Raw genomic sequence first — 115,343 nt, 5'->3', positions numbered from 1 at the left:
ATCCTTGAGACTGATGCCATAGAATTCCTGGGCTTGTTTAATCGCTTTTTTGGTGTCATCAGCCATCACACCATTCAACTTGCCTTTATAAAAACCCCGCTCCCGTAGTCGGGTTTGAATTTCTAAGGTATTAAATTCGCTTTTGCTAGTAGTATTAACTGAGCTATATAACTTAGCTCGTGTAGTTGGGCCAGCAACACCACTTGCTGTTAAGAAATTAGCTGACTGAAATCTCTTGACAGCATCAGCAGTATAGGGTCCATAGTAGCCATTTGGCTCTCCCTCTAAATATCCTGCCTGGATCAATTGTTCTTGAACAACTCTAACTGGCTCACCGCGATCGCCTACACGAAGTTTGTCTCGATTGACTACCTTTTTGGGAGCCTCTTCTCCATCACCGATGCCAACTCCTGGCAATTTACTGAATGTTGCTGGGCCTGCAATTCCATCAACGCTTAATTTGTAAGAATCTTGGAACCGTTTGACAGATTCTTCAGTAATCGGGCCAAATATGCCTGTGGCGTTTCCGTAATAAAAGCCTGCGATTCTTAACCGTTCTTGCAAAGCTCTGACATCTTCACCTTCATCTCCCTTTGCAAGATAGTTGGGATTTGATCGCTTGCTAGTGGCTAAATTAGTGGTGCTAGGCTTTTTAGCTTGTGCGCTTACAGCAGTAGTTTTTTTAGCTTGTGTAGCGACAGTTGTGGGCTTTTTCGCTTGCCAATTTTCTAATTTTTGCAGAGTATTTCCTCCAACAATGCCGTCCACTGGTAAACCAGCGGCCTTTTGGAAGCGCCGCACAGCTTCTTGTGTAGATGCGTCATATACTTGGGTAACAGAAGCTTGGTAAAAACCTGCTGTTTTCAAGTTTTGTTGTAGATTTCTCACAGAAGGGCCTTGATCGCCTTTTTCTAGTGCCATGACGCTGCTGACAGCGCCAAGAATAGATAAAGACAGAGCAAGGGGCAACATATACTTCCAAGCTCTACCTGAAAGCCTTTTCCAGTCTGGTGCAGCTGCGTCCTTAAACAAAGAACTAAGGGAGACCAATTCACTGGGTGTACTGTCTTCGTAGGCGAAAGCTAGGTGCAAATACGCAAGATTCTCCATATTTTTTTCCTACACCATTGATTTTTCTTCGATAACTGCTTCAGCTTGATGTACCAAGTTTCTCAAAGCTTCTAATGTTCCTATATTTACATCCTCCCATAAATTGCGCTTGTGTGCTTCTAATAATTTTTCAGCAATATCACGCAGTGCGTAAGGGTTCTTTTGCTGAATAAATTCTACAACAACTGGATCGAGTAAATAAGCTTCCACTATGCCTTGATACATGTAATCTTCGACACATTTAGCTGTTGCATCGTAGGCGAATAGATAATCTACCGTCGCCGCCATTTCAAAAGCTCCTTTGTAACCGTGGCGCATAACTCCTGCAATCCACTTGGGATTAACTACGCGAGAACGATAGACTCGTGCAATTTCTGCTTTCAGTTGACGAATGCGTGGTTGGGCGGGTGTAGAATTATCACCAAAATAAGTTTGGGGATTTTTTCCCTGTAGAGAACGCACCGCCACTGTTAAACCACCCTGAAATTGGTAATAATCATCAGAATCGAGTAGGTCGTGTTCGCGGTTATCTTGATTGTGCAGGACAATTTGCATTTGCGCCAAGCGTTGCTCGAAGGCTTCGGGATTAAGGACTGGGGAAGGTGGGGCCCCCTCTGGGGATAAGGGGTAATGGGGACTGGGGACTGAGGATTGGGGACTGGGGACTGGAAATTGGGGGGAAATTTTATCCTCCCTTGCTCCCCCTGCTCCCCCTGCCTCCCCTGCTCCTCTGCTCCCCTGCTCCCCTGCCCCCGCTCCCGAAGAATAGGCGTAAGAACTCCAGTTAATGTAGGCGCGGGCTAAATCTTGGTCGTCTGTCCAGTTTTGCGATTCGATTAAACCTTGGAGTCCTGCGCCGTAAGCACCTGGACGAGAACCAAAGATGCGATAGCGCGATCGCACCACGGCTGCTTCTAAAGTTAATCCTTGGCTTGTCCACAAATCAGTTTCTTGGCGAACTGCATCTGCTAGGGGATTTTGTTCTGGCGGTTCATCCAAGTCTGCCACTGCTGATACTGCTTGATCGAATAAGTCAATTAAGTTGGGAAAAGCATCACGGAAGAATCCCGAAATTCTCAAGGTGACATCTACACGGGGACGCCCTAAAATCGCTAGGGGCAAAATTTCAAAATCCACTACTCGCCGTGCTGCACCATCCCATACAGGTTGAACTCCAAGTAAAGCCAAGGCTTCAGCTATATCATCACCGCCAGTTCTCATGGTAGCTGTGCCCCACATTGATAAGCCTAGTGTTTTGGGATATTCACCATGCTCTTGAGTGTAATATTCCACGAGGGTTTCAGCAGCTTTTCTGCCGATATCCCAAGCTGTCTCTGTGGGAATGGCGCGAATATCGACAGAATAAAAGTTTTTCCCTGTTGGGAGAACTTCGGGGCGGCCGCGGGTGGGTGCACCAGATGGAGCGCTGGGGACATACCCACCATCGAGTCCGTGTAGTAAATGGGTGATTTCTTCGGGGGTTTTTTGTAAAGCTGGAAGTAGGCGATCGCGTATCCAGGTAGATACGCGATTCATCGCGTCTGTACAAGATTCCTGATTTCTAAATTCTGAATTCTGAATTCTGAATTCTGAGTCCTGATTTATTAGTTTTTCTACTAGGAGGGCGGCGTGTTCTTCTAGGACTTCGACGATATCGCCGAAGGTGCGGCATTCTGTGCCATTGACTATTGAGTATTCACCGCTAGGCATTGACAAATCGGCTGTGAGGGGATCGAAGTCTAAACCCCAATCTTGAGCTATGGCGCGGGTAATACCTGAAGAATGGCGATTGGGTATGCGAGCGATCGCTACTATTAAATCCCTTAGTTGCCGTCCTTGGGGACATTGCCCAAAAATGTGCAAGCCATCGCGGATTTGGGCTTCTTTTAATTCACAAAGATAGCCACCGATGGAATTCAAAATTAAAGATTCAGAATTAAAAATTTCTGTTTCATTTGCGATTCCTAAATCTAGATGGAGATTTTCTTTGATTATCAGTTCGTGGATGCGATCGCGAATCACTGGCAAACGCGAAGGATCTAAACTATCTGCTTCGTAATATTCATCAATCAAATTTTCTAACTGTTGCAAAGAACCGTAGAGTTCCGCACGAGTCATCGGCGGCGTGAGGTGATCTATAATCACCGCTTGAGCGCGACGTTTGGCTTGGGAACCTTCACCAGGATCATTGACAATAAATGGGTAGAGATGGGGAAGTGCGCCAAAAGCCACTTCTGGATAACAATTGCTCGATAAAGCCACACTTTTACCCGGTAGCCATTCTAGATTTCCGTGTTTTCCTACATGAACTACAGCATCAGCACCAAAAGTTTCTCTGACCCAATAATAGAAAGCTAAATAAGCATGAGTTGGTTCTAAATCCGGTGCATGATAATTCAAACTGGGGTCATTATCATAACCCCTTGCTGGCTGAATTCCCACGAAAATGTTGCCGAGTTGAATTCCGGGAACGGGAATTGGGGATTGGGGATTGGGAATTGGGGATTGGGGATTAGGTATTGAGTATTTGGTATTACTTTCGTCTCCCCTGTTTTCTTTTTCCCCAGTCCCCAGTCCCCAGTCCCCAGTCCCTATTCCCCAGTCCCTATTCCCCAGTCCCCAACGTTCACTAATACCTTGTTGCACTGCTGGCGGTAATGAAGCGAAATATTCTTGATATTCTTCCCAAGAAACACTTTGGTGTACCGGAAGCCATTCTCTACCTTCCGGATCGTTAGTTACACCATCTGTCAGCCGTTGAATCAACTCGTCTCCTTGAGCAGGTGGATTTTCTACTTCATACCCAGCTTGATGTAAAGCTTGCAGGATTTCTACACAACTAGCTGGGGTGTCCAGTCCCACACCATTGGCGAGGCGGCCATTGCGGTTGGGGTAGTTTGCCAAAATTAGGGCAATTCGCCGTTCCTGGGGTGGTTTGGAACGTAAACGCGCCCAATTTGCTGCTAGTTTAGCAACGAACTCGATGCGATCGCTCACTGGTTCATAAATTACCACATCTGTCTCTAAATGGGGATTACGAGTTTGTAATGCTTTAAAAGACACAGCACGAGTAATAATCCGCCCATCTACTTCTGGTAGCGCCACATTCATCCCAATATCGCGGGGAGAAAGCCCTTGAAATTGTGACTCCCACTGCTCAATTGAGCCGCCACTGAGGATCACCTGCAATACAGGCACATCTAATTTTTGCCACAGGTCGGTTTGGGGTGTTTCGCTTTCCAAGCGTGCTAGAGAAAAACTGGTGGTATTTAGCAGCACGGCTATTGATTCAGCTTCTTTGGGTTGGAAAAATTCACTCAACTCAACTTGTACATCTGGTTCGCGCAATGAGGAAACAAACACTGGCACTGGTTGTAAATTTTTCTGTACCAAAGCTTCGCATAAAGCATCAATTACTTTAGTGTTTCCCGCTAAATAATGAGCGCGGTAGAAAAGGATGCCAATTTTGGGGATTGGGGATTGGGAGATTTGAGGTTCTGAGGTGGATGAACAAAGTTCCGAGGTGGATTCATCCAGTTCAAAGGTGGATGAACAGAGTTCCGAGGTGGATGAACGAGTATCTGAGGTGGATGAACGGAGTTCTTCTACCCGTCTGCTCCCCTGCTCCTTCACTCCCCACTCATATAATCCCACACGCCCAATTGGCCTCGGTGGCGGGGGATTATACGCAGTTAATAAGCAACTATCGGAGATAAATTGCAGAGCATTAACGAAATTTTCTACGCCACCTTCGCTAAAATACTGCCATACCTGGTTAACAACACCCAAGGGCACGGTAGACTGGGAAATTAAATCGGGATCAAAAGCGTCATCCCCTGGCATTACAATAAGGGTTCTACCATTACGTTGCACAATTTCTTGCACTACTTCTAAGCCATAACCCCAATAAGAGCGTCCTCCTAGTAGGCGCAAAATAATTACTTGGGCAAGTTCTAAAACTTGCTCTCCATAAGTATCTATACTTAATTGTTGCTGTAACTGCAACAGGTTGGCAACTCTTAATGCCGGAAAGCTTGGAGGTAATTTTGCCACCGCAGCCGCCAAGGTTTGAATATCTGTATCAGCAGCCGTAATCAACACGAAAGGCGCTGGAGTTTGTTCTAGAAAAATTAAACCCTCTGACTGATTCCATCCACCCGATGTGCTACTTGTACGATGCATAATCCTGTCTTACCGTTTTAAAATTGTTGGTTAGTAGATAATCAAAACAAACTTTTTTTCCCTGGATTCAGCCCCTTTTTACCAAAATAACTGAAAATGCTTAGTTCTCCTGGTTTGAGCTTTTCTCGAACCTTGCCTATTGTTGTATTTAATCAGCTTGGGGAGTTGTTAGAACAGATGGCTCAAACGGTGGAAAGTGCGGCTATAGTACTGACTGAAGCTGTGCTAGTGCGGAATTTTACACCTGTAGAGTGGCAAAGGCAAAGTTTTACGCTAGTAGTTTTTGAGCAGCTTAGTGCGCTCTTGGTAGGAAACTTTGAGGAGGAGGGGAGGAGGGGAGCAAGGGAACAGAGGAGCAAGAAATTTACTCAGCACTCAATGCTCAGTTAACGTTTAATTTGGAGGCGATCGCTTCTTTTATCTACCAATTGAGAGACTTGTTTGAGTGCGATTCTTATACTTACCAAAATCTCCAAGGCTATCGGCAAATTATTAGACCGAATGATGCTACGCTCCAAAGTCAATTCTCGCTATTGTTATTAGAATATCTCCTAACTCAGCCAAACCAAGAAATAATAGCAGATCCAAGCCCAATTGGGCCGGCAGCTTATATCTGTCAACCAGTGGAAGATGCTTTAAAAAAACAGATTTCCCAAGAGCGGCTATTAAATCAGGTAACAACGCAGATCCGCAAAAGCCTAGATTTACCCGTGATTATGGCAACGGCAATTACACAGGTACGTGAGTTTCTAGAATTAGACAGATTAGTAATCTATAAATTTGCAGGTTCCCAAGTTAAGGCTCAACAAGATGATTCTGAGACTATTCCCCTGAATGAAACAGCACTACCAACAGATATGGAACTATCAGTTAGGGAATCTGTTGAAATAAATTTTTCTATACACGAAAACAACGGTAAACACTCGCCTTTTACATCAGTCAATAATCAACCTCTACTAAGAGACTACCAAAAGTATGGAGGTTATATTGTCCATGAAGCCCGTGCTACAGATGCTATTACATCGGTATTGAATTACACGGAAAAAAATTGCTTTATCCGCACCTCTCAGTGTTGGGAGAAGTATCGCCAAGGCTTTACTTTAGCTGTGGATGATGTCGAAAAAACTTATGCTTTGGAAGAGTGTTTGTTGAATTTTTTAAGGGAATGCCAAGTTAGGGCTAAGTTGGCTGCACCGATTATGTTTGAGGACAAACTGTGGGGATTGCTGATTGCTCATCAGTGCGATCGCCCATATCAGTGGAATGATAGCGAAAAAAATTTGCTGGTTGCGATCGCAGAACAATTAGCGATCGCTATTCACCAAGCTGAGTTAATGCAAACGCTCACCCAAGAAAAACAAAATCTCGAACAACGAGTTATTGAGCGCACAATGGCTCTGCGTGATGCTCTTTTAGCCGCCGAAGCTGCTTATCTGTTTCTTTAATTTGAGGCTAGGCTAATTAGCATTTTTTCAAATATTTTCAACACAGACTCTTCTCCATTGTCTCTAATAAAAAGGCTAAAATTTGGATGAGAGTTGATTTCAATTAACCAATATTGATTATCTCGATCTAACACGATATCAAAACCACCATAATCAAGGTCTAACTCTTGGAAAACTGGTTGAGCAAAATTAGCAATATCTGATAGTATTTGTGGATCGTTGATATATTTGGCTTTCGCACCATCCCAGTGTAAAGGACTGAGATTACCGACAAACTTGGCATCAGTTATATCTTTTTCATAAAGCAAAACTAACTCTTTATTTAAGAAAACCGCTCTATATTCAGATTTGATGTGAATAAATTCTTGAGCAAGAGCGACGTAATCATACTTTTGATTAATATTAAAAATTTCTGTTAAAGCGGTTTCAATTTCATCTATATTTTCACATAAAAAGACATTATGCCCACCCGCGCCAGAATTCCTTTTAATAATCACTGGTATTTCAAAATTTTCTTTAATTTCTAATACGATATCTTGAATAGTTGGAAATTTTAAGTAAATCTTATATCGAGTATCACAAAAAGGGGAAATAAAACCTACTGTCCGAGGAAGTTTAATTTTTTTATTTAAAACCTGATAAGTGTATTCTTTGTCTTTGACAAGGTGTGCTACTGCTTGATTAAGTAACGGAGTACTATAGTTACAAAAATAATGCTGTTTACTATTCAATTTTATTTTGATTAAGTTTTCAGATGGATGAAGAATTTCATAGCTGATATTTAAGTTTTCACAAGCTTTGAGCAATAGGGAAACGTTGTCTAACATAAATACTTAAAGTTAAACGTCTAAATTAAAAATTACGAATTATTTTAACTTGTTGTTTGGCGTTTAAAAATTACTATCTCAGTCCCAACAACCGGATTACGAGCTATCAGACTATTTTGAGAATCGATAACTTCTAAATGAGTAAAATCAAGTTCTTGAGAGCGTTGTAATATCTTTGCAGCTAGTTCGTCTTGCTGAGATTCATTGAGAGTGTACCAATCATCACTAATTTTGACAGTCAAATTACTTGTACGGAAGTTGGCTTGAATTGACTTTATCAGACCAGAGGCAATGCGATCGCTAATTTCGACTACCTGATTTTCAATAGCCGCAATCAAAGCTTGTTCGGGTGTCAATTCTATGATTGGTGTCAGCGTTGGTGTTGGGATTGGTGTTGGCGTAGGAATTGGTTCTAGTTCTGGCGTTGGTGGGGTAGTTTGTACTTCTGGCGGCGGTGTAATTTCCTTTAGTGGCTGTGGTTCTGGTGCGACTGACTCCGGTGGAGTAGTTACCGTTGGTGTTTGTATCGGAACCTCTTCAACTGGGGGAACAGTTGCTACTTCCGTAGGTTTACCAGTAAAGATAGTTGTAGTTGTCCAAACAAGAATTACAGCAATTCCAGTTACAATTCCCGTCAAAGCTGTATCTGATAACTTTGTTGACAAATTTGATGGTAAAAATAAGCGGATTGTCCTTAACAATCCACCCCACCACAACTGAAGCTGCTGAAAAAAACCAGGTTTTTCCTCAGTACCAGGTGGGGGTACTGTCTCTAGTTTTTCCACCGTTACTTCTAAAACCCCAATCGTCCCTTGGAGAAGTTGGATAATTTGAGCCTTCCAAAATGGCTGAACTCTCTGGTAAGGTTTTTGGGGAGGTTGAGTTATCTGCTCATCCGTCGGTTTTGACTGATTGTCTTGTGACATGGAACTTTCACCAAAAGCAGCGAATCAAAGACAAACAACGTACATTATTACTGTTGCTGCCTTCTTTTGCCTTAATGTATCATTTCATTGCCATTGTTTCCGCTATGACTATTTATTAAATTTGGTGACTTATGAAACTCAAACGCCGTCAATTTGTATTTTTAAGTAGCATCAGCGCCATCAGTACAGGATTTTTAAGCTGGATGTTTGCTCATCAAAATCATCAAAGTGCTGATATTAGTGATTCAACAACAGCTATAGCCGCCAACCCAGCCAAAAAAGACTTGTTATTACGTTTTGTGTCCGTAGCAGATACGGGAACTGGGGCTAAAGGACAGTATGCTGTGGCTAGAGCAATGAATGCATATCATCAGAAAAATTTTTATGATTTAGTCGTTTTAGCTGGAGACAACATTTACAATAACGGCGAAATTGAGAAAATTAATGCAGTTTTTGAGCGTCCCTATCAAGGTTTACTCAAGCAAGGCGTGAAATTTCAGGCTTGTTTAGGTAATCACGATATTCGTACTGCCAATGGCGATCCACAAGTCAAGTATGCTGGCTTTAATATGAAGGGACGTTACTATACATTTCGCCGTGGAACTGTACAATTTTTTGCTTTAGATACTAACAGTAATGCTGATTGGAAAAACCAGCTACCTTGGTTAGAAAAAGAATTAAGTCTAAGTAATGCTCCTTGGAAAGTAGTGTTTGGTCATCATCCGATTTATTCATCGGGTCAGTATGGGAGTAATCCAGATTTTATTGAAACTTTTACTCCTCTATTTAAAAAATACGGCGTTCAACTTTACATCAATGGTCACGAACATAGTTATGAACGTACTCGTGCTATTGATGGGACAACTTACTTAATTTGTGGTGCAGGTGCAGGTAATCGTCCTGTAGGGCGTTCTGAGTGGACAGGATATTCGACGAGTGATTTAAGTTTTGCCTCTTATGAAGTGTATAAAGATAGAATAGAAATAAGTGCGATCGCTACTGATAATCGCCTTTTTGATAAAGGCATTATTCAGTTGAAATCAACATAATTATTATGAAATTCAAGTGCTTGAAAATGTAATCTTTCCGTGGAATCGGTAATTTGACGCTGGAGTTCAATGATTTGATAAAAGTTAACAGATTAAATGTCATTCTGTATGTAAAATATAGATATATGTTTCAATTAAATAGTTAAAGCAGATATACTCATTCGGCGGAAGGAAATTCTCAACCGATGAAGCACATTAAAAAGAGTCAAAAGCTAGAAAAACCTGTAGTACATGATGCTTCATATTAAACCTAGTCTAGAACCAGATTTTGAAGCTGCTTTCAAAAAAGCTCTAATCTGTCGAATGATAGATTAGTAAGTTTTTAACAAGTCATACAATTTTTAATTGTAGCGATCGCTCCTTAATTAATAGAGATTAGTAAACAAAATCACTTTGGATTAAAATTATTTCAATTAAATTGCAATACATGGATTAATATTATGCATAAAGTTTCCCAGAAGACTATACAAGCAGCACAAAAACATGCTCAGGAATTACTTGAGCAAGGCAAAGGAGTAAAAGAGTTGGGTGAAAGTTTACAAACAGATGACCAAACTAGTTCCCAACAAGGTAAATGCATTGAAGATTGCGGAGAAAGTATCCAGAAGCAAGCGCAGAAAGCCAAAGATTTGACGAAAAAATTAGCAGAAGATGGCTCAACAGAAGTGTTTATAGAGGCAGTACAGCAGCATATAAATATAAATCAAGCTTATATTGAGGCAACTAAGGAATTTCAAAAGACATTGCCCCTTCCTGTTAGAAATCGCTCCTCTAAGGAATGCGAATGAAAGTGATGGCTTTTTTACAGGTATTGTTTTGAATCCTGTCAAAAGCTGAATTCTAAGAGGATATCTGAAAAGTTTTTTGTATACACTGAACGCTTAGAGATCCCCTAAATCCTCATTAAAAAGGGGGATTTTAAGGCTCTTATTCTTCCTTTTTTAAGGGGATGAGGGGGGATAAACCAATATTTGATACTTCTCAGACATCCTTTAACTACTAACCGCAAACAAAGCATCTTCAATTCTGCTCCTAAATTATTTGTTGTTAATGGCTAGCAACATCATTTTTTACCAAAACTGCTAAACAGCAACAACTAGCAGCTAACTTGATTGGACTTAAAGCTTCACTTTTTAATACAATAAAAGCGCCTAATCCGATAAGAACAAAAGGTACAAGATTACTAACATAGCGAGTTAATACATCAGCTATGACTCTGTTATTAGTTAATTTGGATGCAGCGTAGCACCAAACTCCTAACAATAGGAAAAATAATCCAACAATTACTAAAAAAGTCTCTAAGTTGCTACTAGCAAATAAAGGCACGTAGACACTAATATTATCGCTACCATTGGCAATTGTAACGGCTGCCACACTATAAGCTTGGGGAGAAAAAAAACTAATAATTGTTGATGCTTCAGTTTCTTCTGTTTCAGCTACAACTTCTTTTGATGAATCTTCTTCCCAATTCACTAAGCTACTGATACCTATAGACAATGGTAGTAGCCCAAGTAATCCAATCCAGTTTTTTGATAAAACTAACCCACCAAATAAACCAGGAAGACTAAGAATTAACAAAACCGTAAAACCTAGAAACTGACCAGTAACTATATGTCGGGGGCGAAAGTTAGCATTTATTTGAGAAAAAAACAATAATAGAATGACAATATCATCAATGTTAGTGGCAATGAACGCAATTGACCCTGTAGTAATTGCAGTAACTAACTCGTTCATATTTTAAGAGAAACATAGACATGCTTTTACGTATTGGGGAGCATCTTACCCTGCGGTCAGCTATTTTAACTAATTATTGAGCAAGGCATCAAAAGCAGAAACTACATAACTTTACTCACAATTAAATTGTATACACTCTGTATACAATTTAATTGTGGTAAATCACGTTTTAAGTCAAACTGCTGTAGGAGAAAGAGCCATCTGCAAAGATAAAATTCTCGAAGCCAGTCGTCGAAAGAGTAATCAGGTTTGCATTATTGTTGAAGGTAATGTTGGCAGGGTTTAGACTATTGTCAGAAATAATACCAGATACACTAACTTCAGAACGCTTGAAAGCGCTCACATCAAGGGTGTCAAAACCATTCCCTCCATCAACAATTGCAGACCCGAAGCCTTTGAAGTAGTCATTTCCAGTCCCTAGTTCAAAGCGGATACCGCCACCGATAGTAACTTTTTGTTGAACTTTATCGATATTACTGGTAGCGGTAACTTTGTCATTCCCATCGCCAGTTCTGATGATTCCTTGTCCATAAATCCCATAGGCAATACCACCAATTGTGGTTGTTGCTTGTCCAGTGAGGATGTCATTGTCATTACCAGTATCAATGATGCCGTCATTGAAAATGCCATAGGCTAGAATGTTTGCTTCTAAGCTGGTTGCAGAACCTTTAATCGTATCCTTGTTTTCACCAGTTGTGATAATAGCTTTTTTAATGTTCTGGATGCCGATGGTAGTAATGCCGATGCTGCTTTTGCTCGGTTGTGTGATGATGGCGTCTTCGATGTTCTTGTTCTGGCTGTCAACGCTAATAGGGTAAATTATATATTTGCCTTTGCTGCCAGAATTACCAGTGCCAACGAGCGTATCTTCTCCTTTGCCAGTATTTAGTTTATCACTGTTACTAATGCCGATTCCAGCGCCGCCGTCGCCGCTTTCGTCTGTGATGCTGTAATTACTAGTAGTGCCCTCGGCAAGACCTTGGTTATCAGCAATACCACCAGTACCACCAGTACCAGTACCAGTGATAGTGTCATTTCCGTCCCCGATATCAAAACTGCCACTGTTGCTGATGCCGATTCCAGTACCGCCGTCGCCGCTTTCGCCTGTGAATGTACCGGAGTCGGAGGAAGTACCGTCACTATAGCTAGAGGCAAAAGTGACAGTACTTTGGCTACCATTACCACCAGTACCAATGCCTGTGATAGTGTCATTTCCGTTCCCTGCATTAAAACTGCCACTGTTGCTGATGCCGGTTCCACTACCGCCGTCGCCACGTTTAAAATTATCGCCTCCCTGCAAGCCGCCAGTGCTACCATTACCACCAGTACCAATGCCAGTGATAGTGTCATTTACGTTCCCTGCATCAAAACTACCACTGTTGCTGATGCCGGTTCCAGTATCGCCTTTACGGTCTTTAAGAGCATCGCGTCTACCAAAAAAATTGACAATGGCAGCAATGCCAGTACCAGTGATAGTGTCATTTCCGTTCCCTGCATCAAAACTACCACTGTTGCTGATGCCGATTGGAGTAACGCGAGTACTAGTGCCAGTGATAGTGTCATTTCCGTTTCCAGCATAAAAACTACCACTGTTGCTAATGCCAATTCCATTCCCTGTATTGAGACTACTACTGTTGTTGATGTCAGTGGGTTAAATTTCAAACCAGTACCGATGCCAGTAATAATGTCACTTCCATCCCCCGCATTGAGAGTGCCACTGTTATTAATGCCGATGCCAGTAACAGGTTTCTTAGGCTTACCAGTGCTAGGCTTACCAGTACCAGTAATAGTGTCATTTCCTGAAAACGTATTAATCACACCTCCATTTAAAATATCAATACCAATTGCCACAGATGCATTTGACTCTTCTGCGGCTAAAGTATCGATACCGGAAGTACCGATGAAATTAGGTGGAATCGTAAGTCTAGGCATTGACAAAATCTTCTTTATGAGAATAATTACTTTGTCATTTTAAAGCTTAGTTGTGCCAGAAGGTTAAAATAATTCGTAATTTATAATTCGTAATTCGTAATTGAATTAGTTGTTAATTTAGACCCTAAATTTCTTCTATACCACCAACAAATATAATTTGGTGGAGGACTTAAACTAAATAATTACGAATTAGTGAATTTGGTATGGTGATAAATTGTAGGTTCTAAAAATCCAGCATGAGTCAGCTAGGGACAGCCTTCAGTGAAGGAATAATTGCCTTCATCGCCACTAACATAGATGACATCATTATCTTGTTAATATTTTTCTCACAGGTAGATGTTAACTTTCGACGACGGCATATTTTTCTCGGTCAATATCTGGGTTTCACAGCCATTATCATTGCTAGCTTACCAGGATTTTTTGGGGGATTGGTTGTACAGCGAGAATGGATAGGATTGCTAGGATTGTTACCAATAGCTATTGGTATTCAACAATTAGTATCTAGAAAAGAAGAAACTAGAACAGTTCATACAGTCAGTAGTGATTTTAGAGAGTCTACAGCTATTAACCCAGTATTGTCTTTTATTTTGAGTATTTTGCAACCCCAAACCTATAAAGTTGCAGCAGTAACGATTGCTAATGGCGGTGACAATATTAGTATATATATTCCCTTATTCGCTGGTCATGACCTTGCCAGCTTAGGAGTAATTCTAAGTATATTTTTTGTCATGGTAGGAGTTTGGTGTGCGATCGCTTATTTTTTAAGCCGTCAACCTACTATTGCTGATATTTTAAGTCGCTACGGTAACGCTATTGTACCTTTTGTATTAATTGGCTTGGGTCTGTTCATTATGTATGAACGAGGTACATTCACTTTACTACCTTGGGTAAGAAGTTAATCAATATTCAGTAATTACTACAAAACGGGTTGAAGAGGCTGCCAATGGTAGTCTCTTCAACTATTGGAATGATTATCATTATTTATCATGGCATAATTTATTTTTTGGAAGTTCCCAAAAGGCGATGGCGCAGCGACTCTACATGAGTATTGCCAATTCGCCAGTGCTAAAGTTCTGGGTGTGGAGTTGCAAAACTATAAAGACCGTTAAGCGTTGGTTCGTGATGGTAGACCCATCCCACAAACTCAGGAGTATGACGACCAAAAATGTAAATTCCGTCTTTTTCTCTACCTAAGTCAACCCAAGCAGCAGTCATCCATTGTCGATACCCAGACTCTGCAAAGCGATCGCATTTTTCTAGAGGTAGAAAGCACTTCAAACGAGTATCAAGGGCGTGGCAGACATAGTTTTTGACAGCAAATATTGATAATCCCTCAGCACGTCTTTCAACAGCTAACTTGATGCGATGATGATACCACATCATATCTTTATATAGATCCTGAAAATCGCAGACTTGTAAACCATATTGTGTCACGTAAGTTTTGACATTGGGTTGGAATAGTTTCCCCCAAGCCTCAAAGCTCATACCCCATGCCGGGTCTTCTTGTTTACGTCGTTTGGCTTCGCCCATAAATGTGGCTCCAAGTGAGAGCATTGTCACGATACAGTGTTAATTGCCATTACATTAGACCTCTTGCAAAAGCTACTTTTGCAAGAGGTGGGAAAAGGGGAAAGGTTAAAGGGGAAAGGTTTTTTATTCCTTTTCCCTTTCCCCCTTACCCTTTTCCCTAATTCTGCAAGAAGTCTATTACCTACCATACACAAATTATCTAAATATTTGTGCTACTTATTTGCTTGATAACAAATGTACCGTTTTTTGTCAAAGTGAATCGGGAAGGCTTGAAGAGGAGGGGCATTTTCTCTTTATGCGTCTTCTTGGTCATACGTAGGTAAATTCTGACATCATCAAACAATCAGAAGAGATATGAAATTAACTTCTCAATAAACTTGAGAATAAACTTAATTAAATAAAATGACAGAAGCTTATATAGCAAGCGAATTAAAGGTTAGGACATCTTAAAAGCCTGGATGTTAGGAACAGTAATGTTTTACCTCCTGCCTCCTGCCTTCTGCCTCCTGCCTCCTGCCTCCTGCTATACCAGTGCCCATTGGGATGAAATTGGGAAGAAGCAATCCAAAGAGAAAGTGAGAGAAAAAATATTCCAGCTTGCAGAGAACGCGATCGGAGTAACTTACCACAGATTTTTCAAGCTGGTGGGAACCCTGCATAACCCTGACAGTTTTAGAAAAGGGCAATTTCCGTTACAGACGAAATTTGCTGTCGCAGATTTTTGAGTAAATCTAGAGTTTTTTTGTAAGCAACTTTTTTTCCTTGGTTTTCAAAGTACTCAGATGCTTTTTGTAAATCAGATATAGCTCCTAAATGATATCCTAAACGATACTGAGCTACTCCCCGATTAACGTAAGCCTGAGCATTACTTGGGTTCAGTCTAATAACTTCAGAAAAATCACGCACTGCACTAAAATCATCTCCATTTTGTCCGCAAGCACAACCTCGGTTAAAGTACGCTCTATAATCGTTAACATTGAGACGAATTGCTAAATTAAAATCGAGCATCGCAGCTTGGATATCTTGCAAGACAAAATGCGCTAAACCTCGGTCATTATAAATATCTGCAAGCAGTAAGCTGCTGATTCGGGGAATTTGAGTTAAGGCTAAATTAAAGTCAAGAATCGCTTCTGAATCTTTCCCATCCTTAGCACGGGCTAGCCCTCGGTTGTAGTAAGCTCGAAAATCGTAGGGTTTAAGTGCAACAGCTTGATTATGATCGACAATGGCAGCTGAATAATCCCCTTGTCTATAGTGTGCTACTCCTCGATTCAGATAAGCTTCAAAGTTATTAGGTGCAAAATTTATGGCTTGAGTACAATCTGTAACAGCTTGATGGTAATCTTGTAATTGCAGATAAGCCAAACAGCGATCGCTATAAGCCACAGCAAAATCTTTCTCAAGTGCGATTACCTGGTTGAAATTCTTTATTGCTTCCTGATAATCACCGCGCTGCATCTTATCTACACCCAACTCTAAGAAATCAATCGCTGTAATTTGGGTAATGAAAATGGGTGAAGAATGTGCAGGTAAAGTCAAAAAATTCAGGGGTAAAGCAATAATTATACTGAAAATTAATTGCCAGAAATCAGTCATAATACAAAATTAGGATAGATAGTATTGTTTGATATTTTTGGAGCAATCTTTTTGTAAAGACTCTTAATCCAAAATCCCAAATTGGTATATGTATCCTGTTTTATAATTGCGGCGACTCTAAAATTAGCGGGACAAAAAGCCCCGCTAATTGTTAATTTTTTAAGTCAGATTTTGGTTTACTTCCATTCCTTATCTGCTTGTGAAAGCACATAAGCCGCTACATTTTCAATTTGTTCAGGCTTCAAACGTTTGCCGAAGGCAGGCATGGCATTTTTACCATTTGTAACCTGCGCAATAATTGCCTCTGCTGAATACAAACCGTACTTTTCTAAAGCGTCCTTTTTCAGGCTTTTATCAGCTTTAACCAGATTTTTTCCTCCCGCATGACAAGAGGCACAATTAGCACTAAATACTTTAACTCCACTAGCAGCATCTGCCGCCAAAGCTGGATGACTGAAGGCAAAGATGAAGATTGCTATGCCTAACAGCATGACTGTAATCATTTTTTTCATTTCGTGTTCTCTCTGCAATAACGGCTTATTCGGTGCAATGTCCTCCATAATTGTGAGTTGAGCCGCTGCCATAGTCAAAAGACAAGCTGTCAAACTTTGCTTGATTAAATAAATTTTTTTGATTTTGAATTTGAACGATTTTAGATATAAATTTATTAGCACAAAATGAGATGTAATAAGAATGTGCTACTCTTCAAAATTCCATTGCTTGCTTAATTGCAAAAATGTACATTCATACTGACGATAAAAATTCAAATATATCTTATTTTAAATATGCAATCAATAAAATCATTAAAATTTAAGGATGAAATATTAAAGATGAAAATTGTCCTCATTCATCTTTTATAATTCATCCTTTGTTTTTTATTTGACAGAACTTAATTGAGTAAGCATATCTTCTGTGACGCGACAAATTCGCCAATCATCTAATATAGATGCTCCCATCCTACGGTAGAATGCTTGGGCTGACTCGTTCCAATCTAAAACACTCCACTCTAATCGTCCACAATCACGTTCTACAGCTATCTGAGCTACTTTAGTCAGAAGAGCCTTACCAATACCTTGCCTGCGATATTCTGGTAAAACAAATAAATCTTCCAGATAAATTCCTGGTTTAGTCAGAAATGTTGAATAATTATGAAAAAATAGCGCAAAACCAACAGCTTGACTCGCAGATTCTGCTAATATTGCTTCTACATACCTCCGCGAACCAAACAAATGCTCTTGAAGTGCTAGAGCATTACCAGCGATCGCGTGAGATAATTTTTCATATTCTGCAAGTCCCTCAATTAATTTAAACAGTACGCTGCAATCGGCTGGTTCAGCAAAACGCACAATCAAATCGCTACCCGAAGTCATTAGTCTATAGTCCATAGTTTATAGTCCATAGTCTATAGGTAACTGGGCAATTTATTTTAAGTATTGACTAAATCAAGAGCTGAAAAAAACTACAAAACGCCTGATTTTTGCGAATTGCAAAGCTAATTAAGTTAGGAATTGCATCTCTATCTTGAGCAATGTAGTTAAATTAACCAACCTTTTAAGCGTTTTGCTATATGAGGACGGCGCAATTTCCGCATGGCTTTGCTTTGAATTTGACGCACTCGCTCACGAGAAAGATTGAACATATTGCCAACTTCTTCTAAGGTACATGGTTCGCTGGTTGTCAAACCATAACGCAGAGAAATCACATCTTTCTCTCGTGGAGTTAACACGTCTCCTAAGACTTCCCAAATCTCTTGACGCATCATGTTTTCATTCATTTTTGCTTCAGGAGACAAGTTATCTTCATCTTCTAACAAATCCATCAATTCCGTGTCTTCTTCTTTACCAACACGGTGGTTGAGAGAAAGTGCTTGTCGCCGTAGCTGTTGTAGCTGGCGTAGTTGTTGCACGCTAATCTCCAAATATTCTGCCATTTCACCTTCGGTAGGATTACGACAGAGTTTTTGTTTGAGTTCTCGTTGAGCTTTTTTTAGCTTGTTAAGCTTTTCAACAATATGAATCGGTAGCCGAATTGTCCGCGCATCATTAGCTATAGCTCTGGTAATTGCTTGTCTAATCCACCAATAAGCGTAAGTAGAAAACTTATATCCTTTATCGGGATCAAATTTTTCTGTAGCGCGATTTAAACCCATAGCTCCTTCTTGGATTAAATCCAAAAAAGGCACTCCCCGATTTAAATATCGTTTAGCAATAGACACTACCAATCTCAAGTTCGAGCGAATCATTTTGCGTTTCGCGACTCTCCCTTGATACAAGCGATTTTCTAGTTGCTTTTCCGTCAATTCTAGCTCGGAAGCTACTTCTAGTTTGCTGGGTTCATGTTCGAGTTTTAACTCTAAAGCCGCTTGTATTTCTCTGACTTCCTCTAAGAACCTGACTCGCCGCGCTAACTCTACTTCTTCATCAGCTTTTAAGAGCGGATAACGCGCCATTTCCTTAAAAAATGCGCCGACAGCATCATCATGTTCGGTTTTGTTGTATCCCGAAGGACGAGCCGCCGCCATATCATCTCCATCGCGTTCGTCTGATTCCAGATTTTCTACTACAATTGGAGATTCTTCTACCACTGCATTTAAACTATCGAGTGATGGTTCTTCGATATCAGCAGCATTCTCCAGTATTTCCATTTTTCCCAATTCAACAATATTCATATTTTCCTTTAGGGATTGTTGCTTTGTTTGGTACATAATTTATTTACACCTACTCGTTTGAGGCTTGGTAGTCTTCCCTAATGGACGATGCACCCGTAAAAAATAGCGAAATATAGGCTGATGCTAATTTGTCTACAGAAATAAAAATCGGCATCTACCTACTACCTATAGGTTACAGTTATATACAACTATAACGAAACTGACCTTAGCACCCAATAAAGCTTTTTTCTTAGATTCCCAACAGATATATTCTTCATTTTTTTCTAAATTATCAAATATGTCAAACCCCCCTCAAACTTTCTCAACCTTAACAAATATAAAAATTCCAGTTCCTCATCCAAATCTTTTAAACTTTCATATATCTTTCTAAATATTTAGAATGTCTTAAACGCTGGAGTTCAGTGTATAAAAGGAAAACTTACTAATGGATTTACGCATTCCTGATTTGATTTAAAGTTACCTACATGATCCAAATCATAAGAGAGGCAGCTTAATTTTGGGATAATCTTACTTTGTATAAAAGCATCTCATATACAGAAATAGTTTAATATCTACCGCTAGGTGGAAAAAGGCTACTCCATATTTAGTAGATAGAGCAACTGTTGCAGCAATAGCCGACATGCTTTTATTTGTATAGTGGACACCAAATATTTATTGCATATATAGTTGATACGAATTTGTCTAGTAGATTACATAAGAGGAAAATTATCAAGTATTATGAAGAATAACAGTATTGATAAATACCATTTAAATTTAAGAAAGCGAAAAACTAAAGTTTAGTTAGCTAGGTTGATTTTGACCAGCTATGTTGTGAGGAAAAGATTTAATTATCAAGTCAGCAAATATGTATATTAATGACATAAAATTATCTCCTTTAGTGGTGGCACAAGCGAGTGAATCATACCAGTTAAGTGCAACGTTGAATCGGTGGGTTGAAGTATTGGTAGACTGTCCAGGAAGTACAGGACTATTTACTTATCGATTGCCAGCCCAGTTAGAAATCAAACCAGGGGATATTTTGAGCGTGCCATTTGGGGCGCAACAATTGGGAGCGATCGCGATTCGATTACTGGCACAACCAAATATCGATTTACCACCAGAAAAAATTCGGGAAGTAGAAGATATAGTCAGTGTTGGATTTTTCCCAAGTGCTTATTGGGAATTACTCAACCGAGTTGCTGCATATTACTATACGCCCCTAATTCAAGTAATCCGGGTTGCTCTGCCACCAGGGTTACTGGGGCGATCGCAGCGTCGTATCCGTCTGGTTGGAGGCAGGGGAACAGGGGGGAGTAATTATTTACTGGCATCTGCCGATCCTTTAGCTTTTTTGACTCCGACTGCACGCCAAGTTTGGGAACTTTTGCAAGGACAGCCAGCCGGAGATTATAGTTTTGTTTACCTTCAACAAAAAGTCAAATCTGCTTATCGGGGAATTCGGGAGTTATTGCGATTTGGTTTAGTAGAAAGCTACTTAGAACCGCCGCGACTAACTCGACCAAAGTTGCAAAAAGCAGTTACGCTTACAGGTACAATTGACGATGACTTAACTACTCGCCAACGAGAGATTTTAGAAGTGCTACGGCGGCGTGGTGGAGAGTTGTGGCAAAATGAATTACTGCAAATTTGCAACGCTAGTTCTTCTATTATCAAGACGTTGGCACAAAAGGGTTACATCGTTGTTGAAGAACGGGAAGTATTGCGAACTGAAAAAGGCCCAACTTTACTAGGTGATGGCGCTAAATCTTTAACCGTTGCTCAAGCTAGCGCTTTAGAAACAATCCAGACATTAGATACATTTGCTGAAGTATTGTTGCATGGGGTGACAGGTTCAGGAAAAACCGAAGTATATTTGCAAGCGATCGCACCTCTCTTCAATCAAGGTAAATCCGCCCTTGTCTTAGTCCCAGAAATTGGACTTACACCCCAGCTAACCGATCGTTTTCGCGCCCGTTTTGGTAATAAAGTCAGCGTTTATCACAGCGCCCTCTCAGACGGTGAACGTTACGATACTTGGCGACAAATGCTTACGGGAGAACCCCAAGTTGTTATTGGTACTCGTAGCGCCGTTTTTGCCCCTTTGCCCAACTTGGGTTTAATTATTTTAGATGAAGAACACGATAGCAGCTTTAAACAAGATTCTCCTATACCCACCTACCACGCCCGCACCGTTGCCCAATGGCGAGCCGAATTAGAAAATTGCCCCTTGGTGTTGGGTTCAGCTACGCCTTCGTTGGAAACTTGGGTAAGCGTGGGGAGGCAGGGAGCAGGGGGCAGGAGTTGTTATTTAAGTTTGCCTGAACGCATTAATTCCCGCCCTTTACCGCCGGTGGAAATTGTCGATATGCGGCAAGAGTTGCAGCAGGGAAATCGTTCTATATTTAGTAGATCGCTGCAAACAGCTTTGCAAGAGTTGCAAGAAAGAAAACAACAGGGAATTTTATTTATCCATCGCCGGGGACACAGTACTTTTGTCTCTTGTCGCAGTTGTGGATATGTATTGGAATGTCCGCACTGTGATGTGTCGCTGGCATATCACCATACCGAAGAAAAAGCGCCGGAATTATTGCGGTGTCATTACTGTAACTATGCGCGATCGCACCCCAAATTTTGTCCTGATTGTAGTTCTCCTTACTTGAAATTTTTCGGTAGCGGTACTCAACGGGTTACGCAAGAACTAGCGCGACAGTTTCCACAGTTGCGCTTGATTCGTTTTGATAGCGATACCACCCGTAACAAAGGTTCACATCGTACCCTACTTACGCAGTTTGCCAACGGCGAAGCAGATTTATTAGTCGGTACGCAAATGCTTACCAAAGGTTTGGATTTACCACAGGTGACACTTGTGGGGGTTGTCGCCGCCGATGGATTGCTAAATTTATCAGATTATCGCGCCAGCGAACGAGCATTTCAAACCTTGACGCAAGTAGCTGGACGTGCCGGTAGAGGTGAAGATCCGGGTAGAGTGATTGTGCAGACTTATACTACAGAGCATCAGGTAATTGCAGCAGTGCGATCGCACGATTACCATTCATTCTCTCAAGCGGAATTAGAACAACGCCAAGCACTCAATTATCCTCCTTATGGGCGGTTAATTTTGTTGCGCTTAAGTAGTCTTGACCCCATTCAAGTCCAAAATACGGCGCAAGTTATTGCTACAGCCTTGAGTACAGAAGAAGAATTTGAGATATTAGGCCCAGCACCAGCGAGTATTTTACGAGTAGCTAATCGTTATCGCTGGCAGATATTAATCAAATTTGCCCCCGATGCCTTACCACAATTACCAGATTGGGAAGAAGTGCGATCGCTTTGTCCTTCGTCTGTAAGTTTAACTATTGATGTAGACCCGATTAATATTATGTAATCCTAAACTAATAATCTACCCAGTAGCGTACTCATAAATAAACCTGATTTATTTGGTGATTGAGTTAACATATACATAATCCGCCCTCAGATAGATGAGTAAATCAAAATATCATCTTATTACTAAAGTTAATGCATACATATTGAAAAACTTTTTCATGATTTTGCTGTTAAAGTTACATCATGTTAGGGTAATTACTTATTAATAAAATCTATCAATGTAAGTTGGGTTTAACAACAGCGAAACCTAACATAAATAAGGATAAAATATTGGGTTTTGTTCTTCAAAATCTACCCGCTTAGTTGTGGGAAAATCCCACACGCTCTATCACCAAGCGAGAAGACTGCGCCGGCTGTCCAACACAGTGACTACCCAAAGTACAGATATTATAAATACAGTGTTTTGCAATTACATGAAATACACCCCTCGCCAACCCTCCCTGATGCTTTGGGGAAGGTGCGCAATAACGCGGGTGAGGTATTATTTGTAACTCACGCTGCGGGTGACGCTCCTGCGTCGCTAACGCTGCGCTAACAGCAGTCGCTCATGGGGAGCCACTGCGTTGCGGGGGTTCCCCCCGTTGAAGCAAGTGGCATGGAAACCGCCTTGGCGCTAGCCTCTCCCTTTGGGAGAAGACCGCGCTGCTTCACAAAGTTAAAATCTGCTGTATTTAATTAAACCTGATATTAGTTGCATATTAACAGCATAAATAAAATGAACTCTGCCAGCAGCAATTAAAAATTTCCGGTAATAATTTTGAATATTTATTACTTTTTAAGTAATCATACTGTGCCAAGTTGAGGAATTAGAAAGTTCCCTGATAATTCTCTTAAAAAAGTTCAGTATTGATGTAATTTCAAGTATTTAATAAATACTTTTTATACAGTTTTGAAAAATGTGTTCCCAAAGACTTGCGGTCATTAGGTTCGTTTATAGCTAGTGAAAAATCGCCAGGAATAATCATTGCAGATACTTGGCCAATGTTAATGGACTACTCACGTATCAATTACGAACACAAGGGCAACGCATACTATGATTTACAATATCAAACCCAAAATACTGGTATTAGCAATTGTTCAAGGAATTGCTTTTCAACCAAATAACGCTCCTGCACCATCTGGGTATATTAAAGATATCGGTCAAGCCTACAATGATACTAGAGGCTTTGGTTGGGTGCGTGAAGATAGCTTAGGCAATACTACACCCACTCCCCTTGATATCGAACTCAATACACGCGATCGCCACCAAAGTGGCATCGATCAACGACTAAATAGACTGATTCATCTGCAATATCCTCTTGACAATGCGGGAACAGCAGTCAAGATACCTGCTGCTTGGGAATACGCTCTATCTAAAGGTTCCTACAATGTGACTGTTAGCGTCGGTGATGCTAGTAATACTGTTGGTAGTAAGCACCAGATTAATATAGAAGGAAGGGCTGCTATTTCTGGCTTTGTACCAACAGCAACCCAAAAATTTGCCGCAATTACCCGGATTGTTAATGTTACCGATGGTAAGCTCACAATTGATGCTAAAGGTGGTAAAAATACCAAGCTCAACTATATTGCGATCGCACCAGGTAATCGTCCCTCGATCAGAACGACTAATCCCACTGATGCTCAGACAAATGTATCGCCAGATATCTCGATTACAGCAGACCTAAATCTCCCTAACAGTGGGATTGCAGCTAATACTATTTCCGCCTCAACCATCAAACTGATCGATAGCAGTACTAATACACAAGTCAATACCAGTTACAACACTTCCGGTGGCGGAGATGTGATTGTAGTGTCTCCGATAAATCGTCTCAAGAACAATACCAAATATTTGTTACAAATCACCGACGAAGTTAAAGATAGCAATGGTGTTGCATTCTTACCCTATAGCATCAGTTTCACAACAGGCACTTTTGTAAAACCAGTAAGCAATATTAGTTTTGAGCAAGTCTTACTAGCGAATGTACCTGTCAAACCTTACACCACAGTAGTGATTGGGCCTGACAATAAACTCTATGCTGCCACCTTACTAGGTGAGATTTTGCGTTTTCCAATCAATGCTGATGGCACTCTCGGTAAGCCACAAACGATTACTTCATTGCAGACTGCAAATGGTGGTAATCGAACGATCATTGGTATGCACTTCGATCCCTCATCAACAAATGCTAACAACCTGATTCTCTGGGTAACAAATAACTACTACTGGAATGCAACCGTTGATGCACCGGAGTGGAGTGGTAAAATTACTCGTTTAAGCGGTACCAATCTAGAGACTGTAAAAGACTATGTGGTTGATTTACCACGGTCTAGTCGGGATCATCTAACCAATAGCATTGAGTTTAAGACCAACGAGCCAAATGTGCTGTATGTGTTGCAGGGTAGTAATAGTAGTACAGGTGCACCAAACACTGTCTGGAGTAATCGTTCTGAGCAGTTGTTAACTGCTGCTGTATTACGAGTTGATCTGTCCAAAATCACCTCACCTCCTTTAAGCGTTAAAACGGAGGATGGAGGTACTTATAACCCCTTTAATCGGGAAGCACCTGTAACTATCTTTGCTAGCGGTATACGTAATGGCTACGATCTGGTTTGGCATAGCAATGGTCAGTTGTATGTACCAACAAATGGTTCGGCGGCTGGTGGCAATACGCCAAATACACCTATCCCCTTACCTCTTGCCTGTCAAAACCGTATTGATCAAGCTACTAATGGGGCATATACTAGTCCATCTGTGCCTGCTCTTAGCAGTCTAGGCGCACAGCTAGATTTTCTGTTTCGCGTTGTTAAAAATGGTTATTACGGTCATCCCAATCCGAAGCGTTGTGAGTGGGTGTTGAGTGGAGGAAATCCTACAGCTGGTAAAGATCCAGTTCAGATAAAGGAATATCCCATTGGTACTCTACCTGACCGGAATTGGAAGGGTATTGCTTTCGATTTCGGAGAGCATATTTCACCTAATGGCATCATTGAATATCGTAGTCATGTTTTAGGCGGTCAGCTCCAAGGCAAACTACTGGTGACACGCTTCAGTTCAGGGAAAGACATCATTGTACTAACACCAGGTGGCGCAAACTTAGATATCATAAATTCCCAAACGGGTATTACTGGCTTCACTGGTTTTGATCCAAGTCCATTGGATTTGATTGAGAATCCCACGAATGGAAATCTCTACGTGGCACAACTTAGTCAAGAGACGGGCATGGGCAAAATTACACTTCTGCGTCCACTAAAATAATATCAGTATCGAGCGATCGCTCAATCTAATACCAATTTAAAAAATGTTTATGACAGATAACCCCACCTACGCTGACACACACCCTCCCCAATGCTTTGGGCAGGGTTGGAAAGGGGTATTATCTATGTGTTGCATTCTTTTTTTAATTGGTATTACTTCATCGGTAAGGTGAGGGTGAACGCTGTTTGACCAGAAGGTGTTAAATCAAGAGTAAGGTCGCCACGATGTGCCCTGGCAATTTCCCGTGCTAGGCTCAGTCCTAGTCCGATTCCTTCTACCTTGCGGTTACGTGAGGGATCGCCGCGATAAAATCGGTCAAAAATATGATCGCGTTCGCCCAGTGGAATATCTTTTGATGCATTGACAATGGTGACATGGAAATTTGTGGGAGTTTGATGAGTGCGAATTTGTATCCAGCCGTTGGCGAGATTGTATTTGATTGCATTACTGAATAGGTTTTGCAAAACTTGAATTAAAAGATCGCGATCGCCTTTTACCCGCAATCCATCAATAAAGTCAGTTTGCATTGTCAAATGGGGAGCTAGCATTTCCACATCTTCTAGCATCTCCATCAGCAACTCAGACATATCCACTTCAACCAAATACAAGCTCATTTTTCCGGCATCTGCTAGAGATAGTAACAACAGTTTCCGCATAATTCCACTTAGGCGACGCACCTCATCTAACAAGTTGCTTAAGCGCTGCTGTACTTCACTACCGGGATCGACCTGTTGTAGTGTTCGTTCTAGTTCGCCTTGTAAAATAGTTAGTGGGGTTTTCAGTTCATGGGCTGCGTCACCACTAAAGCGGGAAGCTTGGGTAAAACTACGTTCCAAGCGTGACAGCATTAGGTTAAACACCTGAATCAGTTCGACAAATTCAACATCAGTTGTCCCAATGGGAATTCGCTGGTCTAGCCCTTTGACAGTTACCTGTTGAATTACGCCCGTTAATTGCCGGATGGGACGCAAAGCACCACCAGAAACCAACCATGCCCCCACCGCGACCAGTAGCAGCGCTCCCGGAATTGAAACCAGGAAGATATTGCGAATAATAGCCATTTCTTGATCTACGGCTTGCAAGCTAACGGCAATGGCAATCTGAGCATTGGGAAATTTAGCTGTCCCAATCCGCCATACTGCTGTTGCTGTCTGCTCTGTAACAAATTTAGGCGGACGTGGACGAATTAGCGGTGGGCGCTGGTTCGATGGATTTGTATTAGAGGGTAAAGGTGGTGGTTCTCTCTTCAGGGGCGGTGGTAGAGGTGTCAACTCAAGACGCTTAAGCAACAGACGATTCACCTCAAGGTCGGCAGGTAAGGAGTTTGATTTATAAAGGATGTTGTTGTTTGTATCCAACACCACCAGGGCAACAGGGGTTTTTGTATTGGTTCCGAAAGCATAAGATAAGGAATCTTCGTAAAACTGCCATCGCGAGCGATCGCCTAAAGTTTCTCTTTTGGGAGATTCCTCTGGTGGAGGGAAGTTCGGAGTTGCCCGCATCAAGTGATTTAATAGTTCTGCATCCAGGCGGCTAATCTTAGCGTTGTAAATCTGAAACCAGGAAACCGCGCCAAATCCGACTAATGTACTGCCAGCTAGAGCCGCAGACAATAGAGCAATGCGGAGTCGAAAGGAAGGGAGTTTCATAATCAAGAATCTGGTTTGCGAAATCGATATCCAACCCCTCGAATGCTTTCAATCCAGACTGCTTCATCAAGAGGGTCAAGCTTTTTACGAATTCGCTGGATACAAACATCCACAACGTTAGTATTAGGGTTAAAGTCATAGCCCCAAACGTGTTCCAAAATTTGGGTACGAGTGAAAACCCGTCCGGGAGAACGCATGAGATATTCCAGAAGATTAAACTCGCGGCTGGTGAGTTCTATCGCTTGGCGATTGCAAGTGACTTCCCTGGTAATGCGATCGAGTTTGATCGGCCCAACGCAAAGTAGATTTTGGCGATCGCTCACACTCCGGCGCACAACCGCATGAATTCTAGCCGCTAACTCTTCTACAAAAAACGGTTTTGCGATATAGTCATCCGCTCCCAAATTTAGCCCTTGCAAGCGATCGTCTAGTTCATTTCGAGCCGTCAACAAAATCACCGGAGCATTTCGACCTTGCCGCCGTAGTAGTTTTAGAATCGATAGTCCATCTTTTCCCGGCATCATAATGTCGAGTATAATCGCATCATATTCGTTGTCTAATGCCCGCAGATATCCGTCATCACCGTTATCGCAGTAGTCTACAACAAATCCCTGCTCCTTGAGTCCAGCCCGGACAAAGTTAGCAATTTTCGCTTCATCTTCAATAAACAGAACGTTCACAAGTTTTTACTAATTTATATATTCTTCTATTCTAAATTCATTATTTTTTGTTCAAATTACAAAACTGTAATTTAGAAAATAAGCAAGCTGTAATTTTGAGGTGGCTCAATTAGAAATATGAACACCTTAGCTTTTGAAAGTTGATTTTTATGAATATTCGTCGAGTCTTAGCCGTAGTAGCGATTCCTTTTTTGATTGGTACATTTGGTTTTGTTGCACCCAATCAGGCAAATGCCGCTAATCCATCTCATCGGAACCCCGAAATTTCACAACAGCCCAACAAACGGCAATCTGATAAGAAACCACAAATTAGACATTCTAAACCCCGTCCACATCATAAAAAGCGTTCTCCCCAACGTCCCCAACCTCATAATCAGGAAGCAGTTCAAAACCGTGTAGAACGCAACAACCGTTAATTAATCCACCCTTGGATTTCGCCTCGCCCTCAGCAGCGATATCGTCAGAGTATTGTTGTTTCTAAATTACAAAACTGTAATTTAGAAACAGGGCAAACTGTTATTTTGAGAAGACTTAATTAGAAATATAAACCTTTGGAGATTTAATGATGAATATTCGTCGAGTACTAGTAGCAACAGCAATTCCTGTTCTGGTTGGCACATTTGGTTTTCTTTCACTCAATCAAGCAAATGCCGCTAATCAATTCGCTCGAATTGCACAAGCGCCACAACCGCCCAACCAACCATCAAACGAACAGCCGCGTCCACCTCGACCTGATTTGAAAGGCACAGCAGAAAAGTTAGGAGTTACAGAAGCCCAGTTAAAGGCGGCATTGGGAGTTCCTGCCAATCCGCCAAATCCAGGCGATCGCAATCAGCGCCCACCCAGACCTGATTTGAAAGGCGCAGCAGCAAAGTTAGGAGTTACAGAAGCCCAGTTAAAGGCGGCATTGGGAGTTCCAGCCAATCCGCCAAATCCAGGCGATCGCAATCAGCGCCCACCTCGACCTGATTTGAAAGGCGCAGCAGCAAAGTTAGGAGTTACAGAAGCCCAGTTAAAGGCGGCATTGGGGGTTCCAGCCAATCCTCCAAATCCAGGCGATCGCACTCAGCGCCCACCCAGACCTGATTTCAAAACCGCAGCAGCAAAGCTAGGTGTCACTGAACAACAGTTGATCGACGCATTAGGTGTTCCACCTCATCCTCCTGGCGATGGCGGAGCCTCTCCCCAAGAAAACCGTCCTAATCAACCACCAAAATAGCTGAATATTATCTAGGACTTACGCATTAACAAAATTTAATCCTGTAGTATACACAGCCTTTCTTTAATTCGTAGCGAATTAAAGAAAGGCAATACCTTGCAATGCCAATGCATCCCAATACAATGTTAATGCGTCCCTCTGCAATGCCATTGCATCCCGATACAACGTTAATGCGTGTCCCCACAATGCCATTGCATCCCGATACAACGTTAATGCGTGCCCCTGCAATGCCATTGCATCCCGATACAACGTTAATGCGTCAGCCGCATTATTAATGTATCGGGATGCATTAAAAACGTTACGCTTTTACGCAAAATTGTACTAAGTCTTTACTTTTTATTAAGAGGCTGTAGTACATTTTTCTAACTGAGGGTTTCAGTTTCATCAACGACAAATAGTCTACCTGCCTGACGAATAGCTTCAGGTTTGCGAATTTGCAGAAACCTTAACACTGCAATGCCCAGGAATATCCAAATCAAGACGACAACTGGCGCTAAGTGAAGCGGTGCTGGTGGAGGGGGATAAAGAGTGCCAACTATAACACCACTAATCACGATTATCGAGAGCCAAGGTAGCAGAACATAACGCAACCAACCAAAGCGAATCGTAGAGTTTTGCTCCAACTGAGCGCGGCGTTTTCTCGAGAAATATCGAAAACACGCCAAACTAGTCAATCCATAAATCGCTAGAGCAGCGAGTGTTAAAACTGTACCCAGAAAGGCAAACGCCTGAATCGGTGTCCACAGCATTCCCAACCCCAGCCCCACCGCAGAACTGCCACACAACGCGAGAATGGCATTTGTCGGTGTGTGATAGGTAGGATGAATGTGCATCAACCAACGGGGAAATAGTTCTTCTCGACTTATGGCATAGACAATCCGAGCCGCAGCGTTGAGAAAGGCTACGGCACAGGCATATCCAGCCATAATTCCGGCAAAATCAATCAATAAGGCAAACCCATTCCCCCAAACATGACGCGCGATCGTATCGAAGGGGGCAGCATCTTGGGTAAAGGCTGCCATGTTATGAATGCCATATCCCACCGTTGCCACATACGACATCAGTATATAGAACACGCCGACTAAGACTAGGGTGATCGTCGTCGCTTTTGGAATTGACTGGCGAGGGTTTTGAATTTCTTCACCCAACGTGGTTGCGGATTCAAACCCGACGAAACTGAGGATGGACAAAATGACACCGGCAAGCAGGTTGCTCTGCTGTGGTAATCCTGTCAATGTGAAGGGTACGAGCGTCAGTTGTCCGGTTTTACCAGCTTGGATGAACACGATGAGCGCGAGCAACAGACAAACGCCGAGTTCAAACATTAATAGTGTCAGATCCAATTGCAGCGAGAAGCGAATGCCGCGATAACACACTGCCCCGACGATCAAAGCGAACAAGCAATACCATAATGTCCAGTTTAGGTGTACGCCAAACCAGTGCAGCAACAAATCTTGAAAATTTGCACTCATTACTAGAAAGACAAAGGCAATAGCTACACCAAAGGAAATTAAACTCAACCAGCCAGCGAGAAAGCCCCAGCGCACTCCTAATCCTTGAGTCACAAAGGTATACAATGAGCCACTTGTGGGGAACTCGGCTGCAAGTATGCTGATTTGATGGGCAACCAGCAGAGCCACCCCAAAACCAATGATATAGCACAACGGCATTGCTGCACCGACGAGTCCCGCTTGGGGAATGGTATTAAAAAAGATGGCACCCACCGGAGACATCGCAGCAACTGCCATGACGATCGCATGGCGCAATTGCAGCGTATTGCGTTGCAGCTTTGGGGATTCGTTTGAAGAATTTGTCGCAGGTGTCATATCCCAGAGTGGTTTATTTACTGATACTGCTTATCATCCATGAATGGAAAAATGAGCGCAACTTATTGTCCGAACCCTGTAAGTAGACGACACCAATTTCAAATACGCATTATTTTACCACCTGTCAATACGTAAGTCCTAATATAGTGTGAGATTATTTGATTTTTTCTTTCACCAGAACTACTACAATTACTATTGATGCTAGATAATGGGAAGGCTTTGACATTTTCTTGCCAATCTAGCCCGGAAACAATAACTAAGACTTATGCGAACTCACTATTGCGGCGAACTCCGAAAAGAACATATTGGAGAAACTGTTACCTTTTACGGATGGGTAGACCGTCGCCGCGATCATGGTGGTGTGATATTTTTAGATTTACGCGATCGCTCTGGAACTGTCCAAATCGTCAGCGATCCGCAACGCACCCCAGATTCTTACGAATATGCAAATGCCCTGCGAAATGAATATGTTGTCAAAATCACTGGTAGAGTAACACAACGTCCTGAAGAATCGTTGAATACCCGCATCCCCACAGGCGAGGTAGAAATTTACGCCGATAAAATTGAACTACTCAATGCTGTTCGCAAACAGTTACCTTTCCAAGTTTCTGTAGCTGACACCGAAACAGTACGGGAAGACTTACGGCTAAAATATCGTTATTTGGATTTGCGACGCGAACGCATGGCGCAAAATTTGCAATTGCGTCATCAAATTGTCAAAGCCATGCGTCGTTATTTAGAAGATTTGGAAGGTTTTATAGAAGTCGAAACCCCAATTCTTACCCGTTCTACCCCAGAAGGAGCGCGGGATTACGTTCTACCCAGTCGTGTCAATCCTGGTGAATGGTATGCTTTGCCACAATCACCCCAACTATTTAAACAATTGCTGATGGTATCTGGTTTAGATAGATATTATCAGATTGCCCGTTGCTTTCGTGATGAAGATTTACGCGCGGACAGACAACCAGAATTCACGCAATTGGACATGGAAATGAGCTTCATGTCCCAAGAAGAAATTATCGAACTAAACGAGAATTTAGTTTGCCATATCTACAAAACAGTTAAAGGTATTGAGTTACAGCGCCCTTTCCCCCGTCTCAATTATGCTGAGGGGATGGAACGTTACGGTAGTGATAAACCAGATACACGCTATGGTTTGGAATTAGTTGATGTCTCAAATATCGTCAAAGACTCTAGTTTCAAAGTCTTTCGGGATACTGTTACCAATGGTGGTATCGTCAAAATCCTCCCCATTCCCAACGGGAACGATGTAATTTCTAATGTCCGTATTAAACCAGGTGGCGACTTATTTAAAGAAGCCAGCGAAGCCGGTGCTAAAGGTTTAGCTTTTATCCGTGTCAGGGATGATGGCGAAATTGATACTATTGGGGCGATAAAAGACAACTTAAGCGAAGAACAAAAACAAGAAATTTTGCGCCGTACAGGTGCAAAAGCTGGACATTTGCTATTGTTTGGGGCTGGTGATGCTGCTACAGTTAATAAAACTTTAGATAGATTACGACAAGCGATCGCGAGAGAATTTGGCTTAATCGATTCAGAAAAAATCAACTTGCTGTGGATTACAGATTTCCCGATGTTTGAGTGGAATGCTGACGAAAAACGCTTAGAAGCACTACACCACCCGTTTACAGCACCACATCCTGATGATTTGAGCGACTTGAAAACTGCACGCGCCCAAGCTTACGACTTAGTACTCAACGGCGTAGAAATTGGCGGCGGAAGTCTGCGGATTTATCAGCGAGAAATTCAACAGCAAGTGTTTGAAGCGATTGGTTTATCTCCTGAAGAAGCACAAAATAAATTTGGCTTTCTTTTAGAAGCATTTGAATATGGTACACCGCCGCATGGTGGCATTGCTTACGGTTTAGATCGTTTGGTAATGTTGCTAGCTAAAGAAGAATCCATTCGGGATGTCATTGCTTTTCCAAAGACACAACAAGCACGTTGTTTGTTAACAGATGCGCCTTCGAGTGTAGATACTAAACAGTTGAAAGAATTACACGTTGCTTCGACTTATAAACCAAAGTCTTAACTTGACTTTATCCAATTAGGCGGCATAAACAGCAATATCGTTTGTTTCGTTGCCGATACCAAACAAGCCAACCCAAGGTGCGCTCTATCACCCGTTATTTTGGAAACAAAACAAACCCTTTGCGCTCTTTGGGTTGGAGTTATATAGCAAGAAGCAGAAGGCAGGAGGCAGGAGGTAGAACTATTACTATTCCTATCATTGACGCTTGTCATTATGTCCTAACCTATGTGACTACGGCTATACTTGTAGAAATCCAACGGCAATACAGAGAAGTTTGATTATTTTAATATTCAAAACTCAGTGACAATGTTAACAATTTTATCTTCGGTGTCGTATCCAAAGTAGGTTCGGTAACAACCATCTCCATACCTTGATGAAAAGGTAATTATATTTAATTGAGTAGATTTATCTATACAAATATTTGCCCACTTCCATGTAAGTCTGTAATTTTTCCTTAATTCATCTTGAATCAAGTCTATCAAGCATTCTTCTTGGGATTAGCAATGTATGCATAGTGTATTGATCAGTTAGCGATCGCAGAAACGACAGATATGACAGATAGGAAACTGGGTATTGCATCAATATAGATAGTTAAGCAGAATTCACAGTAAATACCCTTGCGCACTACGATAGCTTTTATACAAAATTACGATGTGTCTTAACACTAGCAGGTTTAGAGGATGTTTGAAAAGTCACGATTGATGTATCAAGTATTTTTTACCCCTCCCTAACCCTCCCCTTATAAAGGGGAGGGAACCGGATTTTTCTTGTTTCCCCCCTTTATAAGGGGGGACTAAGGGGGGTAACTATGCAATTAAAATCACAGCCAATCACTTTTCAAACAACCTCTTAACATAAAGACCATTAATCTGCTTGTCAATCATGTTTTTGAAAGGTTAAATAGAAGGGCACATCACTATCTTGCGCTTTGTAATTTTGCCGTTTGCTGTTGCTGAAAAACCAACATTAATTTTGTGTGCAAGACTATTTTTTCTAGTTCTGCAATCAAACTTTGTCTCAAGCTGAATGCGGCAGGGCTTGGCATATCTGACAGCCTAACCATCGGCTTTTTCTTGATGTGTGACAGTTGAGGGTGCAGAATGTGGGTTACATCTTCTTTCAGTACGTCCAGAAGTTTCTCTCCCAATTGTTTGATCCAATAAATAATAGTAGTATGATGCACTCCTTTAACTCGTTCAATCCCTTATAAAAATTTTCATACAGGACTTACGCACAGGTCACGCAAAATCAAACCATAGAGAAGCCAGTGCGCCCTTGCGGTTCCCCGACCTGTTCGCTTTTAGCGTTCCGGCTTTCTCAGCAACTGGCGCAACGCAGAGAACACAGAGGAATAAGAGTTAGAGAGGTTTTTTGCGTAAGTCCTATCATATTTCGGTTTTTACCAAACCACAGCAAGTCTATCGATTTAATGTACTAACTTAGTATAGTTGACGCGATCGCAAAAACTTTAAACTTTAAGTTCATATCCTAAAATTGCCTTATTCTTTACACTGTTAGGATATTAATCAGTGTGGGATATTAGCTTAATTTTTGATTATAAAATTTGATGATTAATATTAGTAAATTAAATAAAATTGACTTTCTGGTTTTGATTGCAATTGTGATTATTGGTCTTATACATTTGCCTTTTCCATTTGACGGAGATCAAGCATTTTTTAGGCTAGGTGCTTTGGAGATGCAACAAGGAAAGGTACTCTATCGTGATTTTTGGGATGTGAAGCAACCGGGAATTTTTTGCTTTTACTTTTTAGCGGGAACTTTCTTTGGTTTTAATGAGATTGGTATCCATCTCTTTGAACTTATTTACATGGTGTTTCTGTCTATAGTATTGTTATTGAGTCTTAAAAGCTATTTTCGGCATCCAATAATTGCAAGTCTAGTACCTTTGTTAACGGTTGGCGTTTACTATACTGTTTCACAGCCTTGGCATCTTACTCAAGTAGAAGCACTGGTTAGTTTTCCTTTATTCATTTGTCTTTGGCTGACTTATCAATCTTTCAAATATGAAGGAAAGCAAAGATTCTTTCTACTTTTACTATCAGGTTTTATTGGTGGAATTGTCCTGATTTTTAAATTAATACTTTTGCTAATATTAATTTCATTTTGGTTAACTATTTTCATATATTATGTGCTAATCAAACAAGAGCAAATTCAAAAAGTTTTTATAGAAATATTCACTCCAATTTTTATAGGGATTATATTTCCTATTTTATTTATTGTTAGCTATTTTGCCTGGTTTAATAGTTTACCAATTTTGTATCAAACATTCTTTTTATATCCACCTCGAATTGTTGCTAATTCCCAATTTGAGCCAAGTGGGTTTTTTGCAGGAATAAAATGGTTTTTAAATCGTTTTTACCCTTTACTTTTAGCCGCTACTATTGCAGTAGATGTATCATTGCGTAAGTCTAAGAATATATTCACTTTGCTACTTGTAATTTGGTGTATTTTTGCTTGGGGTGTAATTTTTTTACAACGAGGGGCATTTTGGGAATACCATTATTTACTATTGTTTGTACCTTTAGGTATTTTAGCAACTAAAGGATTAGATATTTTATGGGAGTCTTTAAAAAAATTGAGTTCCCCATTTACTACAATCCTGCTAATATTTTTATTTTTCTTGCCTTTATCGAACACTCTTCTAAAAAAGAGTGTTGTTCTGGTTAATAATAACTTTGCCTTAGCAGAAGATACACGATTTAAATATCAGACTGTTTTTAGAGAAAAATATCCATCTTTTCGTTCAGAGGCTGAACTTATCTCCCAACCAGGAAATCTTCCTGGTAAAATTTATGTAGCTGGCGATCCATCTATTTACTACTTCTCCAATCGGACTCAGGCAACATCAATGCGTGGTTGGTCACTTGAATATTTTCTACCTGAGCAATGGACAAAACTTCTACAAGAGTTAGATTCATCTAAGCCTCCTTATATTTTTATTGATTATATTCAGCAGCCTACTATCAACAAAAATTTTCCCAGAATGCTAGAGTTTATTGAGGAAAGATACCGTATTTTACATCAAAATGATAATGGGATTTGGTATATTATTTTGTAGACAAACCACTATAGTAATCCCAAATCATTATTGATGAGAAACAAGATCCACGACATTTACGAAGTCGGGGATTTGTGGGTTTAGAGGCAGGAGGCAGGAGGCAGGATAGCTCAGTGGTAGCAAGCCACGTACTCTTACAGAGAAGTAAGCTACGCGCAGCGTCTTGTAGAAAGCGTCGCCAGGAGGCAGAGGTAGAAACTGTTTATATTTGATTTGGAGTTCTACATTTTATACTTTATTTGCTTGCAAACTGCTGCAAGTAAAGTGTTTGTGTTGCTATAACCCTTACCAATCATTTGTTTTAGTATCATCCCAGACTTCCAATTTCAAATCGCAAAGATAAGTTAATCCGCTTTGAATTTGCGCATCTGTTCCTTGTAGTTCAAGGTCAAACCAACCATCTCCAACAGCATTGGCTCCCAAAATCGCTGCTGTGATATTCACAATCAGTCCATAGTCAGACACCAGGCGAGAAATAACAGGTTCCTGATGATAATCTTTAGGAATTCTAAGTCGAATCCGTTTTTTGGTAAGTGTATTGTCAGTAGTCATATCTGAATGATTTCAATTCCTAATCGGGATTAGTACAGAACTACTCTTAACCCTAACGGTAATTTCCTGATAGGTACTAAGTAGATCGTAGCATATCCCATGATTTGCTTGTATTCTATTGAACTGCATCTTTGCCAATGCCTACAGACCAAGCAGCAAATTCCATGAGAACAGGTTAATAAAGGATAAAATTAGGATTAAAATTCTCAAATTATTAGTAACTGCTTCTAAAAAAAAGTAACATATTATAGGAAAATGATGATTTTTCTTAACTTTTAAGAGGTATCATCTATACCGTAGATGAAATTAAAAAACTTGTATAAGCCGAATCAATTTAGTGAACTATCCCAAAGTTTACACTTCGGAGCAAGCCTGTCCCATTAATTTAGTTGGCGAAACAGGACAAGCGGTTCAAATTTCAATTCATGCTCCCAGTCAATATATCTGTGCCAATTGCGAACGGATATTACCAGATTGGAAACGGCAGCCATTTTTACGAGTAGTGATTGTATTACAGCAATCGCGTTATCAGTTAGTCGAAAAGACGGCAGAAGTAGAGTTAGAGAAAGAACGCTTACGAGAAAAGTTTATGAGATTTGGCTGTGATTTAGCATTTAATCTGCGCGATCGCGGCTATTTAACTGACTTAATTGACCCTCGTACAGGTTATCCTTTACTGTCCCATCCCGGAGTAATTCCTCACGATGACACAGCAGTTGTCAAAGCTTTGCTCAACTATCCAGTGATTAAAAATCAATGCCGTGTGTTAATTCATCCCGATTGGGGTGCAGCAGTTTATCCTGGGATTTTGATATCAGAAGCTCCCCCAATTGTCATCGAATGGGTTACTAAAGGTATAGCATCCATGCATAGGTGGAAAGAAATTAATTATTAGTTATTAGTCATTGGTCATTGGGCATTGTAAAGACGCATATCAGCACTTGTATCTCCAAATAAATAGCTAGGACAGTCGAAGCCTCTGATAGTGTGGCTTGTTACTTCCTCTCATGAGTAGACGCTACAAAGTCAAGCCGGGAATGATCGCTTTTGGTTTTTATTTGGGTGAAACTTAGGTTTATCGGTAGGTATTTCAAATTGATGATAATTTTACTTACTACCGTTAGGCTAAACTTTTAGTCCCTGGAGAACAGTTGAGCAAGTACTACCAAACCTACAATTATTTTTAAGATATGTATGATATGTATCTAATTCATTAGCACTTCCTTATGGCCCAGAAAACACAGCTTGTTCGACATCATCGCGACTAAGAGAATACTTGAATGAGCGTTGAATATCTTGTCCACTTTCCCCAGATTGGACATATCGTACTACAATTTGTTCAACATCGAGCCATAATTCAGCTTGCCAATTAGGTCGTTGCACACGCCAGCAATGCCTCTGTGTTTCGTCTTGTTGACAGCCTTGGTCTTTTAGCCACTGCTCAATTTGTGGCAGGGGATGATTATATAGGGGAGTATCAGAGGGAAGAAGAGGCATAGGAGTTTTAGATTTTGGATTAGAGAATTGTTTAATTTTTAATTATCAGATAGGTAATGAGTTGCGAGATATAGGTAATCTGCTGTTGTACAGATGCAGCTGATTGCAGCTTATCGGTTTGGAAAGCAGCCTCGCCACGAGTTAAGCCAATGGCAATTGCTAATAATAGACAACCTACAAATGTTAACACCAGCATAAATAAAGCAAAGATTTCGCCAGATGATAAGGGGCGATCGCTTGCATCAAGGTAAGCTGATTTTGACCAGTTATACGAATGCGAGACGGGATGATTTAAATCAGAGGGTGGTTGAATCACTCCAAAGCGGGAATAGCCAATTTTTAAATCGTAGCTTAACCGCCGTTCTGGATGGCTAAGGGTGGCGTAAGCTTCGTTGATTTGCTGAAATTTGGGAGTGGCGATCGCAGTCGGCAAGTCTGTAGTATCAGGATGATAGAGTTTGCTCAGTTGCCGATAAGCGCGACGAATGTCAATTACCGATGCCCAGGGATGCAGTCCTAGCAGGGAGTAATAAGTTGGTTCGGTGCTTTGTGGCATTGCCCCGTTTTGATTCACATCTGTTTGAGTCACCTTGCAATCAAGTTTTTTCTAGTATTGTTAACCTCTGCCCATTCCACAGAGGAAAAAATGGCTGATGAGATTCTGGCATCATGCCCAAGCCTTTTATAGGTGAGGACTTGAATGGTTGTATTTATATACTGTACAATAGTATTTAGAGGGGCGAACGTCGGCTTCATGCCGTGTGTCCGAGTAGTAATTCTACTTAGACCTAGCCCCTTTTAGATTTTCAAGAGTTAATGGATTGCGATCGCCATACCACTCTCCATAAGGTTTGTTGCGATTATCGTTCAAGTCCATAATCAGTCTATATTTCTTAGCAAGGGGCACAAAAAACTGGTCATCGTCGCGTTCATAGCATCGCTGTATAGACCACAGGTAATAGTCGATGACTTGTAAACCAGCAACCTTAGATGGATAAGTAGGCTCAATGATAATCGAACTATTTGAGCTAATTTTCCATTCAGACTCAAAGTTTTTCTGAGCTTGGTTAATGGCTTGTTATAGTGCTTCTTCGCGTACTGCCTTACCGCGTCTAGCAATAGCAATATCGCTTGATCTCTTAACTCAAACTCAGGTTAAGTACTCAATTACTAATGTGAGTCATGGATTAATACACTACTTCATGCCTAACGTATTAAATCAGCACGGGGTTTAAAGGTTTCAATTTGCCGTAACTTTTCGTAAAGCTCCCGTTCTTCTTCACTAATATTTTTTGGTGTAACTATTTGAATTTCTACTAGTTGATCGCCACGTTTCCCGGCATCATTAGGATAACCTTTATTGCCTAGTCGAAATTTTTGACCAGACCTAACTCCAGGAGGGGTGGTCATTTTCACTGGCCCATCAAGAGTAGGTGCTTCTATTTGTCCTCCTAAAACTGCTTCGCTAGGAGTAACAGGTACTTGGCAGACGATATTTAAACCTTCTAGCTTAAATAATCGATGAGGTTCAACGGTAATTTTTAAATATAGATCGCCACCACCAACACCTTGGTTCCGCAAACGGATGGTTTGACCTGTTACCATGCCTGGAGGCATATTAACTTCTAGCGATCGCCCATCTTCCAAACGAATGCGTTCATTACCACCTTGATAAGCTTTTTCTAGTGGAAGCGTTAATCTGGCTTCTATATCTCGCCGGGTTGTCCGAGGTGGAGTGTTAACGGTGTAGGCAACTTTTGTTCTGGGGGTACGATACGGATCGCTAGTATTGCCATTATTAGAATTACTTGCCGCACTTTTATTTTTGACACCGATAACTTGATTAATAAAGCTTTCAAAATCAGAGAATTGGCTGGGATCTATGTCTTGATTGCCATTGCGATCGCTAGCGCTACTCTGCCAAGTTTTAGCCTTTGGTGTCTTCGGGTTACCCGCAAAGTCTTTTTGCTTCCAGTAGCGGCTAAACTGGTCGTACTGCGATCGCTTGGCTGGATCGGAAAGAACTTCATAAGCCTCGCCGATATCCTTAAATTTTTCCTCAGATTCTTTGTTACCCGGATTCAAATCGGGGTGATATTGCCTTGCTAGCCGCCGATAAACCTTTTTAATTTCCTCAGCAGAGACATCTTTAGATACTCCTAAAATCTCGTAGTAATCGCGAAAGTTCGGCAAATTTTGCATAGTTCAGTTATTTAAATTTTAGATTCTAGATTAATTGAAGAGTTAAGAGTTGAAAGATTTAATTTTTAACTTCTACTCTTAACTCTTATCAGAAGTATTAATCAGGTAGACATAAATTAAACATAAAATGCCAACCAGTGAAATTATCTTTTTGAGCAGCTTAACTTTTACCTCCTGCCTCCTGCCTCCTGCCTCCTGCCTTCTACTTACGACCAATCATTGTCTTCTTCATCATCCCAGTTATCTTGGTAGCTAGGGCGGGATTTGCGTGGAGGACGGTTTTCATAAGAGGAAGAACGATTATCGCGGTTATAATCTCTGCCATAGTCTCTACCGTAATCTTTGCCATAATCTTTACTGTATGAATCGCGTTCTCGATATGTATCTCTGGGAGATTCGCGTTCTCGTTCTTTATCACCGCCAGTAAAGATGTCACGGATAGTACCAAGCAAGTCATCGTCTTCATCTTCAGCATAAGTCTGGCGGACTTCCCGATTTAGCTCATAGAGAGCATCTTGCAAGTCGGCGTAGGCTTGATCGATACCGCGATCGCTATTTTCCTGAAGACTTTCCTTTAGTTGTCGGCAAATATTATCAATTCTTTGGCGACGGCTGCGGGCAAACTGCATACCAAATTCCAGCGCGACTTCCCTTAGTTGTCGTTCTGCTTGGAAAATCAACGCCTCAGAACGAGTCCGCTTTTCTATCCTCTCTTTACGTTCGCGATCAACATCAGCATATTTTTGAGCGTCTTGAATCATTCGATTCACTTCCGACTCGTTCAAGGTGGAAGCGCCTTGAATGGTGATACTTTGCTCTCGCCCAGTGGTTCTATCTAAGGCTGTTACCTGTAAAATACCATTGGCATCAATATCAAATGATACCTGTACCTGGGGAATTCCTCGTGGTGCTGGTGGGATACCATACAGCTTGAACCGTCCTAAAGACTTGTTGTTTGCTGCCATTTCCCGTTCGCCCTGAACTACGTGAATTTCCACAGTATTTTGGTTATTTTCAGACGTGGAAAAAATGTCAGAACGGCGTACTGGGATGGTAGTATTGCGGGGAATAAGTTTTTTCATCACGCCGCCGATGGTTTCCAATCCCATAGAAAGGGGGGTGACATCCAAAAGCAGCACGTCTTTGAGTTCGCCTGCGAGAATGCCTGCTTGAATTGCTGCACCTACTCCCACGACTTCATCGGGGTTGACATTTTCGTTCGGTTCTATGCCAATCAAGTCGCGTACTAGCTGCTTCACTATTGGCATTCGTGTAGAACCGCCAACTAACACAACTTCTTCAATGTCTCTAGATGAAAGTCCGGCATCTTTGAGCGCTCGTTTCACTGGTGTCCGCAATCTTCCCACCAAATCACCACACAAGCCTTCAAACTGGGAACGAGTTAAACGAGTTTCGAGATGTTTGGGGCCATCTTCGGTGGCGGTGATGAAGGGTAAGTTAATATCGGTGACGCTGACAGCAGAAAGCTCAATTTTGGCTTTTTCTGCCGCTTCCATCAGACGTTGCAAAGCTTGGCGATCGCGTCTTAAGTCTACCTCTTCTGTTTCCAAAAATTGCTCTGCTAACCAATCTACTATTATTTTGTCAAAGTCGTTCCCACCAAGTTGCGTATCGCCACTGGTAGCCTTGACTTCAAATATCCCATCGCCTACTTCTAAAATCGACACGTCAAAAGTGCCACCACCTAAATCAAATACTAAAATAGTTTCCGTGTCACCCCGATCTAATCCATAAGCCAAAGATGCCGCAGTCGGTTCATTCAGAATTCGTAGCACCTCTAAGCCAGCAATTCTACCAGCATCACGGGTTGCCTGCCGCTGAGAATCGTTAAAATAAGCTGGTACTGTAATCACTGCCCCTGTGACTGGTTCACCCAAATAGCGGCTAGCATCGTCTGCCAATTTTTTCAGTACCATTGCCGAAATTTCTTCTGGGGCGAAATCTTTATTAAGACGGGGACAAGCAATTTTAATATTACCTACTTCGTCTTTGCGGATGGTGTAGGGTACACGCTTGGAATCTGCATTAAGTTCGCCATACTTCCGCCCAATGAAGCGTTTAACTGCAAAAAAGGTATTTTGGGGATTGAGGACGGTTTGTCGCCGTGCCATTTGCCCAACCACCCTTTCACCTTCTTTGCTGAAGCCAACTACGGAGGGGGTTGTTCGCATTCCTTCTGCATTGGCAATCACCACCGGCTTGCCACCCTCCATAACGGCGACTACTGAGTTGGTTGTACCCAAGTCGATGCCGACTACCTTGCCCATGCGTTACTCTTCTCCTAAAGTGTCTTATATATTTATTATGATTGGGCGGAACTACCTCTAGCTTTGTGCTACAAGATAAAAACACCTCAATGTATAATACTCAAATACTCGTCATTAAGGCAGCAAGCTAAGAAGTGCAGCTAGGGGAGATAGTTGCAAGACTAGGATAGCATTGAGATGGTTGGCGTGCCCAAGCAGCCTCAATTCTTGATATCCGCCTACTTTTGTTTACGGTATCTGCAAAAAATTGCTAAATTCACCTTAGTAATGTTTGCTCTGCTTTTTTGAGTGCCTAAAAATTCTCATATTATTGCTACTACTTTAAAGATTTGAATTTAACAGAGCGATTACAGACTTCCCTAAGTCAGATAGCGCGAGAACGCGATCCTTACATGGCAACAGCTGGACATTTTTTTGTCCAAGAATACATCCGCCAGGAATTTTCCCAATGGGGGAGTGTGGAAATCCACACCTTTGAAGTCAGAGGCAAAGTTTGTAATAACCTGATATTAAATTTACCCTCCCAAGCAAGAGGGCAAAAAAAGGATTTACTACCAATTTTAATTGGCGCTCATTATGATGGCGTTCCAGGAACAGCTGCGGCTGATGATAATGCTACAGGTGTGGCGGTGTTACTGGAATTGGCGAGAAAGTTTGCTGCCAAGCCTATCAGATATCCCTTAAGACTGGTTGCTTTCGACATGGAAGAATACGGCTTATTGGGTAGTACTGATTATGCAGCTCTGTTGCATCAACAAAAGCAACAGCTACGCTTAATGATTTCCTTAGAAATGCTGGGCTATAAGGATTCCACACCTGGTTCTCAAAGTTACCCTTCTCCTCTGGAACGCTTCTACCCAGATACAGGTGATTTTATTGCTTTAATTGGTAATTTGCGGACATTACCTGACTTAATTGGGATGAGCCGTAATATTCGCAAAGCTGGCGTATCTAGTCAATGGCTACCCGTGCCGAATCGAGGTTTAATAGTTCCCCAAACCAGACTTAGCGATCATGCACCTTTCTGGGATTTGGGTTATCCAGCAATGATGGTGACAGATACGGCATTCTTGCGAAATCCCCATTATCACAAAGCTAGTGATGCGATCGCTACTTTGGATTTAGATTTTCTTACTAATGTATGTGAAGGTTTAGAGATGGCGATTCGGCGGTTGTGAGGTACAGATACAGGATGTTTGCAGAATATATATACTATGCACAAACCGAGTAGATCGCCACTGGGATTTATTTTGATGATTCTCAGCTTTTTTCAATTGCTTATACTATCTTGCTGATGCGATCGCGCATTGGGAGTCAAAGTTATTAAATCGTCAATATTACGCTTCATTGTTTCGCAAATTGCATCTAATGGTAAATCGTTAGCGTCATAACCAAAGGGATTTTCTATCTCTAAGCCAATGGCTTCGATGCCAAATACAGTGAACCCAACCAAAGCAGAAATTAAGCCTGTCCACCAACCGAGATTCGCTACTATTTGAAATGGTAGCAGAATACAATATAATATTAGTAATTGCTTCAAATGAATAGCATAAGCAAGTGGCATAGGCGTTTTTAAAATCCGTTCGCAAGCACCTAAATTATCCACAAGATTATTTAATAATTCTTGCATAGATGTTAGTTGGTAGCTATTAAGGCAATTACGATTATACTGTTCCTGTAAATAATCTCCTATCCAAAAGGCAACCTCTATGGGGGGATTATTCATAATCTTCAGTTTTATATACTTAGTAGATGGCATTAAATCTTCTAACTCACTGTTGACAGCCTCTCCTCGCAAATGTAATTTAGTTGTTACAGCAAAAGCTGCCAATAAATTTAATGCTGTAATTTTCTTGTTTTTATCTTCTGGTGAAATTTCATCAACTGATACCCAAATTTGCCGCGCTAGATTTCGGACGTTATTTACTATAGATCCCCAGCATTTTCTCCCTTCCCAAAATCGCTCATAAGCAGTATTTGTCCGAAAGACAAGTAACAAACCTAAAACAATACTAGGAATAACACTTCCTAAAATAGGTTGGGATACAGGTTTCTCAAAATGGTGAAGCAAAGAAATTAAAAATCCGAAAGCTCCACACCATAAAATATGTTTGAAAATTGCTTTCGTCACTGAACCTTTAGGTTGTAATGCTGTACGTAAAAATTTGATTCTTTCGGCTATCATGTAGTCACCCTAATAAAATATTTATTGAATTGATATGTCAGAACTTTTTAGCTTAAAAATAATCATTATAAAAGTAACATAATTAGTAAATATAGGAATCATATTTGATTTTTGAAAAAAACTCAGTACACCTTTATTCCTTCTTAAGAGTCCCCAGTCCCCAGTCCCCAGTCCCTTACCTCTACTAGTGATTCTCCAAATCAAATCGGATTGCTATAGATACTTCAGAAATATTTTTGCCAAGAACATAATAGACTGGCAACAATGTATTCTAGCTTTTATGATAGAATATTAATTCTGATTAAAATTGGGACTGACACAGAGAGTTTTTTGAACGTCAATTAGATGAACATTATATAAAAGTCAAAAGAGATACATCAGCAGTAATTGTAAAAAAATGTAAAGTTTTTTCGGTGGTTGCATAAACTCCACATTATATCCCGATAAATTTATGAAAGAAAAGGTATATTCCTATTGATAATGTTCATACAGCATTAGTCAGTATCATGTACCTTAGTAAATCAAAAAGTCCTAACCTGTAAAAATCCTGCCCTGTACATTAAACATTTAGACATAACTTATTAGGTTATGTCTTTTTTGTTGTCGCTAGTCTCGAAACGTTGAATTTCAATCAAATAACCATCAGGGTCACGGAAAAAGCAATGGTAAATGTTATATTTTTCATTTAATGTAGGTGGCTTTTCAAATTCAACGCCACGTTTTTTGAGATATTCAAACCATTCATCCACCTGCTGTGTTACTAGGGTAAAAATAACACTTGATTGCTTATCGGTTGGAGGAGCCAATTTTTCGCTTGCTTGACACAATCCTAAGTATCCAGAACCACTAACAGTATAAATTCGGCAAGTTCCTTGGTCAAGCCATAACTCCAATCCTAGCTTTTGTTCGTAGAATTCTGTAGATACATTGAGATTATAGGTAGAAAAGAAGGTAATTTGTTGGTCGATTTGCGGATGAGTAGACATAAAACACATTTGAGTATATACCCTAACGACATCAGGCGATCGCAGATGTAAAAATTGATTGATGTTAGAAACCTGTTACTGCTCCAGAATGCCTTAAGTGCATCTGGAGTTTCTTTTTGGATAAAGCCATAAAAATTTTCCCAATCATCGTGATATGGCAAAACATGGCTGAATAAGAATGTATAGTGAATTATCTATATTTAACACGCATCACTTATTGATGTATCTCTCCTACCAAACAACTCTCGTAAAACAGCCTCAGTTTATCTAGGGCTGTTTTGCGTTATTTATAACAGAGAAAAATTGTAAACGAGAATCCTCAAACACTTTTATCTACATTTGAGTATATACCCGGATGACGTAGTATTTTCTTAGAGTGAAAATTTGGTATAGGTAAATGCGTATCTTTCCTGACTCCAGATTTGTCACAAACGCTTCTGGAGTTTTTCCAATATTTAAGTTTGAAATTAGCAATCTAGTCTAGACTCTAGTGAATATTTTATTTTGATTATGAACACGTATGTTGTAGCTGTACAGTAAAATAAATATAAATTAGGAATTGTTATAAAAATTACTGAGAAAGTATGGAAATCTCAAATTCTACTCCTCAGAAAGATATGCCCCAGCTACAAGCTTTGGAAACACTTGTACAAGCTAAGAGTATCAGCTGTCGGGAGTTTCTGAAATTGTCATTAGAAAAACGGCGATGCATATTGGCAGCGCAAGCTGAATTAATGTTATTACATTACGAGCAAGATAGAGAATGGCAAAAGTTACAGATAGGAGACTTTATTATTAGCTTTTTTACTTATAAACAAGTTTATCTGGGTTGCTAATTTTGAGCCGATAGTGTGATTTTAAATAATAAAAGTCTAATCTGTTTTTAAAGTAAGTTTAAAAAACTATTATCATTGTCATCATCGTCTTTATTTCTCCAAAATTTTAATGTTCTTTTATACTTTTATGTATAGAATTACTATAATTATATACAAGTAAATGCTAATTAATATCAAAAGTTAAACATGAGAATTTATATAAATAACTTTATAAAATACGAAGTTAAGAATCAGCGCGATCGCACGTCTCTTTATTGATTCGACTCCGAATAAAATAATTAAGCGACCGCACTTCTGATTTAGACAAAATAAAAGTGCGATCGCACTAAATATAAATGTTTATTTCGTTGTATATGTCACAAAAATATCCTTTTTCATTTCAACTTCTGCTGGAGCATCTGGATTATAAGCTGGTGATAATAAAAAACTAGCAAATGATGGCAAAGTAACTCCAGTTTTAGAATTACATGATGGATAAAATAATGTGTAAAATGGCTCGGCTACAGAAGGAGTACTAAGTTTAACTTCCATTGCAGTTGCTAAAGCCTGAGCGCGGCTTTGAGCATCTTTCATTGCTGATTGATAAACTGAACTCTGCAAAGCCTGACAGTCATTGACTGCATATTCAACACCCACACTTTTGACAGAAAGGTTTTCAATTTGGCTCGTGGACTTATTTGCTGTAGCAACAATTTCCTGGACGCGATCGCGCGTTGGTTTTTCTAGTCTTACTAATATTTTGGCGTTATTTTCACTAGAATTAGGGTTAATTTGCACTTGAATTTTATCAGCACTAATTCCTTTAGCAACCAGGCTATTAACTACAGGCTGAAGAGTTGCTTTAGTTAGGGATTTTTTACTTGGTAAAGGTTCTGCTGCTGTTTTGTAATTTAAAAGTAGAGTCGGTGAGGATATGCGGCGGGTTTCGGATAGAGATGATGGTTGCGTTTGTAACTCATCATTGCTACCTCCGCTACTGAATACCAACTCAATATCCGCTGTATCCGCTGGTACTCTCACTACCCCTTGACCGATTACCATTAGTGAATGGCGATCGCTTGCTGGTGGGTAAAATAATTGGGCGTTAGTAACTTTGGGTGTTAATGTCCCTACTCCAACAGTCACAGTAATACTTAGCAGCATTAAAGCAGTTATTTTTCTCATATCCTGGGAATGTCCTTTGAACTTAGTAATTGTCAAAGTTTACACCTCAAGAGGAATATACTGAATCCTTTATCTAAATAATTGACTAAAAAAGTACTGGTGATTGAGAATTGAGGATTAAAGACTGGGAAAGAATTATTCTAATCCTCATCCCTAATTCTACGTATAGTACCAACCATCAAAGAAGGGTTGCGCTTTAGCAAAAAATATTGAACCAATCCCACGACTAAAGTCAGTGTAAAAGACTTGGGATTGGCTCAATATTCAAAATTTAACTGTGGACATAATTATATTTCAGTAGAGAGGCAAATATTATTAGAACTATAGCCGTAGTCACATAGGTTAGGACATTTTAAAAGAGTGAAAGCTAGGAATAGTAATAGTTTTACCTCCTGCCTTCTCCCTTGGCGCTAGCCTCTCCCAAAGGGAGAAGGGGAGACGCTAAAAGCGATCTGCCTCCTGCCTCCTGTTATATTAACCAAACCAGTGGGAAGGTTCAGAAGTTGGTTCAACTGTTTCATAAACACGATGGCTAATCCAATCTGACTTTTCTTGAACGATTAGACAAATGCCTTGGTGAATCAAATTCTGTAAATGTAGTTGCTGCTCTAAGGGTTTACCAGGCAATTCGTAATAAGCCAAGCTTCCTTGTTCAGCCTCCGTTAGCGGGATCTGTTCGTCAGACATGACGCTGTAAAAGGAAGGAATGCGATTGAGGACAAAAGTGATTAGCTCTTGGCGTAAATCAGGAATCGCAAAGGCTTGTTGATATGGATCGGATGGATATGTATTCAAAATACTTTCAATTTCTGCCACTATTGATTGTTGTGTTAAATTAATTACCGTTTTCATGGTTTTTAAACTCCTTTTTTAATCAAGTTAATGCTTAGTGGAGAGAATAACTTTTTTAGATGGGGATGTCCTGATGATAATCAGTCAAATTACTTTTAACTGATAGATGCAATCAACCCTGAAACTAGCCTCTTATCTTGGTACACTATCAGACATTTGACTTTACTTTTTTAGTTAAGCTTTATACTGTTTCACAGCATTGCTTATGAAAGTAGCGTCTCATAATCTGGTAAGTTACTGACATTTTATATTTATAATCCTAATTATTTCAAATTTCTACCAAAAAGGCAGAAATCTACATAAAACGCAGCACTAAAGCTAGGGGATCAAGGTTAACAGCAATAAAATAACTTGAATTAGGAACAAGTTTTGAGTGAAGTTAAGCTTTTTGAGTAATTGATATCACTTTTTAGACTTGGGACAAAATTTGCTATTTCATCTAAAAAGGTTATTTGTTGCACTTTGATTTAGTCAGTTAAAAAAATGGCAACTCACTGTAGTGCAGAATCAGTCTAGCGACAGATTAAATGATCGTGTAAAAATGTTTAAAAAGTTCACATTATCGAAAGGTAGATCACGTAACTGATTGTTAATTTCATCAGCCGCAGCTAATCCAGAAAGCATCGCACCTTCGACAAGATTGCCACCACACCAATCACCACAGCAAACTAAAGGTAAGGCAGTTCCAGCAGACAAAAAAGCATTGTCCCAAGGACGGCTAGGAAAGGCATAACGCCAACGATGTACTTGCATCCATTCGGGAGTATTTAACCAAGGAAGAGACAGAGATTTAGCTGCTTGTTGCAACATATATTGTCCGACAGGTTGTAAATCCTGTGATTCAAGATAACGTTGGGCAAAATTAGCGCTACTTTGCACCACAAAATGTGGTTGTTGAGAGTTAGGGCGCTTGCTACTGTCCAAACCAATCCATGCTAAATCAGCATCATCCACAAAATTTAGGGCTTTCCATTCAGGGAGGGGTTGAGATGTAGAAAGATATCCAGCGATCGCACTAATCGAAGGATAAAATTCTACAGAACGCAAGTTATCAAGAAAAGCTGCATCCAATACACTTGCACCCAAAGGTTCTAAGAGCATCACAGCTTGGGGTGCAGGAATAGCAATCACTATAGCTTTTGCAGTTAATTCTTCATTACTAGATTCCAGAGTCAAACGCCAGCTATTTTCGGGAGTTGAAGTAATAGCAATAACACGCTGATTCAGTAATATTTCTAAACCTGGAGCCAGGGATTTAGCGATCGCACTCATTCCCCCAGGTGCGATATATCGCGGACTGCGGTTATTGGGTTCAGATAAAGGAACACCTGCTGCGAGTTCGTAAACTTCCTCTGTCCAAACTTCGAGGATATGGCGATCGCGCAATATTTCTACAAAACGTCTAAATAATTCACCCTTTGGCTTCAGGTAACAAGCCCCATGATCTGCCAAAGTTCCATGCAAGCGGCGTGTAGCTAATCTTCCTCCCAAACCACGCGACTTTTCCACCACTACCACCGAATATCCCGCTTGACTTAACTGCTGGGCACAGACTAAACCGGCAATTCCGGCACCAATTACTGCAATATCAGTCATGAGTTAATAGTCCCTAGTTAATTATTGGTCATTAGTTATTGGTTATTATCAAAGGACAAAATTACTACTAATGACTGCTGAAAGCTAATAGTAGAATAAGGTACAGAAAGCTGCACGGAAGGGAGGAAGGGAAATTGGATGAAATGAGGGCGGCGCTGGAGTTAGCGACCGAAGAAGAATTGCAAGACTTAACGGCAATTCTATTTAGTCGTAAGTTCAATCCCTTAGACTATGTACACACACCCGAACCCATCGAAGTACAAAGCCGAGACCGCAAAGCTTGGTTAGATGCGCTAGAGGGTCGCTTTCGTTTTTTGGCGGCAGATGGGATGACAGTATTACGGGGACGCACAAGCCAGGTAACTTACCGACAAGCGTTAGTTCAAGTATGTAAGTATCTAAAAATTCCCTATTCTTATCAGCTGGCAACTATTGATTTAGAAGCAGAAGTATTTTTGCATCTGCTAGGACAGGTGTGGAAAAAATTGCCGGAACAGGAAAAGCAAAAATTGACTATAAGAGTGCAGCGTCAACTGCTGAAATCAGAACTAAAACAACCCCTACCACTTTTATTGCAACGCGATCCCTTGGGATTACTTTTTAAAGGCGGTAGTGCGCTAGCGGTTACTTCTCTTCTCCAGCCACTTGTGCTTAAACAAATTGCCCGTCAATTTGCCATCCACTTTGCTACTTATGAAGTAGCAAAACAAGCGGCAATTACAGGCTCAGAAGCAGCTGCAACTCAATTTCAAACCTATGTAACAATGCAAATGGCGCAACGGGGTATGACAGTAAGTGCAGCTCGTTATGGGGCAGCCCGCGTGATGTTTGCCGCAATCGGCCCAATGATGTGGACTTGGTTTTTTGCGGATTTAGGCTGGAGAGCGATCGCCACTAACTATGGTCGGATCATTCCTACTATCTTCACCTTAGCTCAAATTCGCCTCACCCGTGAGGAATGTTGGGAGCCAGCTTGAACAAGGTTTTTGACTATTTCAAATCTCGTTGGCAATCTTCTTGGAACTACTCTCTATGGGCACTGTTAATCTTCCCATTGAGTCCTTTAGTGGGGGCGGTGACTATAAGTTTTGTATCATTAATAACTTTGGTGCAACAATACCGCAAAATTAGCCGCCGCCCCCTCAATTGGGGATTTGCCCTTTTGAGTGTATTGCTGATCGTGACTGTTGGGTTTGCCCAAGACAAAACAGCAGCTTTCCTCGGCTTATTTAATTTATTACCATTCTTTATAGTTTTTGCTGCTCATAGCGCTCTGATTCAAACATTTGCCCAATTGCGGCAAATGGCTTGGATTGTAGTGATCGGTTCCATGCCAGTAGCAATTATGGGCTTGGGACAGTTATTTTTAGGCTGGAGTTTCAAGTTCCAGTTTGTGTGGGTTGTGTTTAGTTGGACAATCGCACCAGGCGGAAACCCACCAGGTCGTATCGCTTCACTTTTCTTGCACGCTAACACCTTCGCAGCTTATCTAGTAATAGTTTTCATTCTTAGTCTAGGGCTATGGATCGAACAATGGCGATTAGGGATGAGGTATTGGAGATTGGGTATAAGAGGCAGAGGGGAAAGACTGACTGCACCCCACTCCCCGGTTCCCTTTCTCTTCCTAACAGTGGCGGTGATTGTAAACTTTATTACCTTGATTTTCACGAACTCACGCAATGGATGGGCGATCGCTATTTTTGCCTGTTTAGCTTATGCACTCTACCAAGGTTGGCGCATTCTTGTAGGTAGCGTTGTGGCGATCGTCTCTAGTGTGCTTTTGGCAGCTTTTGCTCCCTCATCAGTCGCTCAAATTTTTCGTTTGGTAGTTCCTGCATTCTTTTGGGCAAGGTTAAATGACGATATGTATCCAGATAGACCAGTCGCTTTAATGCGAACAACTCAGTGGGAATTTGCCTGGTCTTTAGCTCAACAACATCCTTGGACTGGCTGGGGATTACGCAGTTTTAGTGCACTTTACAAAGCAAAGATGCAGATTTCCTTGGGTCATCCCCATAACTTTTTTTTGATGTTATCTGCTGAAACTGGTTTTCCCAGTGCTTTTTTATTTTGTGGCTTGCTCGCTTGGATTTTGATTACAGGTGTCCAATTACTGCAAAAATCAAAATATCTAAATACAGGAGACAGATTGATATTTTTCAGTTATCTTCTAGCTTTTGTTGGGTGGATTTTATTAAATACAGTAGATGTAACTCTCTTCGATTTTCGTTTAAATACGCTTTCATGGTTAATTTTGGCTGCCATTTCTGGAGTAGTACATCGTAATCATGAAAAAGACAGACTTGCATCTCATCAGAATTAGCTATTAGTTTTTCAGTGTATGCACTGGGGACTTGAGAGTTTTAAGTTAATAAGATTGTTATATTCACGTCTGTGAGTGTGACTAATACCTAATTAGTCACTGTTGCTGATTGTTGGGAAGGTGTAGGGACATCCCTTTGGGGTTTTCCTACATGACGGGCATCTCTTGTAGATGCCCTTTTGTATATTTATTATTTTTATTTAGTTAAACGCCATCTGAAAAATATTGAATTTGACCAATATCTGAAAATTTTTATCTTTTATAAAGGAATGTAAAATATGGTTACTGAAGTGAAATTAGGTCTTTGTAACCCACCAGAACCTATTTATTTGTATCTCTTCATCTGCTATTACTACGATGTTATCTATTCGTTCATCTAAGCTAACTAGGTAAACCGGGAGATACATTCACGTTAGCCAAGTCAAGACTCTGTATAACTGTTTCAATTGTTCTGAGGTTGGCTCCATTCACCGCTAAACTTAGGCTAAACACAAGTTGAAACTTTATTATGATCTTTATGGTCTAGTACCAATTCTTTGTGAAACTGCACAAAATTAGGCTTGGTGATACAAGCGGCTTGAGCAAGTTGTTCTATCTATATATCTATGCAACCTCACAGGTAATCGATGTAAGCTCTCGGTAAAATGGGTGTGTCGGTAACGAAAAAAAGACGCCTCCATAACCAACCTTATGCTTACAACAGCTAACTTTCTTCAGTACACCCAATGGTCAGGTATAGCTACATTGATATTTGCTGCCTTGACATTTTTGGCTTTTATTCTCAAATGGGGCATCCGCTTTCGGTTGGTGGGTACGACTGGCTTTATGCTGGTGGTGACTGCTGGTTTATTTGGACTCTCAATAGTCCCCTTGAGTCGGACTGTGATTCCCGGAGCAGCCCGGTACACTCTAGTTTATGACAATGGCTCAACACAAGCGGTGATTGCCACATCACCCCAAATTACACCCACACAATTAGAAGCAACTTTACGTCAAGCAGCTAGTAATCTCTTTTCTTATGGTCGCTCAGGTACGCTAGAAGACGACAAGTTGACAGTTCGTGCCCGTACCATTATTCATCAGGAAACAGGGATTTCTGTCCCAGTTTACTTGGGCGAGGCCAAGCGATCGCTCATTTCTCATCAAAATTCCCCAGTAATAGTCAAAATTTACACAGATAATTTTGCTAAATTGCCAAAACACAACGCTTAAGAGACAGGGAGCAGGGACGGAGGAGAAGAATAATTAATGCCCCATGCCCGAATGGCACTAAGAGAAGCTATAAGGTTTGCAGAATAAGGACTACAGCTTTAATTCCCTCTGCCGTAGTAATGGCATGATTCAGGCAATGCCTTCTCTTCTCTTTCAGAGACGCTAACACGTAGCTTGCTTCTCCGTAGGAGTACGCCAACGGCAACGTCTTCTTTTTCAAAGACGCTAACGCGAACGACGAACGCACCAGTGCTGGCGATTGCCATGACTTTGAATTGGTGTTACATCAGAGGTTGAGCAATACACGCTCTCAAAGCTGCTCTTGAAAGTCGAGAGTAATTGTGGTATTGGGTAAATGATTACACAGCAAAACGTTCTTGATTCAGGGGAATGGTAATTAAAAACCAATATGACTACATTGTGATTGGTGCAGGTTCGGCAGGCTGCGTTGTCGCCAACCGTCTGACAGAAGATCCCAAAACCACTGTGTTGTTACTCGAAGCAGGCAAAAAGGATACAAAACCGGAGATTCAAATCCCGTCGGAATGTAGAAACCTACCAGGCTCCGAGGTGGACTGGGGCTATTTCTCTGAACCAGAACCCTACCTCAAGGGTCGCAAAATCCTTTGTCCCCGTGGCAAAGTCTTGGGTGGCAGCAGTTCGATTAATTTCATGACTTATATTCGAGGCAATTATCACGATTATAACCACTGGAGGGAATTGGGGAATTCCGGTTGGAGTTACCAGGATATATTGCCCTATTTCAAAAAATCTGAGAATCAACAACGAGGTGTTTCCGAATACCACGGTGTAGATGGCGAGTTGAGCGTGACCGATGTCATTTCCCCATCTGCAATATCCCAACGATTTGTAGATGCATGTCTGACAATGGGTTATGACGAAAATCCTGATTTTAACGGAATGCAGCAGTCAGGTGCGGGGCCTTTTCAGGTAACTATCAAGGATGGTAAACGACACAGTACTGCTGCTGCATTCCTGATGCCAATTCTCAAGCGTCCCAATTTGACAACAATGACTGGAGCGTTAGTGACTCGGTTGCTTTTTGAGGGAACTTGCACTGTTGGGGTGGAATATCTGCACGAGAGCATACTGCACCAGGTCAAGGTCAACAAAGAGGTGATTTTAAGTGCTGGTGCGTTCGATTCGCCCAAACTACTGATGCTTTCCGGCATTGGCGATGCAGAGTACCTGCAAGGAATGGGAATTCCGGTCGTTGTTGATTTACCAGGTGTCGGACAAAACCTCCAAGACCACGTTTGCGTTTTTGTGCCATACGAGGCGACTCAGGATTTACACAGTAATGGGATAAGTGAAACTGGATTATTTTTGCATAGCGAGGGTCATCTAGGCGCTGCGCCAGATTTAGAGTTGATCTTCGCTTCCACTTTGAGAGTACCTCCTGAGTATCCGAACTCTGGCTTAGGTTTCACGGGTATAATCGTTTTGAATCATCCCCAAAACATTGGCAGTATCAGTTTGCGATCGCCCGATCCCAAAGATACACCAATGATTCGGCTGAACTATCTGCAAAGTCAATCCGATGTGCAAAAGCTAGTTGACGGGATTAAATTAATACGTAAATTGTTTCATACTAGTGCCTTTGATGAGTTTCGAGGCAGAGAAGTTGCGCCTGGTGCCGATGTGACTAGCGATGAAGCACTCGTTGCTTACATCCGAGAAGTTTGCAATACTGTGTATCATCCTATCGGCACCTGCAAAATGGGAACTGACTCAATGGCGGTTGTAGACCCTGAACTACGGGTATATGGGGTCAAAGGGTTGCGTGTCGTCGATGCCTCAATTATGCCAACTTTAATCACGGGACATACGAACGCACCGACAATTATGATCGGCGAAAAAGCAGCTGATTTAATTAAAGCCGCTCTTTGCGTTTCACAGCAAGTAACTCTGAAGAAATAGTGCTGAGTGCTGAGTGCTGAGTAAAGAGTGAGGAGTGAAAAGTAACAACACAGAGGATTTATGTTTCTTTCATTCGTCACGGGTGGCAAGCGCCGCGTGTGGGATGCTTTCAAGAAACACTTTGCGTGGGATGAGAAATAGAAATCTGACTTTTCACCGGATATGGAAAAGACAAAGTGGTTTACGAATATTAGGACTTTGTTAGCGAATTCTTTGAACCCAAAGATGAATTAAATTTATCCTTAAGAATTTGTACTCGCAGTGTCACAGTAGTAATTATCCTATTCGCCTGCTCATCTCAAAAAAGTAAAGTATGGAATGAACGAGTAAGCTTTTTCTACCTCCAACAATTTTTAGATAACTGTACATTATCCCTCTATCGGCGTTCGTCATTCGCTGTCTTCGTCTCTGAAAGAGAAGAGAAGGCATCACCTGACTCATGCCATTACTGCAAGAGTGGCAATTAAAGCTGTAGCCCTTACCCCACATAGCTTAGAGCTTTTTCTAGTGCCATTACTCCATGCTCCATGCCCCATGTTCAGAGAAAAAAAGTAGTTTACCTGTTATCAGGATAACAAAAATTATTTTGTATTTACTGATACATTAATGGTTATTTTTAGATTAAGATATTCACACTTTAGTGGTTATACTGTGGGAAAAAGTTAATCAGCGTGGGGTAATGGGTACTAAGAGTTCTAATTTGTCAGTTTTTGTCTTAATTGCCCCTGTTGCCATTTTCAAAATTACTTCAGTAAATCAAGGAGTTGTAGGGGCATATATTTGTATACCTTACCTATATATCTGTAGCTAAAAATTACATGACATAGCACGATCGCTTACACATTATCAACTCTCGATTGCTTTTCTTGAGAATCTGACAATGGTAATGTTAATTAATTATACGGTTATTCAAAACTTTGATAGTTCGGAATTTCAGGTCAATGGGTATTTATAGATTCAAACAATGGCGTCAAACTACCCAATCAGTCGGCAACAGGACTTGTCTATTTAATTGCTTGGCTAAAATTTAGATAAGCCAGGTGGAAAGTTGGAGCCATCCAAAAACCAGCTTGGCAACAAGTATCCTCGATCGCTAGTCTATTTGATTAAGAAATATCAAGGTTTTGATAAACGAGATTATATGCCCAATAATTTTTCTACTCAACCTTCTTTGTCTACTCAAACCTCTAGTTCATTATTTACACTTACAGTTTCCCCGGCAAAAGTAATCCGTGGTTGTGGGGTGTTGCAAACAGCGGCAGCAGAGATTGCCTGTTTGGGAAGTCGTCCCTTAATTGTGGCAGGTAAGTCTACTCTCGCCATCAGCCAACAAAATTTACAACTAGTTTTAGAAGCGCAGCAGTTACATACTGTCCAAGCTTCTTATGGTGCAGATTGCTGCGAAGCTAGCCTGAAATCTTTACAAAAGAAAGCAAAAGAACATAAAGCTGATCTAATTATCGGTGTTGGTGGTGGCAAAGCCCTAGATACAGCGAAATTAGTCGCGCAGCAGTTACATCTACCAGTGGTGACAATTCCCACTTCCGGGGCTACTTGTGCAGCTTGGAGTGCCTTATCGAATGTTTATTCGGAAGATGGGGCTTTTCTCTACGATGTAGGGCTATCTCGTTGTCCCGATTTATTGATACTCGATTATGACTTGATTAAAACTGCACCACAACGTACCTTAGTAGCTGGAATTGGTGATGCGATCGCTAAGTGGTACGAAGCCTCAGTTAGCAGTGGACACTTGCAAGATACTTTAATTATTGCTGCGGTGCAACAAGCACGAGTTTTGCGAGATATCCTCTTGCAAAAGTCAGCCGTTGCCCTTGCAGAACCAGATTGTGAGGTTTGGCGAGAAGTGGTAGATGCCACTGTTTTATTAGCTGGGGTAGTTGGGGGACTTGGAGGGGCACAGTGTCGCACAGTTGCCGCCCATGCCGTGCATAACGGTTTAACTCATATTTCAGGACATGGCAGTATTCATGGCGAAAAAGTTGCTTTTGGAATTTTGGTGCAACTGCGTTTAGAAGAAATGCTACAAGGCAATCAACTTGCTGCATCAGCACGGCAACAGTTGTTAAAGTTCTATACAGAAATTGGACTACCCCAAAAATTAAGTGATTTGGGATTGGGCAATATTACATTAGGCGAATTGCAAACAGCCGCCGAAATGGCTCTAGTTCCTAATTCTGACATCCATCGACTACCGTTTAAAGTTGCGCCAGAACAGTTGATGGCGGCAATGGTTTCTACCACTGCACCTATAGATAGTAGAGATATAACAAATCGAGTTTCGCCCAAGGGAATGAGTGACGAGGTTTTATGAGTTTAAATTGGATTGTCCCAGCAGAACGCATACAAAAACTACCACCTTATGTATTTGCCCGTTTAGATGAACTGAAAGCTAAAGCGCGGGAACAAGGGTTAGATTTAATTGACTTGGGTATGGGAAACCCCGATGGTGCAACGCCAGCACCAGTAGTAGAAGCAGCGATCGCAGCTTTAAAAGATCCTGCTAATCACGGTTATCCACCCTTTGAGGGCACAGCTAGTTTCCGCCGTGCCATCACTAACTGGTATCGTCGCCGTTATGATGTGGTTCTCGATCCTGATAGTGAAGCCTTGCCACTTCTCGGTTCTAAAGAAGGATTAACTCATTTAGCGATCGCCTACGTTAACCCTGGTGATTTAGTTCTGGTTCCTTCCCCAGCTTATCCGGCACATTTTCGCGGCCCGGCGATCGCCGGGGGGAAGATCCACAGCTTGATTCTTAAACCCGAAAACAACTGGTTAATTGATTTAGCTGCCATTCCTGATGAGGTTGCAAAACAAGCCAAGATACTCTATTTCAACTATCCCAGCAATCCTACCGCCGCCACCGCCCCCCGCGAATTTTTTGAAGAAATTGTCGCCTTCGCCCGCAAACATGAAATTTTGCTGGTGCATGATTTGTGTTATGCCGAATTAGCTTTTGATGGTTATCAACCGACTAGCTTGTTAGAAATTCCCGGCGCAAAAGATATTGGTGTCGAATTTCACACCTTATCTAAAACATACAATATGGCTGGTTGGCGCGTCGGGTTTGTCGTGGGTAATCGCCATGTAATTCAAGGTTTGCGAACACTGAAAACTAACTTGGATTACGGCATTTTTGCCGCATTACAAACAGCAGCCGAAACAGCTTTGCAACTGCCAGATGTGTATTTGCATGAGGTACAACAACGCTACCGTACCCGCCGCGATTTCCTCATTCAAGGATTAGGAGAGTTGGGTTGGGATATACCCAAAACTAAGGCGACAATGTATCTTTGGGTGAAGTGTCCCGTTGATGTTGGTTCCACAGATTTTGCCTTGAATGTGTTGCAACAAACAGGCGTTGTGGTTACTCCAGGTAATGCCTTTGGGGTTGCAGGTGAGGGTTATGTCAGGATCAGTTTGATTGCAGACTGCGATCGCTTGGGTGAAGCTTTACATCGGTTCAAGCAAGCTGGAATCCGCTATCAGCCTGAAAGCGTAGTCTCTCCTTCAGAGGCGATCGCCGATCTCGTTAGTTGATTATAGAAGGGAAAACCAATATTACATGACTAAAATTTTTGCTGATGGTCTTTGAGATCATGTAAAAAAGTAGAAAGAGTTAACGATAGACTTCTTGCATAAATCAATGAGCTTTCACCCTAAATCCCTCTCCCAAGCTTGGAAGAGGGACTTTGAATTTGACTCCTTTTCTCCCAAATTTGGGAGAAGGGGTTGGGGGATGTAGCAAGATCCCGCAGGGTGGACGAATTTTGCATTTGTGCAAGAGGTCTATTGAATAAAAACGAAGGGAGTTCGAGCTTATGGAAGACTGCCTTCTGCTTCTTGTCTTTTTTAATGAATACCTAATCTTAAATCCAAAATCTAATTTTTTTGCTATGGTAATCCCAAAGGAATTGTTAAGTGCTTACAAGATGTAAATTAAGTGATTAACTAATTGAAAAGTATCTTATATGACAAATACATAAATAATTTATGGATAAAATACATCTTTATTGTTACTTAGTGGGTTGAGTAATACTTATTTCAATATCTGACAATGTTTGTAACAATAAACGATTTGCCTGCAATTTCCAACCCAATTTCTGAATTCTATAAGCTAATACAGTTCCAATTACAGACGCTAACAAGCCTATGGGTTGATTTAAAGAAATTCCTAGTAACAAACCCAATCCAGCAATTCCCCAAAATGGTAATGCTACTGTTTGTCTTTGTTCTTCTATAACTTGGTTAATTATATTAGATTTCATCGTAGCAAGTAATGCCTCTTTGACTTGCTGCTGTTCAGTTAGCGACACTGTTAAACTTATTTTACGGCGTAGTTTTTCTATTTTGCGGGCATCAGTGCTGTATTCAGTTAGTTCATCTTCTGCCATTTTTTGGAGTCGTTCTAGCTGGGTCATCATGTATTATACTTGGTATTTTGATCGAGTTATTAAACTGGATAATCGTTAATTTTTCTTGCTGATAATTTTGTATTTTATCGCCAAATATCAAACTACGGGACAGAGCTAAAAATCTCAAGTTGAATATGGCAAAAATAAATATAGTAGCAATTATGCACTTAAAAGTTGAGTATAAACTTAAAAGGTAATATTTATGACTATAGTTTCTAAAAGCACTTTGTCTTTATCTGCCCAAGAACGATCGCTCATTCTCTGGTTTGATGAAATTGGTATTGCTGATATACCAGTAGTTGGTGGTAAAAATGCCTCACTAGGGGAAATGATTCAACAGTTAACACCCAAAGGCATTAACGTTCCCACAGGATTTGCTACTACTGCTTACGCTTATCGTCATTTCATTCAATCAGCAGGGTTAGAAGCAAAACTACGTAACCTCTTTGCTGACTTGGATGTTGAAGATGTCAAAAATTTACGTGAACGCGGAAAAAAAGCGCGATCGCTATTAATCCACACACCATTTCCAGTAGAATTACGCGAGGCGATCGCCACAGCATACAATAGTCTTTGTGAACAATACAATGCAGACACAGATGTGGCAGTCCGTTCTAGTGGCACTGCTGAAGACCTTCCCGATGCTAGTTTTGCTGGACAGCAGGAAACTTACCTCAACGTTGTCGGTGTCGAAGGAGTTTTAGCAGCTTGTCACAAATGCTTTGCGTCTCTATTTACCGATCGCGCCATTTCTTATCGCCACACCAAGGGATTTGACCACTTTAGCATTGCTTTAGCTGTGGGTGTGCAAAAAATGGTGCGCTCTGACTTAGCAACCTCTGGGGTAATGTTCTCTATCGATACAGAAACAGGTTTTAAGGATGCAGCACTGATTACAGCCGCCTACGGGTTAGGTGAAAATGTTGTTCAGGGGTCTGTAAATCCCGATGAATATTATGTTTTTAAACCAACTTTAAAAGCTGGTTTTTGCCCAATTATCGATAAAAGATTGGGTAGTAAAGAACTGAAAATGATTTATGATGACGGCTCCAAATTTACGAAAAATGTTTCGGTTTCGCCCAGCGAAAGAGGAAAATTCGCTCTGAGTGATGAAGAGATTTTACAACTAGCAAATTGGGCGTGTTTAATTGAAGACCATTATTCCCAAGTCCACGGCATTTTCACGCCAATGGATATTGAGTGGGCAAAAGATGGGATTACTAACCAACTTTTTATTGTGCAAGCGCGTCCCGAAACTGTCCAGTCACAGAAGACGGGAAATGTGTTGCGGAGTTATCGATTGGTATTGGGGAATCGGGAATGGGGACTGGGGACTGGGGAAAAATCTTTCCAATCCCTAATTCCCACTCCCGAATCTTTAATCCCGCTTGTTACGGGACGTGCGGTTGGGGAAGCAATTAGTCAGGGAAAAGCACGTCTAATTTTAGATGTTCACAAACTAGACCAGTTTCAAGTCGGGGAAGTTTTGGTGACAGAGAGAACCGATCCCGATTGGGAACCAATTATGAAACGCGCTAGTGCAATTGTCACCAATTCTGGAGGGCGCACCTGCCATGCAGCAATTATTGCGCGAGAATTGGGTGTACCTGCGATCGTTGGATGCGGCAATGCTACAGAAATTTTAAAACCCGGTCAAGAGGTAACAATTTCTTGTGCTGAAGGTGAAGAGGGAAAAGTTTATGCAGGCTTATTACCTTTTGAAGTGGAAGAAGTTCCTTTAGAAAATTTGCCCCGTACCCGCACTCAAATTTTAATGAATGTGGGTAATCCTCAAGAAGCATTGAGTTTATCGGCAATTCCCAATGATGGCGTAGGTTTAGCGCGAACAGAATTTATCATTGCTAACCAAATTCAAATTCATCCAATGGCGTTGATTCACTATGACTTATTAAAAGATGAATTTGTGAAAGCTAAAATTGCTGACATTACCGCACTTTACGAGGATAAACCCCAATATTTTGTAGATAAATTAGCCCAAGGTATAGGTAGAATTGCCGCAGCATTTTATCCCAAACCTGTAATTGTGCGAATGTCAGATTTCAAAAGTAACGAATATGCCAACTTGTTAGGTGGGCGACAGTTTGAACCCCATGAAGAAAACCCAATGCTGGGGTGGCGGGGGGCGGCGCGTTACTACGATCAAGGTTACAGAGAAGCTTTTGCCCTAGAATGTCATGCCATCAGGCGGGTACGGGAAGATATGGGTTTAACGAATGTTATCCCGATGATTCCCTTTTGTCGCACTCCTGATGAGGGGCGTTTGGTTTTGGCAGAGATGGCAAAAAATGATTTAAAGCAAGGTGTTAGCGACTTGCAGATTTATGTAATGTGTGAGTTGCCGAATAATGTGATTATGGCTGAGGAGTTTGCTGAGGTATTTGACGGCTTTTCAATTGGTTCCAACGACCTAACTCAATTGACACTAGGGATAGATAGAGATTCGGCGTTAGTGGCGAAGTTATTTGATGAACGCAGTCAGGGTGTAAAGCGAATGGTAAAAATGGCGATAGAAGCCGCGAAAAAATGCGATCGCAAAATCGGCATTTGTGGACAAGCACCCAGCGACTATCCAGAATTTGCCCAGTTTTTGGTTGAACAAGGAATTGACTCGATTAGCCTAAATCCTGATTCAGTTTTAAAGACAATGCTGGAAGTGGCAAAAGTTGAGGGTACTAATTCGTAAAAGGTCGCTCCACCTCTGACACTGTTCTGGGGTACTCAGTTGAGGCAAAAGTCCAATGCAAGCGAAACGATACAAGTGGCCAATCGCAAATTGCAGCATCAGCTGCGCAAAATGTAACACTATTGGTAATAGTGTTACATCTGTCTTTTTGCGATAGTTCCGCCCGTGCTTTTAATGCCAGCTTTGACGCTGATATCTAGAGTTGCTGTTCTTGCCGGACAGAACACACACCCAAAGCAGAAAATTGGATCGAAAGGAGAAATCACCATGACCCTGACAATGACACCCACTATTACCGCCTTTGAACGGTCGCCTGATGGCGGCAAGGGACTGGCGCGTGACATGCGCGTTCGCTGGGCGCTCGAAGAAGTGGGCCAACCTTACAACGTTCGTCTTGTTTCGTTCAGTGAGATGAAGGAACCCGCGCACCGTGCGCTTCATCCTTTCGGGCAAATTCCAACCTACGAGTCAGGTGATCTCGCCCTGTTCGAGTCGGGAGCGATCGTGTTCCATATCGCGGAGGGCCACACAGGGCTGTTGCCAGACGATGCGAATAGTCGAGCGCGAGCAATCACATGGATGTTTGCCGCACTTAACACGATGGAGCCGCCAATCGTTGATTGGGGAATCGCCACGTACTTAGAGCGCGATCAGGCTTGGTACGAGCAGCGTCTGCGTGTCGTCGAAGGTCGCGTCCGTAATCGGCTCTTAGAACTTTCCAGTCACCTTGGAGATGCTGACTGGCTTGATGGCGCATTCAGCGCAGGCGACCTGATGATGGTGTCAGTGCTGCTCAGATTGAAAAACTCGGATATGCTGGACGACTATCCGAATCTCTCTACCTATGTTGCCCGTGGCGAAGCGCGGCCCGCCTTCAAGCGTGCTTTCGCCGCTCAATTAGCGGTTTTCACTGGCAAGCAACCGAATTAGTGAAGGCAGATATACCAAACGATCAGATTGTGTTAGGGTTCCGATCTGAAGAACTGCGGAAAGATTCAGAATTTGCGTAGTTTACTGCCGCAGGCATCGCATAACCAACGGTAGTTGAACTTCTGGATAACTGCCCATAGCATAGCGCTCGCCATCTTTTGTTTGTGTAATTGTCTACAAAACTTTTGACTGCTCAACCATAAGTATCTTAGTATTTTGCAGAATGGCGATTTATTTTAGCCAAAAGCAAGATGACAAATCTTTTGCAAACCGAACGCTTGATCGTTCGCAGTTGGATACCCGAACGCGATGCCGAGCAAGCGTTTGTAATTTATAATGACCCTGAAGTGACGCACTTTCTCAGCAAAGTTTCTCGTGTCACAAGCATTGAGTCACAGCGTCAGCGCTTGATCGAAGGTATCGAGCGAATGCACCAACGCAACAATGGTACTGGTTCTTGGGCAATTGTTGAAAAGGAAACTACAACAATTGTGGGAACTATCCTTCTTAAACAATTGCCCGACAAAGATGGTTTACCCACTCAAGATTATGAAGTAGGCTGGCACTTGAGGCGAACTTCTTGGGGTAAAGGGTATGCAACAGAAGCAGGACGAGTTATGCTCAACTACGGGTTTAGTATCCTGAACTTGCCAGTGATTTATGCTGTAGTGAAGCCAGAAAATCATGCTTCAATCAGTGTAACTCAAAGACTAGGTATGAAACCAATAGGGACTACAAACAAGTATTACGGTATTGAGTTACTCCTGTTCCAACTAGATGCACCTGAAGACTGGAAGGGGAGCAGGGGGCAGGGAGAGCAGGGGAAGCAGGGGAAGCAGGGGAAGAAAGAATAACTAATGTCCAATGACAAATGACAAATGACTAAAAAGTGGTTCCGAATTGGGATGGTAAGTGTATTTATTCTCTCACTTGCCTTACGGTTTTGGGGACTGGAGCGATTCAACACTCTAGTATTTGATGAAGTTTATTTTGCCAAATTCGGTAATAATTATCTCACGCATACGCCATTTTTTAATGCTCATCCGCCGCTAAGTCAATATATTATTGGTATCGGCATTTGGATTGGCAGTCATATTCCTTTTGGGCACGATACGGTAAATGGGCTGACAGGTTCATTGCGATCGCCTTGGACTTATCGTTGGTTCAATGCCCTGACTGGCTCATTTGTTCCTGTAGTTGTGGCTGCGATCGCTTATCAGTTAAGTTATCGTCGTACCTTTGCAATACTTGCAGGATTATTCACAGCTTGTGATGGTATTTTTTTAGTTGAGTCTCGATATGCCCTAAGTAATATTTATATCGTCATTTTTGGTTTGTTAGGGCACTGGTTTTTATTATTAGCATTAGATAACCAAAATCGGCGACGTTCATTGTGGTTAGTTTTTGCTGGCATTGGTTTTGGTGCCTCAGTCGGTACTAAGTGGAATGGTTTATGGTTCCTATCAGGTGCTTATCTCATTTGGGTAGCAGCTTGGGTAATTCATTTGATACATTCTTTTCCTAACCTCAAACTCTTTTTTATATCCTCTTCATTAAAGGAGGCAGGAGGTGAGGCAGCCCCCGTCTTGGCGGTTCCCGTCGATGGGGGACTGCCGAACCCGAAGGGCAGCAGGCAGCAGGCAGCAGGGGAGGCAGAAGTTAGTACTTATTCTCCCTCATCACCCTCATCTCAGACACCACTACAAAATTTGACTCAGCTCAATATTTTTCAAATGCTGTTTTATCTAGGAATCATTCCAGCTTTTATCTACAGTATCATCTGGATTCCCCACCTTCAACTAGATAAAACTTATGGATTTATTGCAGTACATCAGCAAATTTTGAAGTTTCACTTACATTTAGGGGGAAATAGTCCTAACGTACATCCTTACTGTGCTGCCTGGTATAAATGGCCTTTGATGACTCGACCAATGGCATATTATTATCAAACGGCTGAAAGTATCACTGAACCGTTACCTGTGATGGGCCCGCCTTTACCTGCCGCAGCTGGACAAGTTATTTATGATGTCCATGCAATGGGCAATCCATTTTTGTGGTGGTTTGGTGTCGCTGCCATGTTGTTTTTAGTAGGTATGCTGGTGTTACAACCCGTAATTCCTTGGGTAAAAGAAAAGCGTTTTTCTATGCCTGCAACCCTGAGTGTTGATACTTGGATTGCCTTATATTTAGTTATAAATTATGCTGCTAACTTATTACCTTGGGTGGAAGTGACAAGGTGTGTTTTTATCTACCACTATATGTGTGCAGTAGTGTTTGTATTTTTAGCGATCGCTTGGTTTGTCGATCGGTGTCTTTGTAGTTATTACCAACAACTCCGGGCGCTAGGTGTCACCATTACTTTTATTATTCTGGCTGCTTTTATTTTCTGGATGCCCATTTATTTGGGTTTACCCCTGTCTCCTGAGGGTTATAAATTGCGAATGTGGTTCAACTCTTGGATTTGATTAATCAACTATTATTGATACATTTTACTGTCAGAAGTAGCATTAATACTGTTAAGTTGTCCGATAGCACCGATGACAGTTTCAACAAAATCTTTAAAAGTGTCAGTTCCAATTGCATCTTTTTGGATAACCACTGGTCAGATTATTACAGGTTGTCCTAAACTGCTGTAATCAACAACATCGTTACTATTTCCACCAGTAATCGTATCATTAACCTGTACTGCACTTAATCCTAAGCTCTAAGTCCCTCTTTTTGAAGTTGATTTAAAGTAAGTAGAACGGTGTGGAAAAATAAAACTATGTTAAGAAAAATTAAATAAACTCAAACCCTTCTGTCTATAAGCAATAGTACTTAAAATATCGCTAGAATCAAACTAAAATTGAAGTTGAAAACACAATTTTTGAGCAGGCGATGCCTACGGTGAGCTACGCCTACGCGTAATTTTGATACACATTTTTTATTCTTACTCCATTGGTTCAGTACAAGAGTTAACTTCATATCTCTGCTTGTTCCAAATTTTCAGCATAATTTTTAATTGACAAACGTAAGATTATTTAACCTCTCACTGATGGAGTCCTATATATCCTTTGAATTACAAAAGTAATTTACTTGTAAAGAAAATGTACAGTGATTGTCGTATTTAGCCCAACATTTCATAAAAGTTTTACGGTTAATTTACCGAATTCACATATATGATTTGTAGCTTGATATATACCTGACATATAATACATGTAATACATAATAAATTGTCCGCTATTAGGGTAATTACTAGCCCCTAAATAGATTTGTTTGTGAGTGCTTGAGAAATTATATCCCAAGCACAAGGCTCTTATGCATTTACAAAACTAACAATTTTACGTTTATGTCTGACCACCAAGGTAAACCTGAAACTAACTACTTAAGTGGATACACTGGTAATTATTTAACAGCGTTTCAGCGAAAACTCCTATTACAAAATTTGCAAAAAAGTTTACTTGAATCCTACCGCCAACGCATTGAAATCATGTTGTTGGCAGATGAGGGAAAAACCCAAACGGAAATTTGTCAAAGCTTGGGATGTTGTGCAGCAACAGTAAGGCATTGGACACACATAGCCCGAACTGGGATGGCACACCAATGGCAAGATTGCCCCATTGGTCGTCCGAAGGCAGTAAATGACGAGTATTTACGACGTTTGAAAGAACTGATTAATACTAGTCCCCGCGAACATGGCTATGCTTTTCGACGCTGGACAGCTAACTGGGTTGGGAAACATCTGGCAAAAGAATTTGGGATTGAGGTGAGCGATCGCCATATCAAGCGACTGCTCAAACAGATGGGATTATCCACACTCCCAAAACCCAGAAATTCTGAAGCAAACAGCAACGAACAAGCTCAGGGTTCCAAAATTTTGATTAGTGACCTCAAATCCGCAGCTATTCCCGATAATACCGAATTTCTACCTATTAACTTTGCAAAATTAGGAAAAGATTTAGACATTCATGGTGCAAGATATATCCGCTCAGTTAGTAACTCTGCAACTGTTCAACAAAACTCTGGGTTATTCTCTTTCGACAGAGGAATTTCAACACTGTCTTCAACAAATTAAATTTATCAATCCGAAAGTTGGCAAGTTCTGGCAAGGAACTGATGCCAAAGTGGGTATTTATATTGCGATCGCAGGTAAAGTCAGGTTGCTAGATAGCGCCGATGAGTTAATTGCCACTTTAGAGGCAGGTGACTCATTTGGGGAATTTACCTTATTTAAAGAAGGTGACTTTAAACCATACGCTGCCAGAGCTTCAGTCAACTTGCAACTATGCTTTGTTCCGGGTGAAGTATTGTGGCCATTAATGGCTAAATATCCCAAAATTCGGGAGTATTTGTGGGCTAAGGCGCTATCTCGTAATCCTCAACAGGTGGAGTTAGATAATCCCCCATCTGACTCCAAAAGAGAGCATGAAACGAAGATTTTGTCAACGTCAGCAGTACCACGCCAGAAAAAGATTAGCAAAGCCTATTTTCCTAACTCTACGCAGCGAGTCGGGCATTTATTACAACGCGTGATTCGGCGCTATCCGTTTTTTGCTCAACAGAGTGGCTCAGATTGTGGTGCAGCTTGTTTAGTGATGGTGTCTCGCTATTGGGGGAAAAACTTTAGTGTAAATCGCCTGCGGGATATCGCCAATGTTGACCGCAATGGCTCGTCGCTGCGGGGGTTATCGGCGGCGGCGGAAAGTATTGGGTTTAGCACGCGACCTGTGAAAGCGAGTCTTGACCAATTGGCGAAGCAAAAATTGCCTGCGATCGCCCACTGGGAGGGCAAGCACTATATTGTTGTCTATGAAATCACTCCTAAACAGGTGATTGTCGCCGACCCCGCCATTGGTCAACGCACCCTCAGCCACACCGAATTTAAAGCCAACTGGACTGGCTATACACTGCTGCTGCAACCCACAGCTTGGTTGAAGGATACCAAAGAGACTACAACTCCCTTTTGGCAATTTTTTGAGTTGATCAAGCCTCACTCTTTAGTAATGCTGGAAGTGTTTGTTGCTTCGGTATTTATCCAGATTTTTGGACTTGTTACTCCCCTATTCACCCAGTTAATTTTAGACCGAGTAGTGGTGCAGCGTTCTGAACTAACCTTAACGGCGGTGGGATTAGGGTTACTGATTTTTAGTTTATTCCGTGTGGCAATGACGGGGTTGCGGCAATATCTGTTAGACCATACGGCGAATAAGCTCGATTTAGCACTGATTGTCGGATTTATTCGCCATACCTTGCGGCTACCCTTGAGTTACTTCGAGTCGCGTTATGTGGGGGATATTATCTCTCGTGTTCAAGAAAACCGCAAAATTCAACGCTTCCTCTCCGGTGAGGCGTTGTCCATCCTGCTAGATTTAGTCACTGTCTTTATCTATTTAGGATTGATGTTTTGGTACAGCTGGAAAATGGCGTTGCTGGTGTTGGTGATTATACCGCCTTTTTTCATGCTGGCATTGATTGCTACACCTTTTTTACAAAAGATTTCTCGGCAAATTTTTAATGCTGTTGCTAATGAAAGTAGCTATCTGATTGAAGCCCTTTCTGGTATGCGAACAGTTAAATCCACAGCAGTGGAACAGACAGTGCGTTGGCATTGGGAAGAGTTATTAAGTAAGGAAATAAAAACTAACTTTTCTGGGCAAATTATCAGCAATCGCCTGCAAATATTCAGCAACACAATTGAAGCAGTGGTAACTACCATCTTGCTGTGGTTTGGGGCGTACCAAGTGATTCACAACCAGCTAACCATTGGGCAATTGGTAGCATTTAATATGCTGCTGGGAAATATTATTAGACCTTTCCAGCGATTAACAGTTTTGTGGAATCAACTGCAAGAAGTAGTGATTGCCGTGGAACGTATTAATGATGTGTTGGATGCGGAACCAGAAGAGGATTTGCAGCACCAGGCGCGGCAATCTTTACCACCCATTCAAGGTAACATTCGCTTTGAGAACGTGACATTCCGCTATCACCCTGAAAGCGATATCAATGTTTTAGAAAATCTCAGTTTTGAAGTCCACAGTGGGCAAATGGTTGCCCTAGTGGGACGAAGTGGTTCAGGGAAAACCACAATTTCTAAGCTGGTTTTGGGGTTATATCCCCCCACAGATGGCAAAGTGTTGATTGATGGACAGGATATTATCAGTCTTTCGTTGCGTTCTCTACGCGAACAGGTTGGGGTAGTTGACCAAGATACCTTTTTGTTTGGCGGAACGATTCGGGAAAATATTAGCTTGGCACATCCTGGGGCAACTTTGGTAGAGATTATTGAGGCGGCGCGATTAGCTGGTGTTGATGAGTTTATTAAAAAGTTACCTATGGGTTATGAAACCCAGATTGGTGAAGGAGGAGGGATGTTGTCTGGAGGACAGCGACAAAGAATTGCGATCGCAAAAGCGTTGTTAGGCAATCCCAAGCTGTTGGTTTTGGATGAGGCGACTTCCCATCTGGATGCAGAGTCAGAAAGAATTATTCAGACGAATTTAAACACAATTCTTAAAGGCAGAACCACCTTAGTAATCGCCCATCGCCTTTCAACTGTACGTCATGCAGATTTGATATTGGTGCTAGATCGCGGCGTATTGATTGAGAGTGGGACTCACAAAGAGTTGATGGCGAAGCGGGGACATTATTTTTATCTCAATCATCAGCAGATGGATGTTGCCGGATGAAACAAGAGGAGAAAGAGGAAGCTTTTCTTGTTTCCCATAATCCAAAATTGATATCAGGAAAAATTATGCCAAACACATTGAATGGAAGGGTTGAAACCCAAATCGATGAGGTAGAACAGTGCGAGAAAATTTTAAGGGAACAAACACCAGCTAGATCAACTGATGATTGGGCTGACGCGACCAAGGATTTACTTGATAGCTTGCCCCAAGTTTGGACAAGAGGATTACTGTATTTTTTGGTGGTGTTTGTGTCGATCATTTTACCTTGGGCGATGCTATCTAAGGTAGATGAAACAGGTACGGCAACAGGGCGACTTGAGCCAAAGGGAAAGACAGTTAGGCTGGATGCTGCTGTGGCAGGTACTGTTGCCGAAATTCGGGTAAAGGAAGGTGATTCGGTTAAAGCTGGGCAAACTTTATTAGTGTTGGAATCGGAATTAGTTAAGGCAGAGTTACGGCAGATACAGGATAAATTAGAGGGACAATTAAATCGACTTTCTCAGTTAAATTCATCTAAAAGCCAGTTAGTTGTATCTTTGACAACTCAACAGCAACAAAACCAATCTCAGCAGTTAGAAAAACATGCTCAAATTGACCAAGCACGACAGAATATAAATGCTCTAATAAATTCCTATAATTTACAAAAATACGAAAAATTAGCTCAAGTCAATCAGGCACGACAAACTCTTGAGTATAGTAAAACTGCTAATAAGTTAGTAAATAGTAGTTTAGCGAGTACAGAGCGAGAAGTTGAACGCTATCGTAATCTTTGGCAGTCAGGAGTTGTTCCAGAAATTAATGTTGTCCAGAAGCAAGATATAGCTAAAGACAAGCAACAGTTATACGAACAAAATCAGTCAGATATTCAGCAGGCCAAACTACGTTTGGTAGAACAACAGAGTAGTTATGAGCGGACTATTCGGCAAGCAAATGCAGATATTGAGCAAGCACAACTGCGACTAAAAGAACAGGAAAGTAGTTATCAGACCTTAACTCGTTCCAGCAAGCTAGCTTTACTAAAAATTGACGAACAACAAAAGAATTTGAATACAGAAATTACTACGCTTAAGGCAGAAATTGCTCAAAGTAAGAGTCAGATTGTCTCATTAAAATTTCAGTTAGGACAACGAGAGTTAAGAGCCACCGTGAATGGTAGAGTGTTTCAGTTACCAATACAACAGGCTGGGTCTGTAGTGCAGCCTGGAGCAATGATTGCAGAGATTTCACCCCAAGGTTCGCCTTTAATAATTCGGGCACAAATGGCGACAACTGAGAGTGGTTCTTTGCGGAAAGGATTACCAGTAAAGTTAAAGTTTGATGCTTATCCGTTTCAGGATTATGGAATATTGGAAGGAGAATTGTTTGAGATTTCTCCTACTACCATAGAAGTGGATACACCTAATGGAAAGGTAGCAGCTTATGACTTAGAAATTGCCTTAAAACAAAATTGTATTCCCTCAACTAATAAATGTATTGCCTTACATCCTGGCGATACGGCGACGGCTGAGGTAATTGTGCGCCAGCGTCGGATTATAGATTTTCTACTTGATCCTTTTAAGCAGTTGCAGCAGGGTGGAGTGAAATTGTAGAAAACCTAACCCCTTTCCTACATCTAAATGACATGGGAATTGGGAATGTAGAGACGTTACATGTAATGTCTCCACATCCAGCTAATAAGTCAAACCAAATTTAGGAGAAATATCATGTCACAATCTATCACCATTAGCAACGAAGACATTCTTCACCAAGTTAAGGTGTCTTGTAAAATTCCTGAGATAGTTGAGCAGATTGTTACCCGCAAGGTGATTACAGCGGCGGCTGAGAAAGCTGGTATAAAAGTGGAGATTCAAGAACTTCAGAAAGCAGCAGACCAAATACGGTTAGCTAATAAACTTGATAGTGCTGATGATACCTGGAATTGGTTAGAGAAACATGGTTTGTCTATAGATGATTTTGAAGAAATCGCTGACATCAGTATCATCTCTGGGAAGTTAGCTAATCATCTTTTCGCTGATAAAGTTGAACCCTTTTTCTTTGAAAACCAACTAGATTATGTTGGCGTGGTGATGTATGAAGTTGTTCTGGATGATGAAGATTTAGCCATAGAGCTTTTCTATGCGATTAAGGAAGGTGAGATGAGTTTCTATGATGTTGCTCACAAATACATTCAGAATACAGAATTACGCCGAAAAGGTGGATATTTAGGAATAGTGGGTCGCCAAGATTTAAAACCAGAGATTTCTACTGCTGTTTTTACTGCTAAACCGCCACAGGTTATTAAACCGATAGTGACTTCTAAGGGAGTACACTTGATTTTAGTAGAGGAACTAATTCCGGCGAAATTAGATGGTAAGCTACATACTAAAATATTTACAGATTTATTCTCTGAATGGCTACAACAACAAATTGAGTCAATTGAAACTATTAAAATAATTTCAGCAGATAAACCGTAGTTTTGTATCTGGATTATCTGCATTTTTTAGTTGAAAAGTCTGCATTTTATTTAATAAAATGCAGACTTTTGCCTAGTAAATCTGCTACTAATAAGTCACATAAAATTGTTGACAGTAAGTTTAGTAGCCTAGATAAACTTTATTTTTTAGCATGGTAAAATTATTTCATTGTGCTAGTTCGTAACCAATGTAAATGCCAATTGTAATGTAAATTAAAGGAGTTATTCCACCTTTAGTTGCATGAAGCTCGTTATCAGTTATATCATGCATATAGCTTTCAGAATCCATAAATAATTCACTGCCAGCCGGACGTAATTCAGAAATTACAATGTTAGCCATTTTTTACCTACTCTTAAATCATTTTTTTTGCATTTGAGATTAGACTTTAAATTGCCTTATCTCATTACTATAATCTGTGATTTACTCTATTAATTCAAGGATTTTTGACTGTGTAAGAGTGACATAAATACTACATTTTAACACCATTTTTAACAATTTTAGGGTGGACAATGTCCACAACGCAAAAATAAGGTTTTAAGCGCATATTTAATGCACACCTTACAAAAATTGTAATAAAACAACTCTTGTAAGATGAGTAAAGTTAAAATTTGATGCTATATCTATTTTAGAAACAAAAATAACTTATTTATTAGATAGATATTTATTCTGATTCTTAATCAATTAGATGTCCATTATTCTGGTATAAATTTTTAAAATAGTATATATAGAAAGCAAATTACATAAATAAAATAAATTTAAAATAGATAAAACTGCAATATTTATGTCACTATAATTTTAAATGTGAACAGAAAACATAAAAAATCTGCCCAAGATAAATTTTGGACAGAAAAATATAAATTATCAACAAAGATATTCAAATCACTTGGTCAATTCTACCCGCCTGTAAATATCTTCAGAATTAGTATTCAAATAAACACACTGCAAATCAATCCCCAAAGTATAAAATTGCTCACAAATAGCCTGCATTCGCCCATCTGGCGAATCGTCCCCTTGATACCAAGCCTTTAACAACCCATTCGCCACAATCTGACAGCGATTCATCCCGAAGCTTTCCTGAACACCAAACTTTAGATTTGGTTCTTCTGCCAACCCTAACCCTGGTGCAAGTTGCATCGTGAATAGCGGTATTTCCGGCTGAAAATGCGATTGGTTTTCTGCATAGACAGCCTCAATGACTTGCCGGACAGCTTGATAGTTGCCTTTTTCAAAGTACAGTACCCCTGAATCGTAACGCTTGTAGTCATCTGGGTTATACAGCACCTTAAAGTGGAAGAAAATGGGAATGACATTCAGTCGGCGCGTCAGGCTACTCATCACTGCCACTGCACCTTCTGGGCTGAAATTAAAGTATACTCGTACCAGATTTTCATGACTTTTAGATATGACATTGCTAACTGCCATGTAAAAGCCATTTTGCACTAGATTCTTCGGCATCCGAATAGCGACAGAATCACCTACCACAGCTGCCACTTCTGTAAATTGAAGATGCTTATTCCGTTCAATATGCAGTCTCAAACCGCCTTTTGTCACGGCTAAACTGCGATCGCTTTCTTCTCTCAAAACAGACCAACCAGGGTCAAAGTAGCCCTCTCCAAAATTACTTTCATGCAATCGCTTATAAAACCCTACATCTACCCCTAAAAAAGTATTATTCTCCAAATCTAGGGGCAAACCATTTCCCTCGGCATTTAGTGCCAATGTACTTTGCATAGAACCGTTGTAATAGATACCGTAAAGAAAACTCCGCAATTGCAGACTCAGATATTTCTGTTGCATCTGGGTTGGCATCTTCTGAAAACGTTCAACTGCCTCAGATGGTAATTCTAAAGGTTTGTAATCTGGATGGTGGATGGAAAAATCAGATTTTATTTCAATTTTTTGAACAATATCTTGCAGAACATCCAGTAATTGCCCAACTAAACCAGTTTCTAGCTGAGTTTGAGGATAATTTAATAATTGCATAACTACTTTAGTAATAAAAAAATGATTTAAACAGCAGAACTACTCAAGTGAGCTAATTCAACAGCAGCACCAAAAATTGTTGGCATCGATTGTACAGGACGGCTTAATAACGTCTTAGCAATCTGAAGTATAACAATCCCCATATTGCCAAAAGATTTTTGATATTGAATCATCGCCTGAATCTGTTGAATTAAAGCAAAACCTGTAAATTGCACTACCCGTTGCAAGAAATCAGGACGATGTTCTAGAATTTCTGGAAAAGTGTTTAAATAAGCTTGGGTTAATGTAAAAATTGAAGGCTGAAGTAGTTCTAAAGGTGTTATTGCCAAGCCTAGAGACTCTTCAATACTCAAAGAATTACTGATAACTAAGCTAGTAAGCCAGATTTGTACATAGCTGCCAATAAGTGTTCCCAAATCAAAAGCTGGATCTCCCCAAATAGAGCGTTCCCAATCAATTAGCCGAACAATATTGTTACTGGAATTCTGCCAATCTTTGTACAGGAGAATATTATTTAGTTTCAAATCATTGTGGGTGAGACAAGAGGGCATTACAGCATTACCCAATTCAGCTATAGCCTGCCCCAAGCTATCATAACGTTGATATAGAGCAAAAAACTTTAACCCATCCACAGGAACTAGACCGAAAATTTCCGGTTCAATCCGTTCTAATCTCTGAACTAAATGTGATACTTGCTCAACCATTAAATTATCGGAATTTTTAGAAAATAATTCCTGATATTCTTGGCGATTAAAAGTATCACGATGGATAGTCCCTAAAATATTACCAATTGCTGTAGCGATTTCTGTAGGAAAGCTATTTTCCTTGGTATAGAAATCCATTAAATCCCGATAATCATCCAGATATCTGAAGACAATAATGGAATTTTTGGCATCAAAATGCAGTACCTCTGGTAAAAATGAGCAGTAGTTGCTAAGATTTGGAAATTGTTGTAAAAACTCTTGAATTCGCCACTCACTTAAAAATTCACCAGCCGCTTTCCCTTCTTGATTGTGTCGTTCTTGTTTTACTAGAAGTTTGCGTAGGCGTAGCCCGTCGTAGACATCGCCTGGTAAAGTAACTAATAAATTAAAGTTTTTAGCTGCAACTGGTTCTATCTTAATGGGTGATTGTTCGGACTTATTAAATAACCCCTGTTCAATTAAATAATCGAAAACATTCTGAGAGTTTAAGAGAAATGTCATAAATTTTAAATGTATCAACTAATTTTGATATAGAGAAAAATGTGGTAGTTGAATTATTACCACAGGCTGTTTATTTTAGATTCTGTAATGCTGATTAGACCTCGATCGCTATGTCCCAACCCAAGCCGCCAAACGCAATTCTTTGCCCACCCGTAATGTTTTTCTGTTCTTCTTCAGACAATTCTGATGACGGCTCTTGTATATCAAAACCTTGTTTTCATCTTGCTGATGTATTCACAACAGCTTCTTCAATTAAGTTTGTAATTTTAATTTGACTTGTGAGATGTTTGTGATGAATGTTCATTGATACAGCAGAATTCAGAATTAAGGAGTCAGAATTCAGAAGTAAAATAGCCTTTATGCCTAGCTTTGAGACGAATTAAGTGTACTTCATCTACTTGAAATCTGCTGTATGATATTCTCCTTAAATTACTTCAATAAACTTTGTAGCTTTGCTTAACTAACAGTCGGTGTCGCCACTTTAAGTAGTAATTCAGAGCGATTGTAATTATCTGTAATAAGTTGTGGACAACGCATACAAGCTGCCTTGCCTTCTTGTTGCCACCATCGGCAATCTCGGCGTATGGAACAAGGTGGTAGTTCCTGTACTACCGTCGGCATATTTTCTACAACTCGCATTGCTAAACGACAGTCTTTACTATCAAAATGTTGACAACCCTTAGTTGCACAGGGTGCAGCCGTCCGAAAAATTTCAGTGGGTGTTACTGGACTAGCCTTTGCTATTAGTTCATCTGTGATCGGTTGGGGGTGCTTAAGATAAGCTACACGGGGTTCTGTGACTGTGCCACCAACAACGCCAAAAACAACACTGTCCTGCCATTCTGGTCTTGCACTAGGGCAAAGTGTAGTCTTTTCTGTAGCGATGTCTTCCATAAATATGAACCTATAGTGAATTGTATTTTTAAGCTGATGGAGATTTACACCGAGTTCTGAATCGGACTACTCTCCATCAACCTAAATAAGCAAATTAAATGTCCAAGAGTTTAGTACTGACTAGTAACTTCAAAGACTTGTGTTTTATAGATTAAGAGATCAAGTTCGGGTTTTGTTCAATCAGTCCACAAGTAATCGGTTTTATCACAGGAATATCATTAATCGGTTCAATCACACCAATACCACCTGTAATACCACCTGTAATACCACCTGCAATGATTGGATTGAATTTTGTAACCGTTGCAAAACCGCCTATAACGTTTGCCATTTCTTCATTAGACAGAGTTAGCAAAGCATCTTCTAAATCCTCATTGGGGTTCCGTCGTACTAGTGCGTTATTAATAGCATTATCAATCAGATTGCTAATATCCAATTGAAAATCTGAATTCTTTTTATTCCTTTCCATTGTGCTTTTCCTCTGAAAATATAACTAGATATAGACTTAATGATCAAATACTGTAATTACCTAGCCTGTATATATTTTAAACATGGTAATAAGAGATTTAGCTATGTTTAGAAAATTGATAAGCAGATATAAATAAACCTTTTATGTCATTAAAGTTATATTAAAAGTTTATCAATGAAAGTCTATCAATAAGTTTTGGCTATAAAACACTTCAGCAGTAGACTTTTTGAGCAATTATTCCTCTTTTGTCACTCTCGGAAAACAATAATATCAGCTTGATTCTGAAACTTTGATTTAGTCAAGTTTTAAGCCTTTATTTTCTAACAGTAACTAAAGTTTGTAGTCAAAACTGGAAAACTAAAGCTCAGAAAGGCTTTCAGCGATTGGCTTCTTCCGAAGTGACAAAAGAGGGATTATCAGAAAATATTTAATTAAAAGTTTGACCTTTAATAAAACATTTATGTCCCAAAAATTTTTCCATCATGGGCAATATTTAATAAAAATATAACAAGCACAACTTAAATAATATTAATAAATATTTATAATACTGCTCAATAAAACTTCAAATTCAAAATTAGGTAATAGAGTTGATATTATAAACATCTCTATTCTGTACTTTTCACTCTTTCAAACAAAGCCCGATAAACAGGTTCACCTTTTTTTTGCGTATTTATTTCTCGTTCTGTGGGAACTGGTAGCGGGTTTTCAGCTAACCATTCTTCTCTACCGACTTTCTGAAAAGCTGAATTAGCAGCAAAGCGATCGCGCATTTCTATGGCCACAAATTCCATATCTGATTGCAGAAATACCAATCCTCCAACCGCGAGATAATTAGCTAAGTCTGCCACTAGTTCTGGTTGCACTACACGACGTTTAGCGTGACGGGTTTTAAACCAAGGATCGGGGAATTGAATTGTAACGCGTTGTAAACTTCCTGGAGGGAGGGAAGATAAAAGTGATTGCAGTGAGTTATTTACATTGCAAAATAAATAGTGCAGGTTTGTTAAGCCTAATTCTGAACGTAACTTATTCGCCTCTACCACCAGCGGTTCCCGAATTTCCAAGCCGAGAAAATTCCAGTTAGATTCTATCTTGGACATATTCAACAAAAACAATCCCTTCGCACAGCCAATATCTAAATGTAGTGGTTGATTTGGCTTGGCATAAATTTTTTCCAAGTCTTGGAGACTTCCTGGTGTTTGATACTTTTTACCAAGTGGATTAACATGCTGGCGGACTCGGACTGCTGCCAAAATTTTTTCTCCTTTACGTGAAAGTATCCTGTGGTGAAACTTTAGGTTATATCTATTTAAAAAATGTTTGCGATCAACACCCCATCCTCACTGACGCACACCCTCCCTCAAGCTTTGAGAAGGGTTAGGTAGGGTTTTATCTATGTATTGCATTCTTTTTTCAAATTGGTATTACAAGGAAGTTTAGCAAAAGTATGCCAAAAATTACCGATCTATCATTCAATTGCCTACCCAGCAACAAGTTTGTATAGCAGTCTCAGTTAAATACGTCATACTTGCACTGTTTTTTTAGATTTTCGAGAAATTTATATTTTGGAAGTCCCTCATTTTGCATTAATCTCTAGAATTAAAATGCCTTAACACATTTGCTTTTGTCGTGGAGGGAGGAAATTTAAACAGTGGATATTTTAGATTTATTTTACAAGGGTGGGCCAGCGATGTGGCCATTGCTAGTTCTATCGATTTTGGCTTTGAGTGTGATTTTCGAGCGTTTGTGGTTCTGGTTACGAATTTTGACTCAGGAAAAGCAAATAGTCGATCGCATCTTAGATGCTGCCCAGGATAATTGGGAAGTAGCTGCGGACATGGCAAGACAAGCAAGCCATCAGCCTGTCGGGCGTTTTCTCTATGCCCCTTTACGTTTTGCCAAAAGTGATGCAGAAACTTTTCGATTAGCACTAGAGGCTACCGCAGAAGACGAATTAGCTGGGATGCGGCGGGGTGAAAAACTTTTAGAAGCCGTGATTGCTCTAGCGCCGTTGCTAGGATTGTTGGGTACAGTTTTGGGTTTAATCCACTCTCTGCGCTCAATTCGGATTGGTGATTTAGGAACTGAATCTACCGCTGGCGTGACTACTGGTATTGGTGAATCCTTAATTAGTACGGCAAGTGGGCTAATAGTTGCCATTATTAGTTTGGTATTTTACCGCTTATTTCAAAGTTTTGTAGTCAACCAAGTCAAAGTTTTTCGGAAGGCAGGGAATGAAATGGAATTGCTCTATCGCCAGTCTCCTCCTGACTTTAGCAATAGGACATCAGCAATTGTGCCCGAAAATTTCACTCCACCGCGCAAATCAGGAAAGAGTAGAGTTTCTGAACCTCCTGAATCCCCAAATACACCTAATTAATAATCAGTAATTCAACTTTTGAACCAGGCTTGAGAGTAAGACATGAAAGTTAATCTACATACTCCAATTGAAGAAGTCCAAATTCAAATCATCCCTTTAATTGATGTCGTTTTTTGTATCCTGACATTTTTTTTATTAGCCGCTTTACAATTTACACGGCAACAAGCAATAAATGTTGATTTGCCTAAAGCCAGCCCCAGTACAATCTCTGGAATCACGTCACAGAGTGGAAGTGTGATTGTCACCATTGATGCTGTGGGCAATACTTACATAGAAAAACAGCCTGTAAAACGAGAGGATTTGAGACAGAGTTTAAAACAGTATCTGCAAGCCAACCCCAGTGCCATTGTCGTGCTGAATGCTTCGCGCACAGCAACTTACAACGATGTGATTGAGACATTGGACTTGCTACGACAAGTAGGGGGCGATCGCGTTTCTTTGGGAATTATTCCTGGCCCATCTCAACCATCGATAAACTCGCCTAACCAGCCTTCTGTCCCATCTCTCCCAATCAATCCTGGTGCTGCACCAATTCCAGGCATCAATCCCGAAGGTAATATTACCCCAAAATTCCCCTTAGCACCTAATTCTGTACCCTTTCCTAGCATCACTCAGCCTCCAACTGGACAAAGCATCAATCCTGGTATTTCTCCGGTGGTTCCTAACTCACCAGCACCTCAAGCGCCTGTAGCACCCAAAAAAACCCAACCTCCTCTTAAAAGATGAGATAGGGAATGGGGAATTGGGGATGGGGCATTGGGCATGGAGAAAGAGACAAGGGAGACAAGGAAGAGGGGATAGACAAGGAAGAAACTGGATCAGTAATTCCTCCTCATCTCCCTTGTCCCCTTGTCCCCTCATCTCCCTTGTCCCCTTATCCCCTACTCATGACTTCCCATTCCCCCTTTAAGTCTTTTCCCAAACCTAAAGATATCTAGAATAAATTTTGGCTAGATAAAAAAAAGCTGCTAATTTACAAATAATTGGTTGAGTATTAAAGATTTTTGCACCTATAGACTGAGGAATTAATTACCAATTACCATCCACATTTCATACCAAATTGGGGAAGGATGTCTAAATAGGTTAACAGATTGAAAAGCGCTTATGTCAAGCGTTTTTCAGTCTGTCCTCATTACAAATTACTAATTAATATCAGGGGTTATGGCATGAATATCGTGACGCTTTTAATTGTTTGGCTCGTAACAGCTATCAGCTTGTTGATAATTAGTAAGTTGCCTTTGGGAGTTGAAATTGATACTCCTGGTAAAGCGTTTCTTTCTGCCGCAGTACTTGGTATCGTGACGGCAATAGTCAGACCGATTTTAAGCCTCATTTTTGCAGTACCAAATCTACTAACATTGGACTTATTATCTGGCATTTTCACATTTATGATTGCCGTAGTTTGTTTTAGTATTGCTGCTTGGTTAGTAGAAGGCTTTCGCTTGCGTTACGGGATTTGGAGTGCTGTTATTGGGGCATTTACACTGACTATAATTAACAGCTTAATCTACAAAATATTGGGTGTCTAATGCTAAGAGTTAGGAGTTAGGAGTAAAGACATGATTAACCCTTGTCTGTACAGGAGTTAATTCAAAATTCCTCACTCATAACTCCTAATTCATCGCTGTCAAATTATAACTATTCGTTGGAACTTGGGGGAGCAACTGGGGTAGTTGATTGTTGTTTACGTTGCTCGCGTTTTTTGCGATCTGCTGAGAGAATATCTGCCATCACCACTAGCGCTTGCGCCATTTTGTCTAAGTTAGAACGGTATAATTCCAAATCCTTGTTGAGTTTGTCATCAGAGAGGTGCAAGCCAGCAGCGATCGCTTTCAGCGCCTCAGTGAGTTGCTTTTCGTCTTTGACTAATTCGGGATCTGACTGTTCTAATAACGAAAATACACCAATTGCGAACAAACGGTTGTATTTAAAGTTAGGATTATTGGCGATCGCTTGCAAGTTTGCTTGCAAGTCAGCATCTCGATCTAAGTAACTAGTTTGGCTTAACCACGCAATTAAATCTTTAATTGGCAAACCTTTAGCTACAGTTTGCAATCTTTGGGCATCCTGTCGATAGTGTTGCGGATCTTGTTCTATAGCCTGACATAAGGCGTTAAAAATTGATTCTTGATCCCGTTCTGGTTGATAGCCTTCCATGAAGCGGTCAAAAGTAGTGACGACGCCCAAGGCATAAATTGGATTGTAGCTAAAATCGATATTTACTGACAGCAGATGCATTTCCACCATCAATTCTTCTACTACCCGACGATAAATAGTGTTGATCGGACGGGTGTGAAGATTATAGAAAGTTCGCTTTGTATCAGAGACTGTACGGACGTTATTCACAAAGAAAAAAGAAATGTTAAGGGCGACGTATCTTTATTTTCTCGCTTAAAGGCTACTTTGCCAAGTTGAGCTTTTAGCAGGTGACGGTTTCATTTACAATATATATACATTAGAAGTATTTTATAAGCTGGCAGTTACAGCAAATAAGACCTTTTATCCTAAAAAACACCTAAAAATTATTATTCTTAATGATTTATATTTTGTACTTATGAACTTATCGCCACAGTTAATTGCTTTAGGTGACTACCTAGCTGGTGAATTTGATAATCAAGAACAAGCCATAGGAGAACCAGTTTGGTATGTCCACCTGCGTCTGTGGCAAAGACCAGTTAATCTGTTCACAGAAGATAGCATCACCTTATTTGCTGAACAGGCTAACGTTATTACCCTAGATCAACCTTACCGCCAACGAATTATCCGGTTGCGTCAAAGCAGCGACTCTGACGCAACTGTGGAAGTACAATATTATATGCCTCAAGATCCAGGTGCATTAAAAGGCGCAGGTAATAATCCTGCTCTACTAAATACATTGACATCCGAACAATTAAATTTACTACCAGGTTGTATCCTCAGAGTTACTCAGGAGAACCTAGCTGGCGATCGCTATCAGTTTGCCACTACCCCACTACCAGAGACTCGTTGTAGCTTTACTTATCTTGGCAATAGCGTCCATGTTTCTTTAGGTTTTGCAGCTACAGCGACAGAATTTCACAGTTACGACAAAGGATATGATCCCGCAACTGGAAAAGCAACCTGGGGAGCGATTATGGGGCCTTATCGCTACACCAAGCGAAATCAGTATTCAATAAGATAAAGTTATGAGTTATGAATTTTGAATTAACTCCTGTACAGACAAGGGTTAATCGCGTCTCTACTCCTAACTCTTTTTTAGCTAGCAATGCTACGAGGTACACCTTCTAAAGCTTCCTCTTCTGTTTCAAAGATTTCAAAAACAGTATCCATCATCGTCACTTCAAACACCAGTTTGGCTTCTGGATGTACATTACAGATGCGGAAACTGCCCTTGACTTTATCAGCATCCCGCATTCCAGCTACCAAAGACGTAAGGCCAGAACTATCAATAAAATTTACCTGAGCCAGATTTACAACTACGTGACGACTGAGTTTGGAAATACACTCTTGTAACTTCAGGCGAAATTGCCAAGCAGTGGTGATATCCAGACGGCCTGATGGTGTCAAGACGATAACAGTGTTTCCGTCTTGGGTTGTATAGGTTTTTTGATCTATATGAATCACTAAAGCCCTCCCCGTGGCATTCCTTTTATGATTAACTGGTAACAGAATTTTCTAATGCTGTCACTTGAGATTAACAAGCTATAGCTAAATTTGTCACCTTTTTCGACTAAGTGCTTAACTTTAATAGTTTAACTCACCAAAATAGTGGAGAGTGGGGAGATGGGGGAGATGGGGGAGATGGGGGAAATTCTCCTAACTCCTAACTCCTAACTCCTAACTCCTAACTCCTAACTCAGCACTCAGCACTCAAAACTATTTGGGTGTCCAGTTGATCCAATCTTGAGGTTTAAGGAAAGTTTCATACAACTCAGCTTCGGGGGAATTGGGTTCGGGTTGATAGCCGTATTCCCAGCGCACTAAGGGAGGTAGGGACATGAGAATTGATTCAGTGCGTCCGTTGGTTTGCAGACCAAAAATAGTGCCTCGGTCATAAACCAAGTTAAATTCTACATACCGTCCCCGACGGTAGAGTTGAAAATTCCGTTGGCGATCGCCATACTCCATCCCATGTCGCCGTTCTACAATCGGTACGTAAGCTGGTAAAAATGCTTTGCCACAGCCTTGTACAAAGCCAAACAAATCTTCCCAATTCCGGGTTGCTGGTGTTCCCACCTGATTGCTATAAATAGCCGCTTCTCCATTGGGATTTGGCCCGCGATATAAAGCACCCTGTCCATCTTGGTAATCAAAAAATAGACCACCGACACCCCGTGTCTCATCACGATGCTTGAGGTAGAAATATTCATCACACCACCGCTTAAACACCGGGTAATACTCTGGGTGGTGTTGGTCACAAGCCTGTTTTAATGTTTTGTGTAAATGTGCCACATCTTCAGCAAAGGGGTAATAAGGTGTCAAGTCTATACCACCACCAAACCACCACACTGGCCCCGCTTCAAAGTAACGATAATTTAGATGCACTGTGGGCACATAAGGATTATGAGGGTGTAATACCAGTGAAGTGCCTGTGGCATAAAAGCCATGCCCTGTGGCTTCCGGGCGTTGAGCTAAAATTGAGGCTGGCAAATGGGAACCCCAAACTTCAGAAAAATTTACACCTGCTTGTTCAAATATTGCACCATCTCGCAGCACGCGCGATCGCCCTCCACCTCCTTCTGGGCGTTCCCAACTATCTTCATAAAACTTAGCCACACCATCTAGTTTTGCTAATGATTCGGTAATTTCGTCTTGCAGTTGTTTCATAAACTGACTGACCCTAATCTGAGCATCAGCTGCTGGCAAAGACTTGGATGATTCTGCTTCTACAGTTGGTATTTGCGAGTTGGTCAACATAGATTCCCGAACCTAAATTACAATTTCTAGAAAGCCACAAATTTTTCATTTTCAAATTTGGGGGAAACACGCACCAACAATCAAGCTCTATTTGCCCAACCCGCTTTTTTCTTACTGGTTAAGCATTTATACGATTGATGGGCATCACTAGAGTTATTTTCCCTCAAATGCGTATAGGCTTGTGTATTGAATTAATTTTTTTTGAAATTCTTAATTAGAATTTTCTGGTATAAAGACTCAATTTTAGTCTTAAGCTTGAGGTATCAAAGATTTGACTGGTCTACTCAGAAATTTTTTGCCATATTGCTGATGTCGGCTGTTAGGGTCTGTACTGAATCATGGCTTGCTATGTTTAGGGTATTTTTAAGAAAGTTTTAATTTAGTAGTTGAGCGTAGTTGCACACCATACCAGAGTTACCAGAAAGTATTTAGGAGGAGGATTAGGAAAATGCAAGGTTGGTTATCCAAATTCATCCGCCGCAAACGTCGTCGGTTTTGTGCTTCTCTGGTGTGGACATATCGAGAGATTAGTTCTGCTTCTGTAGATGAACTGTGGCAAAAAGTGGTTGACTTAACAGATGTTTCCTGGCATCCACAACTGAAAAGTACTAATGTTCCCCACGGATTAGTACCCAAACCAGGATTAATTTTTCAAGCTGTAACACGCTTTTCGCCAATTCCCATCAGAATTTTTGTGGAACGCGTCAATCCTAGAGAGATGTTGAGTATCCGAGTGATGGCGATTCCTGGAATAGAGGAACGGATAACTTACCAAGTAGAGTCAACAGTTTGTGGTACTTGTTTGTCTTATTCAGTAACGCTACGGGGTTGGTTATCACCCTTGATTTGGTCTTTATCCCGTCCTTATGCAGACAGAGTTGCACGAGCTTTAGTCGAGGCAGTAGAAAAGACGGCATTACCAGGGGTATCTGCTAAGAAAAAATCTCTTAATGATAGTTGTTTTGATTTTTAGGTACTGGATGATTGGGGACTGGGGAAGGTGGGGCCCCCTCTGGGGATAAGGGGTAATGGGGACTGGGGGAGACAAGGGGGACAAGGAGAATAACCAATGCCCAATGCCCAAAGAAAGTTAAGATTCTATTAGGTAATAATGCAATTTGTTAAGTTTTATCACGGCAGTGACAGTGATAATACTAAGCTGACCTTACTTAAAAAAGCATTTAGTTAATAGCTAAAATGTTCCCCACAAGTGTATTTATTCATTTAGAATTTTGAACTTTTATGTACGATGTCCTCGATTCCCGCTCTGTCCTAGAAGTTTTGCGACCAGTGGAAGACCCAGAACTGCGTAAAAGTCTGGTAGAACTAAATATGATTCGTAACGTCACAATTGATGGTGGTAAGGTTAGTTTCACTTTAGTTTTAACCACTCCTGCCTGTCCTTTACGTGAATTTATTGTCGAAGACTGTCAGAAAGCTGTCAAAAAACTCCCAGGCGTTACAGATGTCAGCATAGAAGTGACGGCAGAAACGCCGCAACAAAAAAGTTTATCTGACCGCACTGGTATTTCTGGAGTCAAAAATATCATTGCTGTTTCCAGTGGTAAAGGTGGCGTTGGTAAAAGTACGGTGGCGGTAAATGTCGCAGTGGCTCTAGCCCAAACTGGAGCGAAAGTCGGCTTGCTAGATGCCGATATTTATGGCCCCAATGACCCCACCATGCTAGGTTTGTCTGATGCTCAAATTACTGTGCGTTCGACTCAAACAGGTGACATCTTGGAACCTGCTTTTAATCACGGCGTCAAATTAGTTTCAATGGGCTTTTTGATTGATCGAGATCAGCCAGTAATTTGGCGGGGGCCTATGCTCAATGGTGTAATTCGCCAGTTTCTCTATCAAGTGCAATGGGGAGAACTGGATTATTTGATTGTAGATATGCCACCAGGAACTGGAGATGCTCAGTTAACTTTAACTCAAGCAGTACCAATGGCAGGAGCAGTAATTGTCACCACGCCGCAAAACGTAGCTCTGTTAGATTCTCGCAAGGGATTGCGGATGTTCCAGCAGATGAATGTTTCGGTATTGGGGATCGTGGAAAATATGAGCTATTTTATTCCCCCCGATCAACCAGATAAACAATATGACATCTTTGGTTCCGGTGGTGGTTCCAAAACAGCTGCTGAATTGGGAGTGCCACTATTGGGGTGCGTGCCGCTAGAGATTTCCACACGAGTTGGTGGTGATAGCGGTGTGCCAATAGTTGTTGGCGACCCAGATTCAGCTTCAGCAAAAGCATTAACAGCGATCGCTCTTACCATTGCAGGTAAAGTATCAGTTGCTGCCTTAGCATAATTATAAATTTTAATTTCTATTTACTTCCTAGCTAGAGCTTGGGAATACTAGGGACTGGATATTAGGGAGTGGGTAAGTAGGGAAAAAAATAACTATTTATTATTAACCAACTCCTAATCCCCAATTTCCAATTCCCAACAATTAAAGCTAAAGTCTAAACTGGCACAATGTTGTTAAAACGATCGCTCCCCAAAATTCGCTGGAAGTCTTGGGTTAAGCCCTGGCAGCATGTAGATTGGCTACTTTTTTATTTACCGATTGCTATCAGTATCTTTGGCGGACTGATGATTCTCAGTACGGAACTGAAGCAGCCAGTAACTGACTGGTGGTGGCACTGGATGGTAGCGGGTATCGGCGTGCTTATAGCCCTGTTTTTATCTCGTACCCGTTACGAACTTTTGATGCAGTGGCACTGGGTAACTTATTCGTTAACGAACTTCAGCTTAATTGCTGTGATGATTGCTGGTACTAGTGCCAAAGGGGCACAGAGGTGGATTAGTATCGCCGGCTTTAACGTGCAACCCTCAGAATTTGCCAAAATCGGCGTGATTGTTACCTTAGCAGCTTTGCTACACAGGCGTACTGCTTCTAGCCTCGAAGGTGTTTTCCGCGTTCTAGCAATCACCGCTATACCTTGGGGATTAGTATTTTTGCAGCCAGATTTAGCAACATCATTGGTATTTGGTGCAATCGTCTTAGGAATGCTTTACTGGGCAAATGCTAACCCTGGCTGGTTAATTCTGATGATTTCTCCGGTGGTTGCTGCCATTTTGTTTAGTCTATCTTGGCCTTTAACAGAGCCGATAGTTTTATTCAAAGAACTATCTTTTGGTCCATTAGGACTAATTTGGTCTGTTGCAATGGCTATTGTGGGCTGGCAAACTCTTCCCTGGCGTCGATTTGGTTTAGGTGCTATTGGTGCGTGGACTCTTAATATACTGGGTGGCGAATTAGGAGTCTTCGCCTGGAACCATGTTTTGAAAGAGTATCAAAAAGACCGACTAACTGTATTCATGAATCCCGATCACGACCCACTTGGTGCTGGATATCACTTAATCCAATCTCGTATTGCTATTGGTGCTGGTGAAATATGGGGATGGGGTCTGTTCAAGGGGCCTATGACGCAACTGAATTTCGTACCGGAACAACATACAGACTTTATTTTCTCCGCAGTAGGAGAAGAATTTGGTTTTGTCGGTTGTTTGGTAGTGCTGTTTGTCTTCTGCTTAATTTGCTTGCGTCTATTGCATATTGCCCAAACGGCCAAAGATAACTTTGGTTCTTTGTTAGCTATTGGCGTTTTGTCCATGATTGTATTTCAGGTGATTGTCAATGTTGGCATGACTGTAGGTTTAGCGCCTGTGGCAGGAATTCCTCTACCTTGGATGAGTTATGGGCGTTCTGCAATGCTGACCAACTTCATTTCCTTGGGAATAGTAGAATCAGTAGCAAATTTTCGACAAAGGCAGAAGTATTATTAATTCGTCATTTGTCATTGGTCATTGGTCATTTGCACTTCTTTAAAGACAAATGACCAATGACAAGTATTAAGCTATTAAAAGGAAACAAGCGAGGCTAAAAACATGATTCTGCCTGGAGCAACTGTTCGCGTCAAAAATACCGCAGATACCTATTATCGCTACGAAGGACTCGTGCAACGGGTGAGTGATGGCAAAGTAGCCGTATTATTTGAGGGTGGTAACTGGGATAAATTAGTTACCTTCCGCCTGAGCGAATTAGAACTCGTAGAAACCACCGCTGGACGTAAAAAAGCCAAATAAGATTACTTAGGAGTGAGAAGTTATGAGTTAGGAGTTATGATTCTTCTACTCATCACTCATAACTTCTAACTCTGCACTTAGCACTCCCATGCGCCTCCCCTTACCACAGTTTGCCACTGGCGATCGCCATCCCAATCATATTGCAGAGGTAATTGAAACTACCAGTACTGAATTTTTAGCTCAGTGTTTGGACCCGGAAGATTTAAGCTTTCCCTCCATGCCACCCTTTGGTAGTTGGGTCTGTTCTATAGATGAAGAATCTGGCAATAAAATTTATGCTGTAGTGTATTATGCCACGACTATGCCCATAGATTCCGTACACCGGGCAAGAGCGTTGGGGTTGTCCTTGCAAGACTTACGGGAGGAACAACCCCAAATATTTGCTATGCTCCGTACAGAATTCCGGGCTGCGATCGTCGGATTTGAACTATCTTCGCAAAATCAAAGTTATAACCAAAGAGTATATCAGTATCTTCCACCCCGTCCCCCGCAAATTCATCAAGCTGTTTATCGATGTGAATCAGAAGCTATCATCAAATTTACTGAAGAACTAGATTTTTTACGGACACTCCTTTGTATAAATGGTGCGCCAATAGAGTCTTTAATCGCAGCTGCCATTCGAGATGTATACCAGCTACGCAAAGCTGACCGAGAATGGCTAATTAAGGCTGGACGTAGCTTAAGTGTTTTACTTAAAGATGATTACGATCGCTTACGGTTCATTTTGAGTCAAATCCATCCGTAGGTAGTTAATTCTTAAATAATTGCCTAGTTAGTGTAAATTCAGATTTTTGATTTTTCGTCAGGTGGCTTGTCTATTTATATTGATCGGGCAGTCGCCCTTAAGGTAATCACTGTTTTACCATAGCCTCTTCAATTCCTATATATGGAACTAATATCACAAGTTCTTATTCTGGAACCAACTTCCCAAGTTCTTGGCAAAGAACCAATTGTTCCCTTTGCTGTCTTGCTGGCGATCATCTTAGTTATACCGATCGTGTTTGAGCGGCTAAGATTACCAGGATTAGTGGGTTTAGTTTTCTCAGGGCTGGTACTCGGGCCCTCAGGTTGGAATCTTGTTCAGTCTAACTCACCGATGATTGACCTACTATCAGACATTGGGTTAATTTATTTGCTGTTCGTCGCAGGGCTAGAAGTCGATCTAGAACAGTTCCGCCGCAGAAAAAGTCGTGCCTTTGGGTTTGCTAGCTTAACTTTCAGTGTACCCCTAGTCATGGGAATTTTATTAGGTCTGATTTTAGGCTATGGCTGGAATACTTCAATCTTAATTGGCTCTTTATTCACTTCCTATACCCTTTTGGCATATCCCATAATCAGCCGTTTGGGAGTAGTAAACAACGAAGCTGTTGGTGTCACCATTGGAGCTACGATTTTTACAAATATTGGTGCAGTACTGATATTAGCCGTTTGTGTAGCTGTCGCTCATACTGGAGTATTCAGCTTTGCTAAACTACTCACCTTGTCAGGTTGGTTAACTATTTACTCTGTTGCTGTTGTTACAGGCTTTGATTGGGCAGGCAAAGAATTTTTCAAGCGGTCTGGAGACGATGAAGGAAACAAGTTTTTGTTTGTGTTGCTTTCTGTGTTTCTGGCAGCTATGGGCGCTCAATTGATTGGGGTAGAAAAAATTGTTGGTGCTTTTTTAGCGGGTTTGGCAGTGAATGAGGCTGTGGGTGAAGGCCCTGTCAAAGAAAAGGTGGTATTTATTGGCAGTGTACTGTTCATTCCCATTTTCTTTGTTGACCTTGGCTTACTGATAGATTTACCCACCTTTGCGAACAATGTGAATACGCTCAAGTTAACGCTGTTGATCGTAGTTGGTTTGATTGTCAGTAAATTGATTGCAGCTTTGTTGACAAAACTGGTTTACCACTATAAATGGCAAGAAATTTTAACGATGTGGTCGCTCTCACTTCCCCAAGTTGGTACAACTTTAGCAGCAACGTTAGTGGGATATCGGGCTGGGTTGCTGCCATTGGAAGTATTACACAGTGTGATTGTCTTAATGCTCGTTACATCAACCTTGGGACCGTTGATGACCAGTCGAATAGCTGTTGGTTTGAATTCTCCGCCAGCCGAAGATCCAGTACCACCTCTACCTGAGGAGAATGCCTCAGAAACAAACAGTGCTTTTAGTATAGTTGTGCCTGTATATAATCCTCAGACCCAGCAGTATTTGATTGAAATGGCGGCGTTATTAGCGCGTCAGTCTCAAGGCAAAATTATACCTTTAGCGATCGCTACTGCTGCTGCTCAGATGGATGCGCCCCAGTTAGAAACGTCTCTACAACGGAGTGAGTGGTTATTGAATAAAGCCACGACACAAAGTCGAGCCTTGGGCGTAGCCGCAGAACCGATGCTGCGAATCGATGATGCCTTTGCTCAAGGAATTAGCAGAGCAGCTCGCGAACAAAAGGCTAATTTAATTGTTATGGGTTGGGGTAAACGGACTGGGTTGCGAGCGCGTTTATTTGGGAATGTGATTGATGGTGTGCTTTGGGCATCCCATTGTCCAGTAGCGGTGACACGTTTAGTAGAATCACCGAAAAAAATTCAACGCATCTTAGTACCAGTAGAAAACTTAACAGCACCGACATTACAACCTGTACAATTTGCCCAGATGGTAGCCGAGGCAAATCAGAGCCACATTACTGTACTGAATGTGTGCGATCGCCGCACTAGTTCTAGTAAAATTGCTTGGAGGCGATCGCATCTCTCCCTATTGGTATCTAAATTGGCTTTGGCCAATGCCCCAGAAATTCAAATCATCGCTCACGAAAATGTTGCCCAAGCAATTTTGCAGGCAGCAAGATTATATGATTTAGTAGTTTTACCTTTTATACGTAATCGTACCAGTCCTGGAGGGTTAGCCATTAGCGATGTTACAACCCAGTTAGCCAGACAACTTACCTGCTCAATTATCATGCTTGGAGAACCGCAACGCACTCAAACTACAAATTTAATTATGTCTACCACGGTTAGCAGCATTACATCTGCTGTATGATGTAAGGCAGAATACAGTTCAAGTAAATGGACTTGGGCTGCGTTAGCGTAGTCTGCTGGAGGCATCAGATTTCCAAAAATCTTGGCAAGAAATGAATCGGCTGTAGAAATGTACATCTGTATTATTAGTATGTATTTGTAGTATGAGGGTCGCCCCGCTCTCGACAATTTTTTTGTATCTAACTAAAACCTCAGTAACCGTAAAAATACTTTATATTTTTGAAGATTTGATAAAGTTCGGCTGAAGAATAAACAATTTTTAAACAATTTTTGTTATTTTGCTAATTAAATTCTTAAGAAAACAGGTAAAAATATAACAAAACTACAACTATGAAGAAAATAGGTAAGTTCAACAACACTTTTTGACTGAAGCTTGTTATTTTTTTTTGTTTTGTATTTTTGTGCCCAAGGTGGGTAATCTAAAACTAAGTGCAATAGCTACTGAAAATATTTGTAAGTAACTGGGAAACTATGAGAATTTTGGTGACGGGCGGTGCTGGGTTTATTGGTTCCCATCTCATCGACCGACTAATGAATGCTGGGCATGAAATAATATGCTTAGATAATTTTTACACTGGTCATAAACGCAACATCTTAAAATGGTTAGATCATCCGTACTTTGAATTGATCCGCCACGATATTACCGAACCAATTCGGTTAGAAGTGGATCAAATTTATCATTTAGCTTGTCCTGCTTCACCAGTACATTACCAGTACAATCCAGTTAAAACCGTTAAAACTAACGTGATGGGAACACTGAATATGTTGGGGCTAGCTAAACGTGTGAAAGCGAGGTTTTTCTTAGCTTCCACAAGTGAAGTATATGGAGATCCAGAAATTCATCCCCAAACTGAAGAGTATAGAGGTAGCGTCAATCCCATTGGAATACGTTCATGCTACGACGAAGGTAAAAGAATTGCTGAAACTTTAGCATTTGATTACTACAGGCAAAATAAAGTTGATATTCGAGTTGTGCGGATATTCAACACCTACGGGCCGAGAATGTTAGAAAATGATGGTCGGGTAGTGAGCAACTTTATAGTTCAAGCCTTGCAGGGTAATCCTTTAACTGTATACGGTGATGGTTCGCAAACTCGTAGTTTCTGCTACGTTTCTGATTTGGTAGAAGGATTCATCCGCCTAATGAATAGCGACTACGTTGGCCCAGTCAACCTGGGCAATCCTGGTGAATACACGATTTTACAATTGGCACAAACTGTGCAAAATATGATCAATCCAGACGCACAGATTAAGTTCGAGGCATTACCTTCGGACGATCCCCGCCGTCGCCAGCCTGATATCACAAAGGCAAAAACTTGGTTAAATTGGGAACCTACTATTCCTCTGCAAGAGGGTTTAAAACTGACAATAAAAGATTTTCGCGATCGCATTCAAAGCGATGCCAATAATTCAACCACCTGAGTGGCGTCTAGCGTTGCTCTAAATTTTCATCTAAGCTAATCCGATTAGTAGCTAGTCTATATCAGTTACTGATTTTTCTTAAGTGTGTAAGTGTAAAATTGAGAATTTCTTTTTGAAAATTAAGCCCGAAAAAGTGAGGAGTTAAATAAATGCGTGTTTGCGTTATTGGTACTGGTTACGTTGGTTTAGTTACAGGTGCTTGCTTGGCTCATATTGGGCATGATGTAATTTGCGTAGACAACAACGAAGAAAAAGTTAAGTTAATGAAGTCTGGGCAGTCTCCAATTTTTGAGCCGGGACTCTCAGAAATTATGCAGTCTGCCATTCAAACAGAGAAGATTCATTTTACTAGCGATCTTGCTGCTGGAGTTTCCCACGGAGAAATTTTGTTTATTGCTGTGGGAACGCCACCTTTACCCACTGGTGAAAGTGATACTCGTTACGTCGAAGCTGTAGCCCGTGGAATTGGGGAAAATCTCAACGGTGGTTATAAAGTCATAGTAAATAAATCTACAGTACCCATTGGCTCAGGTGACTGGGTGCGGATGCTTATTCTGGATGGTGTTGGAGAGCGGCAGAAAACACTCATACCCGCAGGTGGAGTGCCGAACGATGATAAATTATCTGAGTTTGCAGCCGAGTTTGATGTCGTCAGCAATCCAGAGTTTTTGCGAGAAGGTTCAGCAGTTTATGACACCTTCAACCCCGATCGCATTGTATTAGGGGGCAATAGTCAAAGAGCTGTAGCATTGATGCAACAACTGTATTCCCCAATTGTGGAACGCAAGTACGCAGAAAATCAATCTTTACCTCCTGTGCCAATTTTGGCGACAGACCTTAGTTCGGCGGAGATGATTAAATACGCCGCTAATGCCTTTTTAGCTACTAAAATTAGTTTTATTAACGAAGTTGCTAATATTTGCGATCGCGTCGGTGCTGATGTTACTCAAGTAGCTAGAGGTATCGGTCTAGATTCCCGCATTGGTAACAAGTTTTTACAAGCTGGTATTGGTTGGGGTGGTTCTTGCTTTCCCAAAGATGTCTCTGCCCTGATTCACACTGCTGATGACTATGGTTATGAAGCCCAGCTACTAAAATCTGCTGTCAGTGTCAACGAACGTCAGCGATTGATTGCTTTAGAGAAACTTCAACAAGTTCTAAAAATTCTCAAAGGCAAAACAGTCGGACTACTCGGACTGACCTTTAAGCCCGATACCGACGATTTGCGAGACGCTCCAGCACTCATCCTAATTGAGCAATTAAACCGACTGGGAGCTAAAGTCAAAGCCTACGACCCCATTATTTCCCAAACAGGTATGCGTCATGGTCTTTCTGGGGTATTAGTAGAAACCGATGCCGAAAGACTAGCTGATGGCTGCGATGCTTTAGTACTCGTCACGGAATGGCAGCAGTTCAGCACTCTGGACTATGTGAAGATGGCGAAACTGATGGCTCACCCTGTTATCATCGATGGTCGTAACTTCCTTGACCCAGAAGCAATTATACGCGCTGGATTCCAATATGTAGGTGTGGGAAGATAGAAAATTAAAAGTTAGGAGTGATAAATAAAAATTAATTTCGATCTAGTAATTAATAACTCCTAACTTAACCTTCTTCAAAACCTAAAGATTTAAACTACCGTCTAGAATCATCTAGGCGGTATTTGGCGTTGCATAATTTAAATTGCTAATTACTTAAAATTTTCCTTAGAAGCTAACATCTGTAAAATATTTTCTACACGATCCAACTCACCAACGATTCGCCGAATTGGGTGAGGCCAAACCTTGACAAGGGTAGGAGTTGCAGAAACCTGATTTAGTTCTGCTTGTTCTGGATGACTTAAAACATCAATCACCTTCAAAGTATAAGGATGTCCAAGCGATCGCTCTAACAATTCATGTAAATTTTGCAAAATGCGTTCAGTAGAACTGCTATGTCCTGCAACAAATAAGCGGAGAACATAGCCTTGGGTAATGGCTTCTTTTTTTTGTACTATTACTGGCTGGTGATATTTTGGCACAGGTTCAGAAAGGTCTAGACGGACAATTAAATCATGATCCTCCCAAAGCTGCCCAAATGACGAATGATAAGTTGTTAACACCATGCGATCGCACAATCCCTCTTGCCAAGGAGCTGCTTGCCATACTAATTCCCCTGTGCCAAAAATAGTATTAAGCAAAGCTTGGTGTCTAATGACAGCCGGATAAGCTTCAGCAAAAGTTCGCACTTTTTGAGTGCGCGGATCTAACCAATTGTCAACAGTTGCAGTATAACAAGGCACTAAAAAGTGTGGTGGCTCTGGTAAATCTAGGATTTCTTGCAAAGCCAAGCATAAATGCAAATGCCATCGACCTTGCTTGCTAGGGTCGATGCAGTAAATTAAATCTCCTCCAGGTGTAAATAGCGCAATGCCTTTAAACAGCTGGGGTGTAGATAGTTTGTTTGTCGTCAAGTTATTCACAGAGGTTAGGGAACTAAAAGTAAAAATTCTCTCTTTTACCTTTTACCTTAGCTATAACCTCAACCAGGATTGCAAAGATATTTGGAATTGGGGACTGGGGACTGGGCAATATTTAGTAGCCAGTAATTATTCTTCCCCTACTTCCTAATCCCCAATCCCTAATCTCTAGTCCCCACTTAAACTCGACCTCGGAGAAACTGCGCCATTTCGTTAGGAGTTGGTGACATTTCCAAAGCAGTTTCTTCAGTGATTCGTCCGTCTTGATAGAGATTCAGCAACGACTGATTCATCGTAATCATGCCGTCAAAGCCAGCTTGTTTCATCAGCTCGCCAATTTCATCATACTTCCCGTCTTTGATCCATTCTTTAATCGCCTCAGTATTGATCAGCACGTCGTGGAAAGCAGCCCGCTTACCGTCGGTAGTGCGACACAAACCTTGGGCAATTACTGCCACTAAAGACTCAGAAATTGCCACCCGCATTGCATCTTGTTCATCACCAGAATAGAGGTTGAGAATCCGTTCAATGGTTTTGACTGCACTATTGGTGTGTAAGGTTCCCATGACTAAGTGACCGGTCTGAGCGGCTTTTAGAGCGGTATTAACTGTTTCCTTGTCCCGCATTTCCCCTACCAGAATCAAATCTGGATCTTCCCGCAAAGCTGCTTTCAAAGCGTTGTCAAATTTCCGGGTATGCATTCCTACTTCCCGCTGTTTGACTAAAGACTTGCGGCTTTGATGGACAAATTCTATCGGGTCTTCAATGGTGATGATATGTTTGGCCATCTCCTTATTGATGTAGTCAATCATCGCTGCCATTGTGGTGGACTTACCAGAACCAGTGGGCCCTGTCACCAAAATTAAACCTTTATGGTGATGACAAATATCACGAAAAATTGGAGGTAATCTTAACTGTTCCATAGTTAAGATTTTTAGCGGAATCAACCGCAACACCATTGCAGGCCCTTTGAGAGAGCCAAAAACATTAATCCGCACGCGAGCAAATTCGTATTGAGTTGCTCCGTCAAATTCTAATGATTCTTCAAAGCGCTGAATTTCTCCGTCACTCATTACCTCCCGCAACCAACTCATAAAAGTTTCTTTATCTGTTTCTGGATAATCCCCTGATTGAATTTCTCCCCGGCTGCGAAAGCGGGGTGGTTCACCTACACCCAAGTGCAAATCAGAATATCCCTGATCGTAAGCTTCTCTGATTAACTTCTCTAAAGTGACTTCTGAACTGCTGTTTTGAGGGCGAACCGAATTAGGTATTGGCGGTGGACTACCCGGACGATGACCTGCAACAGGCAAATTAGTGCCTCTATCGATTGACATATCGAGTGTTTGTGTCATCTGCCTCTGCGTAATAAAGGTTGGGATTGGCGGTGGTGGCGGCGGCATTGGTGGTAGATTACGTCCGGCAGCAGAGTTAGAATTTAATGGAGACTGTAATTCTGTCATATATCTTCACATTTGGTAGTTAAAAAGTTGAATTAACGAGAAGTAAAGTCACTTGCTTTAATGACTTTTAGAGAATGCTTGTCTGCAAGCCTTAGCGGTGATAGAAGGCGATTAAAACTCTAGAACCACGGTCAATGTATCTCATCCACTTCATTTGGTATCTTTTATTTCCTAATATTTCATTACTCAGAATATTTAGATAGATTATTTAACCTATATAAACTGGTTTAACACATGTAATGACTCAAAAGCCCTCAGTTAATATACGTAGGTATTTGTGTATATTTTTGTACTAAAAAATAAAGGTAAATATTCTCACGACTTAGATGAGAAATTTATCCCAGAGATGGGCACGAATTGCCAGCAATTAACAGCACAAATACTAGCAGATCATTTATTCAGCCTGTCTAGGAATTATGAGAAAAACTAATAATTCTTATAAGAAATGTTAAGTTAAATAGGAGTGATATCGTGGGGATCAAAGTTAAAAGCTCATACCTTTTAGGTTGTATACCCGAAGGTAGATGCAATAAGCAAGTTTTTTTAATAGATAGAAAATTGATTTTTTATCCATAATTAGAAAAAATTAACTGTAAACTTTAGTAAACAAATGCTCATTTTTCTAATTAGTTTTTATATACTAAGTTTCAATGAAACAATTCAGTTTACTCGCAAAAAGTGAGATATTACTGAAATTAAAATTTGTTGTGTATTTTAGGAGGAAAAGTCATGGTTTCTGCTCAAAGCTCTAATCAAGGAAAGACCTACTCCTTGTTGATGATTAAAAGCTTTTTAATATGGACTTTTACATTAGCAGTATGTTTGTTGGTTGTGGGTTTTCCACTAGTTGTCTTGATGGCCACGGTCGGATGTCTGTTGTCGATTATCTTGCAATCTGTGATGCCTGTTAGTGCGGTTTTGCTTGTAGCAGGTGCTCTAGTAATGTTTAATGTGATGGCAGTTGTATTGGCTGCGGGTGTGCTAACTGTTAAGGGAGTTCATCCTAGTGAAGTTAAATGGTTAAGCTGGCTGCATGGCGAGGCAGACCAAATGCAGGCTACTGTTTACGCTGCTTGCCCTCTAACTTGTGAGATTAAATAGTTATTACAGGTTAATTAGACAAACAGTGCGTCTGCCCGGTTAAGCCGGGTTTTTTCATGGTTTTTATAATTTGAATTTTTAAATAGTCATCACAGGTTAATTAAATAAACAATGCATTTGCCCGGTTAAGCCGAGTTTTTTTATATCTTGTGTGATTTATCCATTAATATTTATGGTTTATGTGAGGATTGACCGCCGACTATTGACCATAGACCATTGACTATAGACCATTAACTATAGATGGTAAATTACAGATGACTAATGATTAATCAAAAACGCGTTTGCATTATCTTAGGTACTCGCCCAGAAGCAATTAAACTCGCTCCAGTAATTCAGGTTTTCCAGAAGTCTTCAGAATTTCAGTTGCAAGTAATTTTAACTGGACAGCACCGGGAGATGGTTGAGCAAGTTATGCAACTGTTTAATATCAAGTCGGATTATAACTTGGAAATTATGCAGGTTCAGCAATCTCTAAATGATATTACTTGCCGTAGTTTACAAGGGTTAGAAGCATTATTTAAAGCGGAAAAGCCAGATTTTGTAATTGTGCAGGGAGATACTACCACTGCTTTTGCCGCAGCTTTGGCAGCTTTTTATCAAAAAATTCCTGTTGGTCATGTAGAAGCAGGGTTAAGAACTGATGATATATTCAATCCTTACCCAGAAGAAGCTAATCGGCGGTTAATTTCTCAAATTACTCAGTTGCACTTTGCACCGACTCCTTGGGCTGTGGAAAATTTGCATCGTTCTGGTGTTTTGGGTGAAATTCACATGACGGGCAACACGGTAATTGATGCATTGTTAAATGTCGCTGCAACCCAAGTAGTTTGTGATGTTCCAGGCTTAGACTGGCAATCATATCGGGTTTTGTTAGCAACAGTTCATCGTCGGGAGAATTGGGGTGAACCTCTGTTAGCGATCGCTCAGGCGTTTTTACAAATTTTAGACAAGTTTCCTGATACAGCTTTACTATTACCATTACACCGCAATCCGACGGTGCGAGTCCCGTTGCAGGAACTTTTAGGAAATCATCCCCGAATTTTCTTGACAGATCCTCTAGATTATGGCGAATTGGTGGGAGCAATTGGGCGATCGCATCTTTTGCTTACTGACTCTGGCGGCTTACAAGAAGAAGCCCCCAGCTTGGGAAAACCAGTACTAGTTTTGAGAGACACCACCGAAAGACCAGAGGCTGTTGTAGCTGGTACAGCTAAACTTGTTGGCACTACGACTGAGAATATTTTTGCAGCTGCTGCTGAGTTACTCAGTTACTCAGATGCTTATGAAGCGATGGCAAATGCAATCAATCCCTTTGGAGATGGTCATGCAGCAGAGCGCATTTTGCAGATTGTACAAAATTACCTTTATGGGTAAGAAAGTTCGTAGTAAGCACTTTAGTTCTTACTACAAATCCTCTTGCACTAACTTAGACAAAGTACTAACCTTTACCGAACCACGAGATTTTCTAAGGGTGGCTTCTGGCTAAATACCCAGAGCTGCTCTAGTTTCGGGGCCTACAACACCATCTACAAGTAGACCTTTACTTGCCTGAAAGCTTCGGACTCGGCTAACAGTTTCTTGACCATAAATTCCATCAATTCTGAGATTACCCAAAGCTGTTTGAACGTCTCTAACAAGCAGACCTCTATAACCAGGGGTAAGAGTTACTGGGCCGCCAACACCACCAGGTCTAGTTACAGGACGATTGTAAGGTCTATCACCAATCCATCGGGCAAAAACGTATCTACCTGTAGAAAGTCTGGCAAAACCGTTTTCATATCGTTCAATTGCTGGAAGTGTTGCGCCATTTGGTACACAGTCCACATGAGAGTAGTAGGTGCTTGGGCCTGAACGGACGCGTAAACAACTGCCGTTAGTCTTTACATAAGCAGCCGAACTCATTTGAATTTGGGTAACAGCAGCAAGTAATACACCAACACCAGCCAACGCTAACCAAGCCGAAGATTTAAATAGTTTTTTCCAATTTAATTGAGGTTTAGGAAAATTATAATTAGTGTTTCCAGATGCCTCTTCTTGAGCAATAAACATCTGAGAATAAGCGAGATATTCCATAATGCATTCCTTGATATGAAAAAATGAGTATTTGTAGAGAATCACTTGCGTTGTTCTCTGTATTTTTTCTTAGTATATTTTATATCACTACCTTGGAATAAATTTTTACTAATAGCGAAATTAATAAAAAATAAAATTAGTCAAAAGTTTCCTGAGAAAAAGCATCGCCTGATGATTTGAGATAAAAATCACCAGGCGTTGACATAGACCGTCCTAGAAATTGTATTTTTAAAATAAATAAAATTTAGTTAAAGCTTTCTTGCTTACTAAGTTCTGCCTTGTTGCATTCCAATATCTCAAGCCTATTGCCGATTCCAGTTAAACTAGCAACCATAAATGCTAATTCGTCTAAATCTATAGGCTTACATCGATATATATCATAACCTAATAATAATGCCATATTACGGTCTTCTTCGGAAGCAGATGCCGTCAGAGCAATAGCTGGAATCTTTCTCCCTCGCTTTGCTTCCAGATTTCTGGCTTTCAAGAGCAGTGAGTAGCCGTCTTCATCTGGTAAATAAATGTCACTAATTAGGATGTCCGGTTTAAAAAATGACATTATTTCTATAGCCTCGCTTGCTGAAGCAGCAGTCATAATCTCTGCTTCGCCTAATTCAAACAGGTAGGTAAGTAATATTCTGGTATCAAAGTCGTTATCAACAACTAGCAATCGCAGACCCTTAAAAGACATCGATTGATTAGACATTATTTTCACTGTTCTATAGCTCAAAAACTTGAAATAGTAATTAGAGCAAAAGCCATATATAGGACTTTGATTTGATTATTGAAAATATTTTGAGACTCAAAAGCCCGTTTTATCAGGATTTACTCTGAAATCTTGTTCAAAAATCAGATATGAGTGATATATTTATCAATACTATTTGATCCACACTTTACTAAATCTTAAAGAAACTAACTAGCAAGTGTCTGTCCGGTTTCGGACATAGTAATTTCAAATGATTTATATCAAGTTCGGTTGATTAGTTATAATTACCGTAATCCATGCAGAAATCGGAAAACCCTCTTTCCCCCTGCGATCTTAATCATAAGTCTTTCACCGAACACGATATTATTGGCGATGTCTACGACGGGCTACGCCTACGCGCTTTAACTAATTCCGCAGCAACTGAGTAAATTCGTTTTGGATGACTTGATAACACTCGCAGGAAGTTGCTGACAAATCCTCTCGGTTGAGGATGCTAATATGACCACGCTGGTAGCGAATCATTCCGGTTCGGCTGAGGGTGCTAGCCGCTACTGTCACACCGGAGCGCCGTACACCCAGCATCTGGGCGATAAATTCTTGTGTGAGCGGAAAATCCTCTGATTGCACGCGGTCAGAGACTGTCAGTAGCCAACGAGCCAACCGCTCTTCTACGGTATGAAAACGGTTGCAGGCACATCCTTGTGCCAATTCAGTGTATGCAGCTTGTACATAGCGCAGCAGTAGCTTTTGAATAGCTCCGCCCTGATTGAACTCGGTTTTAAGTACACCTGCATCCATCTGCATAGCAATACCTGAAACCTGCACAAACGCTTTTGTGGTTGTTGTATTGCTTCCTAAAATTACTGGGATACCGATCATGCCTTCATTGCTCACTATCCCAACTTCCACCATCGAGCCATCTTCCATACTAGCGACTAAAGAAACTACTCCGTGTAGGGGAAAATAGACGTGTGCGATCGGTTCTCCTGATTCATAAATGATTTGCCGAGTCGAAAGCGAAACCAACTTCAGGTGTGGAATAAGACGCTGATAATCACTCATCGGCAAAGCCGCGAGTAACCTATTTACTTGCGGCTTAAAAGTGTTTCCCTCACTGAACATTAAAAAAGATAGATAAATTTGCTTAAAGTACTTTAAATCAAGTTACTTTTGCGAGTCTGTTCGGTTTCGTACACATAATTCCAAAAAATTTTTTGGCTCGGTTATTGGGCTTCATGCCCAATAACCGAGCAAATTCGTTTTGTATGACTCGATAACACTCGCAGCAAGTTGCTTCCAAATTCTCTCTGTTGAGGATGCTAATATGACCACGTTTGTAACTGATCATTCCGGCTTGGCTGAGGGTGCTAGCGGCTACTGTCACGCCGGAACGACGTACACCCAGCATCTGGGCGATAAATTCTTGCGTGAGTAAAAAATCTTCTGATTCCATACGATCAGAGACTGTCAGTAACCAGCGAGCCAGCCGTTCGTCCAGTGTATGCAGACGGTTGCAGGCAGCTGCTTGCGCCAGTTCCGAGTATATAGCTTGTACGTAGGACAGCAGCAGGTTTTGAAGCCCTCCGCCCCGATTGAACTCCGCTCTAAGTACATCTGCATTCATCTGCATAGCAGCGCCCGAAATCTGCACAAATGATGTTGTAATTGTGGTATTTTTTCCTAAAATTACCGGGATACCGACCATACCTTCACTGCTGACTATCCCAACTTCCGCCGTTGAGCCATCTTCCATAGTGGTAACTATAGAAACCATTCCGTTATCAGGAAAATATACTTGTGTGATTGGTTCGCCTGCTTCGTAAAGGATTTGGTAAACTTCGAGCGAAACTAGCTTTAGATGAGGAACAAGACGCTGATAATCACTGGCTGGCAGAGCTGCAAGCAGCTTATTTGATGGTTGATGATAAATATTTTCATGTAATGACATTAGAAGCTAGTCTCCTTAAACTAGGTGACTTTAGAAAAGCCAACTCAGACACAAGGAAAGGATTTAAGGCTCAGCTCCTAAATGTCAAAAGATGTATTCGCTAAAGAAACACGGGAACAATCTAAGAAAGCTTAAATGAAAACACTTGTTTGAGTCTATGCAGTTTGCTACATAGAAACTTAACAAAAACTATTTGAGTGTATACACCTTGGACATAGCACAGCAACAGGCTTTAAAGCGCTATACCGCGATTGAACTCGCTTCTGAGTACATCTGCATCGATTTACATGGCAGTGTCTGGAATCTTTTAATGCAAAATAAAGGAAATTGCTGATTAAGAATATGGATTTGTCTTATGCAGAGGCGAACACACCCAGAGAATAAGAGTTGAAAATACCTGATTTTTGCATTTTATATCTAAATTAAGCAACGCCAAATAAATTATTAATATATCGCTTTGTAACTGCAATTGAATGCATCAAAAATGTCATAATTATCTCACTAAATTTTTTAATTATTCAGTATAATTTTATTTACTTGTGACTTAAATTAGATTGCTATAGATATAAGTATTGTTGTCAGCGATCGCAGCAAAAATTCCTGGTTATGCAAGTCCTTAAAACCCTAAGTCTTTGTTATTGCTACTAATACCGCAAGGCAGAAGTCAAAAATCACTCATTCAAAAGGAGCCAGTGCGTTGGGCGGCTCTGCCGACTTGTACCCCTTCAAGGAAGCAAGCTACGCGCAGCGTCTCCCCTTCTCCCAAAGGGAGAGGCTAGCGCCAAGAGAGAAGCAACTGGCGTTCAAAAGTTTTATGGAATAAGGTCTAAAGAGCTTTTCAATGGTCTGCTTATTTACACGGTGCTGTACTAGCTGTTGTGAACTCTTATAAGTAAAATTAGTGTTTTCTAATACCTTAAACTCAATTTACTTAGAATAAATATATCAAGATGAACATTTGTTAAGACTTAATTACAGAAAAATCTTGAGAAGTTTTGCTATACTACGGTAAACTGACTGATTAATTGTAGTATTAACTCCAGCTAAAACAGTCTAGTTCACAAAAACTCAATAAAAGCAAGTATTTTCTACTACAATTTTAGATTTTTTCTTATTCCCAACTAGCTTACTTATCTGGCTTCTCTATGCAATAATAAGCAACTGTACTCATAAAATACGATTCATCTATCAATTTTTAGTATTATTAGCAAAATATTAATTTGCTGAAAGATTTGTATTGACTTAGTGCCAAATCCAGTGTTGTTTGAAGCTGATTTACTTAAAAATAATAGCGCCCTTGACAAAATACAAAATATCTAACAAGAATATCAATGTTAAATTTACTGAATAGCAATGCAGAAATATGAAGTATAACCAACTTGGCAAGAGTGACTTAAAGGTTTCTGAAATTTGTCTGGGCACTATGACTTATGGACAGCAAAATACTATTGAAGAAGCCCACGATCAGCTAAATTATTCTATTGCCCAAGGAGTCAACTTTATTGATGCAGCTGAGATGTATCCTGTCCCACCAAGTAGCAAAACTTATGGATTAACTGAAACTTTTATTGGAGAATGGTTAAAGCGTCAACAAAGAGATCAGCTTATTATAGCTACTAAGATTGCGGGCCCTGGTCGAGGCTTTAAATGGTTACGTGGTGGAGCCGAAGCAATTGACCGTGATAATATCAAACAAGCTGTAGATGATAGTCTAAAAAGATTACAGACAGAATATATTGATTTATACCAAATTCACTGGCCCGACCGTTACGTGCCACGCTTTGGACAAACGGTATTTGATCCGACTCAAGTGAAAGAAACGGTTCCCATTGCTGAACAGTTAGCAGTTTTTGCCGATGTAATTAAGGCAGGAAAAATTCGCTATATCGGTTTGAGTAATGAAACTCCTTGGGGAGTTGCCCAATTTAGTAATGCTGCTAAACAATTAGGATTGCCCAAAATTGTTTCAATTCAAAATGCTTATAACTTGCTGAATCGAGTCTTTGACGGAGCCTTAGCAGAAGCAGTTTATCAGGAAGAAATCGGGTTGCTAGCTTATAGTCCTTTAGCATTTGGCTTCTTGACTGGCAAATACCTAAACGGCAAACCAGAAAAAGCCAGAGTCACTTTGTTTGATAATTTCGGTCAGCGCTATCTCAAACCAAAAGTAAGTCAAGCCGTATCAGCTTATGTAGAAATTGCCAAGCGCCATCAACTAAGTCCAGCGCATCTAGCTTTGGCATTTGTGCAAAGTCGTTGGTTTGTAGCTAGTACAATTATCGGTGCCACCACACTGGAGCAACTCAAAGAAAATTTAGAAAGCGTGAATGTAGTTCTCGAAAAAGACATTTTGGAAGAGTTGGATATAGTTCATATTCAGTCGCCAAACCCAGCACCATAAACAATTCAAAATTCAAAATTCAAAATTCAAGACAGTTTCAAAATTTGCTTAGTGTCGAGAATTTTTCACGCTACATTCGCTTCCAAATATTTTGTGACACTAACAATTTAAGATTTGGGATTTTGGATTCAAATTCAATTCCCAATGCCGATTAACAAGTCCTATTTACCAAGGAACTTAAACATGGCTGAAATTAAAGTATACAGTGCAGTTGTTTGTCCTTATGCTCACCGTACCCGCTTGGTACTTCAAGAGAAAGGCATTGACTTCGATTTGATTGAGATTGATTTGCAAAATAAGCCTGAAGGATTTACCAAAGTTTCCCCCTATGGAAAAGTACCTGCAATAACTCATGGCGATAACCGAGTTTGGGAGTCAGCAGTAATTAACGAGTATCTCAATGAGGTATTTCCCAATCCATCACTGTTACCCAGCAGCCCCATTGATAGGGCACAGGCTCGCATCTGGGTCGATTTTGCTAACACCAGATTCGTTCCTGCTTTTTCTACCCTGTTGCGGAGTTCAGATCCCGAAAAACAAGAAGCAGCTAAACAGGAACTATATAAACATCTGGAATTCATTGAAAACGAAGGTTTAGCAAAGCTATCTGAAGAAGGCCCTTACTGGTTTGGTGAATCCATTAGTTTGGTCGATTTCACTTACTTTCCTTGGTTTGAGCGCTGGGCTGCACTGAAGCAGTATCGCGGTTTTGGAATACCAGAGCAATTTACCCGTCTACGTCAGTGGAAACATGCTTTGAAAGAGCGTGAATCTGTGAAAGCGATCGCTCACTCTAAAGAATTCTACATTGAGCGATATGCTAAATTCGCTGCGCCTACTCTCGCTGCTGTTTAAACGTAATTCATAACTATGTTTCAAGTGGGAATTTAAACCCCACTTGAAACATAAAATTAAACTCTTTAAAATTACGAATTACGAATTACGACTTTTCCAAAGTGACCCGCACTTTTAAGGTAATGATAAGCCTCTCGTGCTTCAGCAAAAGGGAAAACTCGATCGATAATCGGTTTAATTTGATGCTGTTGCAGCGCCTGATTCATCGCCTCAAACATTTCTCTACTGCCAACATAAATTCCCTGAACTGTTAAACTCTTAAAAAGTATTGGCATGGGGTCAATTTCATCTCCTCTGCCAGACAATACGCCAATTAAACTAATACGTCCCCCAATGCGGACTGCTTGTAGCGATTTTGGTAAAGTCCCTGCACCACCTACCTCAATTACATGATCTATACCTGTGCGATTGGTTAATTGATAAACTTGCTTTTCCCAATCTGGTGTTGTTTTATAGTTGATTATCTCGTCAGCACCAAGCTGTTTAGCTCGTGCCAATTTATGATCACTGCTAGAAATAATAATTGTTCTAGCACCATGTATCTTGGCAAACTGGAGAGCAAAAATTGAAACTCCTCCAGTACCGAGTAATAAAACACTATCACCTGCGCCAATATTGCCTTTTGTCACCAATCCGTGCCAAGCTGTAACTGATGCACAGGGGAGAGTTGCACCTTCAATATAGGATAAGTGGTCAGGTAATATTACTAAACCATCTTGGTGTAATGAGACATATTCAGCTAGCATTCCATCGATACCGCCTCCGAGATCGGATTTCATTTTCTCTTTGGTTAAAGAGCCATAAATCCAGTCTTGGAAGAAAATACCAGCGACGCGATCGCCTATTTTCACCCGTGTCACACCTTCCCCCACCGCCACGACTTCTCCCGCACCGTCAGACATGGGAATTAACGGATATTTCTGTCCAGCACCGTAAGCTCCTTCAATAACCAGCAAATCGCGATAATTTAAAGATGTTGCCTTTACTTGAATCAGAACTTGTCCAGGTGCAGGTTTTGGTTCAGGGCGATCAACTAATGCCAAGGCATCAATTCCGGCGTTGCTTTGAATTTCGTAAGCTTTCATAGATGTATTTGTTCTAGCTACAACTTTGGTGTTTGGAAGTGGGATTGCTTTTGAGTTTAACTGTAGAGCGATCGCATACCAAGACTTTCCCTCAAGTCGGCGTAGACCGTAAGGGCTTGTCGTAGACATCTGCTTGTTCGCTAACGTTGACGGTTGTAATGACGATAACGATCAGTAAGCAATTAGTGCGATTAGTTGTTGAGGAGATAGATAATACAGGTAAATGGGGTAAGAAAAACCGAGCAGAAGTTGTAAAACTTATTATTCCTCACCTCAAAATTGATGCCAAAAAAGTTATTCCTAAACCTATTAGTATCAAGGAAGCGATGCTGACTACTGAACAATTGCAGCTATCACACCAAAAACCATCAGTCAGAAATAGCACCAGGAGATAGAAAAATGGAAGTTTTTTGGTATTTGCCGACACAAGGAGATGAGCGTTATTTAGGTACTACAATTGGCAGGCGACCAGCCACTTATCCTTATATGCAGCAAATCGCCCAAGCTGTTGATAAATTGGGTTATGGTGGGATGCTGATTGGTACTGGACAAAAACAGGATACTTGGATTGTAGCTACTTCGTTAATTTCAGTTACAGAACGCTTGCGGTTTCTTGTCGCCTTTCGTCCAGCAATTATGTCACCTTCTTTGGCAGTCAGGATGGCTGCGACTTTTGACCAGATTTCTAACGGTCGAATTATTTTGAATGTTGTCACTGGTGGCGACACAAAAGAACTTGCTAAAGATGGGATTTTCTTAGATCACGATCAGCGTTATGAACTTACAGATGAGTTTTTGACAATTTGGCGATCGCTGATGCAAGGTGAAGAAGTAAGCTATAGTGGTCGTCACTTGCAAGTTCAGGGCGCAAAACTCCAATTTCCTCCTGTACAAAAGCCTTATCCCACGTTGTATTTTGGTGGTTCTTCAGATGCTGCTCTCCAAGTTGCTGCCAAACACATTGATGTGTATTTAACTTGGGGTGAACCACCAGATCGAGTTGATCAAAAAATTACAAAGGTACGTCAATTAGCAGCAGAACAAGGTAGAACAGTCCGCTTTGGGATTCGGATGCACGTCATAGTCCGCGAAACTACGCAAAAAGCTTGGGATGCAGCTAATGAACTGATTCAGTATGTCGATGATGAAACCATAGCAACTGCACATCAGCGATTTACTCAGTCTGAATCAGAAGGACAACGCCGCATGGCCCAACTGCACAATGGCGAACGCCAAAACTTAGAAATTAGCCCCAACTTATGGGCAGGTGTTGGCTTAGTGCGTGGCGGCGCTGGGACTGCCTTAGTCGGAGATCCAGAGACAGTTGCAGCGCGAATATTGGAATATACCGATTTAGGAATTGATACCTTCGTTTTTTCAGGGTATCCCCATCTCGAAGAAGCCTATCGAGTCGCAGAATTATTATTTCCCAAGTTGCCGTTACAAACTCCAGCGATCGCATTACCGCAGCAGGTTACAAGTACATTCAGTGAATTTGTTACCAAAACAGATTTACTCAAACCCCAACCTGTATAAGCAATTCAAAAAAGCTGTACATTCACAAATTAGATGTCGCCGTTCACAAATTAATGTTTTTTTCACACATTAATGTCGCTCTTTAACTAATTAGTGTCGCACTTTATGCGAGATAACCGTTCACAAACTAATGTCGCAATATTAGAAACTTATTGACTGTGTACGGTAACTGGTCAACATCAGACTTGCCAAATAGAAGTTACAAGAGCTTAAGTTTAACTTAAGCTCTTGTAACTTCATCTTTATTTCGACATCTCTCACACTGCCTTTCAACCCGCTCAACACGGGAAGAATCATTGTAACTTAAACAAATGTGGCGTTCTAAAAGTTCACTGACCTTTAAACCCGCTCAACACGGGAAGGGTCATTGTAACGAATATTTAGCATCTGCCTGCGTCTAAGGGTTCCTTTCAACCCGCTCAAGACGGGAAGGGTCATTGTAACTTCCTCTTAGAATTGCTTCTAGTAAATCTGTTTTGGTCTTTCAACCCGCTCAACACGGGAAGGGTTATTGTAACTTTACTGGAGCCGTCCTTCTACGAATAAATTTTTTCTTTCAACCCGCTCAACACGGGAAGGGTTATTGTAACTTAAAGAGTTAAAGCAGATTCCTGAGAACCTTCAAGTTACAAAGAACATGAACTGCGGCGCTATTATTTATTTTATTGTCAAGGTTCGGTATATTTGCTCAATCTGAAGATTAAGATTTATTTTGACGAAAGTAGTAAGCAGCGATCGCTAAATCTCGCGCTTTTTCTTGAGGACTATCTCGAATAGGTTGTGGGCCTTGTTCTATAGAAATGTTTGCCTTAGCTGCTTGGCTCTGAATACACTCAATCAATCTGTTGTAGCTCCAACGATGGATACTCTGGCGGTACTGTTTAGCATACTGTTGCTGGCCTTCTTTGTAATTAGGACATCTTTTCACTGCCCTAGCTTCTATTTCACTTTGGATGGCCTCACGTACATTTTTCATTGTGGGTAGAACAATGCTGCCAGCTTGGTAAGTTTTAGCTAACGTGATAATTGCTTGTGCTAGTAAGTTATCAATGTGGTTTCCTAACTCCAATTCTGACAACTTAATTTGTGTGTTCCTTTTTTGAGCTTTGTGGCGTTCATGAGAATTACGTTGCTGCTGCATTTCGCTGATTCGGCGTAACGACGATTCAAACGCATCTTCAAGCCGAAGCTTTACTCATGGGTACTTTGCTCGATGCTTACCAACTTAGGCTGTTAGTAATAACACCTTTTCACCCCGCTTCAGGCGTTGATGGCTAGTCTCGAACCTGGGGGTGATGCTTTCACCGTTGCACCTACGGGGTAGGATTTGAGGGTTCTAGGATAATGACTCTCACCTACATGGTCATTCAGTTGTCAAGGTTCAGTACCTTGCGGCTAATCCTCCAGACCCTAATGGGTCTTAGTTTCTAGCCAACGATTCGCACATCTCAATCGCCATCTTTTTCAATAACTGGCACCCAGTTATCTTCCAGGTAGCGAGTCAATTCTGTTTGTACCTGTCCATCATCCATTGGGACGCTGGCAGGCATGATTAACAAACTCTTGTTTTGTCCTTCCCAAAGTGAATGAATCACCTTTGCCATCAGTCGCAGCACACCCCGCGTGCGTTGGAATTTGTCGAGAGTTGACCAGTCATTATAAAGTCGGTCAAACAGTTCTGGATGGATAGGATAGGCATTTTCTAGCCGTCGTTTATAACTAGCTTCTCGGCATTCACTAGGAAATTCCTGAGATTGGTTTTGGTACATTTCTGCAAAGGCACGGATGATGGCATCACGGGCAATAAAGCCATTTTCTTCCGTGATAGGTTGAAACAGCCGCCGCCGCACAATTTCAAAGCTTTCATCGGCACTTGCTGGTCGCCAAGGAGATTCAACTCTGCCAATAGCATTTTTGAGTCTACTTAAGGCTGCTTTACCGCGATCGCCTCCAATTTCATTATCAGATGCAGGGATACTCACGACCAACAGAGTTTGGTTAGCGTTTTTTGCCGACTCACTCAAAGTCTGGGCAAAGGTAAAGTGAGTGTCGAAGCTGCCCCCTGGAAGGTCGTTTATTTCGTGAAGCTGTCGGGCATAAGCTACCCAATTCATCAATTAAAATCAGGCAGGGTGCATAGCGGTTAAACACGAGCCGGAGGGGATCGCCAGGGTTCGTTGAAGTTTCATCTGCTTCCCGAATCATATCGTAGGCTTCCCTACCGCCCAGTTGCCAAGCTAATTCGCCCCAGAGTGTGCGGACAACTGTGCCATCTTTTTTATGTTGAGGCTGACCGGGAGAAATTTTATTTCCTACCAGCACTGCTGTGTTAACTTTTGGCGGAGGTAAAACATTTGCTGCTTCCAACACTGGTTCCAATCCTGGTAACTTGGATGCTGGAACTCCCATGAACAGGTGGTATAGTGCCAGCATCGCGTGGGTTTTGCCGCCACCAAAGTTAGTTTGGAGTTCGATAACGGGGTCGCCTTGATTGCTAGCAAGACGTAGCAAGGCATTTGTGAGCAGTTGTTTCAGCCCTTCGGTGAGAAAAGTACGACTAAAAAACTCTGTAGGTATGCGGTATTCGTCGGAACCTTCATCTAAATAAACTTGCCAAAGGTCAGCAGCAAATTCTGCTTGTTGGTAGCTACCAGAGGCAACATCTGGGCGAGGGCGGCAGACAAGAGCAATAGATGAAGCGAGGGCGTTAGTGCCTATGCTAATACTACGGGCACTACGTTCTGTTCGCATTGGCCAAGTGCCAGTAATGCTAAAACCAGCTTTTATAAGCCCTTCAAGCATAGTTTCCCATCCAGTTGAAGCTCTACTTTCACTGTTACCCTTTGCTTCAGTGAGAGAAACTTCATCATCTGTTTCTGTTTGCTTGAACGCATAATAAACAGTCAAAGGATATCCGTCATGCGCCATCTCACGCATCCGTTTAAAAGTTTCACCCAGTCCTGTCTCAAAAAATTCTTTTGCCTTTTGTTTACTACCACCAAAGCGATAAGGTGTAGCCACTAATTCTCGTTCTTTGTCAGGAATAATTATGGTACTGAAAAGGTCGGGATAGATAAAGTTTAGAGAACGTCGCAGCCAGACATAAAAAAACTCCGAGAGGTCGGCGTAGCCAATATTATCGTAGTAGGGCGGGTCTGTGGAAACAACTATTGATTTTGCGTAAATATCTGATTTAGTAGCATCTATCCGTTGGACAAATCCTTGAGTGCTACAAGGAGAAATTTCAACGACTTTGGCTATCCAATCAACTGCACCGATAAAATTACCAGTTGACTCACTTAATGGATTTACTTCTGCAAAGTCCCAGGTCATAGGAATAGCTTGACGGGCAAAGGTGTTACGGATATTGTCACGTCCTGAGTTCCAACTACAAATAGTTGAACTGTAATCACTCATTCGATCTACTGCGATCGCTAAATAAGTCGCCACTGCATCCGCGTAAGCAGTCGCACCCTTACCACCTTCACAAAGAGGTAAACTATCATCTGGTATTTTAGAAGTTAGAGCATCAGAAAGTATCTTTTCCCGTACTTCGCTTACTAATTCACAAAAAGTGTTTAGTGCTACAAGCTGACGCGGGGTAAAGAGATGATAAAAATGGGTCAAACCATACAGAGGCGTGAACATTGATCGACGGTCATCAGGAATCTGAGCAGTGGGATATCCAAGATGGTTGTGCGCTGTGTGCAATATCTTCATGTTTTTGTATCGGTTGAAGATAGGCCCTGCTGTTTTTACCTTCAGCAACTATTGCCAAGAGTTGTGTATTCATACGTCCAGCTACACCTTCAGCCTTAATATGCTTATCATCAACAGGCTGTTTACAAGCTAAACAGTCAAACTTAGCACCGCGTCCAGTCTTTGGTGGTTCTGGTGCTTTACCCTTGCCAGACTTAACTTGGAAACTGACTACAGGCGGTTGCTGGCTATGGTTAATAGTTGGTTCTATCCAACCTTCCTTCCCTTTCTTACTTGAAAGTTCAAAAGAACGCACTAACGGCATTTGACAACCACAAGCTGGGTTAGGACATTTCACAGTCCTAGCCCACAACCAAGCAATCACAGTTGCTTTAGCGTCCCCAGACTCCTGCGATAAATTTACCTTGGGATACAAATGCCCAATTTGCTTAAAAGCTTGTTCCCGCATCCATTGACCGTAATAGCGCACATCTTCAGCTAAACCCTGCACCCCATACCATATCTTAGTTTTTAGAGAATTTTTGCGAGAATCAGGGTTAACAGGAGTGAAATTTGCAAACTTTGGCGGAATTTCAATCAAAGCTTTAGTAATCAAAACCGCTACAGGATTAATATCACTACCATGCGCTTCTAACCCCAATCTTTGGGCTTCCAAAGGTATACTACCCCCACCACAAAAGGGATCATAAATAGGTGGCGCGTGTTTGCTTAAATACTCTGTTACTTTTTCCGGTTTAGTTGGTGGTTCGTCACCTTTTTCCCAAGCAAGGCAGTGGCTCTATCGTAAGGTTATGGAAAGCTTTTCCGCTTTAACAGGTACAAGACGTTGAACATAGCGAAGATTTCTGATAACATTAACGTTATCAGAATAGTGCATTAGTAAGTGAGCGAGTGGAAAATAGAATTTTATCAATCTGCTGACGGTCAATCCTCAGCGAAAGATTGGTTTGATGAACAGGAGGCAAAGGTCAAGGCTAGATTGGGTCGTATTTTTGACCTCTTGCAGGAGCAAGGCACATCTGTAGGAGAGCGTCATGTTAAGCACGTTGAAGACAAGCTTTCTGAAATTCGAGCAGAACAAAACACAAATACCTATCGTGTAATCTATTTTGCCTACACTGGCAAGCGATTCATATTACTTCACGGCTTTCAAAAGAAAAGTCCAAAGCTACCTAAAAAAGAGTTGGACTTGGCTAAACAACGGATGAAAGAGTTTGTGAATCAAGAAAAAAATTAGCAGGAGAAAGCTTCTTCTCCAGAAGGTAATAAATCCAAGAAGGGTAAAAAACGATGACTTCTAACACAATTTCTTGGGATTCTATCCGTGATGAGGTTTTAGCAGATCCAGAGGTAAAGGCTGAATACGATGCCTTAGAGTCTGAATTCCAGTGTGCAAAACAAGTTATTGCTTTAAGGAAGGCTAGCGGCTTAAATCAACGGGATTTTGCTAAGTTGGTTGGCATTAAACAGCCACAGCTGGCTCGGATTGAATCTGGGAAACAGGTTCCTAAAATTGAAACCCTAGCAAAACTCGCTAGGGGTGCAGGTTACGATGTCGAGATTCGCTTTGTAGCACCCAAAGGAAAGCGTTCGCACAAAGTTGAGCCTCTGAGGATTTCTGCTAAAGAGTTAGTTTAGTCTTGTGATTGCTCTCACCAAAAGCATCCCTTTTTACTTGGATAACTAGCTATCCAATAAAGGAGGCAGACTTAAGAGCGATTACTCTTACAAAATTGCGATCGCAGATCAATTCTCTGAAATCTCCAATTATTGCGGTGCTGTCCCCATCTGCCACAATTCTTGTAAATTGTAATTTACACTCGTGACTGCGAAATCTGGCTCTTTATGAAACGGTTGCTGCACATAGCGAATTGAACAATTACTGTCGATTACATCTGCCGGAGGCACTTTCACTAGTGCCAAAATAAAGTTCTCAGGCTTATTTAAGGCAGTGATAATTTCATTCTTGGTTACTGTCACTGTCTGGCCAGTTGCAATTCTTCCCTTGACTTCAATAAACCGCAACTGCCCTGTTTTAGGGATGCGTGACTCAATATCATAGCCGCATTTCTGGGTACTCACATCAGTTGGTTCGTACCCTAAATTGCGTTCTACTTCCATTACAGCCGTCATTGCTGCCTGTTCTACTCGTTCCGTCTCCCTGGCAAACATCGCCGTTGTTACCTGTTGTTTGCCTTGCATTCGTTGCAGCAAGCCTACCGAAACTACCAACGCGCCCCCAACCACCACAGGCGGTTGGGGGCGATAATCTACGTTCTTGCTCTAATTCTTCCAAGCGTTGCATTAACCGTGCTTGCAAATCATCAGCTCGCTGACGTGCCTTACCTGAGTTAATTTTGGCATTAGGCTTGCCAGCTTCCTCTTGGATTTTCAGTTCTTCTGCCCGATGATCCCAGTAATTAATCTCCTTGGTTTAAAGATGTGTTTGAATCGTCGTCACTCTAAACCAGCGAAAAGGCTAATACGCTGGAGCCAAAAGGCACAGGATAAAGGAGTTGGCAGTTTCGGTTCGTAGAGTCACCCAAGATAACCAGGGGAAAAAGACGGCTGGCGTAGACGGCGTTAAATCGCTGACTCCGAAGCAGCGTATAGAACTTAGGAGTTATGTAAAAATAACTTGAACAATTAAGTGGCAACTTTGGGTTTTATAATATAGTTCCACTCGCCATGAAAAGAATTTCGTTCGATTG

98 protein-coding genes and 2 pseudogenes (1 of these 100 running past the window's edge) are annotated in these 115,343 nt (G+C 41.0%); 50 read left to right on the top strand and 50 right to left on the bottom strand.

Going from position 1 to position 115,343, the window contains the following annotated elements:
* Nucleotides 1-1,110 carry the 5' portion of a peptidoglycan-binding domain-containing protein gene (locus V7K79_RS00675; protein WP_335043733.1) on the bottom strand. It extends 21 nt beyond the left edge of the window, so 1,110 of the gene's 1,131 nt are visible here — the first part of the coding sequence; the start codon lies at nucleotides 1,108-1,110; its stop codon lies beyond the left edge, outside the window.
* 9 nt (nucleotides 1,111-1,119) lie between these two features.
* On the bottom strand, nucleotides 1,120-5,292 hold the full coding sequence (gene cobN / locus V7K79_RS00670) for a cobaltochelatase subunit CobN (RefSeq protein ID WP_335043731.1): 4,173 nt from the start codon (nucleotides 5,290-5,292) through the stop codon (nucleotides 1,120-1,122).
* 96 nt (nucleotides 5,293-5,388) lie between these two features.
* On the opposite strand from cobN, the pseudogene V7K79_RS00665 reads away from it, so the two are divergent.
* Nucleotides 5,389-6,722 (top strand): annotated as a pseudogene (locus V7K79_RS00665) (GAF domain-containing protein); the annotation flags it as partial.
* A gap of 11 nt (nucleotides 6,723-6,733) precedes the next feature.
* Here the strand turns inward: V7K79_RS00665 and V7K79_RS00660 are convergent.
* Nucleotides 6,734-7,564, bottom strand: coding sequence for an ATP-grasp domain-containing protein (locus tag V7K79_RS00660; protein WP_335043729.1), 831 nt, complete (start codon nucleotides 7,562-7,564; stop codon nucleotides 6,734-6,736).
* Between the two features lie 44 nt (nucleotides 7,565-7,608).
* Nucleotides 7,609-8,490: a hypothetical protein gene (locus V7K79_RS00655; RefSeq protein ID WP_335043727.1), complete on the bottom strand. Its 882-nt coding sequence runs from the start codon at nucleotides 8,488-8,490 to the stop codon at nucleotides 7,609-7,611.
* Nucleotides 8,491-8,621: 131 nt separating this feature from the next.
* Here V7K79_RS00655 and V7K79_RS00650 point away from each other — a divergent pair, with 131 nt between their 5' ends.
* Together V7K79_RS00650 and V7K79_RS00645 are read left to right on the top strand one after the other, a co-directional pair.
* Nucleotides 8,622-9,539 carry a metallophosphoesterase family protein gene (locus V7K79_RS00650; RefSeq protein ID WP_335043725.1) on the top strand — a complete coding sequence of 306 codons (918 nt, stop codon included), beginning with the start codon at nucleotides 8,622-8,624 and terminating at the stop codon, nucleotides 9,537-9,539.
* A 440-nt stretch (nucleotides 9,540-9,979) separates the two neighbouring features.
* Nucleotides 9,980-10,327: a hypothetical protein gene (locus V7K79_RS00645; RefSeq protein WP_335043724.1), complete on the top strand. Its 348-nt coding sequence runs from the start codon at nucleotides 9,980-9,982 to the stop codon at nucleotides 10,325-10,327.
* A gap of 259 nt (nucleotides 10,328-10,586) precedes the next feature.
* On the opposite strand, the gene V7K79_RS00640 is transcribed toward V7K79_RS00645, so the two are convergent.
* The 3 genes from V7K79_RS00640 to V7K79_RS00630 form a co-directional block, all read right to left on the bottom strand.
* The gene (locus V7K79_RS00640; RefSeq protein ID WP_335043722.1) at nucleotides 10,587-11,273 is read right to left on the bottom strand and encodes a cadmium resistance transporter; all 687 of its coding nucleotides are present in this window, start codon (nucleotides 11,271-11,273) and stop codon (nucleotides 10,587-10,589) included.
* A gap of 169 nt (nucleotides 11,274-11,442) precedes the next feature.
* Nucleotides 11,443-12,573 carry a hypothetical protein gene (locus V7K79_RS00635; protein ID WP_335043720.1) on the bottom strand — a complete coding sequence of 377 codons (1,131 nt, stop codon included), beginning with the start codon at nucleotides 12,571-12,573 and terminating at the stop codon, nucleotides 11,443-11,445.
* A gap of 50 nt (nucleotides 12,574-12,623) precedes the next feature.
* Nucleotides 12,624-13,205, bottom strand: coding sequence for a hypothetical protein (locus V7K79_RS00630; RefSeq protein ID WP_335043717.1), 582 nt, complete (start codon nucleotides 13,203-13,205; stop codon nucleotides 12,624-12,626).
* A 236-nt stretch (nucleotides 13,206-13,441) separates the two neighbouring features.
* Here V7K79_RS00630 and V7K79_RS00625 point away from each other — a divergent pair, with 236 nt between their 5' ends.
* A complete protein-coding gene (locus V7K79_RS00625) occupies nucleotides 13,442-14,104 on the top strand; it encodes a cadmium resistance transporter (protein ID WP_335043715.1) in 663 nt (220 codons plus the stop codon).
* 166 nt (nucleotides 14,105-14,270) lie between these two features.
* On the opposite strand, the gene V7K79_RS00620 is transcribed toward V7K79_RS00625, so the two are convergent.
* From V7K79_RS00620 to V7K79_RS00600, 5 genes are all read right to left on the bottom strand, one after another.
* The gene (locus V7K79_RS00620) at nucleotides 14,271-14,735 is read right to left on the bottom strand and encodes a hypothetical protein (RefSeq protein WP_335043713.1); all 465 of its coding nucleotides are present in this window, start codon (nucleotides 14,733-14,735) and stop codon (nucleotides 14,271-14,273) included.
* A 672-nt stretch (nucleotides 14,736-15,407) separates the two neighbouring features.
* A complete protein-coding gene (locus V7K79_RS00615; protein ID WP_335043711.1) occupies nucleotides 15,408-16,331 on the bottom strand; it encodes a tetratricopeptide repeat protein in 924 nt (307 codons plus the stop codon).
* 176 nt (nucleotides 16,332-16,507) lie between these two features.
* On the bottom strand, nucleotides 16,508-16,843 hold the full coding sequence (gene petJ / locus V7K79_RS00610) for a cytochrome c6 PetJ (RefSeq protein WP_335043801.1): 336 nt from the start codon (nucleotides 16,841-16,843) through the stop codon (nucleotides 16,508-16,510).
* Between the two features lie 363 nt (nucleotides 16,844-17,206).
* Nucleotides 17,207-17,701, bottom strand: coding sequence for a GNAT family N-acetyltransferase (locus tag V7K79_RS00605; protein WP_335043799.1), 495 nt, complete (start codon nucleotides 17,699-17,701; stop codon nucleotides 17,207-17,209).
* Nucleotides 17,702-17,865: 164 nt separating this feature from the next.
* Nucleotides 17,866-19,035 (bottom strand): RpoD/SigA family RNA polymerase sigma factor, encoded by a 1,170-nt coding sequence (locus V7K79_RS00600; RefSeq protein ID WP_335043709.1) that lies wholly within the window; start codon nucleotides 19,033-19,035, stop codon nucleotides 17,866-17,868.
* Nucleotides 19,036-19,843: 808 nt separating this feature from the next.
* Here V7K79_RS00600 and priA point away from each other — a divergent pair.
* Together priA and V7K79_RS00590 are read left to right on the top strand one after the other, a co-directional pair.
* Entirely contained in the window at nucleotides 19,844-22,363 is a 2,520-nt protein-coding gene (gene priA / locus V7K79_RS00595) for a primosomal protein N' (RefSeq protein WP_335043708.1), read from the top strand.
* Nucleotides 22,364-23,395: 1,032 nt separating this feature from the next.
* Entirely contained in the window at nucleotides 23,396-25,594 is a 2,199-nt protein-coding gene (locus tag V7K79_RS00590; RefSeq protein WP_335043706.1) for an Ig-like domain-containing protein, read from the top strand.
* Nucleotides 25,595-25,746: 152 nt separating this feature from the next.
* On the opposite strand, the gene V7K79_RS00585 is transcribed toward V7K79_RS00590, so the two are convergent.
* Together V7K79_RS00585 and V7K79_RS00580 are read right to left on the bottom strand one after the other, a co-directional pair.
* Nucleotides 25,747-27,243, bottom strand: a complete 1,497-nt coding sequence (locus V7K79_RS00585; protein WP_335043705.1) for an ATP-binding protein — start codon at nucleotides 27,241-27,243, stop codon at nucleotides 25,747-25,749.
* 2 nt (nucleotides 27,244-27,245) lie between these two features.
* Nucleotides 27,246-27,923 carry a response regulator transcription factor gene (locus V7K79_RS00580; RefSeq protein WP_335043704.1) on the bottom strand — a complete coding sequence of 226 codons (678 nt, stop codon included), beginning with the start codon at nucleotides 27,921-27,923 and terminating at the stop codon, nucleotides 27,246-27,248.
* 149 nt (nucleotides 27,924-28,072) lie between these two features.
* Between V7K79_RS00580 and V7K79_RS00575 the strand changes: the two genes are divergently transcribed.
* The 3 genes from V7K79_RS00575 to V7K79_RS00565 all read left to right on the top strand — a co-directional run bounded on the left by V7K79_RS00575 (nucleotide 28,073) and on the right by V7K79_RS00565 (nucleotide 29,417).
* Nucleotides 28,073-28,339 (top strand): hypothetical protein, encoded by a 267-nt coding sequence (locus V7K79_RS00575; RefSeq protein WP_335043701.1) that lies wholly within the window; start codon nucleotides 28,073-28,075, stop codon nucleotides 28,337-28,339.
* Between the two features lie 146 nt (nucleotides 28,340-28,485).
* The gene (locus V7K79_RS00570; protein WP_335043700.1) at nucleotides 28,486-29,142 is read left to right on the top strand and encodes a hypothetical protein; all 657 of its coding nucleotides are present in this window, start codon (nucleotides 28,486-28,488) and stop codon (nucleotides 29,140-29,142) included.
* 107 nt (nucleotides 29,143-29,249) lie between these two features.
* Nucleotides 29,250-29,417, top strand: coding sequence for a hypothetical protein (locus V7K79_RS00565; RefSeq protein WP_335043698.1), 168 nt, complete (start codon nucleotides 29,250-29,252; stop codon nucleotides 29,415-29,417).
* An 87-nt stretch (nucleotides 29,418-29,504) separates the two neighbouring features.
* Here the strand turns inward: V7K79_RS00565 and V7K79_RS00560 are convergent, their stop codons facing one another.
* A complete protein-coding gene (locus V7K79_RS00560) occupies nucleotides 29,505-30,968 on the bottom strand; it encodes an APC family permease (RefSeq protein WP_335043696.1) in 1,464 nt (487 codons plus the stop codon).
* A gap of 265 nt (nucleotides 30,969-31,233) precedes the next feature.
* Here V7K79_RS00560 and aspS point away from each other — a divergent pair, with 265 nt between their 5' ends.
* Nucleotides 31,234-33,021 (top strand): aspartate--tRNA ligase, encoded by a 1,788-nt coding sequence (aspS, locus tag V7K79_RS00555; RefSeq protein WP_335043695.1) that lies wholly within the window; start codon nucleotides 31,234-31,236, stop codon nucleotides 33,019-33,021.
* Nucleotides 33,022-33,311: 290 nt separating this feature from the next.
* Here the strand turns inward: aspS and V7K79_RS29885 are convergent, their stop codons facing one another.
* Together V7K79_RS29885 and V7K79_RS00550 are read right to left on the bottom strand one after the other, a co-directional pair.
* Nucleotides 33,312-33,494, bottom strand: coding sequence for a DUF4241 domain-containing protein (locus V7K79_RS29885; RefSeq protein ID WP_442938878.1), 183 nt, complete (start codon nucleotides 33,492-33,494; stop codon nucleotides 33,312-33,314).
* A gap of 635 nt (nucleotides 33,495-34,129) precedes the next feature.
* Nucleotides 34,130-34,222, bottom strand: a pseudogene (locus V7K79_RS00550) (IS1 family transposase); the annotation flags it as partial.
* A gap of 366 nt (nucleotides 34,223-34,588) precedes the next feature.
* On the opposite strand from V7K79_RS00550, the gene V7K79_RS00545 reads away from it, so the two are divergent.
* The gene (locus V7K79_RS00545; protein ID WP_335043693.1) at nucleotides 34,589-36,100 is read left to right on the top strand and encodes a hypothetical protein; all 1,512 of its coding nucleotides are present in this window, start codon (nucleotides 34,589-34,591) and stop codon (nucleotides 36,098-36,100) included.
* Nucleotides 36,101-36,385: 285 nt separating this feature from the next.
* Here V7K79_RS00545 and V7K79_RS00540 read toward each other — a convergent pair whose 3' ends face one another.
* Nucleotides 36,386-36,652 carry an NIL domain-containing protein gene (locus V7K79_RS00540; RefSeq protein ID WP_335043691.1) on the bottom strand — a complete coding sequence of 89 codons (267 nt, stop codon included), beginning with the start codon at nucleotides 36,650-36,652 and terminating at the stop codon, nucleotides 36,386-36,388.
* A gap of 337 nt (nucleotides 36,653-36,989) precedes the next feature.
* On the opposite strand from V7K79_RS00540, the gene V7K79_RS00535 reads away from it, so the two are divergent.
* The gene (locus V7K79_RS00535) at nucleotides 36,990-37,547 is read left to right on the top strand and encodes a methylmalonic aciduria and homocystinuria type D protein (RefSeq protein WP_335043689.1); all 558 of its coding nucleotides are present in this window, start codon (nucleotides 36,990-36,992) and stop codon (nucleotides 37,545-37,547) included.
* A 329-nt stretch (nucleotides 37,548-37,876) separates the two neighbouring features.
* Here the strand turns inward: V7K79_RS00535 and V7K79_RS00530 are convergent, their stop codons facing one another.
* The 4 genes from V7K79_RS00530 to dnaK all read right to left on the bottom strand — a co-directional run bounded on the left by V7K79_RS00530 (nucleotide 37,877) and on the right by dnaK (nucleotide 42,639).
* The gene (locus tag V7K79_RS00530; protein WP_335043687.1) at nucleotides 37,877-38,149 is read right to left on the bottom strand and encodes a DUF3143 domain-containing protein; all 273 of its coding nucleotides are present in this window, start codon (nucleotides 38,147-38,149) and stop codon (nucleotides 37,877-37,879) included.
* A gap of 31 nt (nucleotides 38,150-38,180) precedes the next feature.
* Nucleotides 38,181-38,705: a J domain-containing protein gene (locus V7K79_RS00525; protein WP_335043798.1), complete on the bottom strand. Its 525-nt coding sequence runs from the start codon at nucleotides 38,703-38,705 to the stop codon at nucleotides 38,181-38,183.
* Nucleotides 38,706-39,355: 650 nt separating this feature from the next.
* Nucleotides 39,356-40,351 carry a DnaJ C-terminal domain-containing protein gene (locus V7K79_RS00520; protein WP_335043685.1) on the bottom strand — a complete coding sequence of 332 codons (996 nt, stop codon included), beginning with the start codon at nucleotides 40,349-40,351 and terminating at the stop codon, nucleotides 39,356-39,358.
* A gap of 206 nt (nucleotides 40,352-40,557) precedes the next feature.
* On the bottom strand, nucleotides 40,558-42,639 hold the full coding sequence (gene dnaK / locus V7K79_RS00515; RefSeq protein WP_335043682.1) for a molecular chaperone DnaK: 2,082 nt from the start codon (nucleotides 42,637-42,639) through the stop codon (nucleotides 40,558-40,560).
* Nucleotides 42,640-42,968: 329 nt separating this feature from the next.
* Between dnaK and V7K79_RS00510 the strand changes: the two genes are divergently transcribed.
* Nucleotides 42,969-43,817 carry a M28 family peptidase gene (locus V7K79_RS00510; protein ID WP_335043680.1) on the top strand — a complete coding sequence of 283 codons (849 nt, stop codon included), beginning with the start codon at nucleotides 42,969-42,971 and terminating at the stop codon, nucleotides 43,815-43,817.
* Between the two features lie 92 nt (nucleotides 43,818-43,909).
* Here V7K79_RS00510 and V7K79_RS00505 read toward each other — a convergent pair whose 3' ends face one another.
* Both V7K79_RS00505 and V7K79_RS00500 read right to left on the bottom strand, forming a co-directional pair.
* Nucleotides 43,910-44,824 carry a bestrophin family protein gene (locus V7K79_RS00505; protein WP_335043678.1) on the bottom strand — a complete coding sequence of 305 codons (915 nt, stop codon included), beginning with the start codon at nucleotides 44,822-44,824 and terminating at the stop codon, nucleotides 43,910-43,912.
* Nucleotides 44,825-45,405: 581 nt separating this feature from the next.
* Nucleotides 45,406-45,810, bottom strand: coding sequence for a VOC family protein (locus V7K79_RS00500; protein WP_335043676.1), 405 nt, complete (start codon nucleotides 45,808-45,810; stop codon nucleotides 45,406-45,408).
* A 584-nt stretch (nucleotides 45,811-46,394) separates the two neighbouring features.
* Here V7K79_RS00500 and V7K79_RS00495 point away from each other — a divergent pair.
* Entirely contained in the window at nucleotides 46,395-46,646 is a 252-nt protein-coding gene (locus tag V7K79_RS00495; protein WP_335043674.1) for a hypothetical protein, read from the top strand.
* Nucleotides 46,647-46,985: 339 nt separating this feature from the next.
* Here V7K79_RS00495 and V7K79_RS00490 read toward each other — a convergent pair whose 3' ends face one another.
* From V7K79_RS00490 to V7K79_RS00480, 3 genes are all read right to left on the bottom strand, one after another.
* Nucleotides 46,986-47,846 carry an SIMPL domain-containing protein gene (locus V7K79_RS00490; RefSeq protein WP_335043672.1) on the bottom strand — a complete coding sequence of 287 codons (861 nt, stop codon included), beginning with the start codon at nucleotides 47,844-47,846 and terminating at the stop codon, nucleotides 46,986-46,988.
* A 438-nt stretch (nucleotides 47,847-48,284) separates the two neighbouring features.
* Nucleotides 48,285-48,662, bottom strand: coding sequence for a hypothetical protein (locus V7K79_RS00485; RefSeq protein WP_335043670.1), 378 nt, complete (start codon nucleotides 48,660-48,662; stop codon nucleotides 48,285-48,287).
* A gap of 507 nt (nucleotides 48,663-49,169) precedes the next feature.
* Nucleotides 49,170-50,258, bottom strand: a complete 1,089-nt coding sequence (locus V7K79_RS00480) for an NAD(P)/FAD-dependent oxidoreductase (RefSeq protein ID WP_335043668.1) — start codon at nucleotides 50,256-50,258, stop codon at nucleotides 49,170-49,172.
* 134 nt (nucleotides 50,259-50,392) lie between these two features.
* On the opposite strand from V7K79_RS00480, the gene V7K79_RS00475 reads away from it, so the two are divergent.
* A complete protein-coding gene (locus tag V7K79_RS00475; protein ID WP_335043666.1) occupies nucleotides 50,393-51,235 on the top strand; it encodes a hypothetical protein in 843 nt (280 codons plus the stop codon).
* Nucleotides 51,217-52,581: an O-antigen ligase family protein gene (locus tag V7K79_RS00470; RefSeq protein ID WP_335043664.1), complete on the top strand. Its 1,365-nt coding sequence runs from the start codon at nucleotides 51,217-51,219 to the stop codon at nucleotides 52,579-52,581. The genes V7K79_RS00475 and V7K79_RS00470 overlap by 19 nt, the downstream gene beginning before the upstream one ends.
* A 296-nt stretch (nucleotides 52,582-52,877) precedes the next feature.
* On the opposite strand, the gene V7K79_RS29880 is transcribed toward V7K79_RS00470, so the two are convergent.
* Entirely contained in the window at nucleotides 52,878-52,988 is a 111-nt protein-coding gene (locus V7K79_RS29880) for a DUF6888 family protein (protein ID WP_442938876.1), read from the bottom strand.
* Nucleotides 52,989-53,271: 283 nt separating this feature from the next.
* On the opposite strand from V7K79_RS29880, the gene V7K79_RS00465 reads away from it, so the two are divergent.
* The 4 genes from V7K79_RS00465 to V7K79_RS00450 all read left to right on the top strand — a co-directional run bounded on the left by V7K79_RS00465 (nucleotide 53,272) and on the right by V7K79_RS00450 (nucleotide 59,295).
* Entirely contained in the window at nucleotides 53,272-53,793 is a 522-nt protein-coding gene (locus V7K79_RS00465; protein ID WP_335043661.1) for a Ycf51 family protein, read from the top strand.
* A 390-nt stretch (nucleotides 53,794-54,183) separates the two neighbouring features.
* Nucleotides 54,184-55,734, top strand: a complete 1,551-nt coding sequence (locus tag V7K79_RS00460; protein WP_335043659.1) for a GMC family oxidoreductase — start codon at nucleotides 54,184-54,186, stop codon at nucleotides 55,732-55,734.
* 1,141 nt (nucleotides 55,735-56,875) lie between these two features.
* Nucleotides 56,876-58,066, top strand: coding sequence for an iron-containing alcohol dehydrogenase family protein (locus V7K79_RS00455; protein ID WP_335043797.1), 1,191 nt, complete (start codon nucleotides 56,876-56,878; stop codon nucleotides 58,064-58,066).
* On the top strand, nucleotides 58,063-59,295 hold the full coding sequence (locus V7K79_RS00450) for an aspartate aminotransferase (protein ID WP_335043658.1): 1,233 nt from the start codon (nucleotides 58,063-58,065) through the stop codon (nucleotides 59,293-59,295). Before V7K79_RS00455 ends, V7K79_RS00450 begins: the two co-directional genes overlap by 4 nt.
* A 476-nt stretch (nucleotides 59,296-59,771) precedes the next feature.
* On the opposite strand, the gene V7K79_RS00445 is transcribed toward V7K79_RS00450, so the two are convergent.
* The gene (locus V7K79_RS00445; RefSeq protein ID WP_335043795.1) at nucleotides 59,772-60,176 is read right to left on the bottom strand and encodes a hypothetical protein; all 405 of its coding nucleotides are present in this window, start codon (nucleotides 60,174-60,176) and stop codon (nucleotides 59,772-59,774) included.
* Nucleotides 60,177-60,372: 196 nt separating this feature from the next.
* On the opposite strand from V7K79_RS00445, the gene ppsA reads away from it, so the two are divergent.
* From ppsA to V7K79_RS00405, 8 genes are all read left to right on the top strand, one after another.
* Complete coding sequence (gene ppsA, locus V7K79_RS00440) at nucleotides 60,373-62,874, top strand: phosphoenolpyruvate synthase (protein ID WP_335043655.1); 2,502 nt, start codon at nucleotides 60,373-60,375, stop codon at nucleotides 62,872-62,874.
* Between the two features lie 267 nt (nucleotides 62,875-63,141).
* Nucleotides 63,142-63,804: a glutathione S-transferase family protein gene (locus V7K79_RS00435; protein WP_335043653.1), complete on the top strand. Its 663-nt coding sequence runs from the start codon at nucleotides 63,142-63,144 to the stop codon at nucleotides 63,802-63,804.
* A 251-nt stretch (nucleotides 63,805-64,055) separates the two neighbouring features.
* On the top strand, nucleotides 64,056-64,658 hold the full coding sequence (locus tag V7K79_RS00430) for a GNAT family N-acetyltransferase (RefSeq protein ID WP_335043651.1): 603 nt from the start codon (nucleotides 64,056-64,058) through the stop codon (nucleotides 64,656-64,658).
* A gap of 24 nt (nucleotides 64,659-64,682) precedes the next feature.
* A complete protein-coding gene (locus V7K79_RS00425; protein WP_335043650.1) occupies nucleotides 64,683-66,269 on the top strand; it encodes a dolichyl-phosphate-mannose--protein mannosyltransferase in 1,587 nt (528 codons plus the stop codon).
* Nucleotides 66,270-67,132: 863 nt separating this feature from the next.
* A complete protein-coding gene (locus tag V7K79_RS00420; RefSeq protein ID WP_335043647.1) occupies nucleotides 67,133-67,858 on the top strand; it encodes a helix-turn-helix domain-containing protein in 726 nt (241 codons plus the stop codon).
* Nucleotides 67,752-70,469 (top strand): peptidase domain-containing ABC transporter, encoded by a 2,718-nt coding sequence (locus V7K79_RS00415; protein WP_335043644.1) that lies wholly within the window; start codon nucleotides 67,752-67,754, stop codon nucleotides 70,467-70,469. Before V7K79_RS00420 ends, V7K79_RS00415 begins: the two co-directional genes overlap by 107 nt.
* Before the next feature lie 65 nt (nucleotides 70,470-70,534).
* The gene (locus V7K79_RS00410) at nucleotides 70,535-72,058 is read left to right on the top strand and encodes an HlyD family efflux transporter periplasmic adaptor subunit (protein WP_335043642.1); all 1,524 of its coding nucleotides are present in this window, start codon (nucleotides 70,535-70,537) and stop codon (nucleotides 72,056-72,058) included.
* A 114-nt stretch (nucleotides 72,059-72,172) separates the two neighbouring features.
* Complete coding sequence (locus tag V7K79_RS00405; protein ID WP_335043640.1) at nucleotides 72,173-72,922, top strand: peptidylprolyl isomerase; 750 nt, start codon at nucleotides 72,173-72,175, stop codon at nucleotides 72,920-72,922.
* A 165-nt stretch (nucleotides 72,923-73,087) separates the two neighbouring features.
* Here V7K79_RS00405 and V7K79_RS00400 read toward each other — a convergent pair whose 3' ends face one another.
* The 6 genes from V7K79_RS00400 to trmB all read right to left on the bottom strand — a co-directional run bounded on the left by V7K79_RS00400 (nucleotide 73,088) and on the right by trmB (nucleotide 78,723).
* Entirely contained in the window at nucleotides 73,088-73,261 is a 174-nt protein-coding gene (locus V7K79_RS00400) for a hypothetical protein (protein ID WP_335043638.1), read from the bottom strand.
* 540 nt (nucleotides 73,262-73,801) lie between these two features.
* Nucleotides 73,802-74,905: a T3SS effector HopA1 family protein gene (locus V7K79_RS00395; RefSeq protein ID WP_335043637.1), complete on the bottom strand. Its 1,104-nt coding sequence runs from the start codon at nucleotides 74,903-74,905 to the stop codon at nucleotides 73,802-73,804.
* A gap of 26 nt (nucleotides 74,906-74,931) precedes the next feature.
* Nucleotides 74,932-76,110 (bottom strand): aminoglycoside phosphotransferase family protein, encoded by a 1,179-nt coding sequence (locus V7K79_RS00390; protein ID WP_335043635.1) that lies wholly within the window; start codon nucleotides 76,108-76,110, stop codon nucleotides 74,932-74,934.
* A gap of 456 nt (nucleotides 76,111-76,566) precedes the next feature.
* Nucleotides 76,567-77,004: a nitrogen fixation protein gene (locus V7K79_RS00385; RefSeq protein WP_335043633.1), complete on the bottom strand. Its 438-nt coding sequence runs from the start codon at nucleotides 77,002-77,004 to the stop codon at nucleotides 76,567-76,569.
* A gap of 151 nt (nucleotides 77,005-77,155) precedes the next feature.
* Nucleotides 77,156-77,470, bottom strand: a complete 315-nt coding sequence (locus V7K79_RS00380; RefSeq protein ID WP_335043630.1) for a hypothetical protein — start codon at nucleotides 77,468-77,470, stop codon at nucleotides 77,156-77,158.
* Nucleotides 77,471-78,075: 605 nt separating this feature from the next.
* Nucleotides 78,076-78,723, bottom strand: coding sequence for a tRNA (guanosine(46)-N7)-methyltransferase TrmB (gene trmB, locus V7K79_RS00375; RefSeq protein WP_335043628.1), 648 nt, complete (start codon nucleotides 78,721-78,723; stop codon nucleotides 78,076-78,078).
* Between the two features lie 398 nt (nucleotides 78,724-79,121).
* Here trmB and V7K79_RS00370 point away from each other — a divergent pair, with 398 nt between their 5' ends.
* The 3 genes from V7K79_RS00370 to V7K79_RS00360 all read left to right on the top strand — a co-directional run bounded on the left by V7K79_RS00370 (nucleotide 79,122) and on the right by V7K79_RS00360 (nucleotide 81,379).
* Nucleotides 79,122-79,850 (top strand): MotA/TolQ/ExbB proton channel family protein, encoded by a 729-nt coding sequence (locus V7K79_RS00370; protein WP_335043625.1) that lies wholly within the window; start codon nucleotides 79,122-79,124, stop codon nucleotides 79,848-79,850.
* A gap of 42 nt (nucleotides 79,851-79,892) precedes the next feature.
* Entirely contained in the window at nucleotides 79,893-80,576 is a 684-nt protein-coding gene (locus V7K79_RS00365) for an ExbD/TolR family protein (RefSeq protein WP_335043622.1), read from the top strand.
* 440 nt (nucleotides 80,577-81,016) lie between these two features.
* The gene (locus tag V7K79_RS00360) at nucleotides 81,017-81,379 is read left to right on the top strand and encodes a phage holin family protein (RefSeq protein WP_292816351.1); all 363 of its coding nucleotides are present in this window, start codon (nucleotides 81,017-81,019) and stop codon (nucleotides 81,377-81,379) included.
* 109 nt (nucleotides 81,380-81,488) lie between these two features.
* Here V7K79_RS00360 and psb29 read toward each other — a convergent pair whose 3' ends face one another.
* Nucleotides 81,489-82,196, bottom strand: a complete 708-nt coding sequence (gene psb29 / locus V7K79_RS00355) for a photosystem II biogenesis protein Psp29 (protein ID WP_335043620.1) — start codon at nucleotides 82,194-82,196, stop codon at nucleotides 81,489-81,491.
* 208 nt (nucleotides 82,197-82,404) lie between these two features.
* Between psb29 and V7K79_RS00350 the strand changes: the two genes are divergently transcribed.
* Nucleotides 82,405-83,010: a chromophore lyase CpcT/CpeT gene (locus V7K79_RS00350; RefSeq protein ID WP_335043618.1), complete on the top strand. Its 606-nt coding sequence runs from the start codon at nucleotides 82,405-82,407 to the stop codon at nucleotides 83,008-83,010.
* 74 nt (nucleotides 83,011-83,084) lie between these two features.
* Here V7K79_RS00350 and V7K79_RS00345 read toward each other — a convergent pair whose 3' ends face one another.
* Both V7K79_RS00345 and hemF read right to left on the bottom strand, forming a co-directional pair.
* Nucleotides 83,085-83,453, bottom strand: a complete 369-nt coding sequence (locus V7K79_RS00345; RefSeq protein WP_094351701.1) for an STAS domain-containing protein — start codon at nucleotides 83,451-83,453, stop codon at nucleotides 83,085-83,087.
* Between the two features lie 252 nt (nucleotides 83,454-83,705).
* Nucleotides 83,706-84,746, bottom strand: coding sequence for an oxygen-dependent coproporphyrinogen oxidase (gene hemF, locus V7K79_RS00340; RefSeq protein ID WP_335043617.1), 1,041 nt, complete (start codon nucleotides 84,744-84,746; stop codon nucleotides 83,706-83,708).
* Between the two features lie 448 nt (nucleotides 84,747-85,194).
* On the opposite strand from hemF, the gene V7K79_RS00335 reads away from it, so the two are divergent.
* The 8 genes from V7K79_RS00335 (at nucleotide 85,195) to V7K79_RS00300 (ending at nucleotide 94,827) form a co-directional block, all read left to right on the top strand.
* A complete protein-coding gene (locus V7K79_RS00335) occupies nucleotides 85,195-85,719 on the top strand; it encodes an SRPBCC family protein (protein ID WP_335043615.1) in 525 nt (174 codons plus the stop codon).
* 269 nt (nucleotides 85,720-85,988) lie between these two features.
* Complete coding sequence (locus V7K79_RS00330) at nucleotides 85,989-87,059, top strand: Mrp/NBP35 family ATP-binding protein (protein ID WP_335043612.1); 1,071 nt, start codon at nucleotides 85,989-85,991, stop codon at nucleotides 87,057-87,059.
* A gap of 167 nt (nucleotides 87,060-87,226) precedes the next feature.
* On the top strand, nucleotides 87,227-88,540 hold the full coding sequence (gene rodA, locus V7K79_RS00325) for a rod shape-determining protein RodA (protein ID WP_335043609.1): 1,314 nt from the start codon (nucleotides 87,227-87,229) through the stop codon (nucleotides 88,538-88,540).
* A 102-nt stretch (nucleotides 88,541-88,642) separates the two neighbouring features.
* Complete coding sequence (locus V7K79_RS00320; RefSeq protein ID WP_335043606.1) at nucleotides 88,643-88,840, top strand: NAD(P)H dehydrogenase subunit NdhS; 198 nt, start codon at nucleotides 88,643-88,645, stop codon at nucleotides 88,838-88,840.
* An 88-nt stretch (nucleotides 88,841-88,928) separates the two neighbouring features.
* Nucleotides 88,929-89,585: an HAS-barrel domain-containing protein gene (locus tag V7K79_RS00315; protein ID WP_335043604.1), complete on the top strand. Its 657-nt coding sequence runs from the start codon at nucleotides 88,929-88,931 to the stop codon at nucleotides 89,583-89,585.
* A gap of 141 nt (nucleotides 89,586-89,726) precedes the next feature.
* On the top strand, nucleotides 89,727-91,865 hold the full coding sequence (locus V7K79_RS00310; protein ID WP_335043602.1) for a cation:proton antiporter domain-containing protein: 2,139 nt from the start codon (nucleotides 89,727-89,729) through the stop codon (nucleotides 91,863-91,865).
* A gap of 470 nt (nucleotides 91,866-92,335) precedes the next feature.
* Entirely contained in the window at nucleotides 92,336-93,286 is a 951-nt protein-coding gene (locus V7K79_RS00305) for a UDP-glucuronic acid decarboxylase family protein (RefSeq protein ID WP_335043600.1), read from the top strand.
* A gap of 149 nt (nucleotides 93,287-93,435) precedes the next feature.
* Entirely contained in the window at nucleotides 93,436-94,827 is a 1,392-nt protein-coding gene (locus tag V7K79_RS00300) for a UDP-glucose dehydrogenase family protein (RefSeq protein ID WP_335043599.1), read from the top strand.
* A gap of 149 nt (nucleotides 94,828-94,976) precedes the next feature.
* Here the strand turns inward: V7K79_RS00300 and V7K79_RS00295 are convergent, their stop codons facing one another.
* Together V7K79_RS00295 and V7K79_RS00290 are read right to left on the bottom strand one after the other, a co-directional pair.
* Nucleotides 94,977-95,747 (bottom strand): circadian clock KaiB family protein, encoded by a 771-nt coding sequence (locus tag V7K79_RS00295; protein ID WP_335043597.1) that lies wholly within the window; start codon nucleotides 95,745-95,747, stop codon nucleotides 94,977-94,979.
* 176 nt (nucleotides 95,748-95,923) lie between these two features.
* Nucleotides 95,924-97,207: a type IV pilus twitching motility protein PilT gene (locus V7K79_RS00290; RefSeq protein WP_335043595.1), complete on the bottom strand. Its 1,284-nt coding sequence runs from the start codon at nucleotides 97,205-97,207 to the stop codon at nucleotides 95,924-95,926.
* 729 nt (nucleotides 97,208-97,936) lie between these two features.
* On the opposite strand from V7K79_RS00290, the gene V7K79_RS00285 reads away from it, so the two are divergent.
* Both V7K79_RS00285 and wecB read left to right on the top strand, forming a co-directional pair.
* Nucleotides 97,937-98,308 carry a hypothetical protein gene (locus V7K79_RS00285; protein WP_335043593.1) on the top strand — a complete coding sequence of 124 codons (372 nt, stop codon included), beginning with the start codon at nucleotides 97,937-97,939 and terminating at the stop codon, nucleotides 98,306-98,308.
* Nucleotides 98,309-98,569: 261 nt separating this feature from the next.
* Nucleotides 98,570-99,682, top strand: a complete 1,113-nt coding sequence (gene wecB, locus V7K79_RS00280) for a non-hydrolyzing UDP-N-acetylglucosamine 2-epimerase (protein ID WP_335043591.1) — start codon at nucleotides 98,570-98,572, stop codon at nucleotides 99,680-99,682.
* Between the two features lie 108 nt (nucleotides 99,683-99,790).
* Here the strand turns inward: wecB and V7K79_RS00275 are convergent, their stop codons facing one another.
* Nucleotides 99,791-100,381, bottom strand: a complete 591-nt coding sequence (locus V7K79_RS00275; protein ID WP_335043589.1) for a peptidoglycan-binding protein — start codon at nucleotides 100,379-100,381, stop codon at nucleotides 99,791-99,793.
* A gap of 244 nt (nucleotides 100,382-100,625) precedes the next feature.
* On the bottom strand, nucleotides 100,626-101,087 hold the full coding sequence (locus tag V7K79_RS00270; protein ID WP_335043587.1) for a response regulator: 462 nt from the start codon (nucleotides 101,085-101,087) through the stop codon (nucleotides 100,626-100,628).
* 296 nt (nucleotides 101,088-101,383) lie between these two features.
* On the opposite strand from V7K79_RS00270, the gene V7K79_RS00265 reads away from it, so the two are divergent.
* Nucleotides 101,384-101,515 (top strand): hypothetical protein, encoded by a 132-nt coding sequence (locus V7K79_RS00265; protein WP_335043586.1) that lies wholly within the window; start codon nucleotides 101,384-101,386, stop codon nucleotides 101,513-101,515.
* Here V7K79_RS00265 and V7K79_RS00260 read toward each other — a convergent pair.
* Nucleotides 101,493-102,149 (bottom strand): Crp/Fnr family transcriptional regulator, encoded by a 657-nt coding sequence (locus tag V7K79_RS00260; protein ID WP_442938875.1) that lies wholly within the window; start codon nucleotides 102,147-102,149, stop codon nucleotides 101,493-101,495. The genes V7K79_RS00265 and V7K79_RS00260 overlap by 23 nt on opposite strands.
* 97 nt (nucleotides 102,150-102,246) lie before the next feature.
* Nucleotides 102,247-103,035: a Crp/Fnr family transcriptional regulator gene (locus tag V7K79_RS00255; RefSeq protein ID WP_335043582.1), complete on the bottom strand. Its 789-nt coding sequence runs from the start codon at nucleotides 103,033-103,035 to the stop codon at nucleotides 102,247-102,249.
* A 1,363-nt stretch (nucleotides 103,036-104,398) separates the two neighbouring features.
* On the opposite strand from V7K79_RS00255, the gene V7K79_RS00250 reads away from it, so the two are divergent.
* Nucleotides 104,399-105,436, top strand: a complete 1,038-nt coding sequence (locus V7K79_RS00250; RefSeq protein ID WP_335043580.1) for an NADP(H)-dependent aldo-keto reductase — start codon at nucleotides 104,399-104,401, stop codon at nucleotides 105,434-105,436.
* A gap of 183 nt (nucleotides 105,437-105,619) precedes the next feature.
* Nucleotides 105,620-106,291, top strand: coding sequence for a glutathione S-transferase family protein (locus tag V7K79_RS00245; protein ID WP_335043578.1), 672 nt, complete (start codon nucleotides 105,620-105,622; stop codon nucleotides 106,289-106,291).
* 71 nt (nucleotides 106,292-106,362) lie between these two features.
* Here V7K79_RS00245 and V7K79_RS00240 read toward each other — a convergent pair whose 3' ends face one another.
* Complete coding sequence (locus tag V7K79_RS00240; protein ID WP_335043792.1) at nucleotides 106,363-107,376, bottom strand: zinc-dependent alcohol dehydrogenase family protein; 1,014 nt, start codon at nucleotides 107,374-107,376, stop codon at nucleotides 106,363-106,365.
* A gap of 158 nt (nucleotides 107,377-107,534) precedes the next feature.
* On the opposite strand from V7K79_RS00240, the gene V7K79_RS00235 reads away from it, so the two are divergent.
* Nucleotides 107,535-107,771 (top strand): hypothetical protein, encoded by a 237-nt coding sequence (locus V7K79_RS00235; protein WP_335043576.1) that lies wholly within the window; start codon nucleotides 107,535-107,537, stop codon nucleotides 107,769-107,771.
* Nucleotides 107,772-107,775: 4 nt separating this feature from the next.
* On the top strand, nucleotides 107,776-108,912 hold the full coding sequence (gene ssuD / locus V7K79_RS00230) for an FMNH2-dependent alkanesulfonate monooxygenase (RefSeq protein ID WP_335043574.1): 1,137 nt from the start codon (nucleotides 107,776-107,778) through the stop codon (nucleotides 108,910-108,912).
* 700 nt (nucleotides 108,913-109,612) lie between these two features.
* Here the strand turns inward: ssuD and cas12k are convergent.
* The 4 genes from cas12k to V7K79_RS00210 all read right to left on the bottom strand — a co-directional run bounded on the left by cas12k (nucleotide 109,613) and on the right by V7K79_RS00210 (nucleotide 113,287).
* Nucleotides 109,613-110,053, bottom strand: coding sequence for a type V CRISPR-associated protein Cas12k (cas12k, locus tag V7K79_RS00225; protein WP_335043572.1), 441 nt, complete (start codon nucleotides 110,051-110,053; stop codon nucleotides 109,613-109,615).
* 307 nt (nucleotides 110,054-110,360) lie between these two features.
* Complete coding sequence (locus tag V7K79_RS00220; protein ID WP_335043571.1) at nucleotides 110,361-110,936, bottom strand: DUF499 domain-containing protein; 576 nt, start codon at nucleotides 110,934-110,936, stop codon at nucleotides 110,361-110,363.
* A complete protein-coding gene (locus V7K79_RS00215; protein ID WP_335043568.1) occupies nucleotides 110,929-112,632 on the bottom strand; it encodes a DUF499 domain-containing protein in 1,704 nt (567 codons plus the stop codon). The genes V7K79_RS00220 and V7K79_RS00215 overlap by 8 nt, the downstream gene beginning before the upstream one ends.
* The gene (locus V7K79_RS00210) at nucleotides 112,574-113,287 is read right to left on the bottom strand and encodes a hypothetical protein (RefSeq protein ID WP_335043566.1); all 714 of its coding nucleotides are present in this window, start codon (nucleotides 113,285-113,287) and stop codon (nucleotides 112,574-112,576) included. Before V7K79_RS00210 ends, V7K79_RS00215 begins: the two co-directional genes overlap by 59 nt.
* Before the next feature lie 228 nt (nucleotides 113,288-113,515).
* Here V7K79_RS00210 and V7K79_RS00205 point away from each other — a divergent pair, with 228 nt between their 5' ends.
* Together V7K79_RS00205 and V7K79_RS00200 are read left to right on the top strand one after the other, a co-directional pair.
* Nucleotides 113,516-113,869, top strand: coding sequence for a type II toxin-antitoxin system RelE/ParE family toxin (locus V7K79_RS00205; RefSeq protein WP_335043565.1), 354 nt, complete (start codon nucleotides 113,516-113,518; stop codon nucleotides 113,867-113,869).
* Between the two features lie 53 nt (nucleotides 113,870-113,922).
* Nucleotides 113,923-114,270, top strand: a complete 348-nt coding sequence (locus V7K79_RS00200) for a helix-turn-helix domain-containing protein (RefSeq protein ID WP_335043563.1) — start codon at nucleotides 113,923-113,925, stop codon at nucleotides 114,268-114,270.
* 129 nt (nucleotides 114,271-114,399) lie between these two features.
* Here V7K79_RS00200 and V7K79_RS00195 read toward each other — a convergent pair whose 3' ends face one another.
* Entirely contained in the window at nucleotides 114,400-114,882 is a 483-nt protein-coding gene (locus V7K79_RS00195) for a DUF3883 domain-containing protein (RefSeq protein ID WP_335043561.1), read from the bottom strand.
* Between the two features lie 266 nt (nucleotides 114,883-115,148).
* Between V7K79_RS00195 and V7K79_RS00190 the strand changes: the two genes are divergently transcribed.
* Nucleotides 115,149-115,274 (top strand): reverse transcriptase N-terminal domain-containing protein, encoded by a 126-nt coding sequence (locus tag V7K79_RS00190; protein ID WP_335043559.1) that lies wholly within the window; start codon nucleotides 115,149-115,151, stop codon nucleotides 115,272-115,274.
* Nucleotides 115,275-115,343: the final 69 nt, after the last annotated feature.

Source organism: Nostoc sp. (assembly GCF_036917575.1).
In the GTDB taxonomy this organism is placed as follows: domain Bacteria; phylum Cyanobacteriota; class Cyanobacteriia; order Cyanobacteriales; family Nostocaceae; genus Nostoc.
Note: the sequence above shows the minus strand (reverse complement) of the source record. Positions and strands in the feature narration are given on the sequence as shown.

Coding starts and splice junctions, on each gene's coding strand:
- cobN (WP_335043731.1), bottom strand. CDS start 5,292: ATGCATCGTACAAGTAGCACATCGGGTGGATGGAATCAGTCAGAGGGT.
- V7K79_RS00660 (WP_335043729.1), bottom strand. CDS start 7,564: ATGTTAGACAACGTTTCCCTATTGCTCAAAGCTTGTGAAAACTTAAAT.
- V7K79_RS00655 (WP_335043727.1), bottom strand. CDS start 8,490: ATGTCACAAGACAATCAGTCAAAACCGACGGATGAGCAGATAACTCAA.
- V7K79_RS00650 (WP_335043725.1), top strand. CDS start 8,622: ATGAAACTCAAACGCCGTCAATTTGTATTTTTAAGTAGCATCAGCGCC.
- V7K79_RS00645 (WP_335043724.1), top strand. CDS start 9,980: ATGCATAAAGTTTCCCAGAAGACTATACAAGCAGCACAAAAACATGCT.
- V7K79_RS00640 (WP_335043722.1), bottom strand. CDS start 11,273: ATGAACGAGTTAGTTACTGCAATTACTACAGGGTCAATTGCGTTCATT.
- V7K79_RS00630 (WP_335043717.1), bottom strand. CDS start 13,205: ATGCCTAGACTTACGATTCCACCTAATTTCATCGGTACTTCCGGTATC.
- V7K79_RS00625 (WP_335043715.1), top strand. CDS start 13,442: ATGAGTCAGCTAGGGACAGCCTTCAGTGAAGGAATAATTGCCTTCATC.
- V7K79_RS00620 (WP_335043713.1), bottom strand. CDS start 14,735: ATGGGCGAAGCCAAACGACGTAAACAAGAAGACCCGGCATGGGGTATG.
- V7K79_RS00615 (WP_335043711.1), bottom strand. CDS start 16,331: ATGACTGATTTCTGGCAATTAATTTTCAGTATAATTATTGCTTTACCC.
- petJ (WP_335043801.1), bottom strand. CDS start 16,843: ATGAAAAAAATGATTACAGTCATGCTGTTAGGCATAGCAATCTTCATC.
- V7K79_RS00605 (WP_335043799.1), bottom strand. CDS start 17,701: ATGACTTCGGGTAGCGATTTGATTGTGCGTTTTGCTGAACCAGCCGAT.
- V7K79_RS00600 (WP_335043709.1), bottom strand. CDS start 19,035: ATGTACCAAACAAAGCAACAATCCCTAAAGGAAAATATGAATATTGTT.
- priA (WP_335043708.1), top strand. CDS start 19,844: ATGTATATTAATGACATAAAATTATCTCCTTTAGTGGTGGCACAAGCG.
- V7K79_RS00590 (WP_335043706.1), top strand. CDS start 23,396: ATGATTTACAATATCAAACCCAAAATACTGGTATTAGCAATTGTTCAA.
- V7K79_RS00585 (WP_335043705.1), bottom strand. CDS start 27,243: ATGAAACTCCCTTCCTTTCGACTCCGCATTGCTCTATTGTCTGCGGCT.
- V7K79_RS00575 (WP_335043701.1), top strand. CDS start 28,073: ATGAATATTCGTCGAGTCTTAGCCGTAGTAGCGATTCCTTTTTTGATT.
- V7K79_RS00570 (WP_335043700.1), top strand. CDS start 28,486: ATGATGAATATTCGTCGAGTACTAGTAGCAACAGCAATTCCTGTTCTG.
- V7K79_RS00565 (WP_335043698.1), top strand. CDS start 29,250: ATGCATCCCAATACAATGTTAATGCGTCCCTCTGCAATGCCATTGCAT.
- V7K79_RS00560 (WP_335043696.1), bottom strand. CDS start 30,968: ATGACACCTGCGACAAATTCTTCAAACGAATCCCCAAAGCTGCAACGC.
- aspS (WP_335043695.1), top strand. CDS start 31,234: ATGCGAACTCACTATTGCGGCGAACTCCGAAAAGAACATATTGGAGAA.
- V7K79_RS00545 (WP_335043693.1), top strand. CDS start 34,589: ATGATTAATATTAGTAAATTAAATAAAATTGACTTTCTGGTTTTGATT.
- V7K79_RS00540 (WP_335043691.1), bottom strand. CDS start 36,652: ATGACTACTGACAATACACTTACCAAAAAACGGATTCGACTTAGAATT.
- V7K79_RS00530 (WP_335043687.1), bottom strand. CDS start 38,149: ATGCCTCTTCTTCCCTCTGATACTCCCCTATATAATCATCCCCTGCCA.
- V7K79_RS00525 (WP_335043798.1), bottom strand. CDS start 38,705: ATGCCACAAAGCACCGAACCAACTTATTACTCCCTGCTAGGACTGCAT.
- V7K79_RS00520 (WP_335043685.1), bottom strand. CDS start 40,351: ATGCAAAATTTGCCGAACTTTCGCGATTACTACGAGATTTTAGGAGTA.
- dnaK (WP_335043682.1), bottom strand. CDS start 42,639: ATGGGCAAGGTAGTCGGCATCGACTTGGGTACAACCAACTCAGTAGTC.
- V7K79_RS00505 (WP_335043678.1), bottom strand. CDS start 44,824: ATGATAGCCGAAAGAATCAAATTTTTACGTACAGCATTACAACCTAAA.
- V7K79_RS00500 (WP_335043676.1), bottom strand. CDS start 45,810: ATGTCTACTCATCCGCAAATCGACCAACAAATTACCTTCTTTTCTACC.
- V7K79_RS00495 (WP_335043674.1), top strand. CDS start 46,395: ATGGAAATCTCAAATTCTACTCCTCAGAAAGATATGCCCCAGCTACAA.
- V7K79_RS00485 (WP_335043670.1), bottom strand. CDS start 48,662: ATGAAAACGGTAATTAATTTAACACAACAATCAATAGTGGCAGAAATT.
- V7K79_RS00480 (WP_335043668.1), bottom strand. CDS start 50,258: ATGACTGATATTGCAGTAATTGGTGCCGGAATTGCCGGTTTAGTCTGT.
- V7K79_RS00470 (WP_335043664.1), top strand. CDS start 51,217: ATGTTGGGAGCCAGCTTGAACAAGGTTTTTGACTATTTCAAATCTCGT.
- V7K79_RS29880 (WP_442938876.1), bottom strand. CDS start 52,988: ATGTATCTCCCGGTTTACCTAGTTAGCTTAGATGAACGAATAGATAAC.
- V7K79_RS00465 (WP_335043661.1), top strand. CDS start 53,272: ATGCTTACAACAGCTAACTTTCTTCAGTACACCCAATGGTCAGGTATA.
- V7K79_RS00460 (WP_335043659.1), top strand. CDS start 54,184: ATGGTAATTAAAAACCAATATGACTACATTGTGATTGGTGCAGGTTCG.
- V7K79_RS00455 (WP_335043797.1), top strand. CDS start 56,876: ATGCCCAATAATTTTTCTACTCAACCTTCTTTGTCTACTCAAACCTCT.
- V7K79_RS00450 (WP_335043658.1), top strand. CDS start 58,063: ATGAGTTTAAATTGGATTGTCCCAGCAGAACGCATACAAAAACTACCA.
- V7K79_RS00445 (WP_335043795.1), bottom strand. CDS start 60,176: ATGACCCAGCTAGAACGACTCCAAAAAATGGCAGAAGATGAACTAACT.
- ppsA (WP_335043655.1), top strand. CDS start 60,373: ATGACTATAGTTTCTAAAAGCACTTTGTCTTTATCTGCCCAAGAACGA.
- V7K79_RS00435 (WP_335043653.1), top strand. CDS start 63,142: ATGACCCTGACAATGACACCCACTATTACCGCCTTTGAACGGTCGCCT.
- V7K79_RS00430 (WP_335043651.1), top strand. CDS start 64,056: ATGACAAATCTTTTGCAAACCGAACGCTTGATCGTTCGCAGTTGGATA.
- V7K79_RS00425 (WP_335043650.1), top strand. CDS start 64,683: ATGACTAAAAAGTGGTTCCGAATTGGGATGGTAAGTGTATTTATTCTC.
- V7K79_RS00420 (WP_335043647.1), top strand. CDS start 67,133: ATGTCTGACCACCAAGGTAAACCTGAAACTAACTACTTAAGTGGATAC.
- V7K79_RS00415 (WP_335043644.1), top strand. CDS start 67,752: ATGGTGCAAGATATATCCGCTCAGTTAGTAACTCTGCAACTGTTCAAC.
- V7K79_RS00410 (WP_335043642.1), top strand. CDS start 70,535: ATGCCAAACACATTGAATGGAAGGGTTGAAACCCAAATCGATGAGGTA.
- V7K79_RS00405 (WP_335043640.1), top strand. CDS start 72,173: ATGTCACAATCTATCACCATTAGCAACGAAGACATTCTTCACCAAGTT.
- V7K79_RS00400 (WP_335043638.1), bottom strand. CDS start 73,261: ATGGCTAACATTGTAATTTCTGAATTACGTCCGGCTGGCAGTGAATTA.
- V7K79_RS00395 (WP_335043637.1), bottom strand. CDS start 74,905: ATGCAATTATTAAATTATCCTCAAACTCAGCTAGAAACTGGTTTAGTT.
- V7K79_RS00390 (WP_335043635.1), bottom strand. CDS start 76,110: ATGACATTTCTCTTAAACTCTCAGAATGTTTTCGATTATTTAATTGAA.
- V7K79_RS00385 (WP_335043633.1), bottom strand. CDS start 77,004: ATGGAAGACATCGCTACAGAAAAGACTACACTTTGCCCTAGTGCAAGA.
- V7K79_RS00380 (WP_335043630.1), bottom strand. CDS start 77,470: ATGGAAAGGAATAAAAAGAATTCAGATTTTCAATTGGATATTAGCAAT.
- V7K79_RS00365 (WP_335043622.1), top strand. CDS start 79,893: ATGAAAGTTAATCTACATACTCCAATTGAAGAAGTCCAAATTCAAATC.
- V7K79_RS00360 (WP_292816351.1), top strand. CDS start 81,017: ATGAATATCGTGACGCTTTTAATTGTTTGGCTCGTAACAGCTATCAGC.
- V7K79_RS00350 (WP_335043618.1), top strand. CDS start 82,405: ATGAACTTATCGCCACAGTTAATTGCTTTAGGTGACTACCTAGCTGGT.
- hemF (WP_335043617.1), bottom strand. CDS start 84,746: ATGTTGACCAACTCGCAAATACCAACTGTAGAAGCAGAATCATCCAAG.
- V7K79_RS00335 (WP_335043615.1), top strand. CDS start 85,195: ATGCAAGGTTGGTTATCCAAATTCATCCGCCGCAAACGTCGTCGGTTT.
- V7K79_RS00330 (WP_335043612.1), top strand. CDS start 85,989: ATGTACGATGTCCTCGATTCCCGCTCTGTCCTAGAAGTTTTGCGACCA.
- rodA (WP_335043609.1), top strand. CDS start 87,227: ATGTTGTTAAAACGATCGCTCCCCAAAATTCGCTGGAAGTCTTGGGTT.
- V7K79_RS00320 (WP_335043606.1), top strand. CDS start 88,643: ATGATTCTGCCTGGAGCAACTGTTCGCGTCAAAAATACCGCAGATACC.
- V7K79_RS00315 (WP_335043604.1), top strand. CDS start 88,929: ATGCGCCTCCCCTTACCACAGTTTGCCACTGGCGATCGCCATCCCAAT.
- V7K79_RS00310 (WP_335043602.1), top strand. CDS start 89,727: ATGGAACTAATATCACAAGTTCTTATTCTGGAACCAACTTCCCAAGTT.
- V7K79_RS00305 (WP_335043600.1), top strand. CDS start 92,336: ATGAGAATTTTGGTGACGGGCGGTGCTGGGTTTATTGGTTCCCATCTC.
- V7K79_RS00300 (WP_335043599.1), top strand. CDS start 93,436: ATGCGTGTTTGCGTTATTGGTACTGGTTACGTTGGTTTAGTTACAGGT.
- V7K79_RS00290 (WP_335043595.1), bottom strand. CDS start 97,207: ATGACAGAATTACAGTCTCCATTAAATTCTAACTCTGCTGCCGGACGT.
- V7K79_RS00285 (WP_335043593.1), top strand. CDS start 97,937: ATGGTTTCTGCTCAAAGCTCTAATCAAGGAAAGACCTACTCCTTGTTG.
- wecB (WP_335043591.1), top strand. CDS start 98,570: ATGATTAATCAAAAACGCGTTTGCATTATCTTAGGTACTCGCCCAGAA.
- V7K79_RS00275 (WP_335043589.1), bottom strand. CDS start 100,381: ATGGAATATCTCGCTTATTCTCAGATGTTTATTGCTCAAGAAGAGGCA.
- V7K79_RS00270 (WP_335043587.1), bottom strand. CDS start 101,087: ATGTCTAATCAATCGATGTCTTTTAAGGGTCTGCGATTGCTAGTTGTT.
- V7K79_RS00265 (WP_335043586.1), top strand. CDS start 101,384: ATGCAGAAATCGGAAAACCCTCTTTCCCCCTGCGATCTTAATCATAAG.
- V7K79_RS00260 (WP_442938875.1), bottom strand. CDS start 102,149: ATGAGTGATTATCAGCGTCTTATTCCACACCTGAAGTTGGTTTCGCTT.
- V7K79_RS00255 (WP_335043582.1), bottom strand. CDS start 103,035: ATGTCATTACATGAAAATATTTATCATCAACCATCAAATAAGCTGCTT.
- V7K79_RS00250 (WP_335043580.1), top strand. CDS start 104,399: ATGAAGTATAACCAACTTGGCAAGAGTGACTTAAAGGTTTCTGAAATT.
- V7K79_RS00245 (WP_335043578.1), top strand. CDS start 105,620: ATGGCTGAAATTAAAGTATACAGTGCAGTTGTTTGTCCTTATGCTCAC.
- V7K79_RS00240 (WP_335043792.1), bottom strand. CDS start 107,376: ATGAAAGCTTACGAAATTCAAAGCAACGCCGGAATTGATGCCTTGGCA.
- V7K79_RS00235 (WP_335043576.1), top strand. CDS start 107,535: ATGACGATAACGATCAGTAAGCAATTAGTGCGATTAGTTGTTGAGGAG.
- ssuD (WP_335043574.1), top strand. CDS start 107,776: ATGGAAGTTTTTTGGTATTTGCCGACACAAGGAGATGAGCGTTATTTA.
- cas12k (WP_335043572.1), bottom strand. CDS start 110,053: ATGCAGCAGCAACGTAATTCTCATGAACGCCACAAAGCTCAAAAAAGG.
- V7K79_RS00215 (WP_335043568.1), bottom strand. CDS start 112,632: ATGAAGATATTGCACACAGCGCACAACCATCTTGGATATCCCACTGCT.
- V7K79_RS00200 (WP_335043563.1), top strand. CDS start 113,923: ATGACTTCTAACACAATTTCTTGGGATTCTATCCGTGATGAGGTTTTA.